Annotated in this window: 106 protein-coding genes, 1 tRNA gene and 1 other RNA gene (2 of these 108 cut by a window edge); 45 read left to right on the forward strand and 63 right to left on the reverse strand. The window is 64.5% G+C overall.

Annotation, left to right across the window (positions count from 1 at the left end; all coding sequences use genetic code 11):
• The 3 genes from ACKTEK_RS12050 to ACKTEK_RS12060 form a co-directional block, all read right to left on the reverse strand.
• Window positions 1-220, reverse strand: partial view of an antibiotic biosynthesis monooxygenase family protein gene (locus tag ACKTEK_RS12050; RefSeq protein WP_409165543.1) — the 5' portion only. The gene continues 122 nt to the left of window position 1, outside the view; 220 of the gene's 342 nt are visible here — the first part of the coding sequence; its start codon is at window positions 218-220; the stop codon falls past the left edge of the window.
• Window positions 221-281: 61 nt separating this feature from the next.
• Window positions 282-806: a hypothetical protein gene (locus ACKTEK_RS12055; RefSeq protein WP_409165544.1), complete on the reverse strand. Its 525-nt coding sequence runs from the start codon at window positions 804-806 to the stop codon at window positions 282-284.
• 24 nt (window positions 807-830) lie between these two features.
• Window positions 831-2,822, reverse strand: coding sequence for a TonB-dependent hemoglobin/transferrin/lactoferrin family receptor (locus ACKTEK_RS12060; RefSeq protein ID WP_409165545.1), 1,992 nt, complete (start codon window positions 2,820-2,822; stop codon window positions 831-833).
• Window positions 2,823-3,123: 301 nt separating this feature from the next.
• Between ACKTEK_RS12060 and hemP the strand changes: the two genes are divergently transcribed.
• Window positions 3,124-3,306: a hemin uptake protein HemP gene (gene hemP / locus ACKTEK_RS12065; RefSeq protein WP_409165546.1), complete on the forward strand. Its 183-nt coding sequence runs from the start codon at window positions 3,124-3,126 to the stop codon at window positions 3,304-3,306.
• A gap of 113 nt (window positions 3,307-3,419) precedes the next feature.
• Here hemP and ACKTEK_RS12070 read toward each other — a convergent pair whose 3' ends face one another.
• Complete coding sequence (locus tag ACKTEK_RS12070) at window positions 3,420-4,259, reverse strand: outer membrane protein (protein WP_409165547.1); 840 nt, start codon at window positions 4,257-4,259, stop codon at window positions 3,420-3,422.
• Between the two features lie 292 nt (window positions 4,260-4,551).
• Here ACKTEK_RS12070 and ACKTEK_RS12075 point away from each other — a divergent pair, with 292 nt between their 5' ends.
• Window positions 4,552-5,715, forward strand: a complete 1,164-nt coding sequence (locus ACKTEK_RS12075) for an aminotransferase class V-fold PLP-dependent enzyme (protein WP_409165548.1) — start codon at window positions 4,552-4,554, stop codon at window positions 5,713-5,715.
• Between the two features lie 18 nt (window positions 5,716-5,733).
• On the opposite strand, the gene glmM is transcribed toward ACKTEK_RS12075, so the two are convergent.
• The gene (glmM, locus tag ACKTEK_RS12080) at window positions 5,734-7,074 is read right to left on the reverse strand and encodes a phosphoglucosamine mutase (protein WP_409165549.1); all 1,341 of its coding nucleotides are present in this window, start codon (window positions 7,072-7,074) and stop codon (window positions 5,734-5,736) included.
• Between the two features lie 270 nt (window positions 7,075-7,344).
• Here glmM and ACKTEK_RS12085 point away from each other — a divergent pair, with 270 nt between their 5' ends.
• Entirely contained in the window at window positions 7,345-8,241 is an 897-nt protein-coding gene (locus tag ACKTEK_RS12085) for a hypothetical protein (protein WP_409165550.1), read from the forward strand.
• 81 nt (window positions 8,242-8,322) lie between these two features.
• Here ACKTEK_RS12085 and ACKTEK_RS12090 read toward each other — a convergent pair whose 3' ends face one another.
• The 13 genes from ACKTEK_RS12090 to ruvC form a co-directional block, all read right to left on the reverse strand.
• Window positions 8,323-9,852 carry a catalase gene (locus ACKTEK_RS12090; protein ID WP_409165551.1) on the reverse strand — a complete coding sequence of 510 codons (1,530 nt, stop codon included), beginning with the start codon at window positions 9,850-9,852 and terminating at the stop codon, window positions 8,323-8,325.
• A 121-nt stretch (window positions 9,853-9,973) separates the two neighbouring features.
• Entirely contained in the window at window positions 9,974-11,905 is a 1,932-nt protein-coding gene (ftsH, locus tag ACKTEK_RS12095; protein WP_409165552.1) for an ATP-dependent zinc metalloprotease FtsH, read from the reverse strand.
• Between the two features lie 263 nt (window positions 11,906-12,168).
• On the reverse strand, window positions 12,169-13,449 hold the full coding sequence (gene tilS / locus ACKTEK_RS12100; RefSeq protein ID WP_409165553.1) for a tRNA lysidine(34) synthetase TilS: 1,281 nt from the start codon (window positions 13,447-13,449) through the stop codon (window positions 12,169-12,171).
• Entirely contained in the window at window positions 13,439-14,344 is a 906-nt protein-coding gene (ybgF, locus tag ACKTEK_RS12105) for a tol-pal system protein YbgF (RefSeq protein WP_409165554.1), read from the reverse strand. Before ybgF ends, tilS begins: the two co-directional genes overlap by 11 nt.
• A 157-nt stretch (window positions 14,345-14,501) precedes the next feature.
• Window positions 14,502-14,942: a peptidoglycan-associated lipoprotein Pal gene (gene pal / locus ACKTEK_RS12110; protein WP_409165555.1), complete on the reverse strand. Its 441-nt coding sequence runs from the start codon at window positions 14,940-14,942 to the stop codon at window positions 14,502-14,504.
• Between the two features lie 290 nt (window positions 14,943-15,232).
• Window positions 15,233-16,522 (reverse strand): Tol-Pal system beta propeller repeat protein TolB, encoded by a 1,290-nt coding sequence (gene tolB, locus ACKTEK_RS12115; RefSeq protein WP_409166152.1) that lies wholly within the window; start codon window positions 16,520-16,522, stop codon window positions 15,233-15,235.
• 108 nt (window positions 16,523-16,630) lie between these two features.
• The gene (locus ACKTEK_RS12120) at window positions 16,631-17,608 is read right to left on the reverse strand and encodes a cell envelope biogenesis protein TolA (RefSeq protein WP_409165556.1); all 978 of its coding nucleotides are present in this window, start codon (window positions 17,606-17,608) and stop codon (window positions 16,631-16,633) included.
• A gap of 9 nt (window positions 17,609-17,617) precedes the next feature.
• Window positions 17,618-18,061 (reverse strand): protein TolR, encoded by a 444-nt coding sequence (gene tolR / locus ACKTEK_RS12125; protein WP_409165557.1) that lies wholly within the window; start codon window positions 18,059-18,061, stop codon window positions 17,618-17,620.
• Between the two features lie 42 nt (window positions 18,062-18,103).
• Complete coding sequence (tolQ, locus tag ACKTEK_RS12130; protein ID WP_409165558.1) at window positions 18,104-18,814, reverse strand: protein TolQ; 711 nt, start codon at window positions 18,812-18,814, stop codon at window positions 18,104-18,106.
• 253 nt (window positions 18,815-19,067) lie between these two features.
• Window positions 19,068-19,628, reverse strand: a complete 561-nt coding sequence (gene ybgC, locus ACKTEK_RS12135) for a tol-pal system-associated acyl-CoA thioesterase (protein ID WP_409165559.1) — start codon at window positions 19,626-19,628, stop codon at window positions 19,068-19,070.
• Window positions 19,629-19,635: 7 nt separating this feature from the next.
• Window positions 19,636-20,688 (reverse strand): Holliday junction branch migration DNA helicase RuvB, encoded by a 1,053-nt coding sequence (ruvB, locus tag ACKTEK_RS12140; protein WP_409165560.1) that lies wholly within the window; start codon window positions 20,686-20,688, stop codon window positions 19,636-19,638.
• A gap of 26 nt (window positions 20,689-20,714) precedes the next feature.
• Window positions 20,715-21,332, reverse strand: coding sequence for a Holliday junction branch migration protein RuvA (gene ruvA / locus ACKTEK_RS12145; protein WP_409165561.1), 618 nt, complete (start codon window positions 21,330-21,332; stop codon window positions 20,715-20,717).
• On the reverse strand, window positions 21,329-21,841 hold the full coding sequence (ruvC, locus tag ACKTEK_RS12150) for a crossover junction endodeoxyribonuclease RuvC (protein WP_409165562.1): 513 nt from the start codon (window positions 21,839-21,841) through the stop codon (window positions 21,329-21,331). Before ruvC ends, ruvA begins: the two co-directional genes overlap by 4 nt.
• An 89-nt stretch (window positions 21,842-21,930) precedes the next feature.
• Between ruvC and ACKTEK_RS12155 the strand changes: the two genes are divergently transcribed.
• Window positions 21,931-22,710 carry a sulfite exporter TauE/SafE family protein gene (locus ACKTEK_RS12155; RefSeq protein ID WP_409165563.1) on the forward strand — a complete coding sequence of 260 codons (780 nt, stop codon included), beginning with the start codon at window positions 21,931-21,933 and terminating at the stop codon, window positions 22,708-22,710.
• Between the two features lie 6 nt (window positions 22,711-22,716).
• Here the strand turns inward: ACKTEK_RS12155 and ACKTEK_RS12160 are convergent, their stop codons facing one another.
• The 6 genes from ACKTEK_RS12160 to ACKTEK_RS12185 form a co-directional block, all read right to left on the reverse strand.
• On the reverse strand, window positions 22,717-23,466 hold the full coding sequence (locus tag ACKTEK_RS12160) for a YebC/PmpR family DNA-binding transcriptional regulator (RefSeq protein ID WP_409165564.1): 750 nt from the start codon (window positions 23,464-23,466) through the stop codon (window positions 22,717-22,719).
• A gap of 156 nt (window positions 23,467-23,622) precedes the next feature.
• Window positions 23,623-24,438 (reverse strand): TIGR00282 family metallophosphoesterase, encoded by an 816-nt coding sequence (locus tag ACKTEK_RS12165; protein WP_409165565.1) that lies wholly within the window; start codon window positions 24,436-24,438, stop codon window positions 23,623-23,625.
• Window positions 24,438-25,031, reverse strand: coding sequence for a 5-formyltetrahydrofolate cyclo-ligase (locus tag ACKTEK_RS12170; protein ID WP_409165566.1), 594 nt, complete (start codon window positions 25,029-25,031; stop codon window positions 24,438-24,440). The genes ACKTEK_RS12165 and ACKTEK_RS12170 overlap by 1 nt, the downstream gene beginning before the upstream one ends.
• Before the next feature lie 88 nt (window positions 25,032-25,119).
• Window positions 25,120-25,279: non-coding RNA, 6S RNA (gene ssrS / locus ACKTEK_RS12175), on the reverse strand.
• A gap of 58 nt (window positions 25,280-25,337) precedes the next feature.
• Complete coding sequence (locus tag ACKTEK_RS12180) at window positions 25,338-25,709, reverse strand: cell division protein ZapA (protein ID WP_409165567.1); 372 nt, start codon at window positions 25,707-25,709, stop codon at window positions 25,338-25,340.
• Window positions 25,709-25,990: a DUF4164 domain-containing protein gene (locus ACKTEK_RS12185; RefSeq protein WP_409165568.1), complete on the reverse strand. Its 282-nt coding sequence runs from the start codon at window positions 25,988-25,990 to the stop codon at window positions 25,709-25,711. Before ACKTEK_RS12185 ends, ACKTEK_RS12180 begins: the two co-directional genes overlap by 1 nt.
• Window positions 25,991-26,344: 354 nt before the next feature.
• Between ACKTEK_RS12185 and tkt the strand changes: the two genes are divergently transcribed.
• The 10 genes from tkt (at window position 26,345) to ACKTEK_RS12235 (ending at window position 37,154) form a co-directional block, all read left to right on the forward strand.
• Window positions 26,345-28,348, forward strand: coding sequence for a transketolase (gene tkt / locus ACKTEK_RS12190; RefSeq protein WP_409165569.1), 2,004 nt, complete (start codon window positions 26,345-26,347; stop codon window positions 28,346-28,348).
• A gap of 60 nt (window positions 28,349-28,408) precedes the next feature.
• Complete coding sequence (gap, locus tag ACKTEK_RS12195; RefSeq protein WP_409165570.1) at window positions 28,409-29,419, forward strand: type I glyceraldehyde-3-phosphate dehydrogenase; 1,011 nt, start codon at window positions 28,409-28,411, stop codon at window positions 29,417-29,419.
• A gap of 23 nt (window positions 29,420-29,442) precedes the next feature.
• A complete protein-coding gene (locus tag ACKTEK_RS12200; RefSeq protein WP_409165571.1) occupies window positions 29,443-30,636 on the forward strand; it encodes a phosphoglycerate kinase in 1,194 nt (397 codons plus the stop codon).
• A 74-nt stretch (window positions 30,637-30,710) separates the two neighbouring features.
• Window positions 30,711-31,739: a class I fructose-bisphosphate aldolase gene (locus ACKTEK_RS12205; protein ID WP_409165572.1), complete on the forward strand. Its 1,029-nt coding sequence runs from the start codon at window positions 30,711-30,713 to the stop codon at window positions 31,737-31,739.
• A 165-nt stretch (window positions 31,740-31,904) separates the two neighbouring features.
• Complete coding sequence (locus ACKTEK_RS12210) at window positions 31,905-32,534, forward strand: thiamine phosphate synthase (protein ID WP_409165573.1); 630 nt, start codon at window positions 31,905-31,907, stop codon at window positions 32,532-32,534.
• A complete protein-coding gene (locus tag ACKTEK_RS12215; protein WP_409165574.1) occupies window positions 32,531-33,523 on the forward strand; it encodes a tetratricopeptide repeat protein in 993 nt (330 codons plus the stop codon). The genes ACKTEK_RS12210 and ACKTEK_RS12215 overlap by 4 nt, the downstream gene beginning before the upstream one ends.
• 125 nt (window positions 33,524-33,648) lie before the next feature.
• Window positions 33,649-34,212, forward strand: coding sequence for an elongation factor P (gene efp / locus ACKTEK_RS12220; RefSeq protein WP_409165575.1), 564 nt, complete (start codon window positions 33,649-33,651; stop codon window positions 34,210-34,212).
• Window positions 34,213-34,238: 26 nt separating this feature from the next.
• The gene (locus tag ACKTEK_RS12225) at window positions 34,239-35,024 is read left to right on the forward strand and encodes an inositol monophosphatase family protein (RefSeq protein ID WP_409165576.1); all 786 of its coding nucleotides are present in this window, start codon (window positions 34,239-34,241) and stop codon (window positions 35,022-35,024) included.
• A gap of 127 nt (window positions 35,025-35,151) precedes the next feature.
• A complete protein-coding gene (locus tag ACKTEK_RS12230) occupies window positions 35,152-36,120 on the forward strand; it encodes a flagellar motor protein MotA (protein ID WP_409166153.1) in 969 nt (322 codons plus the stop codon).
• Window positions 36,120-37,154 (forward strand): peptidoglycan -binding protein, encoded by a 1,035-nt coding sequence (locus tag ACKTEK_RS12235; protein WP_409165577.1) that lies wholly within the window; start codon window positions 36,120-36,122, stop codon window positions 37,152-37,154. Before ACKTEK_RS12230 ends, ACKTEK_RS12235 begins: the two co-directional genes overlap by 1 nt.
• A 27-nt stretch (window positions 37,155-37,181) precedes the next feature.
• Here ACKTEK_RS12235 and ACKTEK_RS12240 read toward each other — a convergent pair whose 3' ends face one another.
• Complete coding sequence (locus ACKTEK_RS12240; RefSeq protein ID WP_409165578.1) at window positions 37,182-38,975, reverse strand: ABC transporter transmembrane domain-containing protein; 1,794 nt, start codon at window positions 38,973-38,975, stop codon at window positions 37,182-37,184.
• A 244-nt stretch (window positions 38,976-39,219) separates the two neighbouring features.
• Between ACKTEK_RS12240 and rpmE the strand changes: the two genes are divergently transcribed.
• Window positions 39,220-39,438, forward strand: a complete 219-nt coding sequence (rpmE, locus tag ACKTEK_RS12245) for a 50S ribosomal protein L31 (RefSeq protein WP_409165579.1) — start codon at window positions 39,220-39,222, stop codon at window positions 39,436-39,438.
• 97 nt (window positions 39,439-39,535) lie between these two features.
• Here rpmE and ACKTEK_RS12250 read toward each other — a convergent pair whose 3' ends face one another.
• The gene (locus tag ACKTEK_RS12250) at window positions 39,536-40,084 is read right to left on the reverse strand and encodes a DUF1465 family protein (RefSeq protein ID WP_409165580.1); all 549 of its coding nucleotides are present in this window, start codon (window positions 40,082-40,084) and stop codon (window positions 39,536-39,538) included.
• A gap of 377 nt (window positions 40,085-40,461) precedes the next feature.
• Window positions 40,462-40,647, reverse strand: coding sequence for a DUF1192 domain-containing protein (locus tag ACKTEK_RS12255; RefSeq protein ID WP_409165581.1), 186 nt, complete (start codon window positions 40,645-40,647; stop codon window positions 40,462-40,464).
• A gap of 230 nt (window positions 40,648-40,877) precedes the next feature.
• On the opposite strand from ACKTEK_RS12255, the gene ACKTEK_RS12260 reads away from it, so the two are divergent.
• On the forward strand, window positions 40,878-41,570 hold the full coding sequence (locus tag ACKTEK_RS12260) for a DUF1013 domain-containing protein (RefSeq protein ID WP_409165582.1): 693 nt from the start codon (window positions 40,878-40,880) through the stop codon (window positions 41,568-41,570).
• A 30-nt stretch (window positions 41,571-41,600) separates the two neighbouring features.
• On the opposite strand, the gene ACKTEK_RS12265 is transcribed toward ACKTEK_RS12260, so the two are convergent.
• Window positions 41,601-42,395, reverse strand: coding sequence for an SDR family NAD(P)-dependent oxidoreductase (locus ACKTEK_RS12265; protein WP_409165583.1), 795 nt, complete (start codon window positions 42,393-42,395; stop codon window positions 41,601-41,603).
• A gap of 50 nt (window positions 42,396-42,445) precedes the next feature.
• Window positions 42,446-44,356, reverse strand: coding sequence for a propionyl-CoA synthetase (locus ACKTEK_RS12270; protein ID WP_409165584.1), 1,911 nt, complete (start codon window positions 44,354-44,356; stop codon window positions 42,446-42,448).
• 153 nt (window positions 44,357-44,509) lie between these two features.
• Here ACKTEK_RS12270 and ACKTEK_RS12275 point away from each other — a divergent pair, with 153 nt between their 5' ends.
• The 3 genes from ACKTEK_RS12275 (at window position 44,510) to ACKTEK_RS12285 (ending at window position 48,161) form a co-directional block, all read left to right on the forward strand.
• On the forward strand, window positions 44,510-45,634 hold the full coding sequence (locus ACKTEK_RS12275; RefSeq protein WP_409165585.1) for a phosphatase PAP2 family protein: 1,125 nt from the start codon (window positions 44,510-44,512) through the stop codon (window positions 45,632-45,634).
• Window positions 45,635-45,671: 37 nt separating this feature from the next.
• Window positions 45,672-46,427, forward strand: a complete 756-nt coding sequence (locus ACKTEK_RS12280) for a sulfite exporter TauE/SafE family protein (protein WP_409165586.1) — start codon at window positions 45,672-45,674, stop codon at window positions 46,425-46,427.
• A 96-nt stretch (window positions 46,428-46,523) separates the two neighbouring features.
• Window positions 46,524-48,161, forward strand: coding sequence for an acyl-CoA synthetase (locus ACKTEK_RS12285; protein WP_409165587.1), 1,638 nt, complete (start codon window positions 46,524-46,526; stop codon window positions 48,159-48,161).
• A 172-nt stretch (window positions 48,162-48,333) separates the two neighbouring features.
• Here ACKTEK_RS12285 and ACKTEK_RS12290 read toward each other — a convergent pair whose 3' ends face one another.
• Window positions 48,334-48,522 (reverse strand): YdcH family protein, encoded by a 189-nt coding sequence (locus tag ACKTEK_RS12290; RefSeq protein WP_409165588.1) that lies wholly within the window; start codon window positions 48,520-48,522, stop codon window positions 48,334-48,336.
• A 174-nt stretch (window positions 48,523-48,696) separates the two neighbouring features.
• On the opposite strand from ACKTEK_RS12290, the gene ACKTEK_RS12295 reads away from it, so the two are divergent.
• Entirely contained in the window at window positions 48,697-48,903 is a 207-nt protein-coding gene (locus tag ACKTEK_RS12295) for a YdcH family protein (protein WP_409165589.1), read from the forward strand.
• Window positions 48,904-48,940: 37 nt separating this feature from the next.
• Here the strand turns inward: ACKTEK_RS12295 and ACKTEK_RS12300 are convergent, their stop codons facing one another.
• The gene (locus ACKTEK_RS12300) at window positions 48,941-49,522 is read right to left on the reverse strand and encodes a GGDEF domain-containing protein (protein ID WP_409165590.1); all 582 of its coding nucleotides are present in this window, start codon (window positions 49,520-49,522) and stop codon (window positions 48,941-48,943) included.
• A 204-nt stretch (window positions 49,523-49,726) separates the two neighbouring features.
• Here ACKTEK_RS12300 and purE point away from each other — a divergent pair, with 204 nt between their 5' ends.
• The 3 genes from purE to rpsU all read left to right on the forward strand — a co-directional run bounded on the left by purE (window position 49,727) and on the right by rpsU (window position 51,752).
• Window positions 49,727-50,233 carry a 5-(carboxyamino)imidazole ribonucleotide mutase gene (gene purE / locus ACKTEK_RS12305; RefSeq protein WP_409165591.1) on the forward strand — a complete coding sequence of 169 codons (507 nt, stop codon included), beginning with the start codon at window positions 49,727-49,729 and terminating at the stop codon, window positions 50,231-50,233.
• Window positions 50,230-51,324, forward strand: a complete 1,095-nt coding sequence (locus ACKTEK_RS12310) for a 5-(carboxyamino)imidazole ribonucleotide synthase (RefSeq protein ID WP_409165592.1) — start codon at window positions 50,230-50,232, stop codon at window positions 51,322-51,324. Before purE ends, ACKTEK_RS12310 begins: the two co-directional genes overlap by 4 nt.
• Window positions 51,325-51,530: 206 nt before the next feature.
• The gene (gene rpsU / locus ACKTEK_RS12315; protein WP_409165593.1) at window positions 51,531-51,752 is read left to right on the forward strand and encodes a 30S ribosomal protein S21; all 222 of its coding nucleotides are present in this window, start codon (window positions 51,531-51,533) and stop codon (window positions 51,750-51,752) included.
• 229 nt (window positions 51,753-51,981) lie between these two features.
• On the opposite strand, the gene ACKTEK_RS12320 is transcribed toward rpsU, so the two are convergent.
• From ACKTEK_RS12320 to ACKTEK_RS12340, 5 genes are all read right to left on the reverse strand, one after another.
• Window positions 51,982-52,260, reverse strand: a complete 279-nt coding sequence (locus ACKTEK_RS12320) for an aa3-type cytochrome c oxidase subunit IV (protein ID WP_409165594.1) — start codon at window positions 52,258-52,260, stop codon at window positions 51,982-51,984.
• Between the two features lie 124 nt (window positions 52,261-52,384).
• Window positions 52,385-53,758 (reverse strand): ABC1 kinase family protein, encoded by a 1,374-nt coding sequence (locus ACKTEK_RS12325; RefSeq protein WP_409165595.1) that lies wholly within the window; start codon window positions 53,756-53,758, stop codon window positions 52,385-52,387.
• A gap of 69 nt (window positions 53,759-53,827) precedes the next feature.
• On the reverse strand, window positions 53,828-54,709 hold the full coding sequence (locus ACKTEK_RS12330) for a YbjN domain-containing protein (RefSeq protein ID WP_409165596.1): 882 nt from the start codon (window positions 54,707-54,709) through the stop codon (window positions 53,828-53,830).
• A gap of 130 nt (window positions 54,710-54,839) precedes the next feature.
• A complete protein-coding gene (locus ACKTEK_RS12335) occupies window positions 54,840-55,763 on the reverse strand; it encodes a heme-dependent oxidative N-demethylase family protein (protein WP_409165597.1) in 924 nt (307 codons plus the stop codon).
• 1 nt (window position 55,764) lies between these two features.
• Complete coding sequence (locus tag ACKTEK_RS12340) at window positions 55,765-57,630, reverse strand: M3 family oligoendopeptidase (RefSeq protein WP_409165598.1); 1,866 nt, start codon at window positions 57,628-57,630, stop codon at window positions 55,765-55,767.
• Window positions 57,631-57,852: 222 nt separating this feature from the next.
• Here ACKTEK_RS12340 and ACKTEK_RS12345 point away from each other — a divergent pair, with 222 nt between their 5' ends.
• The 3 genes from ACKTEK_RS12345 to ACKTEK_RS12355 all read left to right on the forward strand — a co-directional run bounded on the left by ACKTEK_RS12345 (window position 57,853) and on the right by ACKTEK_RS12355 (window position 63,044).
• Window positions 57,853-59,343 carry a sigma-54-dependent transcriptional regulator gene (locus tag ACKTEK_RS12345; protein ID WP_409165599.1) on the forward strand — a complete coding sequence of 497 codons (1,491 nt, stop codon included), beginning with the start codon at window positions 57,853-57,855 and terminating at the stop codon, window positions 59,341-59,343.
• A gap of 182 nt (window positions 59,344-59,525) precedes the next feature.
• A complete protein-coding gene (locus ACKTEK_RS12350; RefSeq protein ID WP_409165600.1) occupies window positions 59,526-61,307 on the forward strand; it encodes a murein L,D-transpeptidase in 1,782 nt (593 codons plus the stop codon).
• Window positions 61,308-61,628: 321 nt separating this feature from the next.
• Window positions 61,629-63,044, forward strand: coding sequence for a DUF882 domain-containing protein (locus ACKTEK_RS12355; protein WP_409165601.1), 1,416 nt, complete (start codon window positions 61,629-61,631; stop codon window positions 63,042-63,044).
• Window positions 63,045-63,130: 86 nt separating this feature from the next.
• Here the strand turns inward: ACKTEK_RS12355 and ACKTEK_RS12360 are convergent, their stop codons facing one another.
• From ACKTEK_RS12360 to ACKTEK_RS12370, 3 genes are read right to left on the reverse strand one after another with little or no spacing between them, the layout of a single operon-like run.
• Window positions 63,131-63,403, reverse strand: a complete 273-nt coding sequence (locus ACKTEK_RS12360; protein ID WP_409165602.1) for a DUF2312 domain-containing protein — start codon at window positions 63,401-63,403, stop codon at window positions 63,131-63,133.
• Between the two features lie 52 nt (window positions 63,404-63,455).
• Complete coding sequence (locus ACKTEK_RS12365; protein ID WP_409165603.1) at window positions 63,456-63,761, reverse strand: DUF1244 domain-containing protein; 306 nt, start codon at window positions 63,759-63,761, stop codon at window positions 63,456-63,458.
• Window positions 63,758-64,558 (reverse strand): N-formylglutamate amidohydrolase, encoded by an 801-nt coding sequence (locus ACKTEK_RS12370; RefSeq protein ID WP_409165604.1) that lies wholly within the window; start codon window positions 64,556-64,558, stop codon window positions 63,758-63,760. Before ACKTEK_RS12370 ends, ACKTEK_RS12365 begins: the two co-directional genes overlap by 4 nt.
• Before the next feature lie 188 nt (window positions 64,559-64,746).
• Here ACKTEK_RS12370 and ACKTEK_RS12375 point away from each other — a divergent pair, with 188 nt between their 5' ends.
• Window positions 64,747-65,724: a DMT family transporter gene (locus ACKTEK_RS12375; RefSeq protein ID WP_409165605.1), complete on the forward strand. Its 978-nt coding sequence runs from the start codon at window positions 64,747-64,749 to the stop codon at window positions 65,722-65,724.
• 174 nt (window positions 65,725-65,898) lie between these two features.
• Window positions 65,899-66,297: a DUF1036 domain-containing protein gene (locus ACKTEK_RS12380; protein WP_409165606.1), complete on the forward strand. Its 399-nt coding sequence runs from the start codon at window positions 65,899-65,901 to the stop codon at window positions 66,295-66,297.
• Between the two features lie 103 nt (window positions 66,298-66,400).
• Here the strand turns inward: ACKTEK_RS12380 and ACKTEK_RS12385 are convergent, their stop codons facing one another.
• The 3 genes from ACKTEK_RS12385 to ACKTEK_RS12395 all read right to left on the reverse strand — a co-directional run bounded on the left by ACKTEK_RS12385 (window position 66,401) and on the right by ACKTEK_RS12395 (window position 67,673).
• Window positions 66,401-67,063, reverse strand: a complete 663-nt coding sequence (locus ACKTEK_RS12385) for a hypothetical protein (RefSeq protein ID WP_409165607.1) — start codon at window positions 67,061-67,063, stop codon at window positions 66,401-66,403.
• A 152-nt stretch (window positions 67,064-67,215) separates the two neighbouring features.
• Window positions 67,216-67,341, reverse strand: coding sequence for a type B 50S ribosomal protein L36 (gene ykgO / locus ACKTEK_RS12390; protein WP_409165608.1), 126 nt, complete (start codon window positions 67,339-67,341; stop codon window positions 67,216-67,218).
• A gap of 257 nt (window positions 67,342-67,598) precedes the next feature.
• A tRNA-Val gene (locus tag ACKTEK_RS12395) sits at window positions 67,599-67,673 on the reverse strand.
• A 270-nt stretch (window positions 67,674-67,943) separates the two neighbouring features.
• On the opposite strand from ACKTEK_RS12395, the gene ACKTEK_RS12400 reads away from it, so the two are divergent.
• The 6 genes from ACKTEK_RS12400 to ACKTEK_RS12425 all read left to right on the forward strand — a co-directional run bounded on the left by ACKTEK_RS12400 (window position 67,944) and on the right by ACKTEK_RS12425 (window position 73,478).
• Entirely contained in the window at window positions 67,944-68,231 is a 288-nt protein-coding gene (locus ACKTEK_RS12400; RefSeq protein WP_409165609.1) for an acyl carrier protein, read from the forward strand.
• A gap of 55 nt (window positions 68,232-68,286) precedes the next feature.
• Entirely contained in the window at window positions 68,287-68,751 is a 465-nt protein-coding gene (locus ACKTEK_RS12405; RefSeq protein ID WP_409165610.1) for a 3-hydroxyacyl-ACP dehydratase FabZ family protein, read from the forward strand.
• A 75-nt stretch (window positions 68,752-68,826) separates the two neighbouring features.
• Window positions 68,827-70,008: a beta-ketoacyl-ACP synthase gene (locus ACKTEK_RS12410; RefSeq protein ID WP_409165611.1), complete on the forward strand. Its 1,182-nt coding sequence runs from the start codon at window positions 68,827-68,829 to the stop codon at window positions 70,006-70,008.
• A gap of 66 nt (window positions 70,009-70,074) precedes the next feature.
• A complete protein-coding gene (locus ACKTEK_RS12415) occupies window positions 70,075-71,343 on the forward strand; it encodes a beta-ketoacyl-ACP synthase (RefSeq protein WP_409165612.1) in 1,269 nt (422 codons plus the stop codon).
• Window positions 71,344-71,457: 114 nt separating this feature from the next.
• Window positions 71,458-72,480 (forward strand): zinc-binding dehydrogenase, encoded by a 1,023-nt coding sequence (locus ACKTEK_RS12420; protein WP_409165613.1) that lies wholly within the window; start codon window positions 71,458-71,460, stop codon window positions 72,478-72,480.
• Window positions 72,481-72,515: 35 nt separating this feature from the next.
• On the forward strand, window positions 72,516-73,478 hold the full coding sequence (locus ACKTEK_RS12425; protein WP_409165614.1) for a lipid A biosynthesis lauroyl acyltransferase: 963 nt from the start codon (window positions 72,516-72,518) through the stop codon (window positions 73,476-73,478).
• 24 nt (window positions 73,479-73,502) lie between these two features.
• On the opposite strand, the gene cpdR is transcribed toward ACKTEK_RS12425, so the two are convergent.
• Window positions 73,503-73,862 (reverse strand): cell cycle two-component system response regulator CpdR, encoded by a 360-nt coding sequence (cpdR, locus tag ACKTEK_RS12430; protein ID WP_409165615.1) that lies wholly within the window; start codon window positions 73,860-73,862, stop codon window positions 73,503-73,505.
• 172 nt (window positions 73,863-74,034) lie between these two features.
• Between cpdR and ACKTEK_RS12435 the strand changes: the two genes are divergently transcribed.
• Complete coding sequence (locus ACKTEK_RS12435) at window positions 74,035-74,925, forward strand: N-formylglutamate amidohydrolase (protein WP_409165616.1); 891 nt, start codon at window positions 74,035-74,037, stop codon at window positions 74,923-74,925.
• Between the two features lie 326 nt (window positions 74,926-75,251).
• On the opposite strand, the gene ACKTEK_RS12440 is transcribed toward ACKTEK_RS12435, so the two are convergent.
• Window positions 75,252-76,532 carry an MFS transporter gene (locus ACKTEK_RS12440; RefSeq protein WP_409165617.1) on the reverse strand — a complete coding sequence of 427 codons (1,281 nt, stop codon included), beginning with the start codon at window positions 76,530-76,532 and terminating at the stop codon, window positions 75,252-75,254.
• Window positions 76,533-76,660: 128 nt separating this feature from the next.
• On the opposite strand from ACKTEK_RS12440, the gene hisN reads away from it, so the two are divergent.
• Window positions 76,661-77,449 carry a histidinol-phosphatase gene (hisN, locus tag ACKTEK_RS12445; protein WP_409165618.1) on the forward strand — a complete coding sequence of 263 codons (789 nt, stop codon included), beginning with the start codon at window positions 76,661-76,663 and terminating at the stop codon, window positions 77,447-77,449.
• 4 nt (window positions 77,450-77,453) lie between these two features.
• On the opposite strand, the gene ACKTEK_RS12450 is transcribed toward hisN, so the two are convergent.
• Window positions 77,454-78,437: an alpha/beta fold hydrolase gene (locus tag ACKTEK_RS12450; RefSeq protein WP_409165619.1), complete on the reverse strand. Its 984-nt coding sequence runs from the start codon at window positions 78,435-78,437 to the stop codon at window positions 77,454-77,456.
• Between the two features lie 554 nt (window positions 78,438-78,991).
• Here ACKTEK_RS12450 and ACKTEK_RS12455 point away from each other — a divergent pair.
• A complete protein-coding gene (locus tag ACKTEK_RS12455; RefSeq protein WP_409165620.1) occupies window positions 78,992-79,471 on the forward strand; it encodes an Hsp20 family protein in 480 nt (159 codons plus the stop codon).
• Between the two features lie 92 nt (window positions 79,472-79,563).
• On the opposite strand, the gene ACKTEK_RS12460 is transcribed toward ACKTEK_RS12455, so the two are convergent.
• On the reverse strand, window positions 79,564-80,622 hold the full coding sequence (locus tag ACKTEK_RS12460) for a threonine aldolase family protein (RefSeq protein WP_409165621.1): 1,059 nt from the start codon (window positions 80,620-80,622) through the stop codon (window positions 79,564-79,566).
• A 345-nt stretch (window positions 80,623-80,967) separates the two neighbouring features.
• Here ACKTEK_RS12460 and gltB point away from each other — a divergent pair, with 345 nt between their 5' ends.
• Together gltB and ACKTEK_RS12470 are read left to right on the forward strand one after the other, a co-directional pair.
• Entirely contained in the window at window positions 80,968-85,695 is a 4,728-nt protein-coding gene (gltB, locus tag ACKTEK_RS12465; protein ID WP_409165622.1) for a glutamate synthase large subunit, read from the forward strand.
• A 32-nt stretch (window positions 85,696-85,727) separates the two neighbouring features.
• Window positions 85,728-87,146 (forward strand): glutamate synthase subunit beta, encoded by a 1,419-nt coding sequence (locus ACKTEK_RS12470; protein WP_409165623.1) that lies wholly within the window; start codon window positions 85,728-85,730, stop codon window positions 87,144-87,146.
• Window positions 87,147-87,227: 81 nt separating this feature from the next.
• Here the strand turns inward: ACKTEK_RS12470 and ACKTEK_RS12475 are convergent, their stop codons facing one another.
• From ACKTEK_RS12475 to galE, 3 genes are all read right to left on the reverse strand, one after another.
• A complete protein-coding gene (locus ACKTEK_RS12475; protein ID WP_409165624.1) occupies window positions 87,228-88,445 on the reverse strand; it encodes a DUF459 domain-containing protein in 1,218 nt (405 codons plus the stop codon).
• Between the two features lie 106 nt (window positions 88,446-88,551).
• A complete protein-coding gene (locus ACKTEK_RS12480; RefSeq protein ID WP_409165625.1) occupies window positions 88,552-89,748 on the reverse strand; it encodes a lytic murein transglycosylase in 1,197 nt (398 codons plus the stop codon).
• Between the two features lie 59 nt (window positions 89,749-89,807).
• On the reverse strand, window positions 89,808-90,800 hold the full coding sequence (gene galE, locus ACKTEK_RS12485; protein WP_409165626.1) for a UDP-glucose 4-epimerase GalE: 993 nt from the start codon (window positions 90,798-90,800) through the stop codon (window positions 89,808-89,810).
• A 170-nt stretch (window positions 90,801-90,970) separates the two neighbouring features.
• Between galE and ACKTEK_RS12490 the strand changes: the two genes are divergently transcribed.
• Window positions 90,971-91,852 (forward strand): UTP--glucose-1-phosphate uridylyltransferase, encoded by an 882-nt coding sequence (locus tag ACKTEK_RS12490; RefSeq protein WP_409165627.1) that lies wholly within the window; start codon window positions 90,971-90,973, stop codon window positions 91,850-91,852.
• A 20-nt stretch (window positions 91,853-91,872) separates the two neighbouring features.
• Here the strand turns inward: ACKTEK_RS12490 and ACKTEK_RS12495 are convergent, their stop codons facing one another.
• A complete protein-coding gene (locus tag ACKTEK_RS12495; RefSeq protein WP_409165628.1) occupies window positions 91,873-93,537 on the reverse strand; it encodes an outer membrane beta-barrel protein in 1,665 nt (554 codons plus the stop codon).
• A gap of 193 nt (window positions 93,538-93,730) precedes the next feature.
• On the opposite strand from ACKTEK_RS12495, the gene ACKTEK_RS12500 reads away from it, so the two are divergent.
• From ACKTEK_RS12500 to ACKTEK_RS12510, 3 genes are all read left to right on the forward strand, one after another.
• A complete protein-coding gene (locus ACKTEK_RS12500; protein ID WP_409165629.1) occupies window positions 93,731-94,726 on the forward strand; it encodes an SIS domain-containing protein in 996 nt (331 codons plus the stop codon).
• A gap of 102 nt (window positions 94,727-94,828) precedes the next feature.
• Window positions 94,829-95,599 carry a motility protein A gene (locus ACKTEK_RS12505; RefSeq protein WP_409165630.1) on the forward strand — a complete coding sequence of 257 codons (771 nt, stop codon included), beginning with the start codon at window positions 94,829-94,831 and terminating at the stop codon, window positions 95,597-95,599.
• A gap of 9 nt (window positions 95,600-95,608) precedes the next feature.
• Window positions 95,609-96,463 (forward strand): flagellar motor protein MotB, encoded by an 855-nt coding sequence (locus ACKTEK_RS12510; RefSeq protein WP_409165631.1) that lies wholly within the window; start codon window positions 95,609-95,611, stop codon window positions 96,461-96,463.
• Between the two features lie 22 nt (window positions 96,464-96,485).
• Here the strand turns inward: ACKTEK_RS12510 and ACKTEK_RS12515 are convergent, their stop codons facing one another.
• From ACKTEK_RS12515 to hemH, 3 genes are all read right to left on the reverse strand, one after another.
• On the reverse strand, window positions 96,486-96,938 hold the full coding sequence (locus tag ACKTEK_RS12515; RefSeq protein ID WP_409165632.1) for an NfeD family protein: 453 nt from the start codon (window positions 96,936-96,938) through the stop codon (window positions 96,486-96,488).
• A 6-nt stretch (window positions 96,939-96,944) separates the two neighbouring features.
• A complete protein-coding gene (locus ACKTEK_RS12520; RefSeq protein WP_409165633.1) occupies window positions 96,945-97,928 on the reverse strand; it encodes an SPFH domain-containing protein in 984 nt (327 codons plus the stop codon).
• Window positions 97,929-98,037: 109 nt separating this feature from the next.
• Window positions 98,038-99,102: a ferrochelatase gene (gene hemH, locus ACKTEK_RS12525; protein WP_409165634.1), complete on the reverse strand. Its 1,065-nt coding sequence runs from the start codon at window positions 99,100-99,102 to the stop codon at window positions 98,038-98,040.
• Between the two features lie 223 nt (window positions 99,103-99,325).
• Between hemH and ACKTEK_RS12530 the strand changes: the two genes are divergently transcribed.
• Window positions 99,326-99,778: a two-component system response regulator gene (locus ACKTEK_RS12530; RefSeq protein ID WP_409165635.1), complete on the forward strand. Its 453-nt coding sequence runs from the start codon at window positions 99,326-99,328 to the stop codon at window positions 99,776-99,778.
• A gap of 73 nt (window positions 99,779-99,851) precedes the next feature.
• Here ACKTEK_RS12530 and ACKTEK_RS12535 read toward each other — a convergent pair whose 3' ends face one another.
• Window positions 99,852-100,277, reverse strand: coding sequence for a response regulator (locus ACKTEK_RS12535; protein WP_409165636.1), 426 nt, complete (start codon window positions 100,275-100,277; stop codon window positions 99,852-99,854).
• A gap of 135 nt (window positions 100,278-100,412) precedes the next feature.
• On the opposite strand from ACKTEK_RS12535, the gene ACKTEK_RS12540 reads away from it, so the two are divergent.
• Window positions 100,413-102,437 carry an ATP-binding protein gene (locus ACKTEK_RS12540; RefSeq protein WP_409165637.1) on the forward strand — a complete coding sequence of 675 codons (2,025 nt, stop codon included), beginning with the start codon at window positions 100,413-100,415 and terminating at the stop codon, window positions 102,435-102,437.
• 20 nt (window positions 102,438-102,457) lie between these two features.
• Here the strand turns inward: ACKTEK_RS12540 and ACKTEK_RS12545 are convergent, their stop codons facing one another.
• The 9 genes from ACKTEK_RS12545 to ACKTEK_RS12585 form a co-directional block, all read right to left on the reverse strand.
• Complete coding sequence (locus ACKTEK_RS12545) at window positions 102,458-103,687, reverse strand: phenylacetate--CoA ligase family protein (RefSeq protein ID WP_409165638.1); 1,230 nt, start codon at window positions 103,685-103,687, stop codon at window positions 102,458-102,460.
• Window positions 103,688-103,708: 21 nt separating this feature from the next.
• Complete coding sequence (locus tag ACKTEK_RS12550; protein ID WP_409165639.1) at window positions 103,709-104,398, reverse strand: SDR family NAD(P)-dependent oxidoreductase; 690 nt, start codon at window positions 104,396-104,398, stop codon at window positions 103,709-103,711.
• 4 nt (window positions 104,399-104,402) lie between these two features.
• Entirely contained in the window at window positions 104,403-105,224 is an 822-nt protein-coding gene (locus tag ACKTEK_RS12555; RefSeq protein WP_409165640.1) for an ABC transporter ATP-binding protein, read from the reverse strand.
• Between the two features lie 98 nt (window positions 105,225-105,322).
• Window positions 105,323-106,615 carry an ABC transporter substrate-binding protein gene (locus ACKTEK_RS12560; RefSeq protein WP_409165641.1) on the reverse strand — a complete coding sequence of 431 codons (1,293 nt, stop codon included), beginning with the start codon at window positions 106,613-106,615 and terminating at the stop codon, window positions 105,323-105,325.
• A 75-nt stretch (window positions 106,616-106,690) separates the two neighbouring features.
• The gene (locus ACKTEK_RS12565) at window positions 106,691-107,767 is read right to left on the reverse strand and encodes a branched-chain amino acid ABC transporter permease (protein WP_409165642.1); all 1,077 of its coding nucleotides are present in this window, start codon (window positions 107,765-107,767) and stop codon (window positions 106,691-106,693) included.
• A 4-nt stretch (window positions 107,768-107,771) separates the two neighbouring features.
• Window positions 107,772-108,773 (reverse strand): branched-chain amino acid ABC transporter permease, encoded by a 1,002-nt coding sequence (locus tag ACKTEK_RS12570; RefSeq protein WP_409165643.1) that lies wholly within the window; start codon window positions 108,771-108,773, stop codon window positions 107,772-107,774.
• A 16-nt stretch (window positions 108,774-108,789) separates the two neighbouring features.
• Window positions 108,790-109,593, reverse strand: a complete 804-nt coding sequence (locus ACKTEK_RS12575; protein ID WP_409165644.1) for an ABC transporter ATP-binding protein — start codon at window positions 109,591-109,593, stop codon at window positions 108,790-108,792.
• On the reverse strand, window positions 109,590-111,566 hold the full coding sequence (locus ACKTEK_RS12580) for an AMP-binding protein (RefSeq protein ID WP_409165645.1): 1,977 nt from the start codon (window positions 111,564-111,566) through the stop codon (window positions 109,590-109,592). The genes ACKTEK_RS12575 and ACKTEK_RS12580 overlap by 4 nt, the downstream gene beginning before the upstream one ends.
• A gap of 311 nt (window positions 111,567-111,877) precedes the next feature.
• A protein-coding gene (locus ACKTEK_RS12585; protein ID WP_409165646.1) for a Crp/Fnr family transcriptional regulator crosses the window boundary here: on the reverse strand, window positions 111,878-112,107 show its 3' end. 442 nt of this gene lie beyond the right edge of the window; 230 of the gene's 672 nt are visible here — the last part of the coding sequence; the start codon falls outside the window, past its right edge; it ends in the stop codon at window positions 111,878-111,880.

Below are 112,107 nucleotides of genomic sequence, written 5' to 3' on the forward strand. Positions count from 1 at the left end.
AGGACTGCGACTTGGTCCACGCGGTGAAATTGGCCTCGCTTTCCCAGACCGTGTGCGAGGAATAGAGCACATGGTCGTCCCGGTCCGGCCCGCGCAGCAGGTGGAACTCGATAAAACCCGGCTCCTTGTGGAGATGAATCTCCCGGTTGAGCCAGACGGATTCAAACGCCTGTTCGTTGCCTTTGCCGACCTTGAAGCGGTTCATCGCGATGAAGTTCATGTCACATCTCCTGTTTGTCGCCAGCGCGGTCTTGTCTCCGGCACCTGGCTGAAATCGTCTCTCAGGCGTGGCGGTGCAGGCGCGCCAGCCGGCCCGGTCCGTCCGTGGGCAGCGACACGGTTTCAGCCGTTTCTCTCGCCAGCGTCTTGAGGACCCGGCCAAGCCTCTGAGCTGTCTGGACCACATCCTCGCATGCGCATCCCTCCGACACGACCATGGCCTGCGCCGTCATCACGGGCCGGTCGCCACGCCGCGCCGCGCTGATGAGGGACAGCAGCGCCAGTTCGTGCGCGGTGACGTGCAGGCGGCATTCGGCGCACCACGGGTTCATGAAGTCGAAGCACGACCCGCGCCACCCGCGAATTGCCGCCATCAGCGCGCGCACCGCCGCAAACAATTGCGCCCCGCCGCTGGCACCGTGGCGGGCCTCGGCCCGCTCCAGCGCCACTTCCCACGCCCCGTCCCGTTTGCCGCTATAGGCGACACAGATGAGGCGGACCAGTTCGAGCCCTTCCAGGTCGATATCCTCGTGGTCGTTGGCCGCAAAGAATGCTGGCGGCAACGGCTGGCTGGCGGCGTGGGTCATCGCGGTGCTCCTCGTCCTTTTCGCTTAGGCGCCGAACCGCACCTTGAGCCAGACCTTGCCGCCGATGCCGGCGCTGGAGTTCTGGTTCAGGTAAGGCCGGTACTGCTCGTCGAACACGTTGTCGATTGCCGCACCCATGGAGAAGTTCTCGTTGGCCTCGTAGGTGGCGAAGAGGTTCACCACGTTGTAGGCCTCGCTCGGGTCGATCAGCGAACCGGTCGTGGGGTCCGGGGGCGGCACGCGGTCCTGCGCGGCGGTCGCGATCCATGTCGCGCCGAGCGTCAAACGTTCTTCCAGGAAGCGCACACCGAAGGTCGTGGCGACCTTGTCGGCGGGCAGCGAGTAGAGGTAGTCGCCCGTGTCGCTGTTCTCGCCGCGCACCATGGACGCGGCGAGCGAAGCAAACCAGCGGCCCGTGTCGTAGGTCGCCTCGAACTCCGCACCGTTCAGCTCGGCATTGGCGACGTTCACATACTGGTAGTTGAAGACGATCGGGAAGCCGAAGGGCGGCACCGCCTGCGCCTCGATGAAGTCTTCCACGTTGTTGTGGAAGATCGCGGCCTTCACCCGCAGCGCATCGCCTTCGCGCCACAGGTTGTCGCGCTTGTAGTTGACGCCGATCTCGAAGGTCTTGCCCACTTCCGGCTGCAGGTCCGGGTTCGGGATGAACTGGAACGTCGCCGGGCTCATCGGCGAGAAGGGCGGATGCAGGCCGGAAACGAACGTCTCCGTCACCGCCGGTGCGCGATAGCCTTCCGCATAGGTCCCGTAGACCTGGAAGCCGGACAACGTGCCCTCTTCGAACGGGCTGAGCCCTAGCGTGATCTTCGGCGAGACACGGTTGCCGCTGTTTTCCACCGCCCCCGAAAGCGTCTCGCCCGACAGGTCGTAGGCATCGAAACGCAGCGCCGCGACGACATCCAGCCAGGTACCGCGCTCCAGTTCGTACTGCACGAAGCCGCCATAGATCTCGCGCTCGCCAGATGGCGTGAACAGCGATCCGGTGCCGTTGAGATCCTGTGTCGTCACCCGGTCATGGAAGGCATCGATGCCGAACGTCACCGCCTGGTCGAAGCCGTGGGAGAAGAACTCCGACGTGTTGTAGGCATCGAACCCGACGGTCTCGAGATTGAAGAACCGCTCGTCGCCGCTGCCGACCTCGGTCTGCATTGCGTCGGTGCGCGTCCAGTACGAGTTGACGGTCAGGTTTACGAAGGGGTTATCGACCGGATCCCACGTGAACCGGCCCGTTGCGGTGTCGTCGGCGACATCGTTCTGGCGCGGCGTCGCGGTGACGCCCGACACGTAGTCGGCACGGTTGCCGACGTAGCCAACCTTCAGCTCCATGTCCTCGTTGATGCGCCACTGCACCTTGCCAAACCCGGCCAGCACTTCGCGCTCGGAAGGGACCGTGGTGCCGTCCCCGTCGTGGTAATCGTCCTGGTCGCGGTAGGTGATGTTGGCGATGATGCCGAAGCGCTCGTCGGCACCGGCGGCGGCCGTGTTGCTGGTGACGAACCCGTCGGCGTTGAATGTCAGCTGCCCCTTGCTGGAGAACGCAAAGCGCTCGCCGGGGCGCAGGAACTCGAACGGGTCGATGGTCTCGAACGCCACCACGCCGCCGATGGCACCGGAGCCGAAGACGTTGGCGACTGGTCCGCGAATGACGGTCACGTCCTTGATGAGCTCCGGCTCCAGATAGAAGCTGCCGTCGGCATTGTGCCCGGAGCGCTGGAAGTTCTGGCGCGCGCCGTCGATCATCACGTTGACGCGGCCGAAATCCTGAAGCCCGCGGATGTTGATGGCGGACGCCGTGTCATCGCCGGTTTCCGACGTGGTGACGCCGGGCACCGACTGCAGGACGTCGGCCACCGTGTCCGGCTGGATGCGCTCCAGCACCTCTGCGTTGACGACGCTCGTCGACGACATCTGCTCGACGGGTGCCGCATCCTCGCGCGTTGCCGACACGGTCACCGTGTCCAGTACGATATCCTCGCGCGCAAGTGCCTCGCCCATGGTGCCCCCAAGCACCGCTGCTGCGGGCAATAGTCCAATCCAGTTCCTGTTCACCGCTACTCGCCTCCACATACGACGGTTACGCCGGATGGCTGGCTGATGCGGTCTCAACGCACTGGCTGGCTTTCCCCCAAAGACCCGTTTCGGGTCCCCCAATGCGACGGGCTATATCTTAACTTGATTTCACGAGTCAACTTTTTTAGACGGTAGACGAACCCGCAACTTTTCATGCGTGCGCACCGGCCTGCTGAGGCGGCAACCGGCTGGGGCAAGGCACGTCGATTGTCTGGAGTAACCTCTCGTGAGCGACACCAACGACCCATCTGACAGCCGTCGGAACATGGCATCGGCCACAGACTCCGCGGCACCCCTGCTGGACGGGGAAGCCCTGCTGCAGGGCCGAAAGGAAGTGCGCATCGCCTTCCAGGACCAGGTTTACCGCCTCAGCGTCACCGGCAATGGCAAGCTTATCCTCACCAAGTAGCCGCGAGAGCCTGAACGAAAAACGCCGCCGGCGATTGCCGGCGGCGTGATCAGGTCGGAACAAGGGTTTCGTCGCGCCCGAAGTCAGGCCGGGCGCAACGATGGTCGTTGGTACTAGTGCTTGAAGATGGCCGGCGGGGGCGGCAGGTCCGAGATCGGGGCCGGTGCATCGAAGTTCCAGCGAATGCCGAGCATGACATCGTGGGAGGTCAGGCTCTTGAAGTGCATCGGGTTGTCCACCGCGTTGGTGCCGTCGAAGGCAACCAGGTCGCCGGTGACGCCGTCACCCATGTCGACATAGCGGTAGGCAAGATCCAGCGTCAGGCGGTCCGTGACCTGGTAGCCCATGCCGGCATGAAGGGCCCAGGCGAGGTCCCACTTGGACTTCGTCGCGCCGTAGGCTTCACCACCGACCGGAGCGTTGGTGTCGGTGAAGTTGTGGATCGTGTTGCGCGAGGCACCGATACCAGCACCGACATAAGGCGTGATGCCGTGCCAGGTGCCGAGGTCGAAGTAGGCGTTGGCGAGCAGCAGCCATTCCGACTTGGCGCCGTCATAGTTGTTGGAGCCGTCGGGCGTGCCGTCGGCGGGAAGCGTGTCGTAGGAATCAAGGCCGTGGAACGTGGCGCGGCCACGAAATTCCGCCGTGCCGTCCACCCGGAACCAGTCGTTGACCACCCAACCGATACCGCCACCGAAGAGCGGAGAGGAGTCGAAGCCGGGTTCGTTCAACCAGGTCACTTCCGCGGTCGCGAACTGGGCGTTCTCGAGGCTGTCGACGCTCTGGTTGGTCATGCCGATGTAACCGCGGAGATAAAGCCCGCCGCCCACGTGGACGGTCGGCGGCTCTGGCAGCGGCGGCGGAGGAAGAAGGTCGGCCGCCCCGGCAGTCCCGGTCGCAGCCAGTCCCGCGATCAAGGCGATCGCATACTGTACTTTGCTGGCTTTCGTCATTGTCGTCACCCTTACTGGGACCCCGGGTTAAGTTCCCCTGGACCGGGATCATTATGAAACCGGTATTGACTATGACGGATGATAGTTAATCCAGACTTAACTACGTTACTTAACCAAGAAAAATTGATCTACTGGCTAATTCTCGGGTAATTCTGCTTCGTTAACGCTTCATTATGGTTGATTAATGATGGTAAACGAAGAATGAATATTTACTGACATGAACAAAGTCTAAATTTGCGGGATCGGCGCGATTGGGGTACGCGGTTCTGTCTCTCCTGCTGACGGATCACACATGCCCGATCTCATCGCCTCCCAGCGCAACATCTTCGACATTCCGCGCGACGTCGCCTACCTCAACTGCGCCTATGTCGGCCCGCTGTCCCACACCGTCATTGCGGCGGGCGCCAGCGGCATCGCCTCCAAGGTGCAGCCGTGGACGCTCACGCCGAACGACTTCTTCGAGCCGGTCGATGCGGTCCGTGCTCTGGCCGCCTCCCTGTTCGGGGGCAGCGCCGGCGACTATGCCATCGTGCCGTCCGCCTCTTACGGGGTCGCCGCCGCAGCGGCGAACCTGCCCGTCGAGGCTGGTCAGGACATCGTGCTGTTGGGCGAGCAGTTCCCCTCCAACGTCTATTCGTGGAAGCGCCTTGCGGATGAAGCCGGCGCGAGCCTGCGCTTCGTCACCCGCAACGAGGCGCGACAGGCCGACGGCACGCTCGATTGGGCGGCTGCCGTGATCGCTGCCATCAGCGATCGCACGGCTGTCGTCGCCCTGCCCCATTGCCACTGGACGGATGGCACGCTGGTGGACCTCGCCCGTGTCGGCCCGAAGTGCCGAGACGTCGACGCGGCCCTGGTGCTGGACCTGACGCAGTCTGCCGGCGCGCGCCCAATCGACCTTGCCGAGATTGGCGCGGACTTCGCCGTCATCGCCGCCTACAAGTGGCTGCTTGGTCCCTACGCGACGGGCCTCTTCTACGCAGCACCCCACCGGCAGGACGGGCGACCACTGGAAGAAAACTGGATCACGCGCGACGGTGCGGAGAATTTCGCAGGCCTCGTCGACTATGCCGGGGGCTACCAGCCCGGTGCCGTGCGCTACGACATGGGCGAGCGTGCAAACTTCCATCTGCTGCCAATGCTGCACGCGGCACTCGAACAGATCGAGCGCTGGGGCATCGCCAATATCGAGCACACGCTGGGAGAGAAGACGCAGGCGCTGGCATCGCGCGCATCCGAACTCGGCTTCACCGTCATGCCGCAGAGCGCGCGCGCCAGCCACTTCGCCGGGCTGAACCGCGACGGCGGCTTGCCGGAGAACCTCGTGGCGCGCCTCGCGCAGCACAACGTGCACGTCAGCGTGCGCGGCAGCACGGTGCGCGTGACACCGCATCTCTACAATGATGAAGACGACTTCGACCGCTTCGCCGAGGCCATGAAAGCCTGCCTCGGCTGATCTAGACGGCGTGGAAGCCTAGTTGCTGCGGCCGATCAGGTCGGCAAGCTCGCCGACGGTGGATTCCACCAGGTCGCTGTCCTCGCCTTCCGCCATCACGCGGATGACCGGCTCGGTGCCCGACGCGCGGACCACCAGACGCCCGACCCCGTCGAGGCGTTCTTCCGCACCCTTGATCGCCGCGCTGACCGTCTCGGCCTTCAGCGGGGACTGACCGGTGTAGCGCACGTTGCGCATCACCTGCGGCAGCGGTTCGAAGCGGTGGCAGACCTCGCTCACCGGCTTGCCGGATTCCTTCACCACCGCCAGCACCTGAAGCGCCGCGACAAGCCCGTCGCCCGTGGTGGTGAAATCGGACAGCACCATGTGGCCGGACTGTTCGCCGCCCACGTTGTAGCCGTTCTCGCGCATGTGCTCGACGACGTAGCGGTCGCCCACCGGCGTGCGCGCCATGTTGAGGCCGATGGAGCCGAGATAGCGCTCCAGCCCGAGGTTCGACATGATGGTCGCGACGATGCCGCCACCCGTCAGCCGGTCCTGTTCCTTCCAGTACTGGGCGATCACCGCCATCAGCTGGTCGCCGTCGACGACCTTGCCCTGCTCGTCGACGAGGATGACGCGGTCCGCGTCGCCATCGAGTGCGATGCCGATATCGGCGCGCACCTCATGCACCTTTGCAGCCAGCGCGTCGGTGGAAGTCGATCCGCATTCCTTGTTGATGTTGAAGCCGTTCGGCTCGACACCGAGCGAAAAGACATCCGCACCCAGTTCCCACAGGGCTTCCGGCGCGACCTTGTAGGCGGCGCCGTTGGCGCAGTCGACGACGACGCGCAGGCCCTCGAACTCCATGTGCCGCGGCAGCGTGCGCTTGGCGTACTCGATATAGCGTGCGTGGGTGGAATCGATGCGCTTGGCGCGGCCCAGCGCCTGCGGCTTGGCGAGATATTCGTTCAGGTCGGAATCAACGAGGTTCTCGATCTGCTTTTCGGTCTCGTCGGACAGCTTGTAGCCATCCGGGCCGAACAGCTTGATGCCGTTGTCCTGGTAGGGGTTGTGGGAGGCGGAGATCATCACGCCGAGGTCGGCGCGCATCGAGCGCGTCAGCATGGCAACCGCCGGCGTCGGCATCGGACCAAGCAGGAACACGTCCATGCCCACCGACGTGAAGCCCGCGACCATGGCGTTCTCGATCATGTAGCCGGACAGGCGCGTGTCCTTGCCGATCACGACGCGGTGGCGATGCACGCCCCGGCGAAACACCGTACCGGCGGCCATCCCGACCTTCATGGCGATATCCGCCGTCATGGGATAGCGGTTCGCCTGCCCCCGCACGCCATCGGTGCCGAAATAGTTGCGCATCGTTTCCTCCGAACCAGCATGGTCTGCCGCCCGCAGCTTCTAGCGTCTAATCGCTGGGCTGCGTGGTCAATTCGCGTGGCACGAGCGGTAACATAACGGTCTTTCCGTTTGGTGTCGCGGCAAGTCGTGCGCGCGCCTCAACCAGCCTCAGGGTTAACGATTGCTGGCCACCGTGGCGCGATTGCCGCAGCCTTGCCCATATTTGCGGTTGAATAGCGAAGCCGAATTCCCTTCACTGCGCCTTCGTCGAAGGCTCTCAAGGCGTTTTTCATGCGTATGCTTCCCGCCATCGTCTGCGTGTTGCTGGCAAGTCTTGCCGGCGGATGCGCAACGACGCCCAAGGCCGAGGTCTACGACGTGACGCCGACCGACGTGCTGCGCAACATCAAGTGCGAGCTGCGCGAGGCCTATCGCAACAACGAGCAGCTTGCCGGAGACTGGCTCTCCGCGCTGCAGCTTTCCATGAAGGTTTCGAACTCCGCAGGCGCCGGCGGCGGCGTCAGCTTCATCGTGCCGACGAACCCCGGCACGCTTTCCATTGGCATGTCATCGCGGCTGTCGGGCTACGGCGCAAAGACCGAGCGCATCTACTTCACCGAGTCCCTGTCGAAGCTCAATGCGGACGTCTACGACACGATCTGCAACGACGCGCTCTACTATCAGGGCAAGCGCATCATGCTGGTGGGCAAGATCGGCTTCGACGAACTCTTCGCGCGGGTGCGCGACACCATCGAGCTGACCAACACCAACGTCACCCAGCTCGACTACAATCTCTATTTCGAGATTTCGATGAGCGGCAGCGCCTCGGCCCGCATCAGCTCGCTGCCCATCGGCAGCGACGGCTTCTTCGGTGCCGATGTCGGGGCCGACGGCGAAAAGGGCAACAACCACTCCTTGCAGGTGACGTTCTATCCGCCGCAGCCGAGCTACTGCCCGGTGCCGACGATCAACGGTTCCTGCCCGACGCTCGTCTACCAGGTGAACCAGCAGACCATTCAGGTTGGCCGTCGCGGCCGCTCGGCAGCATCCACGCCCGCGCCAGCACCGCGCCCGGTGCCCTCGCGCGGCACGGCGGTGCCGTCTCGCGATGAACTCAACCGTGCGCTCGACCGCAATACGACGAACACCATCGTCGACAACCTGCGCAACAACGACGTGCTGAACTAGCGCGCCCATCGAACCGCCCAACAACAAAAAGGCCGGCTCGAAAGCCGGCCTTCGTGTTCGTGCGTGCAGGTCGGGAAGCGATTACTCAGCCGCTTCCTGCTGGCCGATGCTCTTGGCAGACGCCATGCCGGGTGCGTCGGACTTGCCACCCAGCTTGTCGCGCACGCCCTTCTCGATCTTGTCGCCGGTATCCTTGTCGATGTTGCGCCAGTATTCGAAAGCGCGCTCCAGCACCTTTTCGCTGACGCCGTCGCACAAGTGGCCAACGACGTTGTTGACGAGGCGTTCGCGCATCCCGTCATCCATCACCTCGCGAACGAGAATGCCCGCCTGGCTCCAGTCGTCATCGTCCTCGCGCAGCGCGTAGGCCGTGCGGACCATGTCACCATCGGCGTGCCAAAGGCCGGCCTCCTCGGGAAGCGGCTGCGCCGAGGGTCCGCCATACGAGTTCGGCGCGTAGACCGGGTCTGCCACGTTCTCCACCCGCATCGCACCGTCCTTGGAATAGGAATGGACAGGGGCCTGCGGCTTGTTGACCGGTATCTGCTTGTAGTTGACGCCGAGCCGCGCACGGTGCGCATCCGCATAGGAGAAGCCGCGCGCCAGCAGCATCTTGTCCGGCGACAGGCCGATGCCCGGCACCATGTTGTTGGGCTCGAATGCCGCCTGCTCGATTTCCGTGTGGAAGTCAGTCGGGTTGCGGTCAAGCACCATCTTGCCGACTTCCATCAGCGGGTAGTCGTCATGCGGCCAGACCTTGGTCAGGTCGAACGGGTTCAGGTGGTAGGTCTTGGCATCCTCGTAGGGCATGACCTGCCACTTGAGCGTCCAGCTCGGATGGTTGCCGTCGCGGATCGCATTGAACAGATCGCGGCGATGATAATCGCCGTCGGTCCCGGCCAGCTTGTCGGCCTCGTCCTGGCTGAGATAGGCGTTGCCGTCGCCCTGGTCGGTGTGGAAGTGGAACTTCACCCAGAACTTCTCGCCTTTCGCGTTCACCAGCGAATAGGTGTGGCTCGAATAGCCGTTCATCTCGCGCCACGACTTCGGAATGCCGCGGTCGCCCATCAGGTACGTCACCTGGTGCGCGCTCTCCGGCGACAGGGTCCAGAAATCCCACTGCATGTCGTGGTCGCGCATGTCGTTGTCGGCACGACGCTTCTGACTGCGGATGAACTGCTGGAACTTGATCGGATCGCGGATGAAGAAGATCGGCGTGTTGTTGCCGACCATGTCGAAGTTGCCTTCCTCGGTGTACATCTTCACCGAGAAGCCGCGCGGGTCGCGCCACGTGTCGGGGCTGCCGCGCTCACCGGCAACCGTCGAGAAGCGGATCAGCACGTCGGTCTTCGCACCGGGCTGGAACACGGCTGCCTTGGTGTACTTGGAAACGTCCTGCGTCACCTTGAAATGGCCGAACGCGCCGCCGCCCTTGGCGTGGGGCTGGCGCTCGGGGATGCGCTCGCGGTTGAAGTTGGCCATCTGCTCGAGCAGGTAGTGATCGTTGAGGACGATCGGGCCATCGCTGCCGACGGTCAGCGAATGCTCTTCGCTCTGGACGCGGATGCCCGCGTCCGTCGTTGTCGGCGGGCCGGATTTCTTGCTGCTCATGGTTCCACATGCCTTGGTTTTCGGGGGACAATATGTGGAACCAACAGAAAGGCCCCGCAGGAGGTTCCGGCGGGGCCTTGCTTTATTTCACGTGCCTTGCGGCGAGAGCTTTGCGGCGGCGTCAGACGCCCGGCTGGGGCTCCATGCCGCCCGCATCCGGCTCGCCACCCTTCTTGGGCTTCGGCTTGCCGGTCTTGGGAATCGAGGAGCCGCGCGAGGTCGGCTTGTCGAGGTCGGCGTCGCGGATGGGCGGCTTGCCGTCCAGCAGGTCGCGGATCTCCTGGCCCGAAAGCGTCTCGTATTCGAGCAGGCCCTGCGCCAGTGCTTCGAGGTCGTTGCGGCGCTCGGTGAGGATGCGGCGTGCCTCGGCATAGCCTTCCTCGATGAAGCGGCGCACTTCCGCGTCGATCTTCTGGGCGGTCTCTTCCGAGACGTTCTGCTGGCGCGAAACCGAATGGCCGAGGAACACCTCTTCCTGGTTCTCGCCGTAGGCAACCGTGCCGAGTTGGTCGGACAGGCCCCAGCGCGTCACCATCATGCGGGCAAGCTTGGTCGCCTGCTCGATGTCGGAGGCGGCACCGGATGTGACCTTGTCCCAGCCGAAGATTTCCTCTTCCGCCACGCGGCCACCCATCATGATGGCAAGGCGCGAGGTCATCTGCTCGTAGGACATCGACAGCTTGTCGCGTTCGGGAAGCTGCATGACCATGCCGAGTGCACGGCCACGCGGAATGATTGTCGCCTTGTGCACCGGATCGGTCGCGGGAACGTTGAACGCGACGATGGCGTGGCCGGCTTCATGGTAGGCGGTCAGGCGCTTCTCGTCCTCGGTCATGACCATGGCGCGGCGTTCCGCACCCATCATCACCTTGTCCTTGGCGTCCTCGAATTCGGCCATCGTCACCAGCCGCTTGTTGCGGCGCGCGGCCAGAAGCGCGGATTCATTGACGAGGTTGGCGAGGTCCGCACCCGAGAAGCCAGGCGTGCCGCGCGCGATAACCTTGAGGTCGACATCCGGTGCCAGCGGCACCTTTCGCACGTGGACGTTGAGGATCTTCTCGCGGCCCAAGACGTCCGGGTTCGGCACGACGACCTGCCGGTCGAAACGGCCGGGACGCAGCAGCGCCGGGTCGAGAACGTCGGGACGGTTCGTCGCGGCGATCAGGATGATGCCTTCGTTGGTCTCGAAGCCGTCCATCTCGACGAGAAGCTGGTTCAGTGTCTGCTCGCGCTCGTCATTGCCGCCGCCAAGGCCCGCGCCACGGTGACGACCGACGGCGTCGATTTCGTCGATGAAGATGATGCACGGGGCGTTCTTCTTCGCCTGTTCGAACATGTCGCGGACACGGCTCGCGCCGACGCCGACGAACATCTCGACGAAGTCGGAACCCGAGATCGTGAAAAACGGCACGTTCGCTTCACCCGCGACCGAGCGGGCAAGCAGCGTCTTGCCGGTGCCGGGAGGACCGACAAGCAGCACGCCGCGCGGAATCTTGCCGCCAAGGCGCTGGAACTTCTGCGGGTCGCGCAGGAACTCGACGATCTCTTCCAGGTCGATCTTGGCTTCCTCGACGCCGGCCACGTCTTCAAACGTTACCCGGCCATGGGCCTCGGTCAGCAGCTTGGCCTTGGACTTGCCGAAGCCCATCGCCTTGCCGCCCGCTCCTTGCATCTGGCGCATGAAGAAGATCCACACGCCGATGAGCAGCAGCATCGGGAACCATGAAACGAGTATGCCAAGCAGCGAAGGCGCTCGGTCGGCAGGCGGCTGCGCGGTGATCGCGACGCCGCGCTCGTTCAGGCGCTCGACGAGGTTTGCATCCTCGGGAATGTAGGACTGGAAGGTCCGACCATCGTTGTACTGGCCAGTGACCTCGTTCCCGGAAATCGTGACGGATCGCACCTGTCCGTTGTCGACGTCATTGAGAAGCTGGGAATAGCTGATCTCGTTTCCGCCCGAGCGCGGAGCCGGACTCTGGAACAGGTTGAAGAGAGCGATAAGCAGGAGGCCGATGACCACCCACAACGCCAGGTTCCGGAAATTGGAATTCATCAATTGCCTCTCTAGGTCCGCCGCTGAACGGCTGGATGTGCGCCCGCTGGGGCCATCATCGTGGCAAAAGGGCCGAAAGTTGGGCCGTTGCGGCGCCTGGACGTCCCTGCTTCGTCTCGTGATGGACCCCGCCGCCAGCCTGCAGGATCAGCAGCCCGCGCGGTGGAACATGTCATTGAGCGTTAACATAGGAACCCCGCTGCGCGAAGGAAAGCGCGCGGGTCCGTTTGCCGCAGGCTTTTTCGCCGACCGGTTAACGTCACTCAGGCAAAGCGATGTACGCCGAAGCGGATGCCGAGCCATGCACCGCGCACGCCGCGTTCGCCGGCGCGCCCACCCAGCAGCCTGCACGGTTCGTCCTTGCCGCTGTCGAGAACCGGAATGGCCGCGCGGGCCGCAGCCGGAAGCCCCGCTTCGTCGCCTGCCGAGCTGCCGCCATAGCGGCACTGGGTGCCGGGGGTGATGGTGCTGTCACAGACAATGCGGAACCGCCGGTCGAACAGAGCCGCAGTCCCGGCATCCAGCACGGTTCCGGTGTCGTCCATGCGCCCCAATTCGCGGGAAATGACGAGCGTGCCGCAACGCGCCGAACCCGTCCCGCGCGCGATCAGGCAACCACCAAGCGTGGCGCCGGAAAAGGCCTCCGCGCCGTCACGCGCAAGCGACGTGATCCCGGCGTCGAGCCGGGCGAGCTTTTCGCGCGCCGGCGGCACGGTCTGCCCGCCGGTATCGCGCAGCAAAGCGCGCAGCATCCGCCTGCGGATATCCGGCGCCTCGCCGGCGTAGCGCGCAACGTCGAGCGTGACGATGCCGTTGCCCTCATGTCTCAGCGCGCGCGAGGCAAGCGCGAAGGCCATCGCATCGAGTGACGCCGCCTTGCGGGCTGCGCGCTTCTGGATTTCCAGCAAAGCGGCGCGCGGTGTCGCGGCTTCGCCCTGCGCAAGGGCGGAGCGAACACGAGCGCGCTCGAAGCGCGGGTCGTCGTTGGAAGGGTCCTCGATCGAATCCACGCTCAAGGCATCCAGCGTGGCGCGAAGCCGCGCCTTCTCAATGCCAAGCAGCGGCCGCACGAGGCGGCGGTCGGCCCACCACCCTTGCGCGGGGATACCGTCTGCCCCGGCGGATCGGTCGCGCTCCAGCCGCATCGCAACAGTTTCGGCCTGATCGTCAAGGTGATGCGCGGTGGCGAGAACGTCGTATCCCTTCGCAGCCATCCAGTCGGTTATCGCGTCATAGCGCGCCGTGCGGGCGGCGGCATGAAGGTTCGTCTGCGGCAATCCGCTGAGCGTCAGGATCGCCGCCGCCAGCCCGAGCTTGTCGAGCCGTGCAGCGGTTATCCGCGCTTCCGCGTCCGATCCCGCGCGCAGCCCGTGATCGACCACGAGCGCATGAAGCCTCGCACCGCCCCAGCGGGCGGCAAGGGCTGCCATCGCCATGGAATCCGGCCCGCCGGAAACCGCAAGCGCAAGCGGCTTTGCCTGCAGCGGTGCGAAGAGCCGCGCGGCTTCGGTCTCGCTGATCGGCCGTGTGGTCTCAGCAGCCAAGAGCGCGTTTCTCCGAGGTCGCCTGGTCGAGGACGTCGGCATCGGCTCGCGGGTAGCGCCGGGTCAGTTCGTTCAACGACGAACAAGCCGGTTCGCGCTGCTGGAGCGCGGCCAGCGACATGCCGAGCTTCAGCATGCTCTCGGGCGCCTTGGAGGATTCCGGGTGAGATCGGGAGATGTCGAGGAAGGTACGGGCTGAGTTGTGATAGTCGCCGCGCTGGAAGAAGCTTTCGCCGATCCAGTACTTCGCGTTCGGCACCAGTTCGTGGTTCGGGTGCTGTTCGATGAACATCGCGAAGTCGCGTTCCGCTGCCGCGTAGTCGCCGCGCAGGACCTGACCATAGGCCTGGTCGTAGGCATCCCGCGGCGATGCGGAGGGTGCAAGCGCCATCTGGCTGCCCCGGCCCGAACTTGCGCCCAAGTTGCCGCCGCCGACGGTTTCCTCCGGCATCGGTCCGCCATTGGCGCCCGATTCCTCAAGGCTCTGCGCAAGGCCGGTGATGTCGAGCGGTCGGCCCTCGCCGTCCATGCGAAGCTGGCCGAGATCGGCAGGCGGCGTGCCCAGTTGCGAGGTGTTGCCGGGCACCGGCGTCGCCGGGGCCTGAAGAGAACCGGACTGGCTATTGGGATTGGCGTTGACCGCGCCACCTTCCAGCCGCTGCACGCGCACCATCAGCATGTCGACTTGGCCCGTCAGAACGCGAAGCTGCTCCTCGATGGCATTCATCCGGTTGCCGCCACCGCCGCCACCGTTCTGGGCGATCATCGCCTCGAGCTGCTGGACGCGCTGGCGCAGGTAGGCGACCTCGTCGCGGACATTTTGAGCGAAGGATGGCGCAGCCGCGCACACCATGAAAACGGTTGCTGCTGCTGTGGCGGCAATTCGTGAGAACATGCCGGAAACCTCGAGATTTGGTGCTGGTCATTCGCCCGGGATCAACCCCGGAATTCAGGCGCGTAGCATATCGCCGATTGCGCCCAAAGTGCGGCCCGATACGCAAACGGGCCGGCGAGTGACCGCCGGCCCGTTTGTCGATTCAAACCTGGAACGCTTAGTTTGTGGCGTTGTTCAGGACCGTCACCGAACGGCGGTTCTGGTTCCAGCACGAAGCGTTGTCGCAGACCGCGACCGGGCGCTCCTTGCCGTAGGAAACCGTGCGCATGCGCGAGGGCGAGACGCCCAGGCTTGCGAGGTAATCGCGGGTGACGGCGGCACGCCGCGCGCCAAGGGCGATGTTGTACTCACGCGTGCCGCGCTCGTCAGCGTGGCCTTCCACCGTGAAGGTGTACTGCGAGTACTGGTTGAGCCACTGGGCCTGACGCTGCAGCGTGGCCTTCGAGGCGTCCGTCAGAATCGACGAGTCGACCGTGAAGAACACGCGGTCGCCGACGTTGACGATGAATTCCTGGGCCGAACCCGGCGCGGCGTTGTTCGCGCCGTTGCCAGGACCCTGGCCGCGGTTCGAGCAAGCAGCGATGGTCAAGGCCAACATCACGCAGATTGCGATCCGCCCCGCCCGTGCCCCAATAGACTGTCCAAGCATCCCGGTTACTCCATTTCTATCGACCGGATTTATTGCGCATTTACTACCAGCTTTGCCCTTAACCGTTGGTTCGCAAACATGTTTAACGAAACGTTCGGCCAAAAGTTTCTGCCCCACCGACGATCGGCTGGAAGCACGCGTATATCCGTCGATACCTTTCTTTGGATGAGGCGCGAATACGCGCCGAAAAACCACGCCGGAATGCCCCAACCGGCGCGGCGGAACCTATAAGCCGAATCCTATTTGATCAAGGGCGACCAGGCCGGATCCGACCCCCATGACGGCGTTTGGATACGCCGCTCGTTATAGCCGGTGATATCCACCGACCAAAGTTGTGCGCCGCCACCGGCACCGCCAGACTCGCGGAAGAACATCAGCACGCGCCCGTTCGGAGCCCATGTCGGGCCCTCGTTGTGATAGCCCTCGGTCAGGATGCGTTCTCCCGAACCGTCCGGCCGCATCACGCCAATGGAAAACCGCCCACCGGCCTGCTTCGTAAACGCGATCATGTCACCGCGCGGCGACCAGACCGGCGTCGAGTACCGCCCGTCACCGAAGCTGACGCGCTGCGGGTTGGAGCCGTCGGCACCCATCACGTAAAGCTGCTCGCTGCCAGCGCGGTCCGAACTGAACACGACGCGCGCGCCATCCGGCGAATAGGACGGCGAGGTATCGATGGCCGGCGTGTTCGTCAGCCGCGTGGTGCGGCCGGTGCGCAGGTCCATCGTGAAGATGTTGGAATTGCCGTCCTGGTTCAGGCTCATGATGACCCGCTGGCCATCGGGCGAGAACCGCGGCGCGAACGTCATGCCCTGGAACGAGCCGACGAGTTCAGTCTGCCCCGTCTCGATGTTGAACAGGTACACCTGCGGCTGCCCGGAGGCATATGACATGTAGGTGATTTCCTGGCTCGACGGCGAGAAACGCGGCGTCAGCACCAGGTCGCGGCCAGACGAGAGGTAGCGTAGGTTCGCGCCGTCCTGGTCCATGATCGCGAGCCGCTTGACGCGCTGGTCCTTCGGCCCGCTTTCCTCGACGAAGACGACGCGGGTGTCGAAATAGCCGCTCTCGCCCGTCAGGCGCTCGTAGATCGCATCGGAAATGATGTGCGCCACGCGCCGCCAGTTGTTGGGCTGGGTGAAGTACTTCGAGCCGGTCATGTGCTGGCCGGCGGATACGTCCCAAAGCCGGAATTCCACCTGCAGGCGCCCGTCGGGCTGGCGCGTCACGCGGCCGTTCACCAGCGCCTGTGCGTTGATGACCTTCCAGTTGGCAAACAGCGGCTGGCCTTCGAAATTGATGTTGCGCTCGATGAAGGCTGCGGGATCGATCGGCGCGAACAGGCCGGAATTGCGCAGGTTGTTGGTGATGACCTGCGAAATGTCGCGCCCCACCTGGATCTCGTCGGGCTGCGTCCCGGTGAATTCGTCGATGGCGATCGGCATGGGTTGGACCACGCCGCGCGTCACGTCGACCTCCAGCACCGCGTGGGCGGGCTGGACGAACGACGGCGCGGCCGCAAGGCACATCGCCGCCAGCGCGGCGCGAAGGATGTTGCCGGGCCGAACGCATGCGAGGAGCCGGGTCGCTGTATGTTTCAGGTCAAAAGTCATCGAGCGTCTCGTTTCCTTGGGGTCTTATCTGCCCATCATCTCACGCGGGTCGAAGCTTACGATCATCCGGCGCCAGCCATCGAACTTTTCCAGCGGCAGATTATAGGGCTGACATTCGATGACAGCCCGCTGTGCCGACTCCGCCGCAATCCTGAAGATTGGCTCGCCGCCCGAATTGGCAACGATCGGCGGGCGCACAAGGGTTCCATCGGGCGACAGTTCAAGATCAAGTTTCACGATCAGCCCGACCGCGTCCAGCACGCCGATGGGTGGGCTCCAGCAACGCGAAATCTGCTGGCGCAGATAGTCGATCTCGCTCATCGACAGCTGGCTCGACGACCCGCTGGGCGCACCCAGCGATGCCTGGCCTTCCAGCGGCTGCTGCGCCACGCCGCCCGATTCCGGGGGGCGGTCCTGCTTGTCAAGCAATGCCGCGATGGAATCCGGGTCAAACTGGTTCGGGTCCTGCTGGGCCTGCGGCGTGATCGGTGTCGGGCGCGTGTCGGCCTGCGCAACCTGCTGGCGCTGCGGCCGCTTGGGGGCGCGCGCCGGCATGGAGATGCGGTCAGGGATCTCGACATAGCTGGGCTTCGGCGGTTCCGGCTCGCTCTCGGCCACGGGTTCCGGCTCGGGTGCCGGCTCCGGTTCGGGTGCGGGCGGCGCGGGTTCGGCTTCCGCCTGTTCCGGTTCCGGCTCGGGCTCGGGTTCCGGCTCGGGCGCTGCCGCGGGCTGCGGCGCCGGTTCGGGCTTTTCCTCCGGTTGCGGCTCGGGCTGCGGCGCAGCGTTGTTGTCTTCTTCCGCCTTCGGGGCCTGCTCTTCTTCCATGAGCTCGCCCGTCTTCAGGCCCTTCTTCATGTTGGTGAATTCTTCGACCGACACCAGGTCGACCGGCAGCGCCACCTCGGGCTTCACCTCAAACGGGTCGGTCGAGGCGAATCCGATCACCGCCGCTGCAAGAATGGCGACGTGTCCCAGTCCGGAAATGGCAAGGCCGGTACGCATGCTGCCGGCTTACCCGCTCTTCTCCTGGTCGGTCACAAGACCGATGCGCTTGAACCCGGCGGCGTTGAGCCGACCCATGACCTGCATCACCGCGCCGTAGCCGACATTGGCGTCGCCGCGCACGAAGATACGTTCCTCGTAGCCGTTGGAGGCAATGGCCTCGAGCTTGGCGACGAGTTCCTCGATGGGGATCTCCTGGTCCTGCAGGTACACGTTTCCGTCGGGCGACACGGTCACGGTCAGCGGATCCTTGTCGCTCTGCAGCGCCTTTGCCCGCGTCTCGGGCAGGTCGATGGGCACGCCCACCGTCAGCAGCGGCGCGGCCACCATGAAGATGATGAGCAGCACGAGCATCACGTCCACGAATGGCGTGACGTTGATCTCGCTCATCGGTTGATGCCGGCCGCGCCTGCCGCGACGGCCGCTCTTCATGTTGCCGAGAGTGGCACCCATTTTCCGTTCAATCCCTGTTTGATGATGGCCCCCTTGGGGAGGCTACATACGCTCATCCAATTGCCGCGAAAGTATGGCCGAAAACTCGTCCGCGAAGCCCTCCAGGCGTGCCGTATGACGGGAGACTTCCGAGGAAAACCGGTTGTAGGCGACGGTCGCGGGAATGGCCGCGAGGAGGCCGAGCGCGGTTGCAAAAAGCGCTTCCGCGATGCCCGGCGCGACGACCGCAAGCGAGGTGTTCTCGCTGGCCGCGATGGCCTGGAAACTGGTCATGATGCCCCACACCGTGCCGAACAGGCCGACGAAGGGTGCGGTGGAGCCGACGGAGGCAAGGAACATCAACCGGCGTTCCAGCCGCTCGATCTCGCGCGACACCGTCACGTCCATGACTTTCTCGATGCGCATCTGCAGCCCCATGAAGGAGCCGGACGTGCGGTCCTGGCTGCGCTGCCATTCGCGCATGGCCGCCACGAACATGGCCGCCATCGACGTTGCCGGGCGCGAGGACAGCGTGCGGTACAGGTCATCCAGCGAATGACCGGACCAGAACACCTTCTCGAAGCGGTTCATCTGGCGGCGCGAACGCGAGTAGACGAGCGTGCGGTCGACGATGATCGCCCAGCTCCACACCGAAGCCGCGATCAGACCGAGCATCACGATCTTCACGACGATGTGCGCGTGCAGGAACAGGTTGACGAGTGAGAGTTCGCCCGTGGGCGACGCAATCGCTGTTGAATCGATGAGGTTTTCCATCGTGACCCCTTAGAGGGACGGGGTGGAACGTGCCAGGACCGGCAACCTTTCGGCTGCCGGCCCGGCGCGCTTGCTGCAAATATGCAAACAGGCACCACAACCCCGCGTGTGGGTGCCTGCTGCGCGCGCGGGCCTTCTTGCCCGGCTTTATGGCTGAACAAGGGCGTACGGCGTTGGTTTATCCGGTCATTACCCTTGAGGGAATATGGTTAACGGGCAGTTAGGGTGCTTTGACGGACAAAACCATGCCCTCTCACTCCGGCCCGTCGATTTCTGCGCCAACCGGTGCGTGCGGCGCGAATATCTTGCGCAGCCACAGCGGCATGCGGCGCGGCTTGCCCGCCCGTGTCACCAGCGCGACCTTCACGTCGGCGGTGACGATGGCGACTTCGTTGAGCACAACCCGCTGCTTGACCAGCATGGACGCGCCGCGCATGTCGCCCATCCATGTCTCGACAGTCAGCACGTCGTCGATGGCCGCCGAGCCGATGAAATCGATGGTCATCTTGCGCACGGCGAAGGCCAGTCCGCCCTCGGTGCCCATCAGGTCGTTGTGGTCGATTCCCGTCCAGCGCATGAAGTCGGAGCGTCCGCGCTCCATGAAGCGCAGGTAGGAGGCGTGGTAGACGACGCCGGAAAAATCCGTGTCCTCGTAATAGACGCGCACCGCCAGCCGGTGGATGCCGTCGCCCTCGATCCGGCCGGCAAGGTCCGGCCAGTCCTTGCTCAGGCCGGAGGGACCCGGCGCGTTGGGATCGCGAAGGGGATCGGATTTCTTGTCGTCGCTTGAAGTCTTGTCGTCGCTGGAAGTCATGGGGCCTTCAGATATCGCCGCTGTCGGCATCTGGAAAGAGGCCCATCTGTGCCGCGTTGTTTGACGGCACCGCCAGCCCGAGATGCCGGAAGGCGTGCGGCGTGAGGATGCGCCCGCGCGGGGTGCGCTGGATGAAGCCCTGCTGGATCAGGTACGGCTCGATGATGTCTTCCACCGCGTCGCGCGGTTCGGCCAGCGCCGCCGAGATGGTCTCGATCCCGACAGGACCGCCGCTGAACTTCATGGCGATGGTGTTGAGGTAGCGCTTGTCCATGCCGTCGAGGCCGCGCTGGTCGACGTCGAGCTCCGACAGCGCCTTGTCGGCGATGGCGCGGTCGATCTTGCCGCCGCCTTCCACCAGCGCGAAGTCACACACCCGGCGAAGCAGCCGGCCCGCGATGCGCGGCGTCCCGCGCGAGCGGCGCGCGATTTCCATCGACCCGTCCTCGGAAATGTCCATTCCCATCAGCCGCGCCCCGCGCTTCACGATCGTGTCCAGTTCGGCCTCGGTATAGAAATCGAGCCGGATGGGGATGCCGAAACGGTCGCGCAGCGGCGTCGTCAGCAGGCCCGAGCGCGTTGTCGCGCCAACCAGCGTGAAGGGCGCGAGATCAATGCGTACCGAGCGCGCAGCAGGCCCCTCGCCGATGATGAGGTCGAGCTTGAAGTCCTCCATCGCCGGATAGAGGATTTCTTCCACCGCCGGGTTCAGCCGGTGAATTTCGTCGATGAACAGCACGTCGCGCGGTTCGAGGTTGGTCAGCAGGGCGGCCAGATCGCCGCTCTTTGCGATCACCGGGCCTGACGTTGCGCGAAAGCCCACGCCCAGTTCCTTCGACAGGATCTGTGCCAGCGTCGTTTTGCCAAGGCCCGGAGGCCCGGCAAACAGCGTGTGGTCGAGCGCCTCCCCGCGTGAGCGCGCCGCCTCGATGAAGACCTTGAGATTGGCGCGCGCCTGCTGCTGGCCGACGAACTCATCCAGCCCCTGCGGGCGTAGCGCGCCGGAACTCTGGTCCTCGTCGCGCTCCAGCGCCTCGATCAGCCGTTCGCTCTCAGCCATTCCTCAAACTTTCAAACCGGATGAAATCAGCGCGACAGCGCCTTGAGCGCCAGCCGGATCAGCGATTCGGTGCCGGCATCCTCGCCGGCTTCCTTGTAGGCGGTCGCGACCGCAGCCCCCGCCTGCGCCTGACCATAGCCGAGATTGACCAGCGCCGACACGGCATCGCGGGTGGCGGACGGCCCGCCCGCGGCGACCGCGCCGGAAACCTGCGCGAAGGCAGCAACATCGCCTTCCACATAGCCCGGCGCCTTGTCGCGCAACTCCGTCACGATGCGCCCGGCGACCTTGGGCCCGACGCCCGGCGCGCGCGCCACCATCGCCTTGTCCTGCATGGCAATCGCGCTCGACAGTTCCGATACCGAGGCCGACGACAGGATCGCCAGCGCAACCTTCGCACCGACGCCCTGCACCGTCATCAGCAGGCGGAACCACTCGCGCTCCAGCGCCGAGGAAAAGCCGAACAGGCGGATCTGCTCCTGGCTCATCGTGGTCTCGACGAAGATGGTCGCCGCCTCCCCCACCTGCGGCAGGGCCGACAGCGTGCGCCCGGAACACGAGAGGATGTAGCCGACGCCGTTCACGTCGATGACGACGTGGTGGTCGCCATATTCGTCGATGAGGCCCTTGAGCTTGGAGATCATGCGCTGAGCGCCTCCACCCGCGCCCGCGCCACCCGGTGGTGGGCATGGCAGATGGCGATGGCGAGCGCGTCTGCCTCGTCGTCGGAGCCGACCTTGGACTGCGGCAGCAGCATGGAGATCATCAGCCGGATCTGTTTCTTGTCAGCGTGGCCCGCGCCGACCACGGCCTTCTTCACCGCGTTGGGCGCGTATTCGCCGATGGTCAGCCCGGCCTGAGCGGGCACCAGCATGGCGACCCCGCGCGCGTGGCCAAGCTTCAGCGTCGCCTCGGCATCCTTGTTGACGAAGGTTTTCTCGACCGCGACCTCGTCGGGCGCGCTGTCGGCAACGATCTTGGAAAGCTCGAGATGGATCACCGCCAGCCGGTCGCCCAGCGGCAGGTCAGTCGCGGGCCGGATGATCCCGCAACCCAGGAACGACAGCCGGCTGCCCTGGCTGGCAACAAGCCCCCATCCCGTCCGGCGCAGGCCCGGATCGATGCCCAGTATGCGAATCGCGTGGCCACTCATAAAGTCAGGTGTAGCCGTTTTGTTCTCATTGTCGAGTTAACGCTTGCCGCAACCGCGCGAAGCCTGCTCCGCGCTGGGGGAATTGCCCGTTGTCCCTACCCGAAGTCACCGATTTCATCCTCGCCGTCTTCGCCGAGCCGCGCTTCGTGTTTGCAGCCCTCGTGGCGTTCGCGGCGGGGCTGGTGCGCGGGTTCGCGGGCTTCGGCGCGGCGATGATCTTCATGCCACTGGCAAGCAGCGTCGTCGCACCGCAGACGGCTGCTGCCGGCTTCCTCGTCATGGACACGGTGCTGACCCTGCCGCTTGTCGCGGGCGCGCTACGCCACTGCCAGTGGCACACGGTCCTGCCCACCGCGTTGACGGCGATGGCGGTGGTCCCCTTCGGCGCGTGGGTGCTGGCGCATGGCGATGAACTCACCTTGCGCTGGATCATCTCCATCGTGGTGCTGGCGCTGCTCGCCCTGCTGCTGAGCGGCTGGCGCTACACGCGCGAGCCGGGCGTCGCGGCCTCCGTGGGCGTCGGCGCGGTGGCGGGCTTCCTCTCCGGCGTGACGCAGGTCTCCGGCCCGCCGGTGGTTGCCTTCTGGATCAGCGGGCCTGCGCCATCGCGCACCATCCGCGCCAACCTGCTGGTGTTCTTCTTCCTTGCCAGCATCTCGGCAACGGTCTCGTTCGCCAGCCACGGCTTCTTCACGTGCGACACGCTGAAGCTGATCGTCGCCATGACGCCGCTGTTCGGGCTTGCGATCTTTCTGGGCGCGCGCGGCTTCGGGCGCACCTCCGACACGCTCTACCGGCGCGTCGCCTTCGCGCTGATCGCGATTGCCGCGATCACCGGCCTGCCGCTGCTGGACGGGTTGCTCAGATAGGCTGAGTTACGCAGCCGTCAGCTTTGCCATGATGTCGTCGGACACCTCGAAATTGGCGAAGGCGTTCTGCACGTCATCGTCGTCGTCGAGCGCGCCCATCATCTTCATCAGGGTCTGGGCCTTGTCCTCGTCCACCGCGACGGTGTTCTGCGGCTTCCAGACGATGTTGACGCTCTCGGATTCCCCCAGCAGGCCTTCCAGCGTGCTGGCAACGTCGCCGAGGTTCTCGAACGCGCAGATGATGGTGTGGTTCTCCTCGTCGCTGACCACGTCGTCGGCACCGGCCTCGATGGCCGCTTCCAGCACCTTCTCCGCGTCACCGGCGCTCGCCGGATACACGATCTCGCCGACCCGGTCGAACATGAAGGAGACCGAGCCGGTTTCACCCATGTTGCCGCCGTTCTTGGCGAAGATCGCGCGCACCGCGCTGGCCGTGCGGTTGCGGTTGTCGGTCAGCGCCTCGACGATGACGGCGACGCCGCCGGGGCCGTAGCCCTCGTAGCGGATCTGCTCGTAGGTATCGGCATCGCCGCCTTCCGATTTCTTGATGGCGCGCTCGATGTTGTCCTTGGGCATGGACTGCGCCTTGGCGTTCTGGATCGCCAAGCGAAGGCGCGGGTTGGCATCCGCATCCGGTCCGCCGACCTTGGCCGCGACCGTGATTTCCTTCGACAGCTTGGAGAACAGCTTGGAGCGGACGGCATCCTGCCGACCCTTGCGGTGCATGATGTTCTTGAATTGTGAATGCCCGGCCATGGACGCCTCTTTGCAAATGCCCAAGGGCCGGTCGATGGATGTGGCTCAACGCCACAAACGCCTGCGACCGACCGAAACTGCTGTGATGGCCGCGCTTATAGGCAGGACGCGGCGGAAAATCCAGAGGCGCGGCGAAAGCGCGTCCGCGCGAACCCGTCAGTCCCAGTCCGGCAGCGCGTCGCTCAGCCTGCCGCCAACGCGCACCGGCGCGACGCGCTCGGCAAGGCCGTGCGCGTTCAGCTCCACCGCCAGCCCGCACAGGGTCGCGTCACCCGACGCCGGCTCGAAGCGGGCACGCGGCAGCGCGGTCAGGAAGCGGTTCACCGGCTCTTCCTTGTCCATGCCGATGACGGAATCGTAGTCGCCCGTCATGCCTGCATCGCTCTGGTAGGCGGTGCCGCCGGCGAGGATCTGGTGATCGGCGGTCGGAACATGGGTGTGCGTGCCGACGACGACGGAGACGCGCCCGTCGAGGTGGTGGGCGATGCCCATCTTCTCGCTGGTTGCTTCGGCATGCATGTCGACGAGGACGGCATCACAGGCGTCACCCAGCGGGCAGTCGGCGAGCGCCTTGTCGACCGCAGCAAACGGATCATCCAGCGGCTGCATGAAGAGCCGCCCGAGCACGTTGATGACGAGCACGCGCTTGCCGCTCTTCGTCTCGAACAGCCCCGCGCCGCTGCCCGGCGTGCCTTCGGGATAGTTGATCGGGCGAATGAGGTTGGAGGTGCGCGTTATGAAGACGAGCGCCTCGCGCTGGTCGAAGGAATGGTTGCCGAGCGTCACCACGTCGGCGCCCGCATCGCACAGGTCGTTGTGGATGGATTCGGTGATGCCGAACCCGCCGGCGGAGTTCTCGCCATTGACGACGACGAACTCGAACCTGAACCGCTCGACAAGGTCCGGCAGGTGCTTCTGCACGCCCTTGCGGCCGGCCCTGCCCACCACGTCGCCGACGAAGAGCATCCGCATCAGTTGCACTCCACAATGTCGCGCTCGGTGACGATGAGGTCGAGCTTCTGGTCGTAGTGCTCGCGCACCACCTGCCCCAGTTCCTGACAGGCGAAGGCAAAGCCGATGGCCAGCACGTTGCGCCGCTTGCGGGCGATTTCCAGCGTGCGGTCGTAGAACCCGCCGCCATAGCCGATGCGGTAGCCGCGCCGGTCGAAGGCAGCCAGCGGGACGATGAACACGTCCGGGCGCACCAGTTCCGCGCCTTCCGGCGGCACCTCAATGCCGAACGTGCCGCTGACGGTCTTGTCGCGCAGGCGCAACCGTCGAAATTCCAGCGGCTGCGCGCGCGCCGCGACCACTGGCATGGCGACCGTCGTGCCGCGCCGCTGCAGGCGCTCGACCGCCAGGGCCGGGTCGATTTCACTGCGCGAAGCAAGGAATGCCGAAACCGGCCGCGTGCCCGGCACATGTTCCAGAACATGGAGAAGATTGTCGCAGGCCTCGTGCGAGGCGCGGGTGCGAAATCCCTCGAACAGCCCGTCACGCCTGGCGAGCGCGGTTTCGCGCTGCATGGCCTTGCGCCGATGAAGGGGAGTGAGGTCGGTGGTCATCGCGGGCCTGTCCGGACGTGAAGAATAAAGCTCCGGGTGCCGGGCCTCGCTGGGGAATGCGTGCGAGACGCCGGCCGGGCGGCGGAATGGCGGACCACCCGTCCGTTGGAGCAATTCGATCCCGGGAAACCTACACATGTAGGTGGGCGCCGTTTTGCCCAGGCCCACGAGCCCGGACAGGGACAGCTCCCTTAAGGATCGATAAGGCCCCGGGGATGCAAGGCTCCTGACGCGACGCGCAGTACCGCCGGGTTCGAATGTAAGCCTGGTGGCGTTAAAATCAATCTGCCGAATTTGCACAAATGCTCAGGCTTGCCGCTCGGCCTGGTTGAGCAGTTCCACCATGCGCTCGACATTGACGGCGGCAGCCTCCAGCCGCTTGGCGACGGCGACTTCCGTATCGCGGGTGAATTGCGCAGCTTCCTGGCTGGCAGAGCGCATGTCCTCGGCTTCCTTCTGGGCGGCTGCCGTCTGCCGGCGCGATTCGGCAAGGTCGTCGGCAACCGTCAGCGCCGCCATGATGAGCAGACGGTTGTCGCCAACCTCGCCGAAGTGCTGGCGCAGTGCGGAAATCCGCCGGTCGAAATCGGCGGCGAGCGACATCAGGTGCTCTTCCTCGCCCTCGCCGCACGCCATGCGATACGGCTTGCCTGCGATGTGAACGGTGATTTCAGGCATCAGCCGGCCTTCCGCCCGAGCACCGCGCGCACGGTGTCCATCGCCCCGTCAATGCGCCCGATGGCCTCGCGGTTGGCTTCCTCCAGAATGTTGGCGCGCGCGACGGAGCGGTCGAGATCGGCGGCCATGTGGGCGCGGTCATCGGCCAACGCATGCACCTCCGCCTTCAGCCCGCCGACACTGTTCATGTCCTCGAGCTTGCGGTTGACGGTGGCTTCCAGCATTTCCAGGGCGGCGCGTAGCCGCTCCTCTGCGCTTTCCAGCGCACCCGGTTCACTCATGTACTCGCTCCCCGAACTCGCGGGCCGGGTTTGCATCCGGCATTGCGCGTTCATACCGCGCAAAACCGCCCCACGTGCAGGATTCGGCCTGTCTTCAACCTTAGGCGCGAGCCAAATGACCGGTCAACGCCGTAGCATCGCTTATCCGCGCCGATTGCATCCCTCGCAGCGTTGACTTGGCTCGAATTTGTGTGATTAAGCAGCGCTCGAAATCCCCAGCCGGGTGACGTGGTGCCGCCTCGGGCCGTTCTTTGTAAGGCCGAGGTCGCCGACCCGAGCGGCGCGGTGCGCGCGAAGGCGCCGCGCAGTTGCTGCCGCCCATGAATGGCGCGGCACCAGAAAAAAGGCCAAGGCATGAGCGACAACAGTCCGCAGGTATCCCACCAGCGCATGGCGAACGCGATCCGCGCGCTGGCGATGGACGCGGTCGAACAGGCGAATTCGGGCCATCCCGGCCTTCCCATGGGTGCAGCCGACATCGCCACGGTGCTCTTCACCCGCTTCATGAAATTCGATCCCAAGGCGCCGGACTGGCCGGACCGCGACCGCTTCGTGCTGTCGGCGGGCCACGGCTCCATGCTGATCTACTCGGTGCTCCATCTCCTCGGCTACGAGCATATGGACCTCGACGCGCTGAAGAATTTCCGCCAGCTCGGCTCGCCGACCCCCGGCCACCCGGAATACGGCCACACGCCAGGCGTCGAGACGACGACCGGCCCGCTCGGACAGGGCATTGCGACCGCCGTCGGCATGGCGATGGCCGAAAAGCACCTCGCCGCCGTTCACGGTGAGGATCTCGTCTCGCACCACACCTACGTCCTCGCCAGCGACGGCGACCTGATGGAAGGCATCAGCCACGAGGCGATCTCGCTGGCCGGCCACCTGAAGCTCTCCAAGCTGATCGTGATGTGGGACGACAACGAGATTTCCATCGACGGCCCCCTCGGTATCTCCGAATCGGGGGACCAGGTTGCCCGCTTCACCGCCGCCGGCTGGCATGCCGAGCGCGTCGACGGCCACGACCCGGAAGCTATTGCGCGCGCCATCGAGGATGCGCACAAGTCCGACCGCCCGAGCATGATCGCCTGCCGCACCACCATCGGCTTCGGTTCGCCCAACAAGGCAGGCACCTCCGGTGTCCACGGCGCGCCGCTCGGTGCCGACGAGATCGCGGCCACCCGCAAGGAGCTTGGCTGGGACAGCGAGCCGTTCGACATCCCGTCCGAGATTCGCGACGCGTGGCGCATCGCCGGCCTGCGCAGCGGCCAGGCCCATCGCAGCTGGGAAGAGCGGCTTGAGAATGCCGAGCCGGACGTGCGCGGCGCATTCGAGCGCGCCATGAGCGGCGAAATCCCGACCGCCTTCCACGACGCGGTGAAGAAGACCAAGTTCAAGTTCTCGACCGAGAAGCCGTCGGTTGCCACCCGCAAGGCATCCGAAACGGTGCTGACCGCGCTGGTCCCCACCCTGCCGACGATGGTCGGCGGCTCGGCGGACCTGACCGGCTCCAACAACACCAAGACGCCCGACACGCTCCCCGTGACGGCGGAGGACTTCTCCGGCCGCTTCATCCACTACGGCGTGCGCGAACACGGCATGGCCGCCGCGATGAACGGCATGGCCCTGCACGGCGGCATCGTGCCCTATTCCGGCACGTTCCTGGCCTTCGCCGACTATTGCCGCCCGGCCATCCGCCTCGCCGCGCTGATGAACCAGCGCGTCATCCACGTGATGACCCACGATTCCATCGGCCTTGGCGAAGACGGCCCGACCCACCAGCCGGTCGAGCAGATCGCAAGCCTGCGCGCCATTCCCAATCTTTATGTCTTCCGTCCGTGCGACGGCGTGGAGACGGCGGAATGCTGGGAAGCGGCGGTTGAATCCAAGTCCAACCCGAGCGTGCTCGCGCTGACCCGCCAGAACCTGGCGACGCTGCGCACCGAGAACACCTCGGAGAACTGCTCCGCGCTCGGTGCCTACGTGATCCGCGACACCTCGCGCACCACGCAAGTCACGCTGTTTGCCAGCGGCTCGGAAGTCGAGATCGCGGTGGAAGCTGCCGGCATTCTCGAAAAGGACGGCGTCGGCACGCGCGTCGTCTCCGTGCCCTGCTTTGAACTGTTCGAAAAGCAGAGCGCCAGCTACCAGTCGTCCGTAATCGGCTCCGCTCCGGTGCGGATTGCTGTGGAAGCGGCCATCCGCATGGGCTGGGATCGCTTCATCGGAACCGACGGCGCATTCGTCGGCATGACGGGCTTTGGGGCGTCCGCGCCCTATAAGCAACTCTATGAACATTTCGGCATCACCGCGCAGGCCGTCGTCGAGGCGGCGCGCGCAGGGCTCGCCGTGCAGTCATAACCCCGGTCCCTCCGGGCAGGGGCCCGGTCCGGGACGAGTACCGAGAAAGAGGAACAGAAGATGACGCTACGTGTCGGAATCAACGGCTTTGGCCGCATCGGCCGCCTTGTTGCGCGCGCGATTGCCGAGTCCAAGCGCAAGGACATTGTCGTCGTTGGCATCAACGATCTCGCCCCGGCAGATACGAACGCGCACCTGTTCCGCTACGATTCCGTCCACGGCCGCTTTCCCGGCAAGGTGGAACTCGACGGCGACACGATGGACTTCGGCGCCGGCCCCATCCGCATGACGTCCGAGCGCAACCCGGCTGACCTGCCGTGGAAGGACCTGCAGGTCGACATCGCGCTGGAATGCACCGGCATCTTCGCCGACAAGGAAAAGGCCTCCGCCCACCTGAAGGCCGGCGCCAAGCGCGTGCTGATCTCCGCACCCGCGAGCGGCGTCGACAAGACCATCGTCTACGGCGTGAATGACGAGGAACTGACCGCTGACGACATCGTCGTCTCCAACGCGTCCTGCACCACCAACTGCCTGGCGCCGGTTGCCAAGGTCCTGAACGACCGTCTCGGCATCAAGACCGGCTTCATGACGACGATCCACGCCTACACCAACGACCAGAACGTGCTGGACCAGTTTCACAAGGACGCTTACCGCGCCCGCGCCGCCGCCGTGAACATGATCCCGACCTCGACGGGTGCTGCCCGTGCCGTCGGCCTCGTGCTGCCGGAACTCAACGGCAAGCTCGACGGCGTCTCCATCCGCGTGCCGACCCCGAACGTCTCGGTCATCGACCTGAAGGCCGTCGTCAGCCGCAAGTGCGACGTGGAAAAGGTCAACGAGATCCTCACCAAGGCTTCGCGCTCGCGCAAGCTGAAGGGCATTCTCAACGTCACCGACGAGCCGCTCGTCTCCTCCGACCTCAACCACAGCCCGGCGTCTTCGACGATCGCGCTGCCGGAAACCAAGGTCATGGGTGACAAGTTCGTTCGCGTGATGAGCTGGTACGACAACGAGTGGGGCTTCTCCAACCGTATGCTCGACACCGCGGCCAAGATGGGTTCGCTGATCTGACCGGCACCGGGAGCAACACGACAATGAGCGCTTTCCGCACTCTCGACGGGCTCGACGTCAGCGGCAAGCGCACCCTCGTGCGCGTCGACCTGAACGTGCCGATGAAGGATGGCGAGGTGAGCGACGACACGCGCATCCGTGCCGTCCTGCCGACCATTTCCGAACTTTCCGAAAAGGGCGCGAAGGTCATCCTTCTCGCCCATTTCGGCCGCCCCGGCGGCGAGGTGAAGCCCGCGCTCTCGCTGGAGCCGATTGCGAGGGCCGTGTCCGAGCGCCTCGGCAAGCCGGTTGCCTTCGCCGCCGACTGCGTCGGACCGGTCGCGGCTGACGCGGTCGAGGCAATGAACGCCGGCGATGTGCTGCTTCTGGAAAACACCCGCTTCCACAAGGGCGAGGAAGCCGACGACACGCTCTTCACCGCGCAGCTTGCGACGCTTGGCGACATCTTCGTCAACGATGCCTTCGCCACCGCCCACCGCGCGCACGCCACCACGTCCGGCCTCGCCAACCACATGCCGGCCCATGCGGGCCGCTGCATGCAGGGCGAGATCGAGGCGCTGGAAAAGGCGCTCGGTTCGCCGGAGCGTCCGGTGCTGGCCATCGTCGGCGGCGCGAAGGTTTCCACCAAGATCGACCTGCTGGAAAACCTCGCGCAGAAGGTGGACATGCTGGTCATCGGCGGTGCCATGGCCAACACCTTCCTCGCCGCGCGCGGGCATGATCTCGGCAAGTCGCTGATGGAACGCGACCTCGTCGACACCGCCATGCGCATCGACGCGGCGGCAAGTGCTGCGAACTGTGAAATCCTGCTGCCGCTCGACCTCGTCGTCGCGAAGGAATTCGCTGCCAACGCGCAAAACCGTGCCACCGATCTCGACGGCGTGGACGAGGACGAAATGGCGCTCGATATTGGCCCGCGCACGGTCGAGGACCTGCGCGCGCGCCTCGACAATGTCCGCACTGTGGTCTGGAACGGCCCGTTCGGTGCTTTCGAGATGAAGCCGTTCGACGCAGGCACCAATGCGGTCGCCGAAGCGGTTGCACAGGCCACCCGCGAGCGCGGCCTGACGTCGGTCGCCGGCGGCGGCGACACGGTCGCGGCCCTCAACAATGCGGGCGTTTCCGACGATTTCACCTATATATCCACCGCAGGCGGTGCATTTCTGGAGTGGTTGGAAGGAAAATCGCTGCCGGGCGTGGAAATTCTGCGCGCCTGACGCGCTGCACTGAAATTTGCTCGAGGGGCGCGCCGCCCTGACGATGCGAGGCCGAGACAGAGGGGACGATCAGCATGAGTGAACGTTTGGAAGATATCGCAGCCGCCATGTCGGCGCGCGGCAAGGGCATTCTGGCGGCGGACGAAAGCACCGGCACCATCAAGAAGCGCTTCGATTCCATCAACGTGGAATCCACCGAGGACAATCGCCGCGACTATCGCGAGATGCTGTTCCGCTCCGATGAGGCCATGAAGGAGTGCATCTCCGGCGTCATCCTGTTCGAAGAAACCCTCTTCCAGAAGGCCAAGGACGGCACCCCGCTTGCCCAGATCATCGCCGATGCCGGGGCCGTGCCGGGCATCAAGGTCGACAAGGGCGCGCAGGCTCTGGCCGGCACCGAGATCGAGAAGGTGACCGAAGGCCTCGACGGCCTGCGCGAGCGCCTCAAGAAGTACCACGAGGCCGGTGCCCGCTTTGCGAAGTGGCGCGCGGTCATCACCATCACCGACAACACCCCGAGCCACAACTGCATCCATGCCAATGCCCATGCGCTCGCACGCTATGCTGCGCTCTGCCAGGAAAACGGCATCGTGCCGATCGTCGAGCCGGAAGTGCTGATGGACGGCGAGCATTCCCAGCATTCCATCGAGCGCTGCGAGATAGTCACCGAATGGTGCCTGAAGGAGCAGTTCCAGGAACTGTACTACGCAGGCGTCAGCCTCGAAGGCATGGTGCTGAAGCCGAACATGATCGTGCCGGGCCAGAAATCGGGCACCAAGGCCTCGGTGGATGAAGTCGCCGAGCGCACCGTGCGCGTGCTCAAGCGCTGCGTGCCGGCTGCCGTGCCGGGCATCGCGTTCCTCTCCGGCGGCCAGTCGGACGAAGAGGCGACCGCGCATCTCTCCGCCATGAATGCCGGCTACGACCTTCCCTGGGCGCTGACCTTCTCCTATGGCCGCGCCCTGCAGGCCGCAGCACTGAGCGCATGGGGCGGCAAGCCCGAGAACGTCGCCGCCGGCCAGCGTGCCTTCACGCACCGCGCCAAGATGAACTCGCTGGCTGCCACCGGCGAGTGGTCGAAGGACAAGGAAAAGGCGGCCTGACCGCCGGCTGCCGCACGACACGAATACCCAAGGGGCCTTCCGGGGCCCCTTTTCTTCTCCCACTACGCCTTGCCATATCTTCGCGCCAATTGGCATCCATGGCCTTTGCAGCCATCATGACGTGCGTATGATTCCCGAAGCGTTCAGACTGAACCGAGCGTTGCCTTGACCAGCCAGCAGCCCACCGATAGCGAACCGCGGATCGTGCTCTTCGCACCCATCGCCAGCCTGCGGGCCGTCGAGGGCGAATGGAGCAGCCTCGCGGCCATCGTCGTCACAGATCCCGAAAACGAGATACCCGAAGACCTGCGCGCCGCCATCCGCGCAGCCGGTACCCCGTTGCTGAAAGCGACCGTGCAGGCCGAACGCGCAGCGGGCTTTGACGGCCTGCACCTCGTCTCCCAGCCGGGCGAACTGCGCATTGCGCGCAAGGAACTGCCCGCAGGCGGGATGCTCGGCGCGGGCGCGGCACGCACCCGCCACGCGGCCATGGAGCTTGGCGAGGCGATGCCGGACTACGTGCTTCTTGGCCGCATTGCCGGAACCGATGCCGATGATCGAGACATCGCTGTCGACGACGATCTCGTCATCTGGTGGTCGACCCTGTTCGAACTGCCCTGCGTTGCGGTTGCCGAAGATGAGGACTCCGCGCGCCGGCTGGCGCTCGCGGGCGCCGACTTCATCGGCCTGAACCGCCATGTCTGGAAGGCGGATGACCCGGCTTCCGCGTTGCGTAAGATCGCCGGCATCATCGCCGAGGCGAGCCCGCGGGAAGATGCGGAGGCGGCAGGTTGAGCGGCCCGGTTTCTTGCGCGCGCGCAGCCTTGCTGGTGCTGGTGGGCGCTCTCGCGCTGGCCCCGGCAACCGCTGTGCTGGCGCAGGACAAGGAAGAGCCGCCCAAGCGCACCGCGGGGCCCGTCGTCGACGAGGAAGCCGAGAAAAACCCGACACCGCAGACCGCCTATGCCGCCTTCCAGCGCGGGCTCTATCTCTCCGCGTTCAAGCAGGCAAAGATCCTCGCCGAGAAGGGCAATGCCCCGGCACAGACCCTGCTCGGCCTCATCCACCAGAACGGCGTCGGCGTTCCCGCCAGCCAGTCCAAGGCCATCCAGTGGTATTCCGCCGCCGCCCTCGCCGGTGACCCGGAAGCGCAGTTCGCGCTCGGGCTGATCCTTGCACGCGGCGAAGGCACCGAGGTCGACAAGGAAAAGGCCAAGGGCTGGTTCGAAGCCGCCGCCGCGCAGGACCATGTCGAGGCGCACTACAATCTCGCCCTGCTCTACATGGAAGGCGACGTGGTCGAGCGCGACTTCAAGCGCGCCGCACAGCTTCTGGGGTTCGGGGCCGACCGCGAGCATCCCGAGTCGCTCTACAATCTTGCGATCCTCTATGCCGAGGGTCAGGGCGTGGAGAAGAACAAGGAACAGGCGGCAAGCCTGATGGGCCGCGCGGCGGCGCAGAACCTCCCCGTGGCCGAAGTCGAATACGCGATCATGATCTTCCGTGGCGAAGGCGTGAAGCAGGACGAGGCACTCGCCGCGTCCTGGCTGACGCGCGCAGCCCGCGGCGGCAATGCGGTCGCCCAGTCCCGGCTCGCCAAGCTCTATGCCGCTGGCCGCGGCGTGAAGACGGATTCCGTTTCCGCCGCCTTCTGGTATTCGCTGGCCCGCGCACGCGGGCTGACCGACCCCTCGCTGGAAGCCCTTCTGGCTTCGCTGACCGACGAGGAGCGCGCTGCCGTGGACAAGCGCGCCGCCAGCTGGGCCACCGGATTCGTGCGGTAACGCACGGCGTATTAAAGCGTGATCGACAGGGGCATACCTGTTAGGTTCCGCGCGATTTTCCCGCCCATCGGAGCCATTCGCCCGATCGGGCACGTAACAACAAGTCAGTTTCGAGACCCAACCAAATGAAGATCAACGGCAACGAAATCCGCCCCGGCAACGTCATCGAGCACCAGGGCTCGATCTGGGTGGCGGTGAAGACCCAGGCGGTGAAGCCCGGCAAGGGCGGCGCCTTCAATCAGGTCGAACTCAAGAACCTCATCGATGGCCGCAAGCTGAACGAACGCTTCCGCGCCGACCAGACGGTCGAGCGCTCGCGCCTCGAGCAGAAGGACTTCCAGTACCTGTACCCGGAAGGCGAACGCCTCGTGTTCATGGACATGGAAAGCTACGAGCAGATCGAGATCGAGCGGGACTTCATCGGCGAGCGCGCCGCATTCCTGCAGGACGGCATGACCGTGACGCTGGAAATGCACGAGGCGCGCCCCATCGGCATCCGGCTGCCGAGCCAGGTCACGCTGGAAATCACCGAGGCCGACCCGGTGGTGAAGGGCCAGACGGCCGCGTCCTCCTACAAGCCTGCCATGCTGGAAAACGGCCTGCGCGTCATGGTGCCGCCGTTCATCCAGTCGGGCGAACGCATCGTCGTGGACACCGAAGAGATGTCCTACGTGAAGCGGGCCGACTGACCTGATGTGCAAGCAGGACGCCTGACGTGATCAAGACCGCTTTGATGAACGTGATGACTGCCGCGGTGCGCAAGGCCGCGCGCGGTCTCGTGCGCGATTTCGGTGAAGTCGAGAACCTCCAGGTTTCGCGCAAGGGCGTGTCCGACTTCGTGACCAACGCCGACATGCGCGCCGAGCGCACGCTGCGCCGCGAACTGGAAAAGGCCCGCCCCGACTACGGCTTCCTGCTTGAGGAAGGCGGCGAGGTGAAGGGCAAGGACCCCCAGCACCGCTGGATTGTCGACCCGTTGGATGGAACGACAAACTTTCTCCATTCCATTCCGTTATTTGCCATTTCGGTCGGCCTTGAACGCGACGGCGAGATCGTCGCCGGCATCGTCTACAACCCGGTGTCGGATGAACTTTTCGCAGCCGAGCGCGGCAAGGGCGCCTATCTGAACGAGCGGCGGCTGCGCGTTGCAGCCCGTCGCAAGCTTGACGATTGCGTCGTGACCCTCGGGATTCCCCACCTGGGCCGTGGCGACCACGCAGAATGGCTCGACACCCAGCGCAAGCTCATGGAGCGTGTGCAGGGCGTGCGGCGGACCGGTTCGGCGGCTCTCGACCTTGCATGGGTCGCCGCGGGACGTTTCGATGGCTTTGTCGAGAAAGGCCTGAGCGCCTGGGATATTGCCGGCGGCATGGCACTCGTTCGCGAGGCCGGCGGCTATGTCACCGACTGGCGAAATCGGGACACCAGCCTGAAATCAGGCGACGTAGTTGCGGCGAATCCGGAGGTCCACAATGAGCTCATCAAGTCACTCAGATTATAGGCTGCCCCGGCGCCCGTCCTTTTTCAGGCGCGCCAAGGGCGCGCTCACGGACGCCGACCTGTTCGAGCCGGAAGCAGCCCACGTGGATACCGGCAAGGTGGCCACGCCACGCGTCTACCTCGTGCGCATGGTGGTTTTCCTCATCATTGCAGGCTTCGTCGCACTGATCCTCTCGCCGCAGATCTTGGCGGCATTCCTGTCCAACCCCGGCCTCAACGGCCTCATTCTCGGCGTGCTCTTCATCGGCACGCTGATGTGCTTCCGGCAGGTGATGCGCCTGTTCCGCGAAGTGCACTGGGTCAACAACTTCCGCCTCGCCGACCCCGGCATCGCCTTCGACAAGCCGCCGGTCCTGCTGGCGCCGATGGCCTCCATGCTGCGCGACCGCATCGGGCGGATGGCGATCACCACCCAGGTCATGCGCTCGCTGCTCGATTCGCTGGCCATGCGGCTTGAAGAATCCCACGAGATTTCCCGCTACATGACCGGCCTGCTCGTCTTCCTCGGCCTGCTCGGCACCTTCTGGGGCCTGCTGCAGACGGTCGGCGCGGTCGGCGCGACGATCCAGCAGCTCAATGTCGGCACGGGTGACGCCGGCGTTATCTTCGAGGACCTGAAATCCGGCCTCGCCGCCCCGCTGAGCGGCATGGGCACGGCGTTCTCGTCCTCGCTGTTCGGTCTGGCCGGCTCGCTGGTGCTGGGCTTCCTCGACCTGCAGGCAAGCCAGGCGCAGAACCGCTTCTACACCGACGTGGAAGACTGGCTCTCCACTGTCACCGACGTCTCCAGCGGCGAAGCCCCCGCCAAGGGCGCCGCACCTGCGGCGGCCGCAGCTCCGGCAGTCGGGGCCGAGGTCCAGCGCAGCATCGACAGGCTGGCGCGCATCATCTCCGAGGCAGGCCCGGTGACGGGAGGCGGCGGCGGCGGTGAAGCCGGCCGCGCCCAGACACAGGCCTTCGCCGACCTCGCCGAAGGCATACAGGGCCTCGTCCAGCACATCCGCTCCGAGCAGGCCACCGTCAAGGACATGCTCTCCAACCAGCACAAGCAGCAGGAAGACCTGCGCAAGCTGATCGAGAAGATGGGGAGCAGGTAATGCCCGCAATCGGCGCTCGTCGGGGCAGCACCCGGCGCATCGACTACTGGCCTTCCTTCGTGGACGCCCTGTCCACGCTGCTGCTGGTCATCATCTTCCTGCTGTCGGTCTTCATGCTGTCGCAGTTCTTCCTGAGCCAGGAAATCTCCGGCCGCGACACGCTGCTGAACCGTCTCAACAGCCAGATCGCCGAACTGACCGAACTGCTTGCGCTGGAACGCTCCGACAAGCGCTCGCTGGAATCGCAGCTGGCGAGCCTGACCGACAGCCTTGCCGCGGCCGAAGGCGAAAGCGACCGCCTCGCCGGCCTGCTCGATGAACGCGCCGGGGCCGGCTCCGATGCCAACGCGACGATCGACAAGCTGCGCGAGGCCGTTGCCGGCGAGAAGGAAGTCAGCCAGCGCGCGATGGCGCAGGTCGAATTGCTGAACCAGCAGATCGCCGCCCTGCGCCGCCAGCTTGGCGCGCTTGAAGCTGCCCTTGAAGCCTCCGAGCAGCGCGACCGCGAAAGCCAGAGCAAGATCGCCAATCTCGGCAAGCGGCTGAATGTGGCGCTTGCCCAGCGGGTCCAGGAACTGGCGCGCTACCGCTCCGACTTCTTCGGTCGGTTGCGCGAAATCCTCTCCCAGCGCTCCGACATCCGCGTGGTGGGTGACCGCTTCGTGTTCCAGTCGGAAGTGCTGTTCTCGTCGGGTTCAGAAGATATCAACCCGGCCGGGCGCACCGAGCTGAACAAGCTTGCCGGTGCGCTTCAGGAGCTGGAGCGCGATATCCCCGACGAGATCAACTGGGTGCTGCGTGTGGATGGCCACACCGACGTGCGTCCGCTGGGCACCGGTGGGCGGTTCCGCTCCAACTGGGAACTGTCGGCGGCCCGCGCCATTCAGGTCGTGCAGTATCTCGTGAGCCAGGGTGTCGACCCGACGCATCTTCTCGCGGCGGGCTTCGGCGAGTTCCAGCCGATCGTCAACGAGGAAAACGACGAGGCCTACGCGCAGAACCGCCGCATCGAGCTGAAGCTGACCGAGCGCTGATCGGCTTAAGGACGCGTGGCGTTCGGCTCAGGCGATGTTGAACTGAAGCTCCGCCAGCCGCGCGTAGAGCCCACCTTGCGCCAGGAGGTCCTTGTGGGTGCCGGACTCGACGATCCGCCCCTGGTCCAGCACGAGGATGCGGTCGCAGTTCAGCACCGTCGCGAGGCGGTGGGCGATGACGATGGTCGTGCGGTTGCGCATCAACTCGGTGAGGGCCTCGTTGACGAGCCGCTCGGACTCAGCATCCAGCGAGCTTGTCGCTTCATCCAGCAGCAGGATCGGCGCGTTCTTCAGGATCGCGCGTGCAATCGCGATGCGCTGGCGCTGCCCGCCTGAAAGCGTGATGCCGCGTTCGCCAAGCGGCGTGTCGTAGCCCTCGCCCAGCGCCGTGACGAACCCGTCCGCCCGGGCCAGTCGCGCCGCCCGCTTGATGGCATCGAAACTCGCCTTCTCCTGCCCGTAGGCGATGTTCTCGCGAACGCTTGTCGCAAACACCACCGGGTCCTGCGGCACCAGCGCGATTTCCTCGCGCAGTACCTTCGGATCGAGTTCGGAGATATCCGTGCGGTCGAGCGAGATAACCCCGGTGGAGGGATCATAGTAGCGCATGATGAGTTGCAGGACGGTGCTCTTGCCGGCTCCCGACGGGCCGACAAGCGCCACCCGCTCGCCCGGCGCGACCGAGAAATTGACCCCGTTGAGAACAAGCTGGTCAGGCCGCGCGGGATAGGAAAAGCGCACCCGCTCGAACGACAGCGCGCCGACGACGGGCACCGGCAGCGAGGCCGGCTCTTCCGGCGCGACGATCACCGGCTTGGTCTTCAAAAGCTCGCTCAGCCTGTCGGCTGCGCCGGCTGCAAGCTGCACCTCGCCCCACACCTGGCTCAGTTCGCCCAGCGCACCGGCGGTGAAAGCCGAATAGAGCACGAACTGGCCCAACCGGCCCGGCGTCATGGTGCCGTTAAGAACCTGGTGCGCACCCGCCCACAACACCAGCACGATGCTGCCGAAGACGAGAAACAGCGCGACCGCCGTCAACAGTGCGCGCGCTGCCATCGACGCGCGGGCCGCCGCAAACGCGCGCTCCACGGCTGCTGCGAACTTGTCGGCAATCGTGCCCTCCGCCGAGAAGGCCTGCATGATGCGCACCGACCCGATCTGTTCTGAGGCGAAGGCGCTGGCATCGGCAAGTGTGTCCTGCGCCAGCCGCGAGCGACGGCGCACCGAGCGCCCGAACGCCACCAACGGCAGCACGATGACGGGAATGACGATCAGCACGTATGCCGACAGCCGCGGGCTGGTGACGACCATCATGGTTGCCGCGCCAAGGCCCAGCACGAGGTTTCGCAGCGCAATCGACATGGACGCGCCGACCGCAGCCTTGATCTGCGTGGCATCGGCGGTGAGCCGCGACATCATCTCGCCGCTGTGGGCCTTGTCGAAGAAGGCCGGCGAAAGAGACGTCAGGTGGCGGAAGACATCGCTGCGCAGGTCGGAGACGACCCGCTCGCCCAGCCAGGTGACGAGATAGAACCGCGAGGCACTGGCCAGCGCCAGGACGCCCACCACGCCGAGCAGCACGAAGAAATAGAGGTCGATGAGGCCGGAGCGCTCGTCACCGAAACCGAAGTCAATCATCCGGCGCACGGCGATCGGCAGCGCGAGCGTTGCGAGCGCCGCGGTCACCAGCGCCAGCACCGCCAGCACGAAGCGCACCTTGTAGCGCAGGACATATGGCGCGAGCGTGCCCAGCGGACGCATGTCCCGCTGATTGTCCGTGGCCTCTGCCGCCACTGCGTCTGTCTTCTTGCGCCTCGCCATGCCCTCGCTTTCCGCGTCTCGTTTCGTTGGATCGCGCGTGTCGCGGACCGGGCGGCAATGTGCATAACGAGCCATGATGCCGCAAGCGCAGGATTTGTCGCAGGCAGGCCCTGGCTTGTGGGGTGGCGGGGTTGTCTCGCAAAGGGAGCTGCTGTATAGACGCCCGACTTCTCAACAAGGCCTGCCGGCATATGCCCGGCGCGCGGGAATGCGCGCAAGGCCGATACGCAATGGATCATGCGCGATGAAAAAGGACCTTCATCCCGAGTATCACACCATCAAGGTTGTGATGACCGACGGCACCGAGTTCGAGACCCGCTCGACCTATGGCGAAGAGGGCCAGTCGCTGCAGCTCGACATCGACCCGAACACGCATCCGGCGTGGACCGGCGGCAGCCAGCACCTGATCGACCGTGGCGGTCGCGTCAGCCGCTTCAAGAAGAAGTTCGACTTCCTCGGCTGATCGGCACACCGACAAGACCAAGAAAAACCCCGGCGCTCTGACCGGGGTTTTTATTGTCTGAATTTTCCGAGCCGCCCTTGGGGTGGCCAAGCAGCGCCTAGTCGCGCTGCCGTGTTGCGCCCAGTGCCGCGCTCAGCATGTCGAGCTGGTCCGACAGCGGGTTGGCCCGCGCCTCGGCCGGCTCGGTCGGCTCGTAGATCTGCTTGTCGAGATTGTGGATGCGGTCCTGCAGGCGCACCGAGCGCGCGATCAGTTCGCGCAGCGCCTCGGGCAGCTCGTCGAAGCCCGACGAGGACTCTTCGCCGCCGAGATCCTGGAGCTTGACCTTGGACTTTTCGCGCGCGGCCTGCTTCTGGGTCATCTCGCCTTCGTTGACGGCGCGGTGCAGCAGCAGCCATGAGGCCATCTGCATCAGCCGCGTCGTCAGCTTCATGCTCTCGGCCGCGTAGGACAGCGACCCGATGCGTGACAGGTCGCGCGAGTCATCGCGCCCCGGCCCGTCGAGGTAGTCCGCCGTCTCTTCCAGCAGCGACATGCCCTCGCGGAACAGCGAGAGGAATGCTTCCGATGACAGGGCCTTTCGACCGAAGGAAATCGGCCCGCCAACCGGCTCGTGCTGCGTTTCTGTGTCTTTGGAATTCGCCATGCCCGTCTCTATCTAACGCGTTACTGTTTGCGGACAGCCCCCTGTACACGCATTGGCGTGCGGCTGTCCTCATGGTTCCCGAAGGGCTTTTCCCTCGGGTCACACGTGTCCGGCATTTTTGATGGGCTTTGTTAAGTCTTGTGGCGCCCGGCCGGAAGCTGATGGCCGGATATTGACGACTTGAGCGTCTTTTGTCGCGCAAAAAACAAAAGAGCCGCCAAAAAGGCGGCTCAAAGAGTTAACAGGGAGGCGTCAAACAGAGTGGACAGGAGCCACTCACGATCCAGAAGACTGGATAACGCAAAGTTACTGCGAACGATTTAACAAATGGTTAACGTGGTGAGAAATCAGCAACCTTAATGCTTCCGCTCAATTTCTCACGTCTTGAAAATCGCCGCAGCCGCCGCCTTCTGGCCGGTCTTGGCCTCGACCTCCCGTTCCAGCCGGTCGATCTCGCCCTGCAGGAGGCCGACGCGCTCGCGCAGCTCGTCGATGGATAGCGGGGATAGATCGGACCCGATTTCGTGGGCCGTCGTCTTCTTGCGGGGTTCATCTGCATCCATGATGCCACTCCCTTGTCGTCTGGCGTTGTCGGTTCAGCGCGATATAGCGCACCGCGAGCGAGACGAAACCGGCTGCCGGTCGGCACCGCACCGCGCGTTCACCAAATTTCTTTGCGTGACTGCGATTCTGCCGTATAAGCCTGCCATTCCCTAAATTCTACGACGCGTGCCCCCGAGCGGGCCGGTCGCGCCACCTCTCAAGAGGCCGGTGGCGCACAGAGGAGATTGTTATGGCTACCGAGCTTCTGATGCCCAAGGCGACGGCTGTCTGGCTTGTCGACAACACCGCCCTCACCTTTCGCCAGATCGCGCAGTTTTGCGGCCTGCATGAGCTGGAAGTGAAGGCGATCGCCGACGACGAGGCCGAAAAGGGCATCAAGGGCCTGGATCCGGTGCAGACCGGCCAGCTGACGCGCGACGAGATCGCTACCGGCGAGAAGGACCCCAAGCACAAGCTGAAGCTCTCCGCGCCGAAGGTCATCCTGCCGCAGTCCAAGCGCCGTGGCCCGCGCTACACGCCTGTCTCGCGCCGCCAGGATCGCCCGAACGCGATCCTTTGGCTGGTGCGCAATCATCCCGAGCTGAAGGACGCGCAGATCATGCGCCTCGTCGGCACCACCAAGACGACGATCCACGCGATCCGCGAACGCACCCACTGGAATGCGGCCAACCTGACGCCGACTGACCCGGTCTCGCTTGGCCTTTGCTCTCAGCTTGACCTCGACCACGAAGTCCAGCGCGCGGCTGCAAGCATGCCCCAGCCCTCGCCCGAGGAAGCCGGTGCACGTCTGCTGTCCGCCGAGGAAACCACCGCGCCGGTCGCCGAGGACGAGGAGCTCAACCCGGAAACCGTGCTTGCCAAGCTGCGCGGCATGACCGGTGGCGATGCCTCCGACGACAACGAAGACGACAGCAATTCCTGACGCCCAAAAGGGTGAGCCGCGCCTCGCGGCTCACTCGTCGTTCGGCTCGACCGTGTAGTTGAGCGGCAGCCGCCCACCATCGGCATAGATCGTCTGGCCGGTGATGTAGCTTGCCTCGGTGCTTGCCAGGAACGCGGCGACGGACGCGATCTCGCGCGGTTCGCCGACACGGCCCATGGGCGTGCGCGACAGCACCTTGGCCCGCGCCGCGGGGTCCGACCAGACCACCTTTTCCAGCATCTCCGTCATGATCGAGCCCGGCCCGATGGCATTCACCCGGATGCCGTGCGGGGCAAGCGACAGCGCCATCACCTTCGTCAGCTGGCTGATGCCGCCCTTGGAAATCGAGTAGGGCACCTGGTTGGCCAGCGCGAAGACCGCGTTGACCGAGCTCATGTTGACGATGGCACCCGGCTCTCCGCCCGCCTCCACCTGCTTGACCATCTGCCGTGCAACGGCCTGCCCCGCGAGGAACGACCCGCGCAGGTTCACCGCCAGCACACGGTCGAAGTCCTCGTCCTCGATTTCCAGGAAGTCCGCCGAGTGGCTGATGCCGGCATTGTTGACCAGCACGTCGATCTCGTCGAACCAGTTCAGCGTGCGGGTGACGAGGTTGCGAATGTCGAGGCGCGAGGCGACATCGCACTTGACCGCGCGCGCTTCCCCGCCGGCCTTCACGATATCGGCGGCGGCCGTCTCGGCGGCCTCGTCGTCAACGTCTGCGATGACGACGCGCGCCCCGTCGCGCGCGAACCGCTCCGCCACCGCGCGACCGATGCCCTGTGCCGCGCCCGTGACGATGGCGCACTTGCCTTTCAAAGCCATGGAAAACCTCCCGCCGGCTGTCGTGTGTTTGGCGGGAGGCTAACTGATTGTCAGGCGCTTGCGTATCCGCGTTCTTTCAATGCGTCGGAAATTTCATCGAGGATGGCCGGGTCGTCGATCGTGGCGGGCATCTTGAAGTCCTGCCCGTCGGCAATCGAGCGCATGGTGGCGCGCAGGATCTTGCCCGAGCGCGTCTTCGGAAGCCGCCCGACGGTGATCGCCAGCTTGAACGCCGCGACGGGGCCGATCTTCTGGCGCACGAGGCCGACGACCTCCTTCTCGATCTCCTCCACAGGGCGGTCGACGCCCTTCTTCAACACGATAAAACCGCAGGGCACCTGGCCCTTAAGCTGGTCGGCGATCCCCACGACCGCGCATTCGGCAACGTCCGGGTGGCTCGCCAGAACCTCCTCCATGCCACCGGTGGAGAGCCGGTGGCCGGCGACGTTGATGATATCGTCGGTGCGGGCCATGATGTAAAGGTAGCCGTCCTCGTCCGTGTAGCCGGCATCCGCCGTCATGTAGTAGCCGGGGAAATCCTTCAGGTAGCTCGACTTGAAGCGCTCGTCCGCCTGCCACAGCGTCGGGAAGCATCCAGGCGGCAGCGGCAGTTTCACGCAGATCGCGCCCATCTTGCCCGCCGGCACCGGCTTGTGCGCCTCGTCGAGTATCTGCACGTCGTAGCCGGGCATCGGCACCGAGGGCGAGCCGTGCTTGATCGGCAGCAGTTCAAGGCCCATCGGGTTGGCGGCAATCGCCCACGCCGTCTCCGTCTGCCACCAGTGATCGATCACCGGAACCTTGAGCATGTCCTCGGCCCACTTCACCGTGTCCGGGTCGGCGCGCTCGCCGGCCAGGAACAGCGCCTGCAGGCCGCTGGTGTCGTATTTCGCCAGGTATTCGCCCTTCGGATCTTCCTTCTTGATGGCGCGAAACGCGGTCGGCGCGGTGAACAGCGCCTTCACGTCATGGTCGGCGATCACCCGCCAGAAGGTCCCGGCGTCCGGCGTGCCCACCGGCTTGCCCTCGAACAGGACCGTGGTGCAGCCCGCCAGCAGCGGGGCATAGACGATGTAGGAATGCCCCACGACCCAACCCACGTCCGAGGCGGCCCAGAACACGTCACCCGGCGCCATGGCGTAGATGTTCGACATCGACCAGTTGAGCGCGACCATGTGCCCGCCATTGTCGCGCACCACGCCCTTGGGCTGCCCGGTCGTGCCGGAGGTGTAGAGGATGTACAGCGGGTCGGTCGCATCCACCGGAACGCAGTCGGCCTTGCGCCCCTGCGCCACGGCCTCGGCGACGAGGTCCGCCCAGTCGTGGTCGCGCGGGGCCTGCAGATCGGCCTGCGCTTGCTCGCGCTGGAGCACGATTACCGTGTCCGGCTTGTGCGCGGAAATGTCGATCGCCTCGTCGAGCAGCGGCTTGTAGGAAACGACACGCCCAGGCTCCAGACCGCAAGACGCCGCGAGGATCGCAGTGGGCTTGGAATCTTCTAGCCGTGTCGCAAGCTCTTTGGCCGCGAACCCGCCGAAGACGACCGAATGGATCGCACCGATGCGGGCGCAGGCGAGCATCGCCATGACCGCTTCCGGGATCATCGGCATGTAGATGATGACGCGGTCGCCGACCTTTATGCCCTTGTCGGAGAGCACGGCGGCCAGCGTCGCGACCTTGTCCGTCAGTTCCGCGAAGGTGAATGTCTCCACGCTACCCGTCATCGGGCTGTCGTAGATCATCGCCAGCGCATCGCCGCGCCCGTTGTTCACGTGTCGGTCGAGGCAGTTGTGTGCGGTGTTGCATTTCGCACCGGCAAACCAACGGCCATAGGCGCCCTGCTCGGGGTCGAAGACCTTGTCCCACGGCTTGTCCCAGTCGAGGCTCTCGGCCGCCTCCGCCCAGAAGCCTTCCGGATCGTTCTGCCAGCGCTCGTATGCTGTCTCGTAAGCACCCGCCATCACGTCATCCTCCTGTCGAAGGGTCCGCATTTGCGCGCCATTGCCAGCGCCCTCCCGGCCCCGATTCACGCCATCTTAAAGTGCCGGTGCCTATTGTCACCACACGGCAAAAGCGGCGGTTTTCCTGCGCTTTGAACTCCAAGGCGGCACCAGATGACAATAGCGACTTTCGACGCGGTTTCGCCCGAACGCCAGAAGTTCGGCGCGCTCCTGCTGGCAGGCCTGCGCGCCCACCTGCTGCCGCTGGGTCTCACCGCGCTCGCCTGGTTCGCCGTCCACGGCTTCATCCTGACCCTGGATGAACCGCGCAACGTCGACTTCGCCAGCTTCGCCATCGCATTCGTCATGATGACGCTTCCGACACTTTTGCTGGCCGTCACTGTCATTCGCTTCTTCCACATAGCCCTTCATGTCAGGCCGAAGCATCCGCTGCCTGCGCTGGCCGCGGACTTGCGGGCGTTCTTCACAAATCCCGCGAGGCTCGCGTCCGGACTCCCGCTTGTCGTCGGCCTCAGCTTCTTCATGGAGGCCTTCAATCAGCTCAAGTACAACATTCCTGTCATCCAACCGTTTGCCTGGGATCAAACCTTCGACACGCTGGACCGCTGGCTGCACTTCGGCTCGTTGCCGTGGGAATGGCTGCAACCGGTCCTCGGGTTCCCGTTCGTCACCTTCCTGCTCAACGTGAACTACAATCTCTGGTTCATGGTGATGTGGTGCTTGTGGGTGTTCCTGGCGTTCCAGCCGGCACCTTCTGTCCTGCGGATGCGGTTCTTCCTGACCTTCATCGGTTCATGGGCCATCGGTGGCGGCATCGCCGCCGTCGCCCTGTCGTCCGCCGGTCCGGCTTACTATTCCTCGATCGGGCTATCGCCGGACCCGTACGCCCCGCTGATGGCCTATCTCCAGAGCGCGGACGCAACGTGGAAGCTGTGGGCGCTTGACACCCAGCGCTTGCTTTGGGACGCCCATACCGGCCAGCAGAACGTTATTGCCGGCATCTCGGCCATGCCGAGCATGCACAATGGCAGCGCGCTTCTCTTCGCGCTGGCCGGCTGGCATCTGCATCGCATCGCAGGGATCGCGCTCAGCGTCTTCGCGGCGCTGATTTTCCTTGGCTCCATCCATCTCGGATGGCACTACGCAGTGGACGCCTATATCGGTTGGGTGATCACGCTGGCCGTCTGGTGGGCCTGTGGCCCCGTAGCAAGATGGAACCAGCAACAGTCATGGACCCGGTCCTTCGTTTCGATGGTCGAGGCGCAGCCCGCACGATAGTGCTGCCCGCAAGGGGCCGACGCGCGTTTCTGCTTCCATGCTGAGTGATCCCTGGTTCTTCGCCGTCGCGATTCCCGCAGTGATCCTGTTCGGGCTGTCCAAGGCCGGGCTCGGCGCGGCTCTCGCCATTCCCACCGTCCCGCTGATCGCGCTGAGCGTCCCGCCGCTTCAGGCAGCCGCCATCATGCTGCCGATCATCATCGCGATGGACGCCACCGCGATCCTCACCTTCCGCCGCGAGTTCGACCGCCGCACGCTGATCTACACGCTCCCCGCAGGCCTATTCGGCGTCGGCATCGGTTGGATGACCGCGGCCTATGTCACCGACGCGCATGTCCGGCTGATCATTGGCGTCATCGCCATTTCCTTTGCGATGAAATATTGGCTTGGCGGGCGCGAGGTGAAGGAGCCGAAACCGCACAATGCGTGGAAGGCCCGGTTCTGGGCGACGGTCGCGGGCTTCACCAGCTTCGTCAGCCATTCCGGCGGCGTGCCCTTCCAGATGTACACGCTGCCGCTGCGCTTCGAGCCGCGCATGCTGGTTGCAACCAGCGTGATGTTCTTCTCCACCATCAACCTGTCGAAGCTGGTCCCCTACATCGCGCTTGGACAAATCACGCAGCAGACGCTGCTGGCATCGCTGGTGCTCAGCCCGCTTGCGCCGCTGACCGTGCTGTTCGGCGTGCGCATCCTCAACATCATCCCCAAGGAGCCGTTCTACCGGCTGACCTATGCCTGCGTGCTGATCGTCGGCGCGAAGATGCTTTGGGACGGGATCGCCGCCCTGGTCTGACGCGCAGCGCCGTTGCGACCAACGTCCGCTTGCGTCTACCGGGGCAATTTGTCTTGATGCCCGCAAACAAGACGGCCACGGGGAGAAGACAACGCCATGCCCGCCGATCCCAACTGGTACGAGATCGACCTGCCCAAGACACCGGCGAACTACCAGCCGCTGACGCCGCTCACCTTCCTGGAGCGCTCGGCCAAGGTCTTCCCCGCGCACACCGCGATCGTCCACGGCAACCAGACGACGGACTATGCGACGTTCTATGGCCGCGCCCGAAGGCTCGGCTCGGCGCTGGCCAGGCGTGGCATCGGCAAGGGCGACACGGTTTCGGTCATGCTCGCCAACACCCCGCCGATGCTGGAGGCGCACTACGGCGTGCCCATGACGGGCGGCGTCATCAACACGCTCAACACCCGCCTCGATGCCACCGTCATTGCCTTCACGCTCGACCATGCCGACACGAAGATCCTCATCACCGACCGTGAATTCGCGCCCACGGTGAAGGAGGCGCTGTCGCTGGCAAAGGTGAAGCCGCTTGTCATCGACTATGACGACCCGGAATTTCCGCAGGACGGGGAGAAGCTCGGCGAGATCGACTACGAGGCGTTCCTCGCCGAAGGCGACCCGGACTACGAATGGCATATGCCAGAAGACGAGTGGAACGCCATTTCGCTGAACTACACCTCCGGAACAACGGGCAACCCGAAGGGCGTCGTCTACCATCATCGCGGCGCCTACCTGCTGGCGCAGGGCAATGTCATCACCGGCTCGATGGGCAAGCACCCGGTCTACCTGTGGACGCTGCCGATGTTCCACTGCAACGGCTGGTGCTTCCCGTGGACGCTCTCGGTCGTCGCCGGAACCCATGTCTGCCTGCGCTGGGTGCGCCAGAAGCCGATCTGGGACGCGCTTGCCGACAGCAAGGTGACGCATCTGTGCGGCGCGCCCATCGTCATGTCGACGATCCTGTCGACACCGGACGCCGAAAAGCGCGACCTCGACCACACGGTGGAATTCTTCACCGCCGCCGCCCCGCCGCCGGAATCGGTTCTGGCGAAGATGGCCGATGCCGGCTTCAACGTGACCCATCTCTACGGACTAACGGAATCCTACGGTCCGGCGGTCGTCAACGACTGGAAGCAGGAGTGGGACGAACTCGACGGGGCTCAGCGCGCGGTCAAGAAGGCACGCCAGGGCGTGCGCTATGCCGCGCTTGAAGCACTCTCCATCATCGACCCCGAAACCATGGAGCATGTGCCCGCCGACGGCGAAACCATGGGCGAATCCATGTTCCAGGGCAACGTGGTGATGAAGGGCTACCTGAAGAACAAGGAAGCCACGGAGGCCGCCTTCGCCGGCGGGTGGTTCCATTCCGGCGACCTCGGCGTGATGCACCCGGACGGCTACATCCAGCTGAAGGACCGCTCCAAGGACATCATCATTTCCGGCGGCGAGAACATCTCCTCCATCGAGGTCGAGGACACGCTCTACAAGCACCCGTCCGTCGCCTCGGCAGCGGTCGTCGCCAAGCCGGACGACAAGTGGGGCGAAACCCCGTGCGCCTTCGTGGAACTGGCATCGGGCGCGAGCCTGACGGCTGATGAACTGATCGCGTGGACGCGCGAGCGCCTCGCGCACTACAAGTGCCCGCGCTACGTGGTCTTCACCGAACTGCCGAAGACCTCGACCGGAAAGATTCAAAAATTCAAGCTGCGCGACATGGCGAAAGAGGTCGACTGACCGGGGCGAGCCTGACGGGGGCAAATGCACCAGCCGCCCGTGTGCCGACGCCGCGTGCGGGCGTGGCGAATGGCCGGGTCAGGACAACGAATCATAGGGAGCGCTGACGGCGAAACCCGCCGTCAGCGCGATTGGCAGCTGGCGCTGCCTGTCATTGGAACTCGTGGCGACTTCAGTGAAGCGAAAGGCCGGCCTCATCGCCGCGGAGGCGATTGATCTCGTCTTTCAAATGCAGTTTACGCTTCTTCAGCGCGGCGATCTGAAGATCGTCGGCGTACGGCCTTTGCCTTTCTGTTTCGAGGGTCTGTTCTAGAACGCGATGCTTTTCGACCAATTCGTCGAGATGTGCGGCGAGGCTCATCTATAGCTACCTCCATCTAGTTTGACGCATAAAGTGTCTCACAAGTTTTCAGGCCTGTCGAACTCCACCAGCGTCACTTTTCCTCTCCTGTGATTACAGGTTCAAAACCCTTGAATTATCCTGCCAACAATTGGATAATTCGCGCGAAATTGCGGCAAAACAGGCGTTTTGAGTATGGGGCAGGCCGATGAAGCCAGCTTGCGCAGCGAGCTGGCGAGTTTGCGCGAGGAACATCGCGACCTTGATTCGGCGATCAACGCCATCGAGGAAACCCGGCCGTTCGAGCGCCTTCAGATTCAGCGTCTGAAGAAGCGCAAGCTCTTCATCAAGGACCGCATTTCCCACCTGGAAGACCAGTTGACGCCCGACATCATCGCCTGATCGTCAGGTCGCACGCGCTGTCTCAAGCCGGCATGGGTCAGGCGTTGGTCAACGCCTTCTTGCGGGATTTCTTCGACTGGTACATCGCGCGGTCGGCGCGGGCTAGCGCCTGCTGGGCCGTGTCCTTGCCGTGCAGTTCCGACACGCCGCACGAGATGCCGACATGGACCCGCTGCCCGTCGATGATGATCGGGCGGCGCGCCAGCATGGCGGACAATGCGCGCGCCTTGCTTTCTGCGATCTCCGTCGTCGCGTTCCACAGCAGGATCACGAACTCGTCGCCGCCGACGCGACCCACCATGTCGCTGCCGCGCGTGTTGGCGTGCAGGACCGAAACCAGGTGGCGCAGCGCAAGGTCGCCCGCATCGTGGCCGTAGGTGTCATTGATGGCTTTGAAGTTGTCGACATCGGCGTAGATCATCGCCGCGACCATCTTGTAGCGGTCGGAAAAGGCGATGGCCCGCCGGAGGTTCTCCTCCAGCCCGCGTCGGTTGAGAATCCCCAGCAGGGCATCCTCGTTGGCACGCGCCTCGAGCAGGTCGATCTTCTGCTGCGCCGCGCTCAACTGCAGCTTCAGCCGACGAATCTCGGCCTCGCGGTCTTCTTCGTAGCCTGACATGAACTTCCTTGCTGCGGCGGCGCGCGCCACGTTTCCGCAACGATATAGGGTGCCAGTCTTTACCATGACACCAAGCCGTCCGTGGCAATTGTCGGCGAGCGCGTGAGAATTCGGCAACTGTATTCTTGCAGGCCCGCCGCGCCCGCATATAATCCGCCGCTTTCCGCATTCGACTTCACACCAAAGACCGTCAGGAAAGCCGTTATGGGAGAAAATTCTCCACAGGTCGCGATCATCATGGGCAGCCAGTCCGACTGGTCCACGATGAAACATGCCGCAGATACGCTCGATGCACTGGGGATCGCCCACGATGCACGCATTGTCTCCGCGCACCGCACACCGCATCGGCTGGTCGATTTCGCAACTTCGGCGCGCGACGATGGCTTCAAGGTCATCATCGCCGGCGCGGGCGGTGCGGCCCACCTCCCCGGCATGGCCGCCGCCATGACGCCGCTGCCGGTCTTCGGTGTGCCGGTCGAGTCGCGCACCATGTCCGGCCTCGACAGCCTCTATTCCATCGTCCAGATGCCGGCGGGGGTGCCGGTCGGCACGCTGGCAATCGGGCGCGCCGGCGCGGTCAACGCCGCGCTTCTTGCAGCCTCCGTCATCGCGCTCAACGACAAGGCCGTCGCCGACAAGCTCGATGCGTGGCGCGCCGCGCAGACCGAGCGCGTGGCCGAACGCCCCGTCGACGAACCCGCCACGACATGACGTCTCCCGCTGCACCGCTGTCCTGGATCGGCATTCTCGGCGACGGCCAGCTTGGCCGGATGCTGGCGCTGGCCGCCGCACGGCTGGGTCTCAATGTCCATGTCTACGGTCCTGACGCGAACGGCCCTGCGCACGCCGTCGCGGCCCGCTCCACGATCGCCGCCTATGAAGACGACGCCGCGCTGACGGCGTTTGCAGCCCAGGTCGACGTCGCAACATTCGAATTCGAGAACGTGCCCGTCTCCGCAGCGCGCCTGCTGGCCGGAAGCACGCGCCTGGCGCCGGGTGCGAACGCACTGGAAGTGGCGCAGGACCGGGTAACGGAGAAAAATTTCATCCGTGAACTCGGCATCGAGGTGGCGCGCTTTTCCGATATCCCCGACGCGCTGGCGCTGGAACGCGAGGTGTCCGGCGGCTTCGGCGATGCGATCCTGAAATCGCGCCGCTTCGGCTATGACGGCAAGGGCCAGGTGCGCCTGTCGGGCAATGCCGGCACAAACGAGCTGACGCAGGCACATGGCGAACTTGCCGGCGCGCCCGCGATCCTCGAAGCACTCGTTCCGTTCGACTACGAGATTTCCGTCGTTGCGGCGCGCGCGAGCGACGGCAGCTTCGTGCCCTTCGAACCGGCCCGCAACGTGCACCGCTCCGGCATCCTCGATACCAGCACCGTGCCGGCCGGGCTAAACGACGCCGACACCCAAAGAGCGCAGGCCATCGCCCGCGGCATAATGGATGCGCTCGATTATGTCGGCGTCATGGGCGTGGAACTGTTCGCGGTGCGCGAAGGCGACGAAACGCGCCTGCTCGTCAACGAGATCGCGCCGCGGGTCCACAATTCCGGTCACTGGACGATGGATGCCTGCACCACCTGCCAGTTCGAGCAGCACATTCGCGCTGTCTGCGGCTGGCCGCTGGGCGACCCGTCGCGGCATGCGGATGTCGTGATGCACAACCTGATCGGCGCGGATGTCGACCAGTGGCAGCAAATTGCCGCCGAGACCGGCGCCTGCCTGCATCTTTATGGCAAGGCGGAAACCCGCGCGGGTCGCAAGATGGGCCACGTCAACCGGCTGTCGGCACGCACCTGAGTGCAATCGGCCAGAATTCGGCGGCAGGCAATGGACTTCGCCGCCTGATTCTGATATCCACCCCCCGAAATTTCGGCAAGACGATGGGCTCCGGGTTCCGGAAACACCCGTTTTGGCGTTCTAGCTGCAGACATCATGATCGGTTGCCGGCGGGCGAAATGGTCCGCACCGCCGCGCTCAGCCAATGCGACGAAGAGGTACGGCACGTGCAGGTTATTGTCCGCGACAACAACGTGGATCAGGCGCTTCGCGCCCTGAAGAAGAAGTTGCAGCGCGAAGGCGTCTTCCGCGAGATGAAGCTGCGCGACCACTACGAGAAGCCCTCCGAGAAGAAGGCTCGCGAAAAGGCCGAGGCCGTTCGCCGCGCCCGCAAGCTGGCGCGCAAGCGTGCACAGCGCGAAGGCGTCATCGGCGCACGCGGCCGCTAGGCTCAATCGAATTTGCTGGCCGGGACACGCGTTCCGGCTGGTCAGCGCCGGTTGACGGGCATGACCCAGTCGCCTGCGCCAGGATCACGTTGGACAGGGGAAACCCGGTTTTCTTGAACGTCAGGCCGAACGAAAAAAGCCGGGGCATCTGCCCCGGCTTTTTCTTTGTCTGCTTGTTCGTCAGATGGTCTCTCAAGGTCGCAGCGTTACGCTGCACCCGGACCGCGTGTCAGGCGATCAGTGCCATAAGGATAAGGCCCAGCACCAGTTGCACCACGCCGACCATGTAGCCCTTCGGACGGAAGGCGATGCCGATCACGGCGGTGAAGACGAGGCCGGCGACCATCAGCAGGCCGAGGATCCAGTGGCCGAGATGCACGTAGACCAGCGCCACGAGAATGTTCAGACAGGCGATGGACCCGACCTTGCTGAACTCGAGGAACCCTTCGTAGGTCCGGTCGTGCTCGACATAGTCCATTGCGGTTTCGGTATGGTCGCTGCCAGCCATGCTATCCCCCAAAATCCTGATATGCGCTGTCTCGCAGCGCCGATTCCGGATTTCTTCTAGCCCAAGCGGTTTGGTTGGGCAATGCGTCGGCGCGCCACTGCGCGCGCGACCCTGCGCCGCATCGTCAGGCCGCGTCGGGGCGTTCCAGTTCGACGGCTTCCAGCGCCGCGCTTTGCCGCGCCCGCAGGCCGTCCAGCGAGAAATCGGCAATCGCTTCGTTGAACATCCGGAAGAAGTTCATTTCCGCATCGAGATGGATGAACACCCCGCCAAGGCCGAGTGCCGCCCGGTCCATGAACACGAATTCCTGCGGGATCGTGACCGGCCCCTTCTCCTTCAGCTGCTTGTGTACGGTGAAGGCCTCGCGGCGGCCATACTCGCCCGGCTTCACGCCGTCTGCCACGGTGCGAACCCGGTCATCAAGCAGCGGCCCGTAGATGAACCGCGCCCAGACGTTCAGCACTTCGCGCAGTTCCGCCGTCAGGCCCCGGAAACCCCAGACCTCATAGGCATGGTCGATGCGCGCCTGGTCGTCCTCCAGCAATCCGAAATAAAGGTCGATCACGCCCTCCACGAATTCCGGACGGAAGATGCGGATGCAGCCGTAGTCGAGAAGGTTGATGCCGCCGGGCTTCCCCGGCTCGTCCTCGAAGGCCGTGTAGTTGCCAAGATGCGGGTCGCCGTGGATCACGCCGTACTGGCTGAACGGGTGCCACCATGCCTCGAACATGGCGCGCGCCAGCACGTTGCGAACCTCCTGGCTGTCGCCCTTGTAGTCCAGCAGGCGCTTGCCGCTGAGCCATGACATGGTCAGCAGGCGGCGGGTGCTCAGTTCACCGAAGACGTCGGGCACCCTCACACGGGGATTGTCGGCGAGAATGTGCCGGTAGAGCGCTGTGTGGCGCGCCTCGCGCTGGTAGTCGAGTTCCTCGCGGATGCGCGCGGCAATCTCCTTGGCGATCTCGCTCGTATCGACCGCCGGGTCCATGCGCCGATGCACCGCAAACAGCAGGTCGAGCTGCTTCAGGTCGGCTTCCACCGCCGACTGCATGTCGGGATATTGCAGCTTGCAGGCAACCTCTTGCCCGTCATGCAGGGTCGCGCGATGCACCTGGCCGAGCGAAGCCGACGCTGCCGCCTTCGACCCGAACTCGGCGAATTTCTCGCGCCAGTCCGGCCCCAGTTCGGCCGCCATGCGGCGCTTCACGAAGGCCCAGCCCATGGGCGGCGCGTCGCTTTGCAGCTTGGCAAGCTCGGTGGCGTATTCCGCCGGCAGGGCTTCGGGAATAGTCGCAAGAAGCTGGGCGACCTTCATGATCGGGCCTTTCAGCCCGCCGAGCGCGGCGGCAAGCGACGCCGCACTGTCGGCGCGGTTCAGGTCGCGACCGACAAGGCGCGCGCCAGCGGCCTTGGCCGCCACGCCGCCGATATTGGTGCCGACACGCGCATAGCGGGATACGCGCGCGCCAAACCTGTTGCGTTCACGGTCGTTGGACACGTTTCGACCCCGTCTGAGATTTCAAGCGTTGCGGAATATCTAGGTTACGCCACAGCACCCGCCAGCGGATCAGAAATCGATGTGCTCCATGAACTGCGTCACCGACGTCTGCCAAAGGCCGACCGTGTCGGCGAAGTTCTGCTCGGTGACGCCGCCGGTCATGTTCACGCTGAGCGCAATCGTCGGGTCAAAGGAATCGTTGAGTGACGCCGTGCCGAACAGCTTGCCCTTGTTCCAGGCCGCCATCGCCGCGGGGCTGCCCTTGCCGCCGACATTAAATCCGGCCCAGAACCGAAGCACGCGGCAATTGCTCGCCTGCTGGCAGCCGTAGAAGAAAATCTTCGTCGCGGACTGGCCGACCTTCACGTCGATCAGCGGGTCGCCGCCCTTGTCCTGTCCGAGCGTGGCTTCGAACCCGAGGCCCTGCAGGAGGTTGACGAGACGCTGCGGATCGCCGGCCGAGACGAGATCGCTGCTGCCCTGGCCGCCACCGCCGGCCTGTCCGCCGCCACCTTCGCTGCCGCCCTGGCCACCACCTTGTCCGCCGCCCTGACCGCCACCTTGGCCGCCACCGCCGGGCATCCCGCCTTCGCTTTCGCCGGAACCACCACCGGACCCACCGCCAGACCCGCTGCCGCCCTGCCCTTGATCGCCACCACCCTGGTTGCCACCACCTTGGTTGCCACCACCCTGGTTGCCGCCACCCTGGTTGCCGCCCCCACCGGGCAGGCCACCTTCGCTTTCGCCTGAGCCGCCACCCTGGTTGCCACCTTGGCTTCCGCCGCCGCCCTGGGTACCGCCGCCTTGCGTGCCGCCACCCTGATTTCCGCCACCGCCGGGCATGCCGCCCTCTGATTGGCCGGACCCGGTGTTGGTTTGGGCCAGAACGCTGGTCGTCAATGGCAGGTGGCTGGCCAGCACCACAGCAAGTGTGAGGATGATCGCGCGCATGGGTTTCCCACTTCAGATGTCGTGGCCCGCACGGGAGATGCCGGTGCGAAGCCGGTTGGTTCCTGTCGCAACGTTAACATTGCTTGCGCGATGCTCACAGGACATTGCGGCGGGAATATCCCCAGCGCGGTCAACCGGCCATTTTCTGAAGCAGCGCGTCGATCGCCACCCGGTCCTTCACCAGCCCCTTGTAGGCAAGCTGGGCATTATCCAGCGCCGCCACCTGTGCGCGCAGGCCGGACGCAAGCCGGGCCCGATCGGGATGGCTCGAAAACGCCGAGATCGGATCGCGGTGGATGCGGATCGTGAAGAGGATGTCGCCGCTTTCGCTCATCTTCGTCAGCGTCTGCCGCTCGACGCGCACGAACAACCCATCCGGGTCGATTGCGCTGCGCGCATCGCGTGCAAACCGCATCGGCCCGTGGACATGGGGATGACGAAGCTCGCCATCGCCGTAGAGCGACCAGTTCAGCCGCACGACCGGCACGTCGGCGCGCAGGCTGTCGAAGATGCGCGCCATGCGCACCGCAAGCCGGTCCGCGTAGCCGGGAACCGGCTCGTGCAGCCCGTCGAGCGTCTGGCCGAACTTGGCGGCAAACGACCATGAGGACGCAAAGCTGACAGACCCGGCCGCGAGCCGCCAGCCGCCTTCGCCTTTCCGCATCAGGCAGAGGTCTTCCTGCACAAGAAGTGCCGCGCTCAGCAGCGGGTGCGGATCATCTGGCCGGATGTCCACCGCGCCCAGCACGGCACCGTCGCGGGTCGCGGAAACGGTATTGCCCTCACGCGTCCAGATGCCGGAAGGGTGTGACAGGAGATGCGTAGCCAGCGCATCGCGGATCTCGAACTGGGATGGGAGTGTATCGCGCTCCGCGCCCCACACCTCGTCGCGGTCCAACTCGAGCAGCCGCCGCTTCTCGGCAAGGTAGAACGCAAGCTCCCCGTCCGGCTCGATCCACGGCGCATCCCCCAGCGGCCTGAGGCCGATGGAGAACGCACCGTTGCCGGACGTATAGGGGGCGTGGGCCGGGCGTATGTCCGGCCCTGCGGTCATGTCAGGCAGACTTTTCGAGCGCATCGAGATCGTCGATCAGACCTTCGATCACCTTCAGGCCCATCGTCCAGAAGGACGGGTCGCGGGCATCCAGCCCGAACGGCGCGAGCAGTTCGGAGTGATGCTTGGTACCGCCGGCCTTCAGCATGTCGAAATACTTCTCGACGAACCCGTCGGAGGCCTTCTCGTAGATCGCGTAGAGCGAGTTCACGAGGCAGTCCCCGAAGGCATAGGCGTAGACGTAGAACGGCGAGTGGATGAAGTGCGGGATGTAGCTCCAGAAGGTCTCGTAGCCATCCCCGAGCCGGATCGCTGGTCCAAGGCTCGAATGCTGGACAGACATCCACAACTCGCCAAGCTGGTCGGCCGTCAGTTCACCGTTCTTGCGCTCGGCGTGAACCTTGCGCTCGAACTGGTAGAACGCGATCTGGCGCACCACCGTGTTGAGCATGTCCTCGATCTTGCCGGCCAGCATCGCCTTGCGCTCGACCGGGTCATCGGACTGCGAAAGCAGCGACTTGAACGTCAGCATCTCGCCGAAGACGCTCGCGGTTTCGGCAAGCGTCAGCGGCGTCGGCGCCATCAGCGCGCCCTGCCGGCCCGCCAGCACCTGGTGCACGCCGTGACCGAGCTCATGGGCAAGCGTCATCACGTCGCGCGCCTTGCCTTGGAAGTTCATCAGCACATAGGGGTGAACGCTCGGCACGGTCGGGTGCGCGAATGCGCCCGGCGACTTGCCCGAACGCGTCGGCGCGTCGATCCAGCCTTTGTCGAAGAAGTCGCGGGCCACGTCCGCCATCTTCGGCGAGAAACTGCCATAGGCGTCGAGAACGGTGGATTCCGCGTCCTTCCAGTTGAACTGGCGCTGCGGCACGTGCGGTAGCGGCGCGTTGCGGTCCCAGTAGTCGAGCTGGTCTCCGCCGAACCACTTTGCCTTGATGGCGTAGTAGCGGTGCGACAGGCGCGGATAGGCGTCTTCCACCGACTTCACGAGCGCATCGACGACCTCGCGCTCGACCCGGTTCGCCAGGTGGCGAGAGTCGGCGATGTCCTCGAAGCCGCGCCAGCGGTCGGAGATTTCCTTGTCCTTTGCGAGCGTGTTGGTGATGAGCGCGAAGGTGCGCGTGTGCTTGGAGAAGGTCTCACCCAGCGCCATCGCTGCCGCCTTGCGCACGTCACCGTCGCTGTCCTGCAGCTTGTTGAGCGTCGGCTCGATGGACAGCTCCTCGCCGTCGACATCGAAGGTCAGCGAGGAGATGGTCTGGTCGAACAGGCGGTTCCATGCACCGCGTCCGGTCACCGACTTCTCGTGGAACAGCCGCTCCAGTTCATCGTCGAGCTGGTACGGCTTTTCGATGCGCACGTCCTCGAGCCAAGGCTTGTAGTGGTCGAGCGGCGCGCTCGCCATCGCCTCGTCCAGCGCACCGTCCGGCAGGCGGTTGAGTTCCAGCGTGAAGAACAGCAGGTGGACACCCGCCGCCGTCAGCTTCTCGGACACGTCGCCGTAGAACTTCGAAATCTTCGTGTCGGACACATCGGTCGCGTGCAGAAGCCCGGCATAGGACCACAGCTTGCCGAACAGCTCGTCGAGTTGCTCGTATTCGGCGATGATGTCGAACAGCCCCTTGCTACCATCCTGCTTCAGGATTGCGTACAGCTTGCCCTTGAAGCGCTGCTCGAAATCCTTTGCCCAGTCATCGGCGCGCTTCAGATCTTCCGCGACCTTCGGCGACTCGGGGGAGTCGTAGAGGTCCGACAGGTCCCACTCGGGCATCGTGCCCAGATCTTTGGCGGCAGCGGCCTTGGCACCCTGCGGGGTGCGCACGAAGCCGGCGAACGACTCGCCTGCACGGGCCTGGAACGTCATCATATTCTCCTCGTCATGTGGGCTTGCACCGCACTTACATGCAAAGGCCAATCTGGGAAACGTCTGCCCTCTCGGCAAGACCGCGCGATGCCGCATCGCACATTGGCGTGCTTAATGGCCCGTTAACCGGCGCGGGCAAGTATGGGGTCAAAATGAAACAACACGGGGATTCGCAAAAAAGCGCGGGTCACCGATCATCTCGCAGGATGCGACAGGGGACCCATGGCCGAGACCATTCTTATCGTGGACGACGATCCGGTCCAGCGGCGCATTCTCGCCGGCATGGTCTCCAAGATGGGCTTTGAACCGGTGGAGGCCGACGGCGGCGAAGCGGCGCTTTCGATCCTCGCGGCACCCGGCGGCGCGCAGATCCGGCTTGTTGTCCTCGACCTCGTGATGCCTGACCTCGACGGCATGGGCGTGCTGGAACGCCTCGCGGCGCGGGCCGAGCGCCCGCCGGTGATCGTGCAGACCGCCCATGGCGGCATCGATACCGTTGTGTCTGCCATGCGGGCCGGCGCGCAGGACTTCATCGTCAAGCCGGTCAGCCCCGAGCGTTTCCACGTCTCGGTCACCAACGCCATGAATTCCGCCACACTCAACCGCGAGATCGGCCGCATCAAGCGGGCTGCCAGCGGTCGCACCGGGGTGCGCGACATCCTCACCGCAAGCCCCGCCATGGAGCGCGTGCTGGAACTCGCGACCAAGGCGGCGGCCTCCAACATCCCGATCCTGCTGGAAGGCGAGAGCGGCGTCGGAAAGGAACTGATCGCCCGCGCAATCCAGGGCGAGAGCACCCGCAAGTCCCGGCCCTTCGTCACCGTGAACTGCGGCGCCATTCCCGCCAACCTCGTGGAAAGCACCCTGTTCGGCCACGAGAAGGGCGCCTTCACCGGCGCCACGGAAAAACGCATCGGCAAGTTCGCCGAAGCCGACGGAGGTACGCTGTTTCTCGACGAGATCAGCGAATTGCCGCTGGACGCGCAGGTCAAGCTGCTGCGCGCGATCCAGGAAGGCGAGATCGACTCCGTCGGCGGCAAGAAGCCCCAGCGTGTCGACATTCGCCTCGTCTCCGCCAGCAACCGCGACCTGACGGATTGCGTGCGCGCCGGCACCTTCCGCGAGGATCTCTATTACCGGCTCGGGGTCTTCCCGATCCTGATTCCGCCGCTGCGCGCCCGCCGCGAGGACATTCCGCTTCTCGCGCGGCACTTCATGAGCCGGTTCGCGGCAGAAGAATCCAAGCCCGTCCGTGCGATTGCGCCCGACGCGATGCTGGCGCTGCAGGCCTTCGACTGGCCGGGAAACGTGCGCCAGCTTGAAAACACCATCTTCCGCGCTGTCGTCCTGTGCGAGGGCGACTGCCTGCAGCTGCGCGACTTTCCGCAATTACGCATGGTCTCGCAGGACGACGCCAAGGCAATGGCGCGCGACCTTGAAGAAGATCTCGCCAGCGAGGCAGCCGAAACCGGCGCGGCGGAGCAAACCATCGAGCGCCCCGCAAGCCGCGAAACCCTTGCCGCGGGCGGGCTGTTCGCCGCGCTCGGTGAGAACGGCCACATGCGCACCATTGAAGAGATCGAGGCCGACATGCTGCGCTTCGCGCTCGACCATTACGATGGCCGCATGAGCGAGATTGCCCGCCGTCTCGGTATTGGCCGCTCGACGCTCTACCGCCGCATCCGCGATCTCGGGCTGGAAGACGCCGCCTGAGGCGCGTTTCGTGTCACGTAAGGGCAACAGTGATCAACGAAAGCGGGGTTTCGCCCCGATTGCCGTTGTATCGCAGGTGCAAAACACCGATTCTATGCTGCATCGAAGGTTCGCACTGCGTCGGGTGGACGACGCTTGACCAACCTTCCGGGGCAACATCGGCGGCACGTTTGGCAGCTCTCATGAGCAAGCAGAATTTCCGTTATACCCGCAACGTGCGCCTGCGCGCGGCGACGCTTTCCTTTGCCGCCTCGCTCGGCCTTGCGGCCCTGTCAGCATTTCATCCGGCACCGGCACGCGCTGCATCCATGCAGCCGTTGATCCTGTTGCCCGTTCCCGAAGCGCCGCACGGCGTCCCGCGCAGCCACGTGGCCGCGCGCCTGCGCCACTCCGTCGAGATGGCCAGCATCCAGAGTGCGACGTCCGCGGCCCTGGCGGCCCTTCCCCTGCACGACACCTCCGGCCTCAGCGACAAGCTGAAGCAGCGCGTCGAGGAAATTGCCACCGAAAACGCCAAGGACCAGGATATCGCCGAGGCGAAGCATTTCTTCGCGGCCCGCGATTTCGTGCCCGCATGGACGGATCGTGGTCAGTTGACGGCCCGCGCCAAGAAGGTGCTGGCGCGCATGGAAAAGGCGAAGTTCGACGGGCTGGACCCGGCCGACTTCGCCCTTGAAGGCGAACGCGACGGCAACGTGCAACTCGGCTCCGTCGAGGAACTCGTCGAGCTCGAGGTGCAGATGACGGCGGCGGTTGCCCGCTACATTAGCCACGCCGCGATGGGCCGCATCAATCCGCGCTCGGTTTCCAACTACATCACCATCGACCCGCAGCGCCCCGACATCACCGGCGGCCTGACGCGCGTTGCCGCCAGCAACGACCCGGCCAGCGTGCTGGAGGAATTCCACCCGACCCACGACGGCTTCATTGCCCTGCGTGAAAGCCTCGCCCGCATCTACGAGAGCGAGGATGCGGTCCAGAAGGTTGTTGAGATCCCGAGCGGCCCGCTCATCAAGCCTGGGCAGACAGACAAGCGCATTCCACTGCTGCGCACCCGCCTCGGCGTTGCCAGGCCCGGCGACGTGGATGACCTGCGCTATGACGCGGTTCTCGAAAAGGCCGTGGTCAAGCTGCAGAAGAAGAGCGGTCTCCCGTCGGAAGGCTTCATCGGCAACCTGACGCTTGGCGTGCTGAACGGTCATGCGCTCGGATCGCGCGCCGATGTCATCATCAACATGGAGCGCTGGCGCTGGCTGCCGCGCGATCTCGGCAAGCACCACGTCTTCGTGAACCTGCCGGAATATCTTGCCCGCGTCGTCACGGACGGGAAGATCATCCACACGACCCGCGTGGTGATCGGCAAGACGAAGAACCAGACGCCGATCTTCTCCGACGAGATCGAGCATATCGTCGTCAACCCGACATGGAGCGTGCCGCGCTCCATCGCCACCAAGGAATACCTGCCGCAACTCCAGCAGGACCCGACCTACCTGCAGCGCCGCAACATCCAGGTGCTCGGGCGTGGCGGTCAGGTCATCGACCCGACCACGGTCGACTGGGAATCCTATTCCCGCCGCTCGATGCCTTACCGCTTCAAGCAGCCTTCGGGCCGTGGCAATGCGCTGGGCAACGTGAAGTTCATGTTCCCCAACGAGCACTCGGTCTACCTGCACGACACCCAGTCGCGCAGCCTGTTCTCGCGCACCACGCGTGCGTACAGCCACGGCTGCGTGCGCGTGCACCAGCCCTTCGAATTCGCCGAAGCCCTGCTGGAGAACGAAGCGTATTCAGGGGCTGGAATCCGCCGCATGGTGGGTGGCGGCGAGCGTCACGTGATCCTCAAGGCGCACGTCCCGGTGCACCTGACATACTTCACGGCAATCGCGTCCCGCGAAGGCTCGGTGCGCAAGCTTGGCGATGTCTATGGGCACGACGCCCGCATGAAACGAATGCTTGGTCTTTGAGCGCTATCAACAAGCCGCTTAACCAATTGTAATCCATCCTACACAAGCACCTTCCAAATCTGCTATAGCCGATGGGGTCGAGGCACATTTGCGCCACGATTGATGCCTATCGCTCGCTTGCGGGGGGCGCAGACCAGATCTTGGGCAGACCAGTTCTTGGAAAGCGTCTTTTAACCTTGCGCTGCAATTGTGTGAGGTCACGAGCGACGGGACGCGGTCGGGGTTCTTCCGGGCGCACACACGGGTTGATATTCGGCCAACGGGGGTCCGGGCGGTTTGAGCTTGCGGGGGACTACGACACACGCAGTGTCGCACGAGGGTTTGACCTCACGTGCATGGCGCGCCGGCTCGTTGGCCGTCGCCATCGCATTTGGTGCGGTCATGGCGATTACGGGCTTTCCCGGCTCTGATGCCGAGGCCGAAAGCACCCGTACCCTGACCTTCAAGCAGATGCATACCGGGGAAACCCAGACGATCACCTACAAGCGCAATGGCCGCTTCGACAGCGCCGCGCTGAAAAAGGTGAACTACATGCTGCGCGACTGGCGCCGCAACGAATCGACCAAGATGGACCCGCGCCTCATCGACCTGCTTTGGGAAGTGAAACAGGCAACCGGCTCCACCGCACCCGTCCACGTTCTCTCCGGCTACCGTTCTCCCGTCACCAACAACATGCTGCGCCGCCGCAGCCGTGGTGTCGCCAAGAACAGCCAGCACACGCTGGGCAAGGCCTGCGATTTCTATCTCCCTGATGTTCCGCTTGCGAAGTTGCGCGCAACCGCCATGCGCATGCAGCGCGGTGGCGTCGGCTACTACCCGACGTCCGGTTCGCCATTCGTCCATCTCGACGTTGCGCGTGTCCGCGCCTGGCCGCGCATGACGCGCCAGCAGCTCGTGAAGCTCTTCCCGGACGGCGAAACGCTGCACCTGCCCTCCGATGGCAAGCCGCTTTCCGGTTACGCCAAGGCCAAGGCCAAGGCCGAACGTGGCCAGCTCGCGGTCGCCTATACCGATTCCGGCAGCAGCAGTGGTGGCCGCACGCTGGCAGGCAGTGTCCGCGATCTTGCCAGCGCCATCATCACCGGCGGCGGCAACCGCAATTCCTCGAATAATTCCTCGAGCAGCAGCGACGACGTCGAACCCGTCGCAAACGGCGAGAGCTGGTCTCCGCCTGAGGCCCTCCCGATGCCGCGCAGCGGTGTGATCGTCGCCTCCGCCGATGAGGCCGAAGAGGATGACGACGCCTCCCCGCTGACCACCGCGGCCATTCCGCTGCCGCGCCGCCGCCCGCTCATCAGCGAGGGCCCTAGCCAGAGCAGCCAGATCGCCAGCCTCATTTCGCAGGACGACCAGCAGCTCACCGCGTTGGCCCGCGCCGACTCGACACCCGATTTCGCGGTCGACCCGCTCAGCAGCCCGCAAGCGCGCCAGCGCCTTGCATCGGCCCTGGCACAGCGCGCCAGCGAGATGTCGTCTGAACGCACCATCGGCCACCTGTCGCACAGCACCAGCGTCTTCCACGGCGGCCAGTTCGCCTCCATGGCCCATCCCAGCCGCGACGACCCGAAAGCCATCCTGACCAATCACGGCGCGGTTGTGGAAAGCGCATTCGCCGGCCCTGTCGTGGTCTATGCGCAGCCCACGGGCTTTGCGGGTGAGGCGATCGTTCATGTCACCGCGCGCAAGATCAGCTTTGCGTCCGCACCCGACATGATGAGCACCGCCTCGCTGCGCTGAGTCTCACGGATAGTCCGGAATAAATAAAAACGGCGCGATCACCTCGCGCCGTTTTGCATTCTGTCGGGCCGTCTCGCGGTTGAACGTCAGTCCTGGCTGTCCTGCGGCTCGAACTCCGGCGCCATGCCGAGCGCGTGCAGGTAAAGCGACAGCATCGCCTCTTCTTCCTCGCGCTCGTTGTTATCCTTCTTGCGCAGGCTGACGACCTTGCGCAGCGTCTTCACGTCGTACCCGTTGCCCTTGGCCTCGGCATAGACGTCGCGGATGTCGTCCGCGATACCCTTCTTCTCTTCTTCAAGGCGCTCGATGCGCTCCACAATCGATTTAAGCTGGTCGCGCGCGATACTCGTGTCGGCCATGTGTCAGGTCCCCGGGGTCTTGTGCGTTGTCTGTGCGGCGTGGGTTGCCGGTCTATTCGTGCCGGTGCGACTGGGCAAGAGCTGCGCGCTGCGCATCCGTCGCGTCCGTCTGGTGCTTCGACTTCCACTCCTCGTAGGGCATCCCATAGATGATTCTCCGGGATTCTTCCTTGTCCATGGCGAGGCCTTTTTCGTCGGCTGCGTCCTTGTACCAGTTGGACAGGCAGTTCCGGCAGAACCCGGCGAGGTTCATCATGTCGATATTCTGCACGTCGGTGCGCTCGCGAAGGTGCGAAACCAGCCGGCGGAAGGCCGCTGCCTCCAGTTCGGTGCGCTCGGCGTCGGTCATGTCACTCATGCTGTGTCTCCCTTGTTGGGCGCGATGATCTCGTTGAGGCCGGGATGGTCCCGGAAGCGTTCGAGCACGGCGGACATGCGCTCTGCCCACTCGCCGACACCGGCAGCGTCGGCGATGAGATCCTGCCGGACCTCAATCAGTGCGTGGGCCAGTCCGCCCTGCGTCCCGTGCCGGTTCATCGTGTCGCCTTCAAGTTCCCCGGTATAGGGCTCGTTGTCGCCCACGACCAGTGTCGGGTCTTCGCCGAAGGCCTCGATCAGCGGCCCCGCAAAGCGCGCGTCCTTGTCCCACAGCACACCCACGTGCCAGGGCCGCGCGACCCCGCGCCAGATCGGCGTGAAGGAGTGGATGGAAAACAGAGCCGGTGGCTTGCCGGCCTCGATCCCGGCGGCAATGGCGCGGGAGATTGCCGCGTCATACGGCTCGTAGAAGCGCTTCAGCCGGTAGTCGACTTCCGCTGCATCCGCCTTGGCATTGCCCGGAACCACCGCCCCGTCGGAAATACGCATCATCAGCGTGGGGTCGTCGCGCCCGCGATTGGGGTCGATCAGCAGCCGCGAGAAGCACGACATGACCGCAGGGACGCCAAGCCGCTGAGCCATCAGCCGCGTGACGTCGCGCACGCCGATGTCGTAGCCGATGTGGCGCTCAAGCTGGGCCTGCGGCAGGCCAAGCGAACCGTAGCGTTCCGGCAGGGCATTGGTTGCGTGATCGCAGAGCAGCAGCAAGCCGCAGCCCGGATCGCCCTTGATCGTCTCGAAGGACTGAAAACCCGGGTCGAGATCCTCGACATCCATTCCGGACGCCTCGCTATGCGATGAGTTCAATGCATCCACGTTGTGTGACCGCTGCCAAAATCCGCCTGCACGCGGCATGGTGGGTGGCCACGCCCTGCGGGACGAATTCCCTTGTTTGGGATAGACCATTGTCTTAGGCGAAGCCCGACCAGCGCGCAACGATTGCGCCTCAGGAGTCCGACGCACCGATGCAAGACGCAACAGCGACAGCCGCGACGCCCGCAGCACCGCAGGACCGGCAGCTCCTGGCATTCTTCTGCGTCGTCGCAGGCGCCATCGCCATGGGCATCTCGCCGATTTTCGTGCGGCTTGCCGATGTCGGGCCGTTCGCGTCCGCCTTCTGGCGCGTCGGCATGGCGCTGCCGCTGCTCTACGCGTGGGCTGCAATGGATGCGCGCCGGATGCCGTCGCTCGCCACCCGCACGCGGGCGGAGACCCGGCGCGACTGGCGCATGGCGGGACTTGCCGGAGCGCTTTTCGCCGGCGACCTGTTCTTCTGGCATATCGCCATCGTCAACACGACGGTCGCCAACGCGACCTTCCTCGCCTCGCTCGCGCCCATCGTGGTGATGATCGGCTCGTGGACATTTCTGAAAGAGAAGGTGACGCCTGCCATTCTCGCGGGCTTCGTGCTCGGCCTCGCCGGGGCGGCCTTCCTGCTCGGGTCCAGCTACAACTACGCGCCGCAGAACCTCGTTGGCGACGTCTACGGCCTCATCACCGCGCTGTTCTTCGGGGCATATTTTCTCGCCGTGCGCCCGGCGCGCCGCTACATGCCGGCAGGCGTCGTCATCTTCCGCTCAACGGTCGTCACGGCGGCGATGCTTCTCGTCGTGGCGCTGGTGCTGGAAGGCGACATCTTCCCTTCGTCATGGCACGGGCTTGCCATGCTCGTCTGCCTCGCCCTCGTCAGCCATGCCGGCGGCCAGGGATTGTTGGCATTCGCGCTCGGCCACCTGCCGGCCGCCTTCTCATCCCTCGTGATCCTGATCGAGGGCGTCGTCGCAGCCATCTTCGGGTACTTCATCCTCGGCGAGAATCTCACCGCGCTGCAGCTCGCCGGAAGCCTCGCGATCTTCTCCGGCATCTTCATCGCCCGCCCGCGCCGTGCCAAAGCCTTGCCGCATTCCGGTGGGAAGACAAAACCCGGTCACCAAGGCGGTTGAGCCGCTTGACGTTGACTTCAACGCCCGGTCGAACGACAAAAAGCAGATGATCGGGAAAAGCAGCGTGTCCTTGATTCGGTTTCCGGCCCCATGAGCTCGCACGTCTCTGGATTCATTCCGAAACGAAGTCGGACGGCCCTCCTCGCGGCCGGACCGCTGCTGGCGCTCGTCGCCATGTCCGCACCCGCTAGCGCGGAACTGCGCATGTGCAACTCGACCGCCGGACGCGTCGGCGTCGCGGTCGGCTACAACAACGGCGATGAATGGGTGTCGGAAGGCTGGTGGAACGTCGAGGCCAACAGCTGCGAAATCCTGCTTGAAGGCCCGCTCGTTGCCCGCTTCTATTATTTCTATGCCATCGACTACGAGGAAGGCGGCGAGTGGAGCGGCACGTCGTTCATGTGCACCGCCGACAAGAAATTCACGATCCGTGATATCACCCGCTGCGAGGAGCGCGGCTACCACCGCAACGGCTTCATGGAAGTCGATACGGGTGAGCGCAAGAGCTGGACCGTGCGCCTGACGCCGGTGCGCCAGGACCAGGCCAACGGACCGCAATCGACCGGCGGCTGACCCGTCGCGCAGCGCGCACCGGTCACTTCAAAAGCACCGGTCACTTCAACAACTGAAAAATCGGATCAGGCGGAATGCAGATCGCGGCTGGAAACAGCGCGCGTCAGATTTCCTCGCCTTCGACCTCGCGCTCAAGCTCGTCGACGTTTTCGCGCAGGTTGCCGAGGAACGGGTGCACTTCCAGCGCCTGCCGGAACGCGGAAAGCGCGCCCTTGGCCTGGCCGACTTCCTGCAGGATCAGCCCCATGCCGCTCAGCGCACCGAAATGGCGCGGCTCGATGGCGAGCGTCGCCGTGATGTCGCGCATGGAGCGGTCGTAATCGTCGATCAGGTAGAACAGCGTCGCGCGCTTGTTCCACGCCTCGACGTAGTCGGGCTTCATCTCGATGACCGAATCGAGAATCTCCATCGCAAGCGGGTAGTGCTTGCCTTCCATCGCCATCACGGCGCGGCTCATCAACAGGTCGATGGTGTCGCTGCCCGACGCCAGCCAGGCCTGCAGCACGGACTGCTCGATTCGCGATGCCGTCTCCGCGTCACCGGCCTGCGCCAGCGCATCGAGAAGCGCATCGACCTCGCTCTTGGCGTGGGTCTCTTCATCGGCAGGGGCGGAATCGTCGGCGAGGATGTCCTCTGCAAGCCCGTCTTCGATGCGCATGTCGGGCTTCGCCGCCGCATCGGGGGTCTGAGCGAGAACGGGAGACTGGCCAAGCGCCACCGCGACCAGGCCAGCCGCGATCAGTCGAAAGATCGGTTCGATGGTCATGGAAGCAAATGTGGCGAGGTGCCCTGCCACAGTCAAATGCCAAAATGCGCAAACAAAAAAGCCCCCGCAAAAACGAGGGCTTCAGACAGGCGAAAGGGCACGGCGGGGCGTTACGCCCTGCCGAGCCGAGTCAAATCACCGCGCTGCCTCAATCAACCCTGGCGGGCCTTGAAGCGCGGGTTCTTCTTGTTGATCACGTAGATGCGGCCGCGACGGCGCACGAGGCGGTTGTCCCGGTGGCGCGAACGCAGCGAACGCATGGAATTGCGGATCTTCATTTGTCTGACCGTTCTTTCGTGTCACGCGACCCGCCATCTGCCTCGCCGCTGCACTGAGCAGCGAAACCGTGGATGTGCGCGCGAAAAGCAAGAATTCCGAAGGCTTGGAAAGCCGTGGAGGCGGTTTCTAATGGGCCGATCCGCGCCTGTCAACGCTCGCGCACGTGAAACAGCGCGCCCGGAGGGCGGATTTGTCCGCTCGTCCGGTGGCGTCGCATTCGGCAACGAGGAAGGTAAAGGCGACCGTGTGGAGGAAATGGTGGGCGTGACTGGGATTGAACCAGTGACCCCTACGATGTCAACGTAGTGCTCTCCCGCTGAGCTACACGCCCACAACCGGCCTGACGGTCTGTCTGATCGGGAGAAGCCGTATAACCTCACTGGCGAATGCGCGCAACCCCACTTGCACTTGGCAGGCACGTCAGATAGACCGACGCGGTTTTCAGGCGCCGCAAAGGCCGTTTTCTCCGCCCGCGCGGCGCGCCATCGGTTGCATGCCGGCCTGCATCGGGTAGATGATCGGCACCGCCTGCAAGGGCAGCGGGGCGCGACACTTCGCTCGTGCTTCCGCACACCCGGCGATCCAGGGAGTTTCCAAAGACATGTCGGAGACCTTCGACACCGTGGCGAACATCATCGCCGACACCTGCGACATTGATCGCGAAACGATCACGCCCGAGAGCCACGTGATCGACGACCTCGGCATCGACAGCCTCGACTTCCTCGACGTCGTCTTCGCCGTCGACAAGGAATTCGGCATCAAGATTCCCCACGAGAAGTGGACCGAGGAAATAAACGAAGGCCGCGCCACCGCCGAGGATTACTTCATCCTCAAGAACCTCTGCGCACGCGTCGACGAACTCGTCGCCGAAAAGCAGCAGAAGGCCTGATCGGACAACGCCCGCGCTCACCTGATGCGCGGGCGCCAACGACCGCCCCACCGCAATGCGCCTTGAATATTTCCAGATGCTCGATGCCATCGTCGAATTGACCGACGAGAGCATCCGCACGCGCGCAACCGTGCCGCAGGAATCGACCGTCTTCGAGGGACACTTCCCCGGCCACCCGCTGATGCCGGGCGTGCTGCTGATCGAGACAATGGCGCAGACCTGCGGAACCATGGTGATGGCGGCCAACGGCTACGAGCGCCTTCCCCTGCTCGTCGGCGTCAAGGACGCCAAGCTGCGCCAGTTCATCCCGCCCGGCACCGAGATCCACGGCTTCGGCCACCTGGAGCACAACGGCTCGGGCTATGCCGTGGTCAAGGCGGAACTGAAGGTGGACGGCAAGCGCGTCTCCAACGCCCAGCTCACCTACACCCTCATCAAGTGGCCCGAGGCCGACCTGCGCGACTTCATGGTCGACCACATCGCCAGTCTGCGGAAGCGCGGCAGCGAAGACGCGGCCTAAGCCCCTTCGCCTTTCGCGCAATCCGCGCTATGACGGCGCGCACGCAAGCGAAGTCCATATTCTGCGGTTGGTTACATGAGCAAAGACGTCTGGATTACCGGTATCGGCCTCGTCTCGTCCCTAGGCGAGGGTGCGCAGGCGCATTGGGATGCGCTGGATGCGGCGACCCCGCCCAGCCTCGACCGGGAAACGATCGCCCCCTTCGCGATTCACCCGATGGTCGAACTGGACCTGTCGACCCAGATCGCCAAGCGCGGCGACCAGCGGCAGATGGAAACCTGGCAGCGCCTCGGGGTCTATGCAGCCGGCCTTGCCATCGACGATGCCAATGCGCGCGATGCCGACCAGTTGGAAGTCACCGACATGGTGGTGGCCGCCGGTGGTGGCGAGCGCGACATCCAGGTCGACAACGAGCTTCTTACCGAGATGCTCGCCTCCAACGATCGCGCCCACCTTCTCATCGACCGGCTGTCCAACAACCTGCGTCCAACGCTGTTTTTGGCCCAGCTTCCCAACCTAGTCGCCGGCAACATCTCCATCGTGCACGGCGTACGCGGCTCTTCGCGCACCTTCATGGGCGAGGAATCCGCCGGCCTCGACGCGATACGCAATGCCCATGCCCGCATCGCTGCGGACCAGAGCCAGATCTGCCTCGTCGGCGGGTCGTTCAACGCCGCGCGCGAGGACATGATCCTTCTCTACGAGATGGGCGGCTTCAACTGGACCGGCGATGAAGAAAGCGTCTGGGCCCGCCAGGAAGACAATGGCGGGCTGCGGCTCGGCAGCATGGGCGCCTTCGTGGTGCTGGAATCGGCCGACCATGCGCGCGCTCGGGGCCAGAAGCCCATCGCCTGCATTGACGCGGTTGCCGCCGGGCGCGGCGTACGCGCCGCCGGACAGGTGAACGCGGCGCTCAAGGAACACACCGCCGAATTCGATCTGGAAGGCCGCAAGCTCGGCGTCATCTCCGGCGCGACAGGCGTCGCCAGCCTCGCGCGCGAGGAATACGACTTCCTCAAGAGCCTCGATGCGCCGGTGCGCGCCACCGCCAGCCGCGTCGGTCATGGCGTCGAAGCGCAGGTTCCCTTCAACGTCGCGCTGGCAGCCCTATCTGTCGACAAGGGGCGCATGTTCGCGACGGCCGACAAGCACGGCATCGAGACCGAACATGACCCCGCCGTCGACAGCGTGCTGGTGACGAGCGTGGGACACTGGCGCGGCGAAGGCGCGGTTCTCGTCTCCAGGTGCGAAGACTGAGTGCAGCAACCGGGTGCGACGGCTGACCGCAAGCCAATCTGACAAGGAAATGGGGACCGACCTGCCATGAAGGATTCCAAGGGACGCCCGGTCGTGGCCGTCACCGGCACCGGCATCGTGACCGCTCTGGGACAGGGCAAGAAGGACAACTGGGACGCGCTGACATCCGGCCGCTCCGGCATCCATTCCATCACCCGCTTTCCGACCGAAGGCCTGCGCACGACCATTGGCGGCACCATCGATTTCGTCGATGTCGACCCGTTCAATTGTTCCGAACTGACCACGGAGATTGCCCATCGTGCCACCTCCGAGGCGGTCAAGGAATCCGGCATCGGCAGCCCCGGTGATTTTCCCGGACCGCTGTTCATGGCCATGCCGCCCATCGAAATGGAGTGGCCGTTGCGCGAAAAGCTGCTGGCCATCGCCGGTGTGAAGGACAAGGCTGACTATGCCGACCTGATCCGCGCCAGCGCCCAGGCCAGTGAAGTCGACCGCATCGACTGCCTGTTCGGCTCCGTGGGCGAGCGGCTGGCGGAAATTTTCGGAACCAAGGGTTCGCCGATCTCGCTGACCACCGCCTGTGCATCCGGCACCACCGGCATCCAGCTTGCCATCGAGGCGATCCGCCGTGGCGAGACGGAAGCCGCACTTGCCGTTGCAGCCGACGGCTCGATGAACCCCGAGACGATGATCCGCTTCTCGCTTTTGTCCGCGCTCTCGACTCAGAACGACAACCCGGAAAAGGCATCGCGGCCGTTTTCCAAGAACCGTGATGGCTTCGTCATGGCTGAGGGCGCAGCTGCCCTCGTCATCGAGAGCTACGAGCACGCCAAGGCGCGCGGTGCGAACATTCTCGGCATTGTCGCCGGCGGCGGCGAGAAGGCCGATTCGTTCCACCGCACCCGCTCCAACCCGGACGGCAAGGCGATCCTCGGCGCGATGCAGGCAGCCTTGGCAGATGCCGGCGTGACGCCGGACCAGATCGACTACATCAACGCCCACGGCACCGGCACGCCGGAGAACGACAAGATGGAGCACTTCGCGGTAAACACCATCTTTGGCGAGCGCGCCCGCAACCTGCCCATCAGCTCCAACAAGTCGATGATCGGCCACACGCTGACCGCAGCCGGTGCGATCGAGGCGGTGGTCTCGCTTCAGACGCTGGAACACCAGCGCCTGCCGCCAACCATTAACTACGACGTGCCCGACCCGGCGATTGAACTGGACGTGGTGCCGAATACCGCGCGCGATGCCAAGGTCAACATGGTCATGTCGAACTCGTTCGGCTTCGGTGGCCAGAACGCCAGCCTGATCTTCTCCACCGAACCGGCCTGAGGCTGAGGCCGCCTGCGCGCCTTTGCGCCTTTCAATGCCTGTGCGGCTGTGCCATATCGGCCCGCGATGCGCAGCCGCGTTCCGGCTGCATGAACAAGGACGACAGCTTTACCCATGCGTGCCCTGCGCCTGACCGGCGAACGACAGCTCAAGCTTGAAGACATCGACGAGACGCCCCCGCCGGGCTCCGGCGAGGTGCAGATCGCGGTCAAGGCCATGGCGCTCAACCACATCGACGTGTGGGGCTGGCGCGGCATGGCGTTCGCCAAGCGCGAGTTGCCCATCGTGGTCGGCGTGGAAGCCGCCGGCGAAATCGTCGCGCTGGGTGATGGCGTCAGCGGTGTCGGCGTGGGTGACGCGGTCGCCATGTACGGTGCGAAGACCTGCGGCACCTGCCACCATTGCCGCGCGGGCCGCGACAACCTGTGCGAAAACGTCGCCGGGATCATGGGCTTCCATGTCGATGGCTTCTGCCGCGACCTGGTGAACATTTCCGCCCGCCACGTGGTGAAGGTTCCCGACGGCGTGAACTGGGTCAACGCCGCCTGCACCTCCGTCACCTTCGGCACCACCGAACACATGCTGTTCGACAACGCCAAGCTGGAATCGGGCGAGACGATCCTCGTCCATGCCGGCGGCAGTGGTGTCGGCTCCTCGGCAATTCTCATGGCAAAGGATGTCGGCGCGACGGTCATCGCGACCGTGGGCGACGACGAGAAGGCCGAAAAGGCGAAGAATCTCGGCGCCGACCACGTCATCAACTACCGCGAGGAGCGCTTCGAGAGCCGCGCCCGCCGGCTGACCGGCAAGGCCGGCGTCGACGTGGTCTTCGAGCATGTCGGCGCGGACACGTTCGCAGGCTCGATGTTTGCCATGAAGAAGGGCGGACGGCTCGTCACGTGCGGCTCGACCACTGGCGTTTCCGCACAGATCAACCTCTACCAGCTCTTCCAGCAGCAGCTGCGCCTGATCGGCAGCTTCGGATGCCGGATCGACAACATGCGCACCAGCCTGGAAAAGATGGCGCGGGGCATCCTTCCGGTCATCGACACGCAGATCGAGCTTGAAAACTTCACCGAAGGACTGGAACGGTTGGAAAGCCGCCGCGTCTTCGGCAAGATCGTCGTCACCTTCTAGTTCGCGGCGCACGGGCGCCAAAGCGGGACTTCACCTTGGCCAACCTGCACAATCCCGACCGGATGCGCCGGAAGTCACGCTCGCGCAAGAAGCGCCTCGGCGACTGGCTGGTTTACGTCACCGCCACCGGCGTTCTGCAGGTCCTGAAATGGCTCGGGCCGGACCGCTCCAGCAATCTGGGCGGATGGGTTGCCAGCCGCATCGGGCCGAAGCTGTCGGTCTCCAATATCGCCCGCGCCAACCTCAAGCTCGTCTTCCCCGAAAAGAGCGACGACGAGCGTGAGAAGATCGTGCGCGGCGTGTGGGAAAATCTCGGCCGCACGGCCTGCGAATATCCCCATCTCGACCAGCTCTACGATTACGAAATCGAGTGGTTCGAACCGCGCCGCGTCGAGGTGACCGGCATCCGAAACTTCCAGGAGATGCTGTGGGACGGCAAGCCGGCGCTCGTCTTTACCGGGCACCTCGGCAACTGGGAACTGCCTGCCGTCAGCGCCGCGCGCCACGGCCTCGACACGACGATCCTGTTCCGCCCACCCAACAATGCCTTTATCGCCGACTACATCACCAATGTGCGCGCCGGCACCATGGGCCGCCTGCTGTCACGCTCGCGCGGCGCGGTGATGCATGTCGCGGCCACCATCGAGCGCGGTGACCATCTCGGCCTGCTGGTCGACCAGCGCTACTCGCAGGGCCTGTCCGTGCCGTTCTTCGGCATCCCGACGCCGACCAACACGACCGTTGCGCGAATTGCCCGCCAGTTCGAGTGCCCCGTCTACGGCGCGCGCTGCGTGCGGCTACCCAACAACCGCTTCCGGCTCGACGTCGTCGGCCCCGTGGACATGCCGCGCGACGCGGAAGGTCGCATCGACGTCGCCGCCGCCACGCAGAAGATCAACGAGGTCATGGAAGGCTGGATCCGCGAGCACCCCGAACAGTGGCTGTGGCTGCACAACCGCTGGGGGCTCAACAAGCGTCAGATCAAGAAACGGGGCTGAACGTCGGCTTGGCGGGAAGCTCGCTCAGGCAGCAAGCATCCGCTCGACCTGCGACACCAGATCGCGCAAGTGGAAGGGCTTCGACAGCACCTTGGCGTTGCGCGGGGCATCGGAATCGGGATTGAGCGCGACAGCCGCGAACCCGGTGATGAACATCACCTTGATATCGGGATCGATCTCGGCGGCCCGGCGGGCCAGCTCGATACCGTCCATCTCGGGCATCACGATATCGGTCAGCAGCATGGTGAAGGGCTCTTCACAGAGCCGCTCGTAGGCTTCACGACCGTTGGCGAAACTCGCCACCTCGTAACCCGCGTTTATCAGCGCCTTTTCAAGGAACCGGCGCATGGAATCGTCGTCTTCGGCGAGCAGGATCTTGTTCATGGATCGAGGGTTTCGCAGTGATTCGTTCGCGTTGCAAGCAGTGAACGCGGTCAGCCGTAAAATTGCAATCGCGCCCACGGGGGTGCCGCATTCTGCCTCAAGATGGACAAGCCATGCCAGCCTTTGGCAAAGTACGTCACCTTGAACGCAACCCAGTTGGAAAAGAGAGCGAATGAGCGAGTCCGGCGCCGACCACGACCCAGCATTCGCCATTCTGTCTCCCGCTGGCGGCGCGAGCGCGCCGATCCTGTTCAATTCGCCCCATTCCGGCCGCCGCTACCCGAAGCATTTCGTTCTGTCGAGCCGTTTGCCGCTGTCGCGCCTGCGCTGCTCCGAAGACTGTTTCGTCGAGGAATTCTTCGCCTGCGCCCCGCGCCACGGCGCGACGATGATGCATGCGCACTTCCCGCGCGCCTTCGTCGACCTGAACCGCGAACCATACGAACTCGATCCGCAGATGTTCGACGGCGCCCTTCCCCCGCATGCCAACACGCGTTCGCTGCGCGTGGCCGGCGGGCTTGGCACGATTGCGCGCATCGTGGCGGATTCCGAACCCATCTATTCCGGGCGCATTCCCGTCGACGAAGCGCTGGAGCGCATTGCCGCCTACTACAAGCCTTACCACCGGGCGATGGAAAGCCAGCTTGCGGAAATTCACACCCGTTTCGGGGTCGCCTTCCTGATCGACTGCCATTCGATGCCGTCGGAGCGCATTACCCGCGATGACCGCACCAAGCCGGACTTCGTGCTGGGTGATCGTTACGGCACGAGCTGTTCGCCCTGGTTGACCGATATCGTCCACGAGACACTGACGGGCTTCGGTTACACGGTGACGCGCAACAAGCCCTATGCGGGCGGCTTCATCACCGAGAGGTTCGGCAATCCGCGCGCCGGTCTGCATTCGCTGCAGATCGAGATCAATCGCGGTCTGTACATGGAAGAGCTGACCTATGCCCGCACTGCCGGCCACGTGCGGCTGTGCAAGGAGATCGACCTGCTGGTGCGCAGGCTCGTCTCGGTCATGCCTGAAGTTCTGGAAAGTCCGGCAATCGCCGCCGAATAGGCGCTGGAAATGCGGTTTCTACCGCACTGCACCACGAATTCCGCAACAAAACCGTGACAAGAAAAAAGGGCCGTTCGCCTTGGCGAACGGCCCAAGTCTAGGGAGGAAACGCCCAAGGAGGGCTGTGGGCAACGCGAAAGCGCTACCGCACTGCCAAAATATGCTTTTGCGCTGCACAAAAGTCAACGAGGGCGTTACCCCGAAATTCATAAATCGACTCAATACATGCCAGTCCTGCACGGAATGCAGAGTTAATTCGTACGATCGATCCATTTTTTGGGCATTTGGCCAATAATTCGCCAACCAAATCCCTACCGCACTGCACACTAGTCCGCGTCGAGCGATCCATCGGGTGCGCGCAAATAGAAAACAAGCGCAAGTCCAAGCGCGCCCGCGACACACAGGAAGACGCTGGAATAGGCCGCAAAGGGCCGGCTGGCCGCGTCACCCGCAATCGCCGCCACGATAAACCCGGTGAAGAACTGCTGCAGGAAGACGCCGCCCATCGTGCCGATATTCAGGAAGGTGATGCCGCGCCCGACAAGCTCTGCGGGAAACAGCAGCCGCCCGTGGCTGGTGACCAGCGGCGTAAAGGCGCAGCTGAAGCCGAACACGGCCAGTGCGGGGCCGAGAGCCCATGCCGGCAGCGGACCGGACAGCGCCAGGAAGAGAAGCATCCCGATGGCCATCAGCGCGCCGACGATCGCGGGCTTTTTCGGCCCGCCGAAGAGCCGGTCCAGCGGCCCCCAGATGAACAGCCCCGCGATCTGCCCTGCCGCCAGCAGGAAAAGGTAGAAGCCGCGCTGTTGCAGGTCGTGGCCGTAGATGTCAGCGAGGTACGGCCCGCCCCACAGGCCTGCGACGGTGGCGAAGGTCGAATAGCTGACGAAGTGCATCGCCAGCAGTCGGTAGACCCCGGGCACCGCCAGAACATCCTTCAGGCCGGCCACGGCAGACCCGAGCGACGCGGGCTTGGCGGGCGGCTTCTGTGTGCCGGGCGGATCGTTGCGCACGATGATCGCGGCCACCAGTCCGATGGCGAGCGTGGCGACGGCCACGACGACAAACGAACTCCGCCACCCGATGGTATCGGCGCCGAACGCCAGCGGCGCGGTCGCGAACAATGTGCCGAGGCTGCCGAGGCCAAGCTGCACGCCGACGAGGGTCGAAAAGCGGTTGCGGGCAAACCAGCGCGCGAAGATCGTCAGCGGGCCCATGAAGAAGCTGGAGCAGCCAAGCCCCATCAGCACGCGCGCCAGCACCAGGCCCGTCATGGTCTCGCTCATGGCGAAGACCACGCAGCCGATTGAGGCCAGCAGCAGCGAACCCAGCATCACTTCCTTGGGGCCGTACCGGTCGATCAGCACGCCGAGCGGGATCTGGATGAGGGCGAAGCCGAAAAAGAAGACACTTGAGAGCAGCCCAAGCGATTCCGGCCCGATTCCCAGTTCCCGTTCCAGGTCGGGCGCGATTACCCCGATGGAGTTGCGCAGGAACTGGCTGACGAAATAAACCGCCGCCAGCGCGCCCACCAGCGAGGCGACCATGCCGGCCGTCACCTTCACCGCATCGCGGGTTTCCCCGGATTGCTCCGCACTTGTCGTCATGGCGTTTCCAAACGTTTGTTGTTATCAGCCAGTTGAGGCTCGTTTGGGCCGGACCTTGCCACACACGCGCATGGATGGGTCATGCAACCTTCGCATGTGACTTGCCCGCGCCAGCGAGACGAAGCGACGTGACGCCAGACGAGATCCAAACACTGATGCACCAGATGGCCGACGTCTCCGGACGCGCGGCTCTCGAACATTTCCGCAAGCGCCCTGACGTCGACGACAAGGCGGGGACCGACGAGGTCTTCGACCCGGTCACCGTCGCCGACCGCAACGCCGAAGCCGCGATTCGCGACGTGCTGGCGAAAGAACGCCCCGATGACGCGATCCTCGGCGAGGAAATGGACAACATCGACGGCACTAGCGGATATCGCTGGGTGGTCGATCCCATCGACGGCACGCGCGCTTTCATTTCCGGTCTTCCGGTCTGGGGCACGATCATCGGGCTGGAGCGTGACGGCGTGCCCGTCGCGGGCTTGTTCCATCAGCCCTTCACGGGCGAGCGCTACTGGGCGGTTGATGGCAAGGCCTGGCTGAAGGTCGGCGATGGCGAAACGCGGCCGCTGTCCTGCTCCGGCATCCGCAGCCTCGATGCCGCGACGATGATGACGACCAGCCCGCGCATCTTCACCCGCGATGAGCAGTCGCCATACGACGCACTGGAAAAAGCCGTGCAGCTGACGCGTTACGGCTGCGACGGCTACGCCTACTGCATGCTGGCAGCCGGCAATATCGATCTCGTAATGGAAAGCGGGTTGAAGGCGTTCGACGTCTGCGGCCTGATTCCCATCGTCGAGGCAGCAGGCGGGGTCTTCACTTCGTGGACGGGCGAGAGCGCGGCATCCGGCGGGCGCACACTGGTCGCGGCAACCCGCGACCTGCATGACGCTGCGCTAAAGGTGATTGCCGGCTGACGACTCAGGCCTTGGTGCCGGGGATAAAGCTGTCGAAGGCTGCCCAGAACCGCTCGCGGATGCGGTCGTCTTCCATCATGATCTCGTGGCGGGACCCGTCGAGCACGATCGTGCCGCCGATGCGCATCCGCTTGCCGAGTTGTTCGATGGCCGGCGTAGAGACGAACGTGTCCATGCCGGCGGCGATGTTCAGCACGGGAAGCTGCAGGTTCTTGTGGAATCGTTCCGAGGCGATATCGTCCAGCGCGTGGGACAGCGCCGCCATCCAGCCGAAGGTCGGCGGCCCGATACCAAGGCCCGGATCGGCCTCGACGATATCCAGCATCCGGGCAAAGCGCGCCGCGTCCCGCGTCAGCGGATTGCCGGGAAAGGATCGCGCGGGGTTGTAGAAGTTCTCGTAGATGAAGCGCGGGATCATCATCCGCCCGAGCCCCATGCGCTTGAAGGTGCGCGCCAGCGAGAACGCGAAATCCCACGGTACCGCGCTGTTGGGCATGTCGATCAACGGCGCGGTGCACACGGCACGTTCGAACCATATGCCCTTGATGGTCGCGTTGCGCAGCAGGATCAGCCCGCCCATGGAATGGGCCAGCGCGTAATAGGGCGCGGGGCAATCCGGCAGCACCACGTCGCGCACGAAGGAGGTCAGATCCGTGTCGTAGTCGGCAAAGTTGCGCACATGCCCGCCGACCGGATTGCGCGCCAGCCGCTGCGAACCGCCCTGCCCGCGCCAGTCGAGCGTCGCGACGGAAAAACCGCGTTCCAGCAGTTCTTCCACCACCTCGAAATATTTCTCGATGAATTCCGACCGGCCCTGAAACAGGCAGACGGTGCCGCGCGGCTGGCCGGTGCGCGCGGGCCACACGGCTGCGCGCAGCCGGACGTGGTCGGGCGTCGTGACGAAGCTGACGAGCGCGCCCTTTGGCACGGGGTTTCCGGGAATACCGGTCAGGGCCGGCGCAATATCCCGGTACGTCTCCTCGTCCATGTGTGCTCCTGAAGCCTCGAAGGGCGCTCGCTCCGCCGCCGGTTCCGCGCCCGTGGCGGGTATACCAGCTTTGCCGGACGCGGCAAGCGCATGCCGGCAACGATATCGGGGCGGTAAGGGGTGAAATGAAGTGGCCGGCGGCGGTACGGGGGCATTCCGCCGCCGGCCGAAAGACCGGACACCTCCAGGGGGGCTTAAAAGGGTCCGGTTACAATCGAACTGGTCGGGCCGGGGAGGTCACGGACGGGGGTTATGACCAGCTCGATGGGTCACGTTTTCGCAGAACCAAGCTGAACGCGAATGGAACTCGCCATTCATTTTCGGTTCAGGCGATTTTTTCCGTGAGTTCGACGTGTTTGGTGGGTGTTTCATTCGCCTCGCGCACGCCCTCACGCGCGCACGCGCACGGCCTCTTGAATCGCACGCGCTGAACGCCCACATCCTTGTCGTGGCGGTTGCCTGCAAAGCTGGAACCGCTGCGAACCGTAGAAAAACCGATCCGGCCATGAATGGCGGATCTTTTGACTGCATGTTGCTCAACAGGAGGATGTGCGATGCGACATATCGATTTTTCCCCGCTTTACCGTTCCACCGTCGGTTTCGACCGGATGTTTTCGCTGCTCGATTCCATGAACGGCGTCGAGAATGGTGGTAACAGCTACCCGCCCTACAACATCGAACGCACCGGCGAGAACGCCTACCGCATCACCATGGCGGTGGCCGGTTTCGGCGAAGGCGACCTCGACATTCAGGTCAAGGAACACGCCCTGAGCGTTCGCGGCGAGAAGACCGCCGATGAGGGTGAGGATGCAGCCGAAGTGCTGTATCGCGGCATTGCCGAGCGCAGCTTCGAGCGCCGCTTCCAGCTTGCCGACCACGTCGAAGTGCGTGGCGCGAAGCTGGTCAACGGCCTGCTCCACATCGATCTCGTGCGCGAGATTCCCGAGGCGATGAAGCCCCGTTCGATCAAGATCGAGGCCGCCCGCAAGGGGTCCGAGGCCCAGACGATCGAACACAAGGAAGCTGCCGAGTAATCGGCACATAGGTTGACGCCCCGAAAGGGGCTGAACCGGAAAGCCCCCGGCACCGCGCCGGGGGTTTTTTTTGTTGGGTCGGTGCGGGCCAGTCAGTCGCCCGAGACGATGGCAATCGTCCGGTCGACATCATCCGGCGTCGTCGCAAAGGACGTGACGAAGCGGCAGATGACCTCGCCCTCGCCCATCGGCGGCTCGATGCCGAGCGCGTAGTCCGACCACGGATAGAAGGCGACGCCCGCGTCCTTCAGCTTCTTCTCGGTCGCAGCCGGCATGATCGGCAGAACCTCGTTGGCCTCCACCGGCATCGGCATGCGGATGTTGCCGCTCGCCGCGAAGCCGTCAGCCAGCCGCTTGGCCATGGCGTTCGCGTGGCTTGCAAGTTCGCGCCAGTGTTCGCCATCAAGAAACCCGAACCACTGCGCCGCAACAAACCGGTGCTTCGAAACGAGGTGCCCGGAGCGCTTGCGCCGGTAGCCGAGTTCCTCGCGCAGGTCCGGGTTGAAGGCGATGACAGCTTCTGCCGCCATCGCGCCGGGCTTGGTCGCACCGAAGCTGAGAATATCGACCCCGGCTTTCCAGGTGGCCTCGGCCGGCGTGCAGTCGAGCGAACAGACGGCGTTGGCGAACCGCGCCCCGTCCATGTGCAGCTTGAGGCCGCGTGATTTTGCCAGGTCCGCGATGGCGCGGGTCTCGTCCAGCGAATAGACGCAACCTGCCTCGGTCGCCTGGGTGATGGAAATCGCCTGCGGGCGCGGCTGGTGCGGTACGCGCGGGCCGACGCGCTCCAGCGCCTGCGTGATCGAGTCCGGCGTCAGCTTGGCTGCATATCCCGGCACGGTCACGAGTTTCGCCCCGCCGCTGAACATTTCTGGCGCGTTGCACTCGTCCACGGCGATATGCGCTTCCGCGTGGCACACGAGCGCGCCGAAGCCCGTCGTCAGGCACGACAGGGCCAGCGCATTGGCCGCCGTTCCCGTCGCAACCAGTGACACCGCCACCTCGCACTCGAAAAGCTCGGCGAGCATCTCCTCCACCTTTGCGGTCAAGTCGTCATTGCCATAGGCCGGTGCGTATCCGGAATTGGCCGCTTCCAGCGCCCGCATGATCTTTGGCGAGACGCCAGCTGTGTTGTCGCTGCCGAAAAACATATTTGCCGCAACCTCCATGGCAGGCATTCGAAACGCGGTGCGATAAACCGCCAGAAGGCCGTTTTCCACCCCAACCGACATTATGCGCCGATCGTTGCACGCCGAACGCACGATCTGTACAAATCGCAGCGCCCAAAAGAAACTATTGTGCGTTTACCCACTTGCTTGCATGGGCTAAATCTGCAATGTTCCGGCAAGGATAGGTCAGGAATGCTGACTTATCGGTCCGGGAGCAGGGCAGCACCCCGTTTAATGCCGCCCGTTCGCATGCGAATATGCAAGACCGGTGTCGGGCTCACATGAAAGGGGCCGCCGACGCCGGTTTCGTGCGCGAAAAATCCGGCCATGGACGAAACCTGGCAACGCGTGTTTGCCACTTTAGACAGGGGAGTGCCGATCGTGGAAAACAAGACGTCCACCGCACCGTCACATCTTGCCACCCTCGCCCATGGGATGCCTCAGAAAACGGGTCTCTATGATCCGCGCAACGAGCATGATGCCTGCGGCGTCGGCTTCGTCGCGCACATGAAGAACCAGGCCTCGCACAAGGTCGTGCGCGATGGTCTCGCCATGCTTGAGAACCTGACCCATCGCGGTGCCGTCGGTGCCGACCCGCTTGAGGGTGACGGCGCGGGCATGCTGGTTCAGATCCCGCACGATTTCTTCGCAGAGGAATGCAGCAAGCTCGGTTTCGAGCTGCCCGCCGTCGGCGACTACGGCGTCGGCGTGTTCTTCATGCCGCAGGACGATGCGGGCCGGAAGGTCATCGTCGACCTGCTGGAAAAGACTGCCGCCGAAGAAGGCCTGACGGTTCTCGGCTGGCGTGAAGTCCCCGTCGACAACTCCTGCCTGTCCGATGGCGTGCGCGCCACCGAGCCTGTTCACATGCAGGTCTTCATTGCACGCCCCGACGAGCTGGAAGAGCGCGCCTTCGAGCGCAAGCTGTTCCTGGTGCGCAAGGTGGTGTCCAACCGCCGGCTGGAGCTGGAAGACGTCAACACCGGTGGCTATTATCCCGTGTCGATGGCGACCCGCACCATCGTCTACAAGGGCATGTTCCTCGCCTACCAGCTTGGCGCCTACTACAACGACCTGAAGGACGAGCGCTTCACCTCGGCGGTCGCACTTGTTCACCAGCGCTTCTCGACCAACACCTTCCCGGCCTGGCCGCTGGCCCACCCCTACCGGATGGTGGCCCACAACGGCGAGATCAACACCCTGCGCGGCAACGTCAACTGGATGGCGGCGCGTCAGGCGAGCGTGTCCTCGCCGCTGTTCGGCGATTCCATCTCGCGCCTGTGGCCGATCTCCTATGAAGGCCAGTCGGACACCGCGTGCTTCGACAACGCGCTCGAATTTCTCACCATGGGCGGCTACTCGCTGGCCCACGCGGTGATGATGCTGATCCCGGAAGCCTGGGCCGGCAACCCGCTGATGGACGAGGAACGCCGCGCCTTCTACGAGTATCACGCAGCCCTCATGGAGCCGTGGGATGGCCCGGCGGCCGTGACCTTCACCGATGGCCGCCAGATCGGCGCGACGCTGGACCGCAACGGCCTGCGTCCGGCCCGCTTCCTCGTGACCGACGACGATTACGTCATCATGGCCTCCGAGATGGGCACGCTGGACATTCCCGAAGAGAAGATCGTCCGCAAGTGGCGTCTGCAGCCCGGCAAGATGCTGCTGATCGACCTTGAGGAAGGCCGCATCATCTCCGATGCCGAGATCAAGTCGTCACTGGCCGAAGCCAACCCCTACAAGGAGTGGCTGGAGCGTTCGCAGCTCTTCCTGGAAGACATGCCGGCGTCCGGCATTCCGCTGTCGACCAGCCAGGTTTCCCTGTTCGACCGGCAGAAGGCCTTCGGCTACAGCCAGGAAGACACCAAGATCCTGATGGCGCCCATGGCCGTGACCGGCCAGGAAGCCATTGGCTCGATGGGGACCGACACGCCGATTTCCGCGCTCTCCGACAAGCCAAAGCTGCTCTACAGCTACTTCAAGCAGAACTTCGCGCAGGTGACGAACCCGCCGATTGATCCGATCCGAGAGGAATCGGTCATGAGCCTTGTGTCGTTCATCGGCCCGCGCCCGAACCTGTTCGACCTGGAAGGCCTGTCCAGCCAGAAGCGGCTCGAAGTGCGCCAGCCGATCCTCACCAACATGGACCTGGAGAAGATCCGCACCATCGGCGACATCGCTGACAATCAGTTCCAGACCAAGACGCTGGACATCACCTTCGCGACCGAACGCGGCGCGGAAGGTATGGCGCCTGCGATCGAGATTCTGTGCGAGCGCGCCGAGCGCGCCGTGCACGACGGCTACAACATCATCGTCCTGTCGGATCGCCTGGTTTCGGCCAAGCGCATCCCGATCCCTGCCCTGCTGGCGACCGCCGCCGTCCACCATCACCTGATCCGCAAGGGGCTTCGCACCTCGGTCGGCCTCGTGGTGGAAACCGGTGAAGCCCGCGAAGTGCATCATTTCTGCGTGTTGGCCGGCTACGGCGCAGAAGCGATCAACCCCTATCTCGCCTTCGAGACTTTGCTTTCCATGCAGTCCCTGCTGCCGGAAGAGGTCGACGAGGAAGAGATCGTCGCCCGCTATATCAAGGCCATCGACAAGGGCATCCTGAAGGTCATGTCCAAGATGGGCATCTCGACCTACCAGTCCTATTGCGGCGCGCAGATTTTCGATGCCGTGGGCCTTGCGAGCAAGTTCGTGGACCGCTTCTTCTTCGGCACCGCCACCACCATCGAGGGCATCGACCTTGAAGAAGTGGCGGAAGAAACATTCCAGCGCCACACCAGCGCCTTCTCCGATGATCCGGTGCTTCGCCGTCATCTGGAAGTTGGCGGTGAGTACGCGCTGCGCGTGCGCGGCGAGGACCATGCCTGGACGCCGGAAGTCGTCGCCGACCTGCAGCATGCCGTGCGCGGCAATGCCGCCGACCGCTACGCGTCGTATGCCGATGCCGTCAACGGACAGAGCGAGGCCCTGCTGACCATCCGCGGCCTGTTCGACATCAAAGGCGCCGACGCCAGCGGCCACCAGCCTGTCGATATCTCCGAGGTCGAACCGGCCACCGAGATCGTCAAGCGTTTCGCGACCGGCGCCATGTCCTTCGGCTCGATCAGCCGCGAGGCGCACACCACGCTGGCGCTGGCGATGAACCGCATCGGCGGCAAGTCCAACACCGGCGAGGGCGGCGAGGAATCGGAGCGCTTCGAACCGCTGCCCAACGGCGATTCCATGCGCTCGGCGATCAAGCAGGTCGCCTCGGGGCGCTTCGGCGTCACCACCGAGTATCTCGTCAACGCCGACCAGATTCAGATCAAGGTCGCGCAGGGTGCCAAGCCCGGCGAAGGCGGCCAGCTGCCCGGACACAAGGTCGATGCCGTCATCGCCAAGGTGCGACACTCGACGCCGGGCGTCGGCCTCATCTCGCCGCCGCCGCATCATGACATCTACTCGATCGAGGACCTGGCGCAGCTCATCTTCGACCTGAAGAACGTCAACCCGGCCGCCGATATCTCGGTGAAGCTCGTCTCGGAAGTCGGCGTCGGCACCGTCGCCGCCGGCGTTGCCAAAGCGCGCGCCGACCACATCACCATTTCCGGCTTTGACGGCGGCACGGGCGCTTCCCCGCTGACTTCCATCAAGCACGCGGGCAGCCCGTGGGAGATGGGACTTGCCGAAACCCACCAGACCCTGGTGCTGAACCGGCTTCGCGGCCGCGTGAGGCTGCAGGTCGATGGCGGGCTTCGCACCGGACGCGACGTGATCGTTGGCGCGATGCTGGGAGCCGACGAGTTCGGCTTCTCCACCGCCCCGCTCATCGCGGCGGGATGCATCATGATGCGCAAGTGCCACCTCAACACCTGCCCCGTGGGCGTCGCGACGCAGGACCCGGTCCTGCGCAAGCGCTTCCGCGGCGCGCCCGAGCACGTCATCAACTACTTCTTCTTCGTCGCCGAGGAAGTGCGTGCCCTCATGGCCGAGCTTGGGTTCACCCGGTTCGACCAGCTGATCGGCCGGTCCGACCTGCTCGACAAGCGCGGCATGATCGACCACTGGAAGGCCAAGGGACTGGACTTCACCAATGTCTTCGCCAAGCCGAAGGTGGGTGCTGACGTCGCGATCCTCAACACAGAGCGGCAGGAGCACCCCATCGACGACGTGCTTGACCGCAAGCTGATCGAAAAGGCCCGCAGCACCATCGATGGCGGCGAACCGGTGACGATCGAGACCGAAATCCACAACGTGGACCGCTCCGCCGGTGCCATGCTGTCGGGTGAGGTCGCCAAGGCCCACGGCTACGAGGGCCTGGAAGACAACTCGATCACCGTGAACCTGACCGGCACAGCCGGCCAGAGCTTCGGCGCGTGGCTGATGAGCGGCATCACCTTCAACCTGACCGGCGATGCCAACGACTATGTCGGCAAGGGCCTGTCGGGTGGTCGCATCGTCGTGCGTCCCTCACCCAAGGCGCGCATCGTGCCGGAGCAGTCGATCATCGTCGGCAACACGGTGCTCTATGGCGCGGTGTCGGGCGAGTGCTACTTCCGCGGTGTCGCGGGCGAGCGCTTCGCGGTGCGCAACTCCGGCGCGCTGGCCGTTGTTGAAGGCTGCGGCGACCACGGCTGCGAATACATGACCGGCGGCCTCGTCGTCGTCATTGGCGAAACGGGCCGCAACTTCGCGGCAGGCATGTCGGGTGGCGTCGCCTACGTGCTGGATGAAGCCGGCGACTTCGCCAAGCGGTGCAACCTCGCGATGGTCGATCTCGAACCTGTCGTGGAGGAGGACGATCTTCTCGAACGTCTCCACCACCATGGCGGCGACATCGAGTGGCATGGCCGTGTCGACATTTCAGGCGACATGACCCGCCACGACAGCGAGCGCCTGCACCAGATGATCATGAACCACCTGCACTACACGGACTCCGGTCGTGCGCGCGAAATCCTGGAGAACTGGGATACGTACCGGCCGAAATTCGTGAAGATCATGCCGCTCGAATACCGGCGCGCGCTCCAGGAGATGGAACGCCAGCGCATGGGCGTGGCGGCAGAGTAAAACGTGCAGAAGCAGGAAACGGACCGACTGACATGGGCAAGGTAACCGGATTTCTCGAAATCGACCGGCAGGATCAGAAGTACCAGCCGGCGTCCGACCGCATTCGCCATTTCGGCGAATTCACGCTGCCGATGTCGGAAGACGATGTCGCGAAGCAGGCCGCGCGCTGCATGGATTGCGGCGTGCCGTACTGTCACACCGGCTGCCCGGTGAACAACCAGATCCCGGACTGGAACGACCTCGTCTACCAGTCCGACTGGGAAGAAGCGCTGCGCAACCTGCACACCACCAACAACTTCCCCGAGTTCACCGGCCGCGTCTGCCCCGCCCCGTGCGAGGAAGCCTGCACGCTGAACCTCGAGGACGCGCCCGTCTCCATCAAGACCATCGAGCAGGCCATCGCCGACAAAGGCTTCGAGATGGGGCTGATCAAGCCCGAGCCACCGTCTGAGAAGACCGGCAAGAAGATCGCCATCATCGGCTCCGGCTCCGCCGGCATGGCGGCTGCCCAGCAGCTCGCACGCGTCGGCCACGAAGTCCACGTCTACGAGCGTGAACCCAAGGCTGGCGGCCTGCTGCGCTACGGCATTCCCGACTTCAAGATGGAAAAGCACCACATCGACAGGCGCGTCCAGCAGATGGAAGCCGAGGGTGTGACGTTCCATTACGGCGTCAATGTCGGCGTCAACATGAAGTCGTCCGAACTGATCGACAGCCATGATGCCGTGCTGCTGTCCGCCGGCGCCGAGATGCCGCGTGACCCGGGCCTGCCCGGCGTGGACCTGGAAGGCGTGCACTACGCCATGCCGTTCCTCGTTCAGCAGAACCGCCGTGTCGGCAACGAACCGCCGACGCCGGAAGCTCCGATCCTCGCCGGCGGCAAGCATGTCGTCGTCGTGGGCGGCGGCGACACCGCGTCGGACTGCGTCGGCACCTCGTTCCGCCAGGGCGCGCTGTCGGTGACCCAGCTCGACATTCGCCCGATCCCGCCGCTGCGCGAGGACAAGATGCTGGTCTGGCCCTTCTGGCCGACCAAGTTCCGTACCTCCTCCAGCCAGGCGGAAGGCGCGGAGCGCGAATTCTCTGCCGCAACGCTCGGCATCGAGGGCAAGAACGGCCGCGTGAAGCACGTCCTGTGCGCCCGCGTGGATGACAAACGTCATCCCATCGAGGGCACGGAGTTCAAGATCCGCGCCGACCTCGTCCTGCTCGCCATCGGCTTTTCCGGGCCGATCCGTGACGGGCTTCTGGATGAAATGATGCCGGACTGCGATCCGCGCGGGAACGTGCTTGCGGATACCAACACCTACCGCACGTCAGTGCCGAAGGTGTACGCGGCAGGCGACATGCGCCGTGGCCAGTCACTGGTGGTGTGGGCGATCCGCGAGGGCCGTCAGGCTGCCCGCCAGATCGACCTCGACCTGATGGGCGAGACGACGCTTCCGCGCTGATTTGGGCTGTTGAATATCAGCGCGCTGGTTAAAACGCGCTGATGGGCGTGCTGACTGTTTTTCGCTGCAACGAATGAAACGCTACTGCGTGACGCGGGCCGGTTCGCCGGACGTGTCGTCCTGCGCGGTGTCGTCAGTCGCTGGCGCGTCGCCACCCGCCAGCGGATCGCCGTCGATGTGAACACCGCCAACGACCGGCATGGATGCGCCTTCCACCAGCACCTTCTGGTAGGCGCTCGTCTGGTCGTTGCGCAGCGGCTCGTCATCCGGCCCGCCGGCAAGCCGGCCATTGTCGGCGGCAAGCGGCCCGGTGAGATCGAAGACGTAGCCGATGCCCGTCTCGCGCGGGTCCGGCCCGGTGCGGCGGGTCGAGATGCCAGGTAGCGAGGCGATGCCGCCCGCCCCGATCACGCGTTTGATCTGCTTCTCGACATAGAACGCCAGCTTGCGTCCGCCGGCGCGCGAATAGTTGATGCCGTCCTTGCGGCGCAGCAGCCGCTTGCGGCCCGTCACGTCCGGTCCGTAGGACGAATAGCGCTCGTTCTCGTCGAGGAAGTTCGTCCAGATATCGACGAAGCTGCCGCCGTACTCCTCAACCGCCTGCCGATAGCGGGCGTTGAAGGCGAGGAAATCCTTGTTCATCTTGGATGACGTCGTGGGGGGCAGGCCAACCCAGATCACCGGAACGCGGCGCTCATAGAAGAGCTCGATCAGGTCGCGCAGGCGCTTTTCGTATTTCTCGCCCCATTCGGGCGTGCCGAATTCGACGCGGCCCTCTTCCAGCCGGAAGCGCTGCCGGTCGTTGATGCCAACGGCCAGCACCGCCATGTCCATCCGGGTTTCCGGGTCTTCCAGCTTCTCGGTGATGACCTGCTGCCAGTCATGGTGGTCGTAGCGGACCAGGCCGGAATTGGTTTCCGAGATGCCGGTGATCTTCACGCTCGGGTCTTCGGCGAAGGCCTCCTCCAGGCCTTGTGCAAGGCTGGCTGCGATGCTGTCGCCGAACACCCACACGACGCGGGCGTCATCGTCCTTGGGTTCCACGACGACCTTGGGCGGCGCGGGTTCGCTGCGGCGCGGACGCGGATTGTAGTCGCGCTGCGGTTGGCGCTGCTGGCGGCGCAGCACGCGCTTGCGCCCGCCGAAGATGCCACGGAAGAAATTCGCCAGCGGATCTACCTGCGCAAGCTGGATTTCGCCCTGCGCCTGCGCGCGCGCCGGAACGGGCGCGGCCAGCATGACCGTCGCCGTTGCAATGCAGGCGGCGAAAAACGCGATCAGTCGGAGGTAACGGGTCATCGAGGCTCCGCTTGGTGGCCGCAGCGTTCAATCGGCGCGGACACTACCCGCTACCGCTGCGTTTCGAAAGCCTGCCGCCCGAATGCGGCATCAACAAGCCTCAACGTCATCCCCCCGTGCGAAGTTGCTTCAGGATCGCATGGCTCGGATATCCGTCCGCCACGATGCCGCGTGCCTTCTGGTAGGCGCGCACGGCAGCGCGCGTCGATGGACCGGCCTTGCCGTCCGGCTTGCCTGCATCGAAGCCGCGCCGCGTCAGTAACCGCTGCATTTCCTCGGTATCCTTGCGGCTCATGCCGGGCTCGCCCTCGGGCCAGCTCTTCTCGAACGGCCCGCCGCCGATGATCCGGTCAGCCAGGTGCCCAACACCGAGCGCATAAGCCGTGGCGTTGTTGTAGCGCTTGATGACGCCGAAGTTCGGCAGCATCAGGAACGCCGGTCCGCGCGCACCGGCCGGAACGACGAGCGTCGCGCGGTCGCTGGGACGAGGGAATTCGCGGCCGCGCGTGCGGGTGATGCCAAGCTTGCGCCATTCGCCGAGCGTGCGTTCGGTCTTTTCGTCGGCGAGCGCGTAGTTGAAGCCCGGAGGCAGATCGACCTCGTAGCCCCAGGTTTCGCCGGTGCGCCAGCCGAAGGACTTCAGGTAGTTCGCGGTGGACGCCAGCGCATCCGGCACCTTGTTCCAGATGTCCTTGTGGCCGTCGCCATCATAGTCGGCAGCATATTTCATGAAGCTCGACGGCATGAACTGCGTGTGCCCCATCGCGCCGGCCCACGAGCCTTCCATGTTGCGCGCCTGGGTGTGCCCCTGCTCCAGAATGACCAGTGCGTTGATCAGCTCGTTGCGGAAGAAGTCGCCGCGGTAGTTGTGGTAGGCGAGCGTGGCGAGCGCGCGAACGGCGTTGTTCTTGCCCATGTAGCCGCCGTAGTTCGTTTCCATGCCCCAGATCGCCAGCACCACGTTGCCTTCGACACCGAAGCGCTGCTCGATATTGGCGATGGTGCTGCGATAGGCGGCGAATTTCTCGCGCCCGGTGCTGACACGCTGGTCCGACACGGCGGTCGACAGGTATTCCCAGATCGGCTTGACGAATTCCGCCTGCTTGCGCGTCTGCGCGATCACCTTCGGGTCCGGCGTCATGCCGTTGAAGGCGGCATTGAACGTCGAACGGCTGACGCCGGCGTTGCGCGCCTGCGGCCACAGGCCGTCGACGAACTTGCTGAAATTGGCCGAAGCCGGGGCATTGGCCGCCAGCAGCATCGCCGCTGCGGCAAGAAAGGTCGTGAGTATGTGTCTGCTCATGGCCCGCATCTTTGAAAAGGTGAATTTGAGTGCTGGTCGGTTTGGCGTTCCGTGCGCCGCTATGCCGCCGCGCCGGAGGACTGCAACTTGTTCTCCCAGTTCAGCGCATGGCGAACGATGAGATCGAGGTCGGCGTATTGCGGCGTCCAGCCCAGCGTGCTGCGCACGGCCTCCGCACGCGAGACCAGCGCCGGCGGATCGCCCGCCCGGCGCGGGCAAAGCTTCACCGCGAACTCCGTGCCCGAAACCCGCTTCACCGCGTCGATGACCTCCATCACGGAGTAGCCCGTTCCGTAGCCGCAGTTCATCGTCCGGGAGTCCCCGCCACGCCGCAGGTAGTCGAGCGCCAGCACGTGCGCGCCGATCAAATCCGAAACGTGGATGTAGTCGCGAATGCATGTCCCGTCCGGCGTTTCGTAGTCGGTCCCGAAAACGTCGAGATGGGGCCGCTGCCCGAGCGCTGCTTGGCTGGCAACCTTGATGAGATGGGTCGCGCGCGGTGTCGACTGGCCGCTGCGTCCCTCCGGGTCTGCCCCCGCGACGTTGAAATAACGCAAGGCGACATGCCGCAGTGGGTGGGCCACGCCGGTGTCGCGAAGCATCATCTCGGTCATCATCTTGGAAGCGCCGTAAGGCGATATCGGGGCAAGCGGAACGGTTTCCGCGATGGGATTCTCGGCGGGAATTCCGTAGACCGCTGCGGTCGAGGAGAAGATGAACGCCTTAAGCCCCTTGTCGACGGCAGCCTGGATCAGCGCGCGCGTCTTCACGGTGTTGTTGAGGTAGTAGCCGAGCGGGTCGGCGATGGAATCCGGCACCACGATGGAACCGGCGAAATGGACGATGGCATCAATGCCGTGGGTGTCGATCAGGCGGCAGACCAGCTCGTGGTCACCGGCATCGCCCACCACGAGCTCCGAGCGGGCATCGACATTGGTCTCCACGCCGGTGCTCAGGTTGTCGAGCACGACCACTTCCTCGCCGCGGTCGGCGAGCGCAAGGGTCATGTGGCTGCCGATATAGCCGGCACCGCCGGTTACGAGTACGCTCATGTGGTCACTGCCTTTGAAGGTTTTTGTCCGCTGGGTGAGCCGATTCTGACGGTGGTGCGTTACGTTCTGGTAACCAGACTTACGATTCGCGCGTGAAACCGTTATTTTTCGGCGGCATGTGCTATCCGTTTCCCACCTGACGACCGTTCTTCCCCGGAGGTTTCGACACCATGCAGCGCATCAGAAAGGCCGTGTTTCCCGTCGCCGGCCTCGGCACCCGCTTCCTGCCCGCAACCAAGGCCATGCCGAAGGAGATGCTCACGGTCGTCGACCGTCCGGTCATTCAGCACGTGGTGGACGAGGCCCGCGAGGCCGGCATCGAGCACTTCATCTTCGTCACCGGCCGTAACAAGGGCGTCATCGAGGACCATTTCGACCGCCAGTTCGAACTGGAATCGACGCTGGAGCGGCGCGGCAAGAAGGAAGAGATGGGCGAGCTGGAAGACAGCCTGCCGGGCGCCGGCAGCACCAGCTTCACTCGCCAGCAGGAGCCGCTCGGCCTTGGCCACGCGGTGTGGTGCGCGCGCGAACTCGTCGGCAACGAGCCGTTCGCGCTGCTGCTGCCCGACATGGTCATGCAGGACGAACCTGGCTGCCTGAAGCAGATGCTCGACACGCTGGAAAGCCTGCCGGAGAAATCGAACCTCATCGCCGTCGAGGAGTGCGAGCCGGAACTCGCCCACCGCTATGGCATCGTCGGCATCGGCGAAGAGGCCGGCAACGCCTTCAAGGTCACCGACATGGTCGAAAAGCCGGCCCAGGGCACCGCGCCGTCCAACAAGTTCATCTCCGGCCGCTACATCCTGCAACCTGAAATCTTCAAGATCCTCGCAAGCCACGAGACCGGCGCAGGCGGCGAAATCCAGCTCACCGATGCCATGATCCGGCTCGGCGAGACCCAGCCGTTCTACGGTTATCACTTCAAGGGCAAGTCGTTCGACTGCGGCAACAAGATCGGCTTCCTTGCCGCCAACGTCGCGTTCGCACTGTCGCGCCCCGACATCGCGCCGGACTTCCGCCGCGCGCTGAACGATCTCATCGGCGACGTCTGACCATCGGCAAGAGGCAAAACCTAGCGCTCCAGCCGCATGCCCATCGTCACGGTCGTCTCGGTGTCGTCCTGTCCGCCGTCGCGGCTGACCTCGTGCAGCACGTCGGCCACAACGGCGAGCGAACGATTGAGTTTGTACTCCGCGCCGGCTTCCGCGCTGAGCGTGGTGGCCGAGCCTTCAAAGCGCGCACCGACGCCCGCCGTCAGCAGCACGTTTCGGCGAAGCGCATGCGCGACACCGGCACGCAGGGTATGGACGGTCACGCTGCCGGATCCGCCGATCGTGTCGTCGATCTCGGTATCGGCCGTGAATGACAGGGTCGTGAGGGCGCTCGCCTCGTAGAGGATTGCCGCGCGGGCGAGGAAAGCGTGCACGTCGCCGAATGTCGGCTCATCGGGCCTCTGGAACTGGTAGCCGATCCCGGCTTCACCCCGCAGCCGCCCTCCCCCGCCAAACGTCACGCCGCCCAGCACCGACACACCGTCCGAGCCAAGCCTCAGGCCTCCCGACGACACGTCCCGGTCATAGTCGCGCGTGTTGACCGCAACTTCCGTGAACAGGCCGAGACGGTCGGTGGATTCGTAATCGAGCCGCAGGCCCGCTTCCCATGCGCGGTAATCCTGCTCGCTGCCATCGACCGCCGGCCCGCCGCCGGAAATCGCCGTGTCGCCATAGGCATAGTCGGTGACGGAGCCGCTGATCGTTGCCAGAAACCGCCCGAAGCGGCGGCTCAACTGCGCGACGAAGCCGATCTCGTCGACTTCGGTTTCCTCCAGCGCCGTCGCGGGCAGGTCCGGGTCGCTCGGGTTCACGCGGTCGCGCGACATGTTCAGTTCGAAATTCGCCACCATGTCGCGGTTCACGTCGAGGCGCAGTTCCGCGCGCCCGTCGACCCGGGTGTCGCTCGACGGGTCCCCGTCGGATTCTTCATGGCGCACCGTGGCGCGCGCATTGAACTGGTGCCTGATCCAGTCGCTCTCCACGACCAGTTCCGGCTCAAGCCGCAGGAAATCGGTGTCCTCGCTGCTGGAAGACGTATGCCCGGCGCGCAGTTCCACGCTTGGCCGCACGATGAAACTGCCCGCGCGAATGCCGAGCGGCGCATAGGCATCATCGTCGCGAGCGCGCGCTCGCCGCGCGAAATCCGCCCCGGTCTCGTCGTCGAACCCGGCCACGAAATCGCGTTCGTCCAGCGCATCGACGGCCCGGCGCAGCCGGTCCTGTTCGTCACGTTCCTCGCGTCGTGCCTCGCCGGAATCGACCCCTTCGGAATCCAGCGCCTCGGACCGGTCGCGCCCGGCCTCGGCTTCCAGGGCGGACGCGCCGCCGCGAAGCAGCGGACGCCGGGATTGATCTCCGAGATATTCAGGCTCGGGCAATCCGATGCGGCCCGCAGCGGCACTTCCGCCACTGTCGGGCCAGGGCGCACCCGGCTGTGATTGCGTGTTCGGTTGCGGGGAAAACAGGCGCGGCGGCTGCGGGCGATTGTCCCCAATGGCCAGCGGTGCGCCGGTCCCATCGACCGAATTCTGACCGGTCGCCGCGTCCTGTGCCTGCCCGCGCAGGCCGGTATCCCAAGCTGCGTTCTGCTCGCTCGCCGTCTGCGCCAATGCAGGCAGGGCCGTGCTCGCCAGCAACATGCCGGCAAGCAGACCCAGACGACTGGCTGACTGACGAACGCTCACGGTTGGCCCGGCCCAGGGCGCGGTTCAAGCTTCGAAACCGCGCATCGCGAAGCGCCATTCGCCCCGCTCTCAACCTTTGTGATCGCCCATTTATGGTTAATGGCCGCTTAAGTGCCGCCTCTGGCGGGCCCGCAAGCGATCTGGTAACACCCCCTCCACACCGCAGCCGAACCGGTCGAAACGGTCATCCTCCATGAGCAAGAACACAGCCCAGCCGGAAATCCCGAACGCCGCTGAGTCCGCCCTGCGCACCGTCGCGACGGAACGCGCAGGCCTCGACGCGCTTCACGATGCGATTCAGGGCGAACTGGGCGTCGCACTGGCAGATGGCGTCGAGAAAATCCGGCAGGCAAAGGGCCGTGTCATCGTCACCGGCATGGGCAAGAGCGGCCACGTTGGCCAGAAGCTCGCCGCAACGCTCGCCTCGACCGGCACGCCTGCCTTCTTCGTGCACCCAAGCGAGGCGAGCCACGGCGACCTCGGCATGATCACCACCGACGATGTCATCATCGCGCTGTCCTGGTCTGGCGAAACGGCGGAACTGCGCAACATCATCGACTACACGCGGCGCTTCCGCGTCACGCTCATCGCGATGACGTCGCGCGCCTCCTCAAACCTCGCCAGTGCCGCTGACGTTGCGCTGGTGCTGCCGATCACGCCGGAAGCCTGTCCGCATGGCCTCGCGCCAACCACCTCGACCGTGATGCAGCTGGCACTGGGTGATGCGCTCGCCGTCGCGCTGCTCGAGGAACACGGCTTCACCGCGCACGATTTCAAGGTCTTCCACCCCGGCGGCCAGCTGGGCGCGAGCCTGATGTTCGTGGTCGACATGATGCATTCCGGCGAAGGACTGCCGCTGGCGCACGAGGATGCACCGATGCAGGAAGCGCTGGTCACCATGACCGAGAAGAGCTTCGGCTGCCTCGGCGTGACTTCGTCCGACGGCAAGCTCATCGGCATCGTGACTGACGGCGACCTGCGCCGACACATGACCAACAACCTGCTGTCGCGCACCGCAGGCGAAGTCATGACGCGCTCGCCAAAGACTGTCAGCCCCGACCTGCTGGCCTCCTCCGCGCTTGAGATGCTCAACAGCGCGCAGATCACGGCGGTCTTCGTCATCGATACCGAAGGCCGCCCGGTTGGCATCGTGCATATTCACGACCTGTTGCGCGCCGGCGTGGCCTGATATCCGGCCTTTTGGTCGCCAGCTTAAAGCTTGATTAGGAAGCGGGCCTTTAGTCTGCCGCGAGTACCTGCGCGCCTTGCGCCTTGATTGCGGGCTGTTTCCATGGATCTGGCTACCATCATCGGCATCATCTTTGGTGCCTTCGTCGTTGGCCTCGCCATCTTCCTCGGCGGGGAGATCGGCGCGTTTGTCGACGTCCCCTCGGTCCTGATCGTTGTTGGCGGCGCATCCGCGGCGACCCTGGTACGCTTTCCGCTCGCCAACGTGGCGTCAGCGCTGATTCTTGGCGGGAAGACGGCCTTCACCCATCGCCGCATCGAGCCCCACGACCTCATCAACGAGATCGCCGAACTGGCCGACGTCGCCCGCAAGCAGGGTCCGCTTGGTCTCGAAGGCGTCGAGGTCGATCACGAGTTTCTCGCCAAGGGCGTGCAGTACATCGCCGACGGCTACGACCACGACTTCATCCGCGAGTCGCTGGAACGCGAGCGCGACCTGATGCTGGAGCGCCTGCAGGACGGACAGCGCATCTTCAAGGCCATTGGCGATGCCGCCCCCGCCTTCGGCATGATCGGCACGCTCGTCGGCCTCGTCGCGATGCTGGCTAACATGGACGACCCCTCCAAGATCGGTCCGTCCATGGCCATCGCCCTGCTGACGACCCTCTACGGCGCCATCATCGCCAACCTCGTCTGCCTGCCAGTAGCCGACAAGCTCGAATTGAAATCCAAGATCGAGGACGTCAACCTGACGCTCATCCTCGACGGCGTGATGCAGCTGCGTGACTCCAAGAGCCCGAACCTGGTCAAGGAAATGCTGATTTCCTACCTGCCGGAAAAGGGCCGCGCGGCATTCGCCGAGGCTTCGGCTTAAGGCCCCGGAATGGCACGCAGACAGAAACAGGGCGCCAGCGGACCGCCGGAGTGGATCGTCACCTTCTCCGACCTGATGGCGCTGCTCGCCTGCTTCTTCGTGCTCATCATTTCCTTCTCGATCCAGGACACCCAGAAGCTCCAGATCGTCGCCGGCTCGATGAAGGACGCCTTCGGCGTGAAGACCGAGAGCAAGAAGGCCGGCATGATCGAATTCGAGGGCGCGCCCACGCGCGACTACGTCAAGCAGGTCTCATCCGTCGACACCGAAACCGATTCCGACTTCGCCGAGGAAAGCCACGACCAGCGCTCCAAGCAGGGTCCGGAAGCCAACACCCACGAGATCGAGAAATCCGACGTCGAGAAGCCGCGCCAGTTCGCGACGGCCGCCGTCTCGCTGCGCCAGGCTTGGCAGGAAATGCCGGAACTGATGCAGATTTCCTCGCAGATCCTCGTCGAGGAAGTCCCGGAAGGACTGAATATCCAGCTCGTCGATGAAGACGGGCGCTCGATGTTCCCGGAAGGCTCGAAATACCCTTATGAGCGCACGCGCACCATCCTGAAGGCCATGGCCCCGGTGATCGCGCGGCTGCCCAACCGCATCGTCATTTCAGGGCACACCAGCTCCGACCGTTCGGAAGAACGCCCTGACTATGGCCGCTGGGAACTCTCCGCCGACCGGGCCAACGCGATCCGCCGGATGCTCGAGGAAGCCGGCGTGACGGAATCGCGCTTTGCCGAGGTTTCCGGCAAGGCCGACAGCGACCCGCTGTTTCCCGAAGACACGTTCCTCGCCGCCAACCGGCGCATCTCGATCCTGCTGCTGCACGAGGCACCGCCCCTGCCGCAGGACCACAAGCCGTAGGAACGGCTCGAACGGCCCGGCCCTAGTCGGCCTCGGCCGGCTCCACGATCAGCATTGCACCATCGGACCGGACGACCTTGACCCGCGAGCCAAGCGGCAGGTCCGGCCCCCGCACGCGCCACTGCGTGTCGTTGATGCGGATCTTCCCCTCGCCGTGGTCGATCGCCTCGACAAGCTGGAACGTGCGCCCGACGAGACTGTGCGTGCGCCGGTTCAGGAACGGCTTGTCAGACAGGTCCGGCCGCCCGCGCACGAAGACGCGGTAGGCAATGACAGTGACCAGCGACAGCACGCCGAACACGATCAGTTCGACCTGCCACGACATGTCGATCACGAATTCGAGCACGCCGACGATGATGGCCGAGATGCCGACCCAGAGGAAAAACTGCCCCGGTGCGAGCACTTCAAGGCTCAGCAGCAGCAGGCCGATGATGATCCAGGTCCACGGACCGAGCGTGAAGAACCACTGCACCATGCCGGACTACTCCTTGCCGCCGCGCGGCACGCGCGGAGTGGAGGGGCCGGAGCGGCGCGGCGCAGGCGGGTTGCTGCTGTCGCCGAACGTGTCGCGGGCAATCTCGGCGATGCCGGCAAGGCTGCCCAGAACCGCGCTCGTTTCCGTCGGCAGGATGAGCACCTTCTGGTTGGGAGCAGAGGCCAGCGCTTCCAGCGCGCTCACGTATTTCTGCGCCACGAAGTAGTTCAGCGCCTGGGAATCGCCGTCGCGCACGGCTTCCGACACCAGCTGCGTCGCCTTGGCTTCGGCTTCGGCGGCACGCTCGCGCGCCTCGGCATCGCGGAAGGCGGCTTCACGGCGGCCCTCGGCTTCCAGCACCAGCGAGCGCTTCTCGCCCTCTGCCTTGAGAACTTCCGACTGCCGCTGCCCTTCTGCTTCGAGGATGACGGCGCGGCGGTCGCGCTCGGCCTTCATCTGGCGCGCCATGGAATCCACCAGGTCGCGCGGCGGATTGATATCCTTGATCTCCACGCGGGTGACCTTCACGCCCCACGGCTCGGTCGCCGCATCGACGACCTTGAGCAGGCGCAGGTTGATCTCGTCACGGTTGGAGAGAAGCTCGTCGAGGTCCATCGAGCCCATGACGGTACGGATGTTCGTCATGGTCAGGTTGAGGACGGCGTCGTCGAGCATCGTCACTTCGTAGCTCGCGCGCGCCGCGTCGTGGATCTGGAAGAACGTGACGCCGTCGACCACCACGGTCGCGTTGTCGCGGGTGATGACCTCCTGGCTCGGCACGTCGAGGAACTGCTCCATCACGTTCATCTTGCGGCCGATCCGGTCGACGAACGGGACGATGAGGTTCAGGCCGGGTTCCAGCGTCTTGATGTAACGGCCGAAGCGCTCGACGGTGTAATTGTATCCCTGCGGCACCTGCTTCACGCCAGCGATGACCACCAGCACGAGCAGAACCACGAAAACGAGTGCGAAAATATCCAGGCCGAACATAAGGCGTCTCCTAAACAATGCCGCTGCAGGGCGTGCCGGAGACACATCCGCAATCGGTTCTCAACCTTGCGGAAGCTTATCCACCAGAAAGGCCGATTTGTGAACCGGTTTACAGCCAGCCCGCAAGCTCGCGCCGGGCGATTGTCTCGATGACCGCCATTCCCTCCGGGCTGTCGTTGAGGCTCGGCAGGAAGGCGAAGTTCTTGCCGCCGTTCTCGTGGAAGATTTCCCCGCCTTCGCCCGCGATCTCCTCGAGCGTCTCGAGGCAGTCTGCCGAAAAGCCCGGCGTCAGCACCGCCATGGACTTCACGCCCTCTTTCGCCAGGCGCTCGATGGTCTTGTCGGTGTAGGGCTGCAACCACTCTTCGGGACCAAACCGCGACTGAAACGTCACCAGCAGCTTGTCGTTGCTCCACCCCAGCCGCTCGCGCAGCAGCCGCGCCGTTTTCTGGCAGTGGCAGTGATAGGGGTCGCCCTTTCGGAAATAAGACTGCGGAATGCCGTGGAAGGACGTGAGCACCACCTCCGGCTTGAAGTCGAGCTTGGCGAGCGACGCCGTCACCGAGGTCGCCAGCGCGTCGATATAGGTCGGATCGTCATGGTAGGCCGGGGCCGTGCGCACCGCCGGCTGCCAGCGCATCTCCATGAGCGATTCGAACACCTTGTCGTTCACCGTCGCAGTGGTGGCCGCCGCGTATTGCGGGTAGAGCGGAATAACGAGAATGCGTTCGCACCCGCCCGCCTGCAGGCCTTCCAGCCTGGAGGCGATCGACGGATTGCCGTAGCGCATGGCCCAGTCGACCTCGATCTGGGACGACCGCTTCTCCAGCATCTCTGCAAGCTTTTCGCTCTGGCTGCGCGTGAAGGTGCGCAGCGGCGACTCGTTGCGCTCGTGGTTCCAGATCTCCTCGTAGGCCTTGCCGCTCTTCTGCGGCCGAACCGAAAGGACGATGCCGTTGAGGATCGGCCACCAGATGGCCTTGGGCCATTCGATCACGCGCTTGTCGGAGAGGAACTCCTTCAGGTAGCGGCGCATCGGCCAGTAGGCCGTGCCGTCCGGCGTACCGAGATTGACCAGCAGAACGCCGATCTTACCAGCGTTCACCGGCGGATGGTCCTCCGGAAGGCGCAGGGGCGTGCCGGCGAAGCTGTTGGCCGAAGCGATGGTATTCATGGAACCCCCCGAGGTGGCGTGGCATGCGGACTGTCGCGTCTACGCATGCCGGTGCTATTCGGTTCTGTTTGTACCCGCCGCCCGTGAATCGATGCAATCGGAGCGCGGCCGGAATGTCTGCGGCACATTCGCAATTGGTTGAACAACGTGATTTCTTTTACGCGCTGTTAACCAGCCACGACGACATTAACGCTGCGGAAAAATGGAGTCAGATGGAGTCAGTATGAGTGAGCAGCCCAACATACCTGCCGGTGCCCATGCGCTCGTCATCAATGACAGTGCGTTTGCATGCCAGCTCCTGAGCACGATGCTGCGTCAGATCGGTTTCGACGAGGTCGAATCCGTCGATAACTGGCGCGACGGTGTGCATCGGACCCTGGAAACCGCGCCCGCTCTCGTTCTGCTGAACTGGTCCCTGCCGGAAAAATGCGGTGCCGACGTGCTGCACCTGCTGAAAGCCTGCGATCACCCGTTCGAATATTCCCCCGTCATGGTGACATCGAACGCGGCAACGCGTGATGCCATCGTCGCATCGGCCCGCGCAAACGCGGCAGGCTTCATCGTCCAGCCCTTCGCACAGAAGACTCTCGCCACCCGCGTCGCCCGCATCCTCGGAGCCGTGAAGCCCTCGGCCAGAACGGACGACTCCGCAAGCCAACTGCGTCACGCCGGCTGACGCCAGCCAGCGAGTTTCTTTCATTCGAGGCGGAAATTGCCGAGGCTGGCCGATCATTGGCCGGCTATGCCTGTCAGGACAGGTTGTATGGCTTGGCGATGTGAAACCAGAAATCGGCGATCGCGTTGACGATCTCACCCATGCCTTCCAGTGAATCCACCTTGGTCACACAGGCATTCGCGCCTTCCTGGTAGGCCGCCTGAATGACTTCAGGATCCGAACTCGTCGTCAATACGACGACCGGCAGCGGAAAGAACACGGGGTGCGCGCGCAAGGACTGAATGAATTCATGCCCGTCCATGACCGGCATGTTCAGGTCCAACAGAACCAGGTCCGGCAGACCTTCCGAGAACAGGTCTTCAAACGACGTGATGTGATCGAGGGCTTCCTGGCCATTCGAAACCACCTGAAGTTCGGCATCGATCGGGGCGCGTTCAATTACGCGGCGAACCAAGAATACATCATCGGGGTCGTCTTCAACGAGCAGAATTATCGCCATCAAAAGCCTGTAGGCGCGGGATAACTGAAGCTGCGCAGGCAGGCATCATATCATGTTCCGTTGTCGCAGCACATGGTCAATAAATCCTTAACGCCTTGCCGCCACAGTGGTGCCTCAACGATCTCGGGCCTGCTCGTGAAACGGACCTACTCACATCGTCTGGAAATGTGCCCTGCCTGCCGGCTCAAGCCGGACGGGACGATCCTGCACGCCAACCCGGCCTTTGAGGAAATCTGCGGCGTGGTCGATGCGTTCGGCGAGGTCAACGTGCTCGACCTGGTCATCGAGAGCCAGCGACCGGCCCTGTCGGAAGCGATTGCCGCCACCGCAGCGCAGATGGAGCCGCGCCACATCGAGACCGAGCTGGCTGGCGACGAGCGCACCGACCCGCGACAGGTCGTGTGGACGCTGACGGGCATCGGCGACGAGGTGATCGTCACCGGGCGCGACCTGAGCGAGGTGTATGCCTACGAGCATGCGCTCGAACGGCTCATCTCGCTGAAGCATGACACGACGATCTCGCTCGACCAGAGCATCCCGCGCATCCTCGAGATCGCGCACCGCTTTCTGGGCATGCGGTTCGGTCTGGTGAACAAGCTTCTCGGCAATCAGATCGAAGTGACGCACCTGGCCGATCCCGAGCGTGGCCTCTACGAGGGCATGCGCCTGCCGCTGGAGCAGACCTTCTGCTCCTACATCATCGCCTGTGACCGGCTCGTCGCCATCCGCGACACCGAGAAACAGCGCCCCAACGGCTTTCCCGAACATCCCTTCAATTCCCGTATTCGAAGCCTTCTCGGCGTGCCGATCTACGTCAGTGGCAGGCTGTACGGCGCGCTGCTGTTTGGCGACGACAAACCACGCGAAACCAACTTCACCAACGACCAGCGCAACCTGCTGTCGCTGACGGCTGAATGGCTCAGCCACGAGCTCGCAGCACGCGAGCGCACGCAGGCCGCCGAGGCCAGCGAGAAGCGCTACCGCAACCTGTATCGCCGCACGCCGGTGATGATGCACTCGGTCAACTGGAACGGGCGGCTGGTCGAGGTCAGCGACACGTGGATCGACAAGCTGGGATATACTCGCGATGAAGTAATCGGCCGTGAACCGCTTGAATTCATGACCGACGATTCCGCGCTCAAGGCCATGGCCAAGCGCGTGTCGGGCAGCGCCAGCAACATGCGCGACTGGCATGAGGAATACCGCTTCCGCCGCAAGGACGGCTCCATCATGGAGGTCGAGCTGTCCTCCATTGGCGACTGGGCGGAAGCCGCCGCCCTGCCGCCGATGCAGCACCAGCGCAATGGTCGCTTCAACGATGCCCCGACCGTCTTTGCGCAGGAAACCTCGCTCTGCGTCCTCGTCGACGTCACCGAGCGCAACAGCGCCCAGCGCAACAACATCGCCGCCAATGCCGAACTGCGCCGCGCCAACGAGGATTTGCGCCGGTTCAACCTGATCGCCTCCCACGACCTGCAGGAGCCGCTGCGCAAGATCCGCACCTTCGCCTCGATCCTTAGCCGCGAAGCCCCGCAGAACATGTCCCTCGACGGAGCCTATGCGATGGGCGCGATCGTGCGCTCGTCCAAGCGCCTGTCGACGCTGATCACCGACCTGCTCGAATACGCGCGCGCCGACCAGGCAAGCCCGCTCGATGACGAGATCGACCTGCACGCCGTGGCCCAGTCCATTGCCCGCGTCGTGTGTGCCGAACACGCCGTCGAGCGCGCGGCCTTCCGCATCCGCGCTCTGCCGCAGGTGCGCGGCAGCCGGGTGCAGGTGGAGCGTCTGCTCACCAACCTGTTCGCAAACGCCATCAAGTATCGCGACGCGAGGCGCAAACTGGTGGTCGAAGTGTTTGCACAGAGCGACGCCGAGCAGGTGCGCATGATTGTCCGCGACAACGGCATCGGAGTACCGGCCGCTCACCGCGAACGCGTGTTCCAGCCGTTCCAGCGGTTGCACTCTAAGGGTCCGGTCCCCGGCAGCGGCATGGGCCTGGCGATCTGCCGCAATATCGCAACCCACCACGGCTGGGCGCTGTCCACCGAGGACGCGCCCGACATCGGCACGGACTTCACGCTGGCCATTCCGCGCTCCAACGTGATCGAGCGACCGAAAAGCCCGGCCGAACCCGGCGAGCAAGACCGCGCGGCCTGACGCGCGGCCACGCGTTGCATTCAGGTGTTGTAGTCGCGCTGGTCGTCGATGACCTTGCCGTCATTGGGCAGCGATCCCGGTTCGCTGATGGCAACCGCCCCCTTCAGGTTGGTCACCGCCTTCAGGCTCTCGGCAACCGCGGCTTCATCTTCACCGCCCGCACTTTCCGCCTTCAGCAGCATGACGTCCTGCGCCCCGTCGCGGCTGATCTCCAGCCGCAGCTTGCCAAGGCCCGGATGCCGCCTGGCGATGGCCGCAACCTGCTCGGGATCGACGAACATGCCCTTCACCTTGGTGCGCTGGTCGGCGCGGCCCATCCAGCCCTTGATGCGGGTGTTGGTGCGCCCGCACGGGCTTTCACCCTCCATGATGGCCGACAGGTCGCCGGTGCCGAACCGGATGAGCGGGTAATCGGGCCGCAGGACCGTGACCACCACCTCACCCACCTCGCCGTCGGGAACGACTTCGTCGGTGCCGGGCCGCACGATTTCGAGGATCATCCCCTCGTTGAAGATCATGCCCTCGATGGCATCCGACTCGTAGGCGACGACGCCGAGATCCGCCGTCGCGTAGCACTGCAGCACGTCGACGCCGCGCTCCTTGTACTCCGCCCGCAGCGAGGGAAAGAGCGCGCCGCCAGAGACGAGAGCCCGCTTGAAGCTGGAGACGTCGGCACCCGTCTCGGACGCCTTGTCGAGAATGATTTTGAGGAAATCCGGCGTGCCCACATAGGCAGACGGCCGGTAGGCCGATGCAAGCGTCAGTTGGCCTTCTGTGTTTCCGGGTCCTGCCGGAATGACGCTGACGCCCAGCGCCCGGCAGCCGCTGTCCATGATGAAGCCGCCCGGCGTCATGTTGTAGGAAAAGCAATTCAGCGCGACGTCGCCCTTGCGCAGCCCCGCAGCATGCAGCGCGCGCGCCGCGCCGAACCAGTTCGCGCCGCGCCCTTCCGGCTCGAAGACCGGTCCGGGTGAAAAGAACAGCCGGGCCGGCGTCTCGCCAGTGGCGGCAAATCCGCCAAAGGGCGGATTGTCCGCCTGCCTTGCCATCAGCTCCGGCTTGCGCAGCACCGGCAGCGTGGCAAGCGCCTCGCGGCTGGTGATCGTGCCGGCATCCACGTCCGCGAGGCGGTCGCCCCATCCCGAGGCACCATCCCTTGCCGCGGCAACGAGATGCGGCAGGGCTTCGAAAAGTGCCGCCTCGCGCTCTGACGCGGAGCGTGTTTCCAGGTCGTCGAAATGTTCGGCCATGTGCCTGCCTCGATTGACGTGTCAGTCGTCCCAGCCGATGCGCGTGCAGTCGCGGAAATAGGCGCCCGTCGGCCCATCGTCGGGAAGCGTTGCGAGAAAGACGGCCGTCTCTGCCGCCTGTTCCGGCTCGCGCGGGGCAGACGAGCCGCCCATGCGCGTGTTCACCCAGCCGGGACACATCGCGTTGATCTTCACGCCGCGGCCCGCTTCGCCCGCCGTCTTCACCGTGATCGCGTTCAGCATCGCCTTGGTGATGCCATAGGCGCCCGGCCCGAGCGAGGTCAGCGAACCCCATTGCGACGAAAGGTTGACGATGCGCCCGTAGCCGCGCTGCGCCATCTTTGGCGCAAGCTTCTGGATCAGTTGGAGCGGCCCGACCGCGTTCGTGCGCACGCTCTCCATGACCGCGTCGATATCTATGTAGAGCAGGCGCTCGCCTTCAAGGATCGCGGCGTTGTTTATGAGGATGTCGACCTGCGTGCCGCGCGGCTCCAGCGAGGCGAGCGCCGCATCCACCGACGCCGGGTCGGCGACGTTCATGTTGAGGGTCTCGCAGGTGCCGCCGTCGTGCCGGATATCGGCAACCACGGTTTCGGCATTGTCCGGGTTGCGGACCCCCAGCACCACGGTCATGCCCTGAGCCGCCAGCGCACGCGCAATCGCCGCGCCGATGCCGCGATTTGCCCCGGTCACCAGTGCGGTGCGCGCCATGGGCTCAGTTCAGCCAGCGCTTGCGGCGGCGGTAGCTTTTCACGTTCCGGAAGCTGGAATGCGCGTCGCCACCGATGCCGAGGTAGAATTCCTTCACGTCCTCGTTTTCGCGCAATTCCTTCGCGGCGCCGTCGAGCACGATGCGCCCGCTTTCCAGGATGTAGCCGTAGGTCGCGTATTTCAGCGCGATATTGGTGTTCTGCTCCGCCAGCAGGAAGGTCACGTTCTCATTGGCGTTGAGCTGCTTCACGATCTCGAAGATTTCTTCCACCAGCTGCGGCGCGAGGCCCATGGAGGGTTCATCCAGCAGGATCATGTCCGGACGCGCCATGAGCGCGCGCCCGATCGCGCACATCTGCTGCTCGCCGCCGGAGGTGTAGCCGGCCTGGCTCGACTTGCGTTCGCGCAGGCGCGGGAAATAGTTGTAGACCTTCTCCAGGTCTTCCTTGATGGCGGCATTGCCGTCCTTGCGGGTATAGGCGCCGGTCAGCAGGTTTTCCTCGATGGTGAGGTGACCGAAGCAGTGCCGCCCTTCCATCACCTGGATGCAGCCGCGCTTCACGAGGTCGTTCGGGGACAGGTCGTGGACCTTCTCGCCCTTGAGAATGATGGACCCCTTGGTGACGTCGCCGCGCTCGGCCCGCAGCAGGTTGGAGATCGCCTTCAAAGTCGTCGTCTTGCCGGCGCCGTTCGCCCCCAGCAGGGCAACGATCCCGCCGCGCGGCACGTTCAGCGACACGCCCTTCAACACGAGGATCACGTGGTTGTAGATTACCTCGATATTGTTGACCTCGAGCATATTCTGCCCGTCAGCGCTGTCAGACATGGGCTGTCCCCGTCATTGCCATCGACCGATTGTATTTGCTGCAAGCGACGCCCGGCGAATGAACCGCCGGGCGCCTTGTTTCAGGTGCGGCGCGGGCCTTAGCTCGCGCAGCGCATCTCGAGGTTGTTCTCCTTGGCGTAGGCCTCGGAGTCTTCCATGATCAGCGCATCGACCACTTCGCGGTCGGCCTCGATCATGCCCGTGATGATGTTCCACTTCTTGGCATCGGCATCCCACTGCTGGATCATGCCGAGGCCCGGACCACCATGGGCTTCACACGAGACCTTCACCGGAACGGTGAACTCCGGCAGGCCAAGCTCCTCAAGGCGCGCTTCGTCCACGTCCAGGGCTTCCATGCCGTCGCGCATCATTGCCGGCGTGATGTCCTTGGTGTCGTGGATTTCCATTGCCTTGCGGGCCGCTTCCACGGCCCACATCGCGGCCACAATACCGCGGTTGTAGAGGACCGTGCCGTGCTGGTCGCCGGCACCGGCCGCCTTGCCCTTGTCGTAGACGTGCGTCTTCAGATCGTCGTAGATCGGGAAGTCGTCGCCCACGCCGTGGAAGGTGATGGCCTTGTAGCCGTCGGCACCGGCACCAGCCGGCATGACGTCGTTTTCAGACGCCGACCACCACACGCCGATGAAGTGATCCATCGGGAAGCGAATGTTGGCGGCTTCCTGGATGGCAACCTGGTTCATCACGCCCCAGCCCCACATCACGACATAGTCGGGACGGTCGCGGCGAATCTGCAGCCACGTCGACTTCTGCTCCTGGCCGGGATGGTCGACCGGCAGCAGCATCAGCTCGTAGCCGTGCTTTTCGGCAAGCTTCTCCAGCGTGCGGATCGGCTCCTTGCCATAGGCGGAGTTGTGGTAGACGAGCGCGATCTTTTTGCCGTTCAGGTCACCGCCTTCTTCCGAAGACACGTACTTCACGATGATCGAAGCGGCGTCCCAGTAGGTGCCGGGATAGTTGAAGACGTTGGAGAAGACCTTGCCGTTGGCAGCCGACGTGCGGCCATAGCCCATCGAGTGGATGGGGATGCCGTCGGCGGTCGCTTTCGGGATCAGCTGGTAGGTGATGCCCGTGGAAAGCGGCTGGTAGACGAGAGCGCCTTCACCTTTGGTGGACTCGTAGCACTCAACGCCTTTTTCGGTGTTGTAGCCGGTTTCGCATTCGATGAGGTTGATCCTGGTCCCCTCGACGCCGCCATCGCGCTCGTTGATGAGCGTGAAATAGTCGGCGTAACCGTCGGCAAACGGAATGCCGTTCGGCGCGTAAGGTCCGGTGCGGTAGCTGAGCGAGGGGAACACCAGTTCGGCGGCTGCCGGTCCGGCTCCAATCGTCAGCGCCAGTGCGGCTGCTGCCGCGAGTTTGGCGATCTTCATTTCCATCCTCCCTTTATGATGGATGAGCTTGTGGCGCATTTTCACGCCGTTGTTGCCCCTGGCCATTTTGATGTTTCAGTGCGGAAATGGCCAAAGCCGCAGCTTCTCCTTGGTCGTGCGCCACAATTGGGCGAACCCGTGTGGCTCCACGATAAGGAAGAACATGATGAGCCCGCCGACGATCACCAGTTCCAGGTGCGCGGCGATATCCGTCGGCCATCCCCAAAGGCCGACAAGCACGTTTTTCAGCAGCACCGGCAGCAGGACGATGAACCCCGCGCCGAGGAACGATCCGAGGATCGAGCCAAGCCCGCCAATGATGACCATGAACAGTGCGCGGAACGACTGGTTGATGCCGAAGGCTTCCGTCGGCTCCACGGCACCGAACCAGATGGTGAAATACATCGCGCCCGCGATGCCCACGTAGAACGAGGACACCGCGAAGGCCGAGAGCTTCGCGCGCAGCGGTTCCACCCCGATGATCTCGGCGGCGATATCCATGTCGCGGATCGCCATCCACTGCCGCCCGAGCCGGCCGCGCGTCAGGTTGCGCGCAATCCAGGCAAAGACGAACACGACCGTCAGCGCGACGAGATAGGTCGCCCAGGGCGGCGCGCCGGGACCCGTCACGGGCACGCCGAACATCAGCCGTTCCGGCGCGGTGATCTGGCCTGAAGCCGAGTAGTTGTAGAACCACGGAAACTTGTTGAAGACCCACACCAGGAAGAATTGCGCGGCAAGCGTCGCCACCGCCAGGTAGAACCCCTTGATGCGCAGCGATGGCAGGCCAAAGATCATGCCGACCGCTGCCGTCACCCCGCCGGAAAAGACGATCACGATCAGGATGTTCAGTTCCGGGAAGGCAGTCATCAGCTTGTAGGAGGCATAGGCGCCGACCGCCATGAACCCCCCGGTGCCCAGGCTCACCTGCCCGCAATAGCCAACGAGGATGTTCAGGCCGAGTGCCGCCATCGACCACACCAGGAACGGGATCAGGACCGACTTTTCCCAGTAGTCGTTGATGAGCAGCGGCACGATGAAGAACGCGAACGCGATGAACGTCCAGAACAGGAAGCGTTCCGACTTGATCGGGAACGTCTGCTGATCGGCCCGGTAGGACGTCTTGAAGTCGCCAGCCTCGCGGTAAAGCATCGCCCTAGATCCTCTCGATGATCTTGTCGCCGAACAGCCCCTGCGGGCGGAACATCAGGAAGAACAGCGCCACCACGTAGGCGAACCAGTTCTCGATGGCACCGCCGACGAGCGGGCCGATGTAGAGTTCGGCGAGCTTCTCGCCAACGCCGATGATGAGACCGCCGACGATGGCGCCGGGAATGGAGGTGAAGCCGCCGAGGATGAGAACCGGCAGCGCCTTCAGTGCGATCAGCGACAGCGAGAACTGCACACCGGACTTCGCGCCCCACATGATGCCCGCGACCAACGCCACGAAGCCCGCGATGGACCACACCACGACCCAGATCGTGCGCAGCGATATGCCGACCGACAGCGCCGCCTGATGATCGTCGGCCACCGCGCGCAGGGCCCGGCCCATGCGCGTGTATTGCGAGAACAGCGTCAGCCCGACCACCAGCACGACGGCAACGATGGCCGCCGTCACGTCCAGCTTGTCGATGTACATGCCGTAGTAGTCGGCACCCTCCGCCGCCCACTCGCGGGTGACGTCCTCCAGCCAGAACGAGCCGCCGGTGGGGATGCCGACATCCAGCGTCTTCACGTCCGACCCCCACATCAGATCGCCCAGTCCTTCGAGGAAATAGGCCAGTCCGATGGTCGCCATGAACAGGATGATCGGCTCCTGATTGACGAGGTGCTTGAGCACGAAGCGTTCGAGGATGAAGGCCAGCGCGATCATGACCACCATCGTGCCGGCGATGGCGAGCACGGCGGGCAGGCCGGCGCCCCAGTTGTGGATGTCAGTGCCGAAGATCGCGTTGATGAGGTGCGAGAACGGTACCTGGCCCGTCATCAATCCGACCAGCGTCAGCGCCGCGAACAGCGCCATCACGCCCTGGGCAAAGTTGAAGATGCCGGACGCCTTGAAGATCAGCACGAAGCCGAGTGCCACCAGTGCGTACATGACGCCGGCCATCAGGCCGTTCAGCACCGTTTCGAGGAAGTAGAGGAATTCGGGGCTCATTGCTGTTTCCCTGGCCTCAATCGTGCGGAACGCCGAGATAGGCGTCGATCACGTCCTGGTTGTTGCGGACCTCGTCCGGCGATCCGTCACCGATCTTCTTGCCGTAGTCGAGGACGACGACACGGTCCGACAGGTCCATGACGACGCCCATGTCGTGCTCGATCAGCGCGATGGTGGTGCCGAACTGGCTGTTCACGTCGAGGATGAAGCGGCTCATGTCCTCCTTCTCCTCGCGGTTCATGCCCGCCATTGGCTCGTCCAGCAGCAGCAGGCGCGGCTCGGCGGCCAGTGCCCGGCCAAGCTCGACGCGCTTCTGCAGGCCGTAGGGCAACCGCCCCACGGGGGTCTTGCGGATGTGCTGGATTTCGAGGAAGTCGATGATCTTCTCGACCGCCTCGCGGTGCTCGGTTTCCTCGCGCTGCGCCGGCCCCGCCCACATCGCCTGCCACAGCAGGTTGCGGTTCATCAGCGTGCCGCGCCCAGTCATGATGTTGTCGAGTGTCGACATGCCCCGGAACAGGGCGATGTTCTGGAAGGTGCGCGCGATGCCGTTCGTCGCGGCATGGTGCGGACGCATCCGTTTCCGCTGCACGCCCTCGAAGGTGATGGTGCCTTCCTGCGGGTGATAGAAGCCGTTGATGACGTTGAGCATCGACGTCTTGCCGGCACCATTCGGTCCGATGATCGCGCGGATCTCGCCGGTGCGGATATCAAACGAGATGTCGGAGATCGCCTTCACGCCGCCGAACGACAGCGAGATGTCGTCGACCTCGAGCAGCACTTCGCGTTCGGAAGCCGGCAGGCTTTCCACGACGCTCATTCCGCCGCCTCCTTCATTTCAGGTGCAGCGAAGCGTTCGGCATTGCCCACCTTCACCCGCGCCGACAACTGGCCCTTGCGCCCGTCCTCGTAGGTGACCTCGGTGGTGATGTCGGCTTCCTTCACGTCGGAGTAGAGCGCGTCGATCAGCGGACCGTAGCGTTCGGCGATGTAGCCGCGCCGCACCTTCTGCGTGCGGGTCAGTTCGCCGTCGTCGGCGTCCAGTTCCTTGTGCAGCACGAGGAAGCGCGCGATCTGCGATCCGGCCATGCGCGGCTCCTCCGACAGGTCCTTGTTCACCTGCCGGACGTGGTCTTCCATCATCGCGTACACCTGCGGATGGTTGGCCAGTTCCTGGTAGCTCGCGTAGGAGACGTTGTTGCGCTCCGCCCAGCTGCCGACCGATTCCAGGTCGATATTGAGGAACACGCAGACCCTGTCGCGCGCATCGCCGAATGCCACGGCCTCCTTGATGTTGGGGAAGAACTTCAGCTTGTTCTCGATGTATTTCGGCGCGAACAGCGACCCGTCCGTCAGCTTGCCGACATCCTTGGCCCGGTCGATGATCCGCAGGTGCCCTTCGGTGTCGAAGAAGCCGGCATCGCCGGTGTGCACCCAGCCATCCTCGGTCTTGGTGGATTTCGTGGCCTCGTCGTTCTTGTAGTAGCCGGTGAAGACGCCCGGCGAGCGGTACAGCACCTCGCCATCATCCTCGATGCGGATTTCCACCTCGGGCGCCGGCCGGCCCACAGTATCGGCGCGGATTTCCCCGTCCGGCTGCATGGTGATGTAGACGCTCGCTTCCGTCTGTCCGTAGAGCTGCTTCAGGTTGAGGCCGAGCGCCCGGTAGAAGCGGAAGATTTCCGGCCCGATGGCCTCGCCCGCCGTGTAGCCGACCTTCAGCCGCGTAAAGCCCATGCGGTTCTTGAGCGGGCCGTAGACGAGGATTTCGCCCAGCCGGTAGCGCATCCGATCGGCAAACGAGACCGTCTCGCCGTTGAGAATGCGCTCGCCAACTTCGCGCGCCACCTTGAGGTAATGGTGGAACATGCGCCGCTTGAAGGGGCTGGCATCTTCCATGCGAACCATGATCGCGGTCAGCAGCGTCTCGAAGACGCGCGGCGGCGCAAAGAAATAGCTCGGCGCGATCTCGCGGCGGTCCTCGTTCACCGTGTCCGGGCTTTCGGGGCAGTTGACGCAGAAGCCGGCCGCATAGGCCTGCCCGTACGAGAAGATGTGATCGCCCACCCACGCCATCGGCAGGTAGGCGATGATCTCGTCGTGCTCGTCCAGCTTGTCGAAGACGTTGCCGTTGGCAGCGCTGATCAGCACGTTGTCATGCGTCAGCATCACGCCCTTCGGCTTACCCGTCGTCCCGGAAGTGTAGAGCATCACCCCAAGGTCGGCACCCTTGCCCTTGTTGATGCGCTTGACCCAGGCGCCCGCCACGCCGGAGTCACTCTCCATCAGCGAACGCCCGCTCGCCTGGATGGAATCGAAGGAATGCAGGGTGGAGTGATCGTAGTTCTTCAGGCCGCGCTCGTCGTCGTAGATGACCTGCGTCAGCATGGGCAGCTTGTCGGCAAGCCCGATCAGCTTGTCGACCTGCTCCTGATCTTCAACGACCGCCAGCGAGACTTCCGCGTGCTGCAGCACGTAGACCATCTCCTCGGCAACGGAGTCCTGGTAGATCGGGATCGGCACCGCGCCCAGCGCCTGCGCCGCCGCAAACGTCCAGTACAGGCGCGGACGGTTGTGGCCGATGATCGCAACCCGGTCGCCGGCCTTGACGCCAAGCGTCTCCAGCCCGAGCGAAAACGCACGGACCTCCTCCAGCATCTGCGCCCATGTCCAGGTCTGCCAGATACCGAGATCTTTTTCGCGCATGGCCGGGCGCGTCGCGAATTTCTCCGCGTTGCGCAACAGCAATTTGGGAAACGTGTCCTCAGCCAAGCGGGCTGGTTCGCTCGCCATCCTTGGTTCCCACCCTTAGCCGGGCAGCTTTGCGCCGCCTCTGATTTCAAGCCGGGTTTTCCGGTCTTGTGCGTCCCATTGTTTCTGGAACTGCACTGGTGTTTCCATCTTAGACTGAAATTTTCGGCGCGCACCAGCACTCGCTTGACAGACAAACCCTGCCCGCTAATGTCATCTGGCCGAAAGAGCGTATTTCAAGATCGCTCCGGTCCTGTGACCGCAGTTTTCCCTGCGATTTGCTTCCATTTTTGCAAATATTCGCGCTCGCTTGTGCGCGCAAAGACATGCGGCGAGCAGGCCGCGTGCCCGTTTCAGTCGCCGTAACTTGCCAGCGCACCGAGGTCGAGAACCTCGACCCCGCCGTCACACGCGCGAAGCAACCCCTCGTCCGCAAGTGACTGCAAGGCCTTGTTGGCCGCCTGCCGCGACAGGCCGGACAGCTCGGCCAGTTCCTGCTGGTTTGCGTGAAGAGTCGTGCCGACGGCTGGAAACAGCACCGGGTTGAACAGCCAGGCGATGGTGCGTGCAAGCCGTCCGGTCG

It is taken from the genome of Tepidamorphus sp. 3E244 (genome assembly GCF_046159835.1).
Classification (GTDB): domain Bacteria; phylum Pseudomonadota; class Alphaproteobacteria; order Rhizobiales; family Tepidamorphaceae; genus JACKJK01.

Excerpts from the sequence above, each read along its gene's own strand:
- ACKTEK_RS12055 (WP_409165544.1), bottom strand. The coding sequence starts at position 806 with ATGACCCACGCCGCCAGCCAGCCGTTGCCGCCAGCATTCTTTGCGGCC.
- ACKTEK_RS12060 (WP_409165545.1), bottom strand. The coding sequence starts at position 2,822 with ATGGGCGAGGCACTTGCGCGCGAGGATATCGTACTGGACACGGTGACC.
- ACKTEK_RS12070 (WP_409165547.1), bottom strand. The coding sequence starts at position 4,259 with ATGACGAAAGCCAGCAAAGTACAGTATGCGATCGCCTTGATCGCGGGA.
- ACKTEK_RS12075 (WP_409165548.1), top strand. The coding sequence starts at position 4,552 with ATGCCCGATCTCATCGCCTCCCAGCGCAACATCTTCGACATTCCGCGC.
- glmM (WP_409165549.1), bottom strand. The coding sequence starts at position 7,074 with ATGCGCAACTATTTCGGCACCGATGGCGTGCGGGGGCAGGCGAACCGC.
- ACKTEK_RS12085 (WP_409165550.1), top strand. The coding sequence starts at position 7,345 with ATGCGTATGCTTCCCGCCATCGTCTGCGTGTTGCTGGCAAGTCTTGCC.
- ACKTEK_RS12090 (WP_409165551.1), bottom strand. The coding sequence starts at position 9,852 with ATGAGCAGCAAGAAATCCGGCCCGCCGACAACGACGGACGCGGGCATC.
- ftsH (WP_409165552.1), bottom strand. The coding sequence starts at position 11,905 with ATGAATTCCAATTTCCGGAACCTGGCGTTGTGGGTGGTCATCGGCCTC.
- ybgF (WP_409165554.1), bottom strand. The coding sequence starts at position 14,344 with ATGTTCTCACGAATTGCCGCCACAGCAGCAGCAACCGTTTTCATGGTG.
- pal (WP_409165555.1), bottom strand. The coding sequence starts at position 14,942 with ATGTTGGCCTTGACCATCGCTGCTTGCTCGAACCGCGGCCAGGGTCCT.
- tolB (WP_409166152.1), bottom strand. The coding sequence starts at position 16,522 with ATGTGCCTTGCGGCCGCGCCGTCGTTCGTCCAGCCCGCCCACGCGGTG.
- ACKTEK_RS12120 (WP_409165556.1), bottom strand. The coding sequence starts at position 17,608 with ATGCGTACCGGCCTTGCCATTTCCGGACTGGGACACGTCGCCATTCTT.
- tolR (WP_409165557.1), bottom strand. The coding sequence starts at position 18,061 with ATGGGTGCCACTCTCGGCAACATGAAGAGCGGCCGTCGCGGCAGGCGC.
- tolQ (WP_409165558.1), bottom strand. The coding sequence starts at position 18,814 with ATGGAAAACCTCATCGATTCAACAGCGATTGCGTCGCCCACGGGCGAA.
- ybgC (WP_409165559.1), bottom strand. The coding sequence starts at position 19,628 with ATGACTTCCAGCGACGACAAGACTTCAAGCGACGACAAGAAATCCGAT.
- ruvB (WP_409165560.1), bottom strand. The coding sequence starts at position 20,688 with ATGGCTGAGAGCGAACGGCTGATCGAGGCGCTGGAGCGCGACGAGGAC.
- ruvA (WP_409165561.1), bottom strand. The coding sequence starts at position 21,332 with ATGATCTCCAAGCTCAAGGGCCTCATCGACGAATATGGCGACCACCAC.
- ruvC (WP_409165562.1), bottom strand. The coding sequence starts at position 21,841 with ATGAGTGGCCACGCGATTCGCATACTGGGCATCGATCCGGGCCTGCGC.
- ACKTEK_RS12160 (WP_409165564.1), bottom strand. The coding sequence starts at position 23,466 with ATGGCCGGGCATTCACAATTCAAGAACATCATGCACCGCAAGGGTCGG.
- ACKTEK_RS12165 (WP_409165565.1), bottom strand. The coding sequence starts at position 24,438 with ATGCGGATGCTCTTCGTCGGCGACGTGGTGGGCAGGGCCGGCCGCAAG.
- ACKTEK_RS12170 (WP_409165566.1), bottom strand. The coding sequence starts at position 25,031 with ATGACCACCGACCTCACTCCCCTTCATCGGCGCAAGGCCATGCAGCGC.
- ACKTEK_RS12180 (WP_409165567.1), bottom strand. The coding sequence starts at position 25,709 with ATGCCTGAAATCACCGTTCACATCGCAGGCAAGCCGTATCGCATGGCG.
- ACKTEK_RS12185 (WP_409165568.1), bottom strand. The coding sequence starts at position 25,990 with ATGAGTGAACCGGGTGCGCTGGAAAGCGCAGAGGAGCGGCTACGCGCC.
- tkt (WP_409165569.1), top strand. The coding sequence starts at position 26,345 with ATGAGCGACAACAGTCCGCAGGTATCCCACCAGCGCATGGCGAACGCG.
- gap (WP_409165570.1), top strand. The coding sequence starts at position 28,409 with ATGACGCTACGTGTCGGAATCAACGGCTTTGGCCGCATCGGCCGCCTT.
- ACKTEK_RS12200 (WP_409165571.1), top strand. The coding sequence starts at position 29,443 with ATGAGCGCTTTCCGCACTCTCGACGGGCTCGACGTCAGCGGCAAGCGC.
- ACKTEK_RS12205 (WP_409165572.1), top strand. The coding sequence starts at position 30,711 with ATGAGTGAACGTTTGGAAGATATCGCAGCCGCCATGTCGGCGCGCGGC.
- efp (WP_409165575.1), top strand. The coding sequence starts at position 33,649 with ATGAAGATCAACGGCAACGAAATCCGCCCCGGCAACGTCATCGAGCAC.
- ACKTEK_RS12230 (WP_409166153.1), top strand. The coding sequence starts at position 35,152 with ATGGTGGTTTTCCTCATCATTGCAGGCTTCGTCGCACTGATCCTCTCG.
- ACKTEK_RS12235 (WP_409165577.1), top strand. The coding sequence starts at position 36,120 with ATGCCCGCAATCGGCGCTCGTCGGGGCAGCACCCGGCGCATCGACTAC.
- ACKTEK_RS12240 (WP_409165578.1), bottom strand. The coding sequence starts at position 38,975 with ATGGCGAGGCGCAAGAAGACAGACGCAGTGGCGGCAGAGGCCACGGAC.
- rpmE (WP_409165579.1), top strand. The coding sequence starts at position 39,220 with ATGAAAAAGGACCTTCATCCCGAGTATCACACCATCAAGGTTGTGATG.
- ACKTEK_RS12250 (WP_409165580.1), bottom strand. The coding sequence starts at position 40,084 with ATGGCGAATTCCAAAGACACAGAAACGCAGCACGAGCCGGTTGGCGGG.
- ACKTEK_RS12255 (WP_409165581.1), bottom strand. The coding sequence starts at position 40,647 with ATGGATGCAGATGAACCCCGCAAGAAGACGACGGCCCACGAAATCGGG.
- ACKTEK_RS12260 (WP_409165582.1), top strand. The coding sequence starts at position 40,878 with ATGGCTACCGAGCTTCTGATGCCCAAGGCGACGGCTGTCTGGCTTGTC.
- ACKTEK_RS12265 (WP_409165583.1), bottom strand. The coding sequence starts at position 42,395 with ATGGCTTTGAAAGGCAAGTGCGCCATCGTCACGGGCGCGGCACAGGGC.
- ACKTEK_RS12270 (WP_409165584.1), bottom strand. The coding sequence starts at position 44,356 with ATGGCGGGTGCTTACGAGACAGCATACGAGCGCTGGCAGAACGATCCG.
- ACKTEK_RS12275 (WP_409165585.1), top strand. The coding sequence starts at position 44,510 with ATGACAATAGCGACTTTCGACGCGGTTTCGCCCGAACGCCAGAAGTTC.
- ACKTEK_RS12280 (WP_409165586.1), top strand. The coding sequence starts at position 45,672 with ATGCTGAGTGATCCCTGGTTCTTCGCCGTCGCGATTCCCGCAGTGATC.
- ACKTEK_RS12285 (WP_409165587.1), top strand. The coding sequence starts at position 46,524 with ATGCCCGCCGATCCCAACTGGTACGAGATCGACCTGCCCAAGACACCG.
- ACKTEK_RS12290 (WP_409165588.1), bottom strand. The coding sequence starts at position 48,522 with ATGAGCCTCGCCGCACATCTCGACGAATTGGTCGAAAAGCATCGCGTT.
- ACKTEK_RS12295 (WP_409165589.1), top strand. The coding sequence starts at position 48,697 with ATGGGGCAGGCCGATGAAGCCAGCTTGCGCAGCGAGCTGGCGAGTTTG.
- ACKTEK_RS12300 (WP_409165590.1), bottom strand. The coding sequence starts at position 49,522 with ATGTCAGGCTACGAAGAAGACCGCGAGGCCGAGATTCGTCGGCTGAAG.
- purE (WP_409165591.1), top strand. The coding sequence starts at position 49,727 with ATGGGAGAAAATTCTCCACAGGTCGCGATCATCATGGGCAGCCAGTCC.
- ACKTEK_RS12310 (WP_409165592.1), top strand. The coding sequence starts at position 50,230 with ATGACGTCTCCCGCTGCACCGCTGTCCTGGATCGGCATTCTCGGCGAC.
- ACKTEK_RS12320 (WP_409165594.1), bottom strand. The coding sequence starts at position 52,260 with ATGGCTGGCAGCGACCATACCGAAACCGCAATGGACTATGTCGAGCAC.
- ACKTEK_RS12330 (WP_409165596.1), bottom strand. The coding sequence starts at position 54,709 with ATGCGCGCGATCATCCTCACACTTGCTGTGGTGCTGGCCAGCCACCTG.
- ACKTEK_RS12335 (WP_409165597.1), bottom strand. The coding sequence starts at position 55,763 with ATGACCGCAGGGCCGGACATACGCCCGGCCCACGCCCCCTATACGTCC.
- ACKTEK_RS12340 (WP_409165598.1), bottom strand. The coding sequence starts at position 57,630 with ATGACGTTCCAGGCCCGTGCAGGCGAGTCGTTCGCCGGCTTCGTGCGC.
- ACKTEK_RS12345 (WP_409165599.1), top strand. The coding sequence starts at position 57,853 with ATGGCCGAGACCATTCTTATCGTGGACGACGATCCGGTCCAGCGGCGC.
- ACKTEK_RS12350 (WP_409165600.1), top strand. The coding sequence starts at position 59,526 with ATGAGCAAGCAGAATTTCCGTTATACCCGCAACGTGCGCCTGCGCGCG.
- ACKTEK_RS12360 (WP_409165602.1), bottom strand. The coding sequence starts at position 63,403 with ATGGCCGACACGAGTATCGCGCGCGACCAGCTTAAATCGATTGTGGAG.
- ACKTEK_RS12365 (WP_409165603.1), bottom strand. The coding sequence starts at position 63,761 with ATGAGTGACATGACCGACGCCGAGCGCACCGAACTGGAGGCAGCGGCC.
- ACKTEK_RS12370 (WP_409165604.1), bottom strand. The coding sequence starts at position 64,558 with ATGGATGTCGAGGATCTCGACCCGGGTTTTCAGTCCTTCGAGACGATC.
- ACKTEK_RS12375 (WP_409165605.1), top strand. The coding sequence starts at position 64,747 with ATGCAAGACGCAACAGCGACAGCCGCGACGCCCGCAGCACCGCAGGAC.
- ACKTEK_RS12380 (WP_409165606.1), top strand. The coding sequence starts at position 65,899 with ATGTCCGCACCCGCTAGCGCGGAACTGCGCATGTGCAACTCGACCGCC.
- ACKTEK_RS12385 (WP_409165607.1), bottom strand. The coding sequence starts at position 67,063 with ATGACCATCGAACCGATCTTTCGACTGATCGCGGCTGGCCTGGTCGCG.
- ykgO (WP_409165608.1), bottom strand. The coding sequence starts at position 67,341 with ATGAAGATCCGCAATTCCATGCGTTCGCTGCGTTCGCGCCACCGGGAC.
- ACKTEK_RS12400 (WP_409165609.1), top strand. The coding sequence starts at position 67,944 with ATGTCGGAGACCTTCGACACCGTGGCGAACATCATCGCCGACACCTGC.
- ACKTEK_RS12405 (WP_409165610.1), top strand. The coding sequence starts at position 68,287 with ATGCGCCTTGAATATTTCCAGATGCTCGATGCCATCGTCGAATTGACC.
- ACKTEK_RS12410 (WP_409165611.1), top strand. The coding sequence starts at position 68,827 with ATGAGCAAAGACGTCTGGATTACCGGTATCGGCCTCGTCTCGTCCCTA.
- ACKTEK_RS12415 (WP_409165612.1), top strand. The coding sequence starts at position 70,075 with ATGAAGGATTCCAAGGGACGCCCGGTCGTGGCCGTCACCGGCACCGGC.
- ACKTEK_RS12420 (WP_409165613.1), top strand. The coding sequence starts at position 71,458 with ATGCGTGCCCTGCGCCTGACCGGCGAACGACAGCTCAAGCTTGAAGAC.
- cpdR (WP_409165615.1), bottom strand. The coding sequence starts at position 73,862 with ATGAACAAGATCCTGCTCGCCGAAGACGACGATTCCATGCGCCGGTTC.
- ACKTEK_RS12435 (WP_409165616.1), top strand. The coding sequence starts at position 74,035 with ATGAGCGAGTCCGGCGCCGACCACGACCCAGCATTCGCCATTCTGTCT.
- ACKTEK_RS12440 (WP_409165617.1), bottom strand. The coding sequence starts at position 76,532 with ATGACGACAAGTGCGGAGCAATCCGGGGAAACCCGCGATGCGGTGAAG.
- ACKTEK_RS12450 (WP_409165619.1), bottom strand. The coding sequence starts at position 78,437 with ATGGACGAGGAGACGTACCGGGATATTGCGCCGGCCCTGACCGGTATT.
- ACKTEK_RS12455 (WP_409165620.1), top strand. The coding sequence starts at position 78,992 with ATGCGACATATCGATTTTTCCCCGCTTTACCGTTCCACCGTCGGTTTC.
- ACKTEK_RS12460 (WP_409165621.1), bottom strand. The coding sequence starts at position 80,622 with ATGTTTTTCGGCAGCGACAACACAGCTGGCGTCTCGCCAAAGATCATG.
- gltB (WP_409165622.1), top strand. The coding sequence starts at position 80,968 with ATGGACGAAACCTGGCAACGCGTGTTTGCCACTTTAGACAGGGGAGTG.
- ACKTEK_RS12470 (WP_409165623.1), top strand. The coding sequence starts at position 85,728 with ATGGGCAAGGTAACCGGATTTCTCGAAATCGACCGGCAGGATCAGAAG.
- ACKTEK_RS12475 (WP_409165624.1), bottom strand. The coding sequence starts at position 88,445 with ATGACCCGTTACCTCCGACTGATCGCGTTTTTCGCCGCCTGCATTGCA.
- ACKTEK_RS12480 (WP_409165625.1), bottom strand. The coding sequence starts at position 89,748 with ATGAGCAGACACATACTCACGACCTTTCTTGCCGCAGCGGCGATGCTG.
- galE (WP_409165626.1), bottom strand. The coding sequence starts at position 90,800 with ATGAGCGTACTCGTAACCGGCGGTGCCGGCTATATCGGCAGCCACATG.
- ACKTEK_RS12490 (WP_409165627.1), top strand. The coding sequence starts at position 90,971 with ATGCAGCGCATCAGAAAGGCCGTGTTTCCCGTCGCCGGCCTCGGCACC.
- ACKTEK_RS12500 (WP_409165629.1), top strand. The coding sequence starts at position 93,731 with ATGAGCAAGAACACAGCCCAGCCGGAAATCCCGAACGCCGCTGAGTCC.
- ACKTEK_RS12505 (WP_409165630.1), top strand. The coding sequence starts at position 94,829 with ATGGATCTGGCTACCATCATCGGCATCATCTTTGGTGCCTTCGTCGTT.
- ACKTEK_RS12510 (WP_409165631.1), top strand. The coding sequence starts at position 95,609 with ATGGCACGCAGACAGAAACAGGGCGCCAGCGGACCGCCGGAGTGGATC.
- ACKTEK_RS12515 (WP_409165632.1), bottom strand. The coding sequence starts at position 96,938 with ATGGTGCAGTGGTTCTTCACGCTCGGTCCGTGGACCTGGATCATCATC.
- ACKTEK_RS12520 (WP_409165633.1), bottom strand. The coding sequence starts at position 97,928 with ATGTTCGGCCTGGATATTTTCGCACTCGTTTTCGTGGTTCTGCTCGTG.
- hemH (WP_409165634.1), bottom strand. The coding sequence starts at position 99,102 with ATGAATACCATCGCTTCGGCCAACAGCTTCGCCGGCACGCCCCTGCGC.
- ACKTEK_RS12530 (WP_409165635.1), top strand. The coding sequence starts at position 99,326 with ATGAGTGAGCAGCCCAACATACCTGCCGGTGCCCATGCGCTCGTCATC.
- ACKTEK_RS12535 (WP_409165636.1), bottom strand. The coding sequence starts at position 100,277 with ATGGCGATAATTCTGCTCGTTGAAGACGACCCCGATGATGTATTCTTG.
- ACKTEK_RS12545 (WP_409165638.1), bottom strand. The coding sequence starts at position 103,687 with ATGGCCGAACATTTCGACGACCTGGAAACACGCTCCGCGTCAGAGCGC.
- ACKTEK_RS12550 (WP_409165639.1), bottom strand. The coding sequence starts at position 104,398 with ATGGCGCGCACCGCACTGGTGACCGGGGCAAATCGCGGCATCGGCGCG.
- ACKTEK_RS12555 (WP_409165640.1), bottom strand. The coding sequence starts at position 105,224 with ATGTCTGACAGCGCTGACGGGCAGAATATGCTCGAGGTCAACAATATC.
- ACKTEK_RS12560 (WP_409165641.1), bottom strand. The coding sequence starts at position 106,615 with ATGAAGATCGCCAAACTCGCGGCAGCAGCCGCACTGGCGCTGACGATT.
- ACKTEK_RS12565 (WP_409165642.1), bottom strand. The coding sequence starts at position 107,767 with ATGCTTTACCGCGAGGCTGGCGACTTCAAGACGTCCTACCGGGCCGAT.
- ACKTEK_RS12570 (WP_409165643.1), bottom strand. The coding sequence starts at position 108,773 with ATGAGCCCCGAATTCCTCTACTTCCTCGAAACGGTGCTGAACGGCCTG.
- ACKTEK_RS12575 (WP_409165644.1), bottom strand. The coding sequence starts at position 109,593 with ATGAGCGTCGTGGAAAGCCTGCCGGCTTCCGAACGCGAAGTGCTGCTC.
- ACKTEK_RS12580 (WP_409165645.1), bottom strand. The coding sequence starts at position 111,566 with ATGGCGAGCGAACCAGCCCGCTTGGCTGAGGACACGTTTCCCAAATTG.